Here is a 100,290-nt window from a genome sequence, read left to right on the forward strand (position 1 = left end):
ATGCCGGCGCTACCGTGCGGGCCTGGTCCGACCAGGAAATCCGCGATCTCTACGCGGCCCGCATACTGATCGAGTCGGAACTGGCCGCGCTCGCGGCGACGCGGATGAGCGCGGACACGCTGGCCGAACTGCGCGAGATCGAAGATGAAATGGAATCACGCGGGCCCGACACCAGCGCCGCCAACCTGGACCGGATCAGCGCCCTGAACCGGACCTTCCACGCACGGATCTACGATTCCGCCGGCAATGCGCGGCTGCGCACCATGCGCGCCAAGGCGGTCGACATCAAGATCATCCTGCGCACCCGGCGCAGCTACGACCGCGACCGCCTGGCGCGCACGTTCCAGCATCACCGCGAACTGATCGACGCATTCACCGCGCGCGATCCGGAATGGGCGCGCGCCGCCATGCACTGCCACTTGCGGTCGGCGCAGTTCGCGCTGCTCGAACGCCAGGAACACGGCGGCTGAGGCGGACGACCGCGCCGCCCGCAGCTCGGCGCCCTGCGGTCAATGATGCGACAGCAGCCGGCCCAGCCCCTGTATCTTGTCGTGGATGCCGACCTGGCGCAGTGCGTGCCAGTACGTCGCGGCGTTGATCGCGACTACCGGCTTGTCCAGGTACAGTTCGGCCGCGGCGGCCAGCCTCACCATCGACAGATTGGTGCCCACCTGCACGATGGCCTCGACGTCGTCGCCGTCCAGTTCCCTGATCGCGTCGCGGCACATCCTGTCGGTGGTGTGCGCGATCTGGACCGGGCTCGGACGGCGCAGGCAGACATCGCGCACGACCGTGAATCCGCAGTCCTCGAAAAACCGCCGCACCTCGGCATTGGCCACCGGGAAGTACGGCGAGAGAAAGGCGATCCTGCGCACGCCGTAGGCGTTCAGGGCGGCCTCCAGCGCGAAGGAACCGCAGGTCACGCCCACGCCGACGCGCTGGCGGATGCGCTCGAGATAAGCCTGCGCGCCCTGCTTGCCGTTCCAGAAGGTCACGGCCGACATGCCCATGACCAGGTATTGCATCTCGCAGGTCTTGAGCACGTCGGCGGCGTCCATGGTGTTGCTCGAAATGGCGTCCACCATGCGCATGAAGCCCTCGTTGTCGTCCACCGCCATGTCGGGGATCACGATGCGGCTGTAGTGGTTGGTGACGCCCACCGGCCGCATGTCGTCGAAATCGGGTTGCACGATCGTATTGGTCGACGGTCCCAACACGCCGAATTTCATGCGGTAACCCAGATGATCCATGATTGCATCCTCAAGAAAGAAGGCCGTCCACGCTATTGCCCGTCGTCCAGGCCGCGATAGCGCGCGTCGAACTGTTCCACCCACTCGAATCCCATCAACTGCGAAAACGCCGCGAACGGATAGAACGGACCAGTGGGCAGTTCGCGCCGCGACAGCGCCTGATAGGCATCGCTGCCGGCCTGCGCCGCCGCCAGCAGGGCGGCGGTCGGATAGATCGCCAGCCTGGCTCCCAGTTGCTGCAGCACATCCGGCGCGATGACCGGCGTGCGTCCTCCATGGGCCATGTTGAACATCGTCGGAGTCGGCACCTGCCGGGCGATGAGGCCGATTTCCTCCACCGACTCCGGCCCCTCGACGAACACCACGTCCGCTCCGGCGCGGGCGTATCGCTCGGCGCGGCGCAAGGCTTCGTCCAGCCCGAGATCGGTACGGGCGTCGGTGCGCGCGATGATGACCGTGGCGTCGTCTTCGCGGGCGTCCAGGGCGACGCGTATGCGCGCCTCCATCTCGGCCGCGCCGACCACCTTGCGGCCGCGCATATGCCCGCAACGCTTGGGGTAGACCTGGTCCTCGAGCTGGATGGCAGACGCCCCCGCGCGCTCGTAGCTGCGCACGGTGTGCATCACATTCAGCAGTCCGCCATAGCCCGTATCGGCATCGCAGATGAGCGCTGACTCCGTGACCAATGCCATTTGCCTCACCCGGTCCGCCATGTCGGTGCCGTTGGCCAGCCCGGCGTCGGGCAGGCCGAGATAGGACGCGACCAGGCCATAGCCGGTCAGGAACAGAATGTCGAAGCCGGCCCGTTCGGCCAGTTTGGCGGACACCATGTCGAACACGCCGGGAGCGACCACCGTCGCCGGCCCGGCAAGCGCTTCGCGCAGGCGCCGGCGCCGCGCCGACGCCGGCGTCGAGGAATAGCCGTTGTTCACGCGATCGCCCCGGCGCGCTCCAGCGCATCGAACATCGAGGTCTTGCGGATGTAGGCCAGCGCGGCGTCCGGATCGGCGGCCGTCGCGCGCAGCGCATCGTGGATACGCGTGCGCGCCGCCTCGTCGCGCTCTTCGATCAGCGTCTTGTTGCGCGCAGTGTTGGCATTGATGTATTCGATCGCGATGGTGCGGCGCTGGCGCTCGTACTGGTCGAGCAGCTCCGCAGACGCGCGCCCGGCCAGGACCTCGGCCAGCTTGCCGGCGAGATTGAAGGCGTCGTGCACGCCGCCATTCATGCCCATGCCGCCCAGCGGGTTGTTGATGTGGGCGGCATCCCCCGCAAGCAGCACCCTGCCGAGGCGAAAGCGGGTGGCCACGCGCTGGTGCACCTTGTACAGGGTGCGATGGACGATTTCGTAGGGCCCGGACTGCGGCAGCAGGCCCTGCAGGCGCTGCTCGACGGCGGCATCCGACAGCACCTGCTCGTCGGATTCGTGCTCCGGGGTGGGAAACAGCACACGCCACAAGGACGGCACCTTGAGCATCACGCACCATTCGTCCGGGTCGGAGACGTAGTTCACCCAGGCCAGGTTCTCGAAATGCTCCTCGAACGGGAAGGCCGTGGAGACGACCAGGAAGCGCTCGGGATACGTATAGCCCTCGAACTCGATGCCGACGCTGCGCCGCACCGCGCTCCAGGCGCCGTCGGCGCCGATCAGATAATCGCCGCGGGCGGCCGCGGCGCCGTCGGCCGTGCGTAGCTGCACCGACACGCCGCTGCCGTCCTGCCGCACCGACTCGACCGCGCAGCCGAAGCGCACCTTGACATTCGGATAAGCGGCCAGTTTGCCGACCAGTTCCTCGTTGAGCTTCCACTGCTCGCATTGCAGCCGGAAGGGATACTTGGTCGCGCCCGCCAGGCGCGCCAGATCGAACTCGGCGATCAGGCCTTTGCGGCGGTCGCGCTGCTGGGTATGGCGCGCCTTCAGGCCCGCCTCCACCAGCGCCTCGGAAATACCGTAGCGATCGAGCATGTCGAGCGTAGGAGGATGGAAGGTCGAGGCCCGCAGATCTTCCATGACACTGGCATTGCGCTCGAACACCTCGACCTCGATACCCGCCTCGGCCAGCACCATCGCGCTGACCAGCCCGACCGGGCCGGCGCCCGCAACAAGAACCTTGGCTTCAGACATCGCAAAACTCACTTTGTACACAATGTTGGGAGAATAATGCGACAAAGCCAATCAAAAGTCCAGCAATTGCATTTCCCGACCGTGCGTTTCCCGGATGCTCACCACCCTCAATATTCCTGGATATACGGGCGTATAACTGAATCCATAGGTGTACCTGTCGAGGGCACCGGCAAACTTCCACGGCTGTCGATCAATTTAAGGATTAATACCGATTGTGTACAAAATAAAGAACGCCTAGGATGGCGCCACCGGTCTTGGCACATCTCGCCATGAATCCAAGCGGTCAACTCGACAACCATGGGAGCTCCCCACATGCGCAGAGAATTTCTCAAGGCCTGCTGCCTGGCATCTGCCCTCGCCACCCTTCTGGGCGCCGCCGCTGCCGTGCACGCGCAGGAAACCTATCCCACGCGGCCGATCCGCATCATCATCGGCGGCACCCCCGGCGGCTCGTCCGACGTCTTCGCCCGCACCATGGGCGACCACATGAGCGCCACGCTGGGCCAGCCTTTCATCATCGAATACAAGCCGGGCGCCGGCACCAACATCGGCACCGAATACGTGGTCCGCGCCAAGCCGGACGGCTACACCATCCTGATCAACGGCCTGCCCATCGTGGCCAACCCGCATCTGTTCCCCGACCTGCCCTTCAACCCGGCCAATGATCTGGTGCCTGTCACGGGCATCGCCCTGATGACCAACGTCGTCACGGTCAACTCCGCGCTGCCGATCAAGTCCATGACGGAACTGGTGGCCGCGGCCAAGCAATCCCCCGACCGCTTCGTCTACGGCTCGCCCGGCGAAGGCACGTCCACGCACATCGCCGGCGAAATGCTGTCGGCCCGCACCGGCGCGAAATTCATCCACACGCCGTACCGCGGCAACGCGCAGGCGATGACCGACCTCCTGGGAGGCACGCTGCCGCTGGGCTTCATCAACACGCCGGTGGTCGCGCCATTCCTGAAGGAAGGCCGCCTGCGGGCCCTGGCGGTCACTTCCAAGACCCGCTCGCCGCTGATGCCCGACGTGCCCACCGTGGCCGAGGCGCTGGACATGCCGGATTTCGACTTCAACGGCTGGTTCGGCTTCTTCGCGCCCAAAGGGACGCCGCCGGCCGCGATCGCGGCGCTGGAGCAAGCCGCCGCCAAGGCCCTGGCCGATCCCAAGGTGACGAATATCTTCGTAAACGCGGGCGCCACGGCGATGGCACCCGGCACGGAGAACTTCACCCGGTTCGTCGCGGCGGAACGCCGCAAGATCGATCCCCTGCTGGAAAAGCGCGGCAAATAATCTCCGGAAAAGACACGGGGCGGGCAGCCTCACGGCCTGCCCGCCCCGCTCGCCGTCGTCGCGCGCGATCACTGCATATTGGCGATCACCGACTCCCCGAAGCCCGAGCACGACACCTGGGTCGCGCCTTCCATCTGCCGCGCGAAATCGTAGGTCACGCGTTTGGACAGGATGGTCCGCTCCATGGCCGGCACGATCAGGTCGGCCGCCTCGTGCCACCCCATGTGCCGCAGCATCATCGCCGCGGACAGGATTTCCGAACCGGGATTCACGTAGTCCTTGCCCGCATACTTGGCCGAGGTCCCGTGGGTGGCCTCGAACACCGCTACCGAATCGTTCATGTTCGCGCCCGGCGCGATGCCGGTGCCGCCCACCTGGGCCGCCAGCGCGGACGACAGGTAGTCGCCGTTCAGGTTGGGCGTGGCGATCACATCGAACTCCACCGGCCGCAGCAGCATGCGCTGCGAAAAGGTATCGACCAGGCAGTCCTTGATCACGATATCGCGCCCGCTGCGCGGATTGCGGATGCGGCACGCCGGCCCGGCATCGATGGTCTCGGCCGAGAACTCGCGCCTGGCCACTTCGTAGCCCCAGTCGCGGAACGCGCCCTCGGTGTACTTCATGATGTTGCCCTTGTGCACCAGCGTGACCGAGCGGCGGTCGTGGTCGATGGCGTACTGGATGGCCTTGCGGACCAGGCGCTCGGTGCCTTCGCGCGAGATCGGCTTGATGCCGACGCCGGAGGTGGCGGGGAAGCGCAGGTGCTTGGCGCCCAGTTTCTCCTCCAGCACCGCGATCAGCTCCACCGCCTCGGGCGAACCCGCGGCATACTCGATGCCGGCGTAGGTATCTTCGGCGTTCTCGCGGAAGATCACCATATTGGTTTTTTCGGGATTCCGCAGCGGCGACGGCACGCCGCGCAGATACTGGATCGGGCGCAGGCAGACGTACAGGTCGAGCGCCTGCCGCAGCATCACGTTGAGCGACCGCACGCCCCCGCCGGGCGGCGTGCCCAGCGGCCCCTTGATCGCCACCACGAACTCGCGCAGCGCCGCCAGCGTTTCCTCGGGCAGCCAGCCCCCTTCGCCGTACAGCGAAGTGGCCTTGCGGCCCGCGTAGATCTCCATCCAGTGGATGCGCCGGGTGTCGCCGTAGGCCTTGATCACCGCGGCGTCGACCACCTTCAGCGCCACCGGCGTGATGTCGCGCCCGACGCCGTCGCCCTCGATATAGGCGACGATGGGCTCGTCCGGCACGTTCAGGGAAAAATCCGCGTTGACGGTGATGCGGCGGCCCTCGGCGGGCACCTCGATATGCTTGTAGGCAGACATGCAGCGATTCCGGCGATCGTTGGAAGGCCGGCCGCGCGGCCGGCCCGGGTGTGCGTTTCCGGCACGGGACAATGGAGGGATTATCCCGTATTCGGCGGGCCGCCGCACGCGGAGCCCCCGCGAGGGCGCGGGTACAATCGAAGCATGATGTTCAATCCCACCCGAGACCAGGTCCGCCGATTCTTCACCGACACCTGGCGCAAGCATCGCGCCGGCGAAGTCCTCACGCCGCTGGAAGCCATGGCGCTGGACTGGATGCTCGAGCACCCCGAATACCACGCCGATCTCGAAAGCCCCGAGGCGGCCCAGACCGACTACAGCGTCGAGGCAGGCCGCACCAACCCCTTCCTGCATTTGTCCATGCACCTGGCGATCGCCGAGCAATTGTCGATCGACCATCCTCCCGGCATACGCGCCGCCTACCAGAAGCTCGCCCAGCGCACCAACGCGCACGAGGCCGCCCATGAAGTCATGGAATGCCTGGGACGCGTGGTGTGGGAATCGCAGCGGCTGGGCACGCCGCTGGATACCGAAGCCTACATAGAATTGATCCGCCAGCGCGCGGGCGCTTGAATGGTTCGGCATAGACATCGCTAAGGCGCGAGCCGGAATAGCCACATGGACGTCAAGCAACTGCGGTATTTCGTCGCGATCGCCCAGCAGGGCAGCCTTTCCGCCGCTGCGCGCCATCTCCACATCGTGCAGCCGGCGCTCAGCCAAGCGTTGGCTGCGCTTGAAACCGAGCTCGATGCCAAGCTGTTCACCCGAAGCACGATGGGCGTCGTGCCGACGACAGCCGGCGCAGAACTGCTGAACCACGCCCTCGCCATACTCAAACAAGTGGACCACGCCCGCGCCGCGGTCAAGGCGACCACGGAAGAAATCAGCGGCGTAGTCCGCATAGGCATCCTCCACAGCGCCGCGCCAGTGATGTGCGCACCGCTATTCCAGGCCATGCGGGACGAAGTTCCCGGCCTGCGGCCCCAATTGGTCGTGGGATATTCCGACGATCTGGCACAACGGCTGCGCAGGTCGGAGCTGGATTTGGCGATGACCGTGCTGGCTGACGGCGAACGCGGCGCCGCCGAATCGATCCTCTACGACGAACACATCTGCCTGGTCACGCCGCGCGGCCGCGACCCCAGCGGCACCATGGTGCCGCTGGGCCGATTGCCGGAATTCCCGCTGCTGCTCTCCATCGTGCAACCGCTGCATCGATCCCTGCTCGCACTCATGGGCAAACGAAGAATCAGGCTGAACATCGTCGGCGGCGTCGAGGACGTCTCGTCCCTGTTGTCGTTATGCGAAACCGGCCAATTATCGACCTTGCTGCCCGAACACCTGGCAACCTTGCTGTCCCGCGGCTCATCGCTCGGCACCCGGCGCATCGCCCACCCCGCCTTCCTGCGCCGGGTCGCGATACGAACCAATCCCGACACCATGCAATCGCCCGCCGTGCTGGCAGCCGAGCGCGTGGTCAAGGCCACGCTCGGCAAGAACCATCCGGCGGCCCATCAGCCCGCATGATGCCCCTCTAAGAACGTTCTATTACCCTCGCCCCGCCACGGGCAGCTAGCATCCGGGCTTCTCTTTCGACAGCCTGACGACAGCATGCGCCCCAATTTCCTGATGTTCATCGTCGACCAGCTATGCGCCGACCATCTCGGCTGCTATGGAAACGCCACGGTGCGCACTCCCCATATAGACGGACTCGCGAACCGCGGATGGCTGGCCACGAACGCGTATGTCACAACCCCCATATGCATGCCCAACCGCGCCAGCCTGATGACCGGCCGCATGCCTTCGGCGCACGGCGTCCGCCACAACGGCCTTCCGCTGGGCATGGATGCCGTGACCTTCCCCGAACTGCTGCGCGCAGAAGGCTATGCCACCTCGCTGATCGGCAAGTCGCATCTGCAGACGATGACCGATCACTTGCCGCTGCCCCACCCGCTGCGGCCGCGCCAGGCCCGCGACGGCGCCAGGCGCTATCCCGGCGACTATTCCCAGGAGTGCGTGGCGAACTGGCGCGCCGAGAACTACCGCATGTCGCTGCCGTACTACGGCTTCGAACAGGCTGAGATCGCCATTGAGCATGGCGACGACATCAACGGGCACTATCGCCAATGGCTGCGCGGCGTCTGTCCTGAAGGCGAAGCGCTGCTCGGCCGGCAACACGCCCTGCCCTCCGGCTACGAACTGGCCAAGGCCGGCCAGGCCTGGCGTACCCGCATCCCTGAAGCCTTCCACCCCAGCGCCTGGATCGCCGACCGCACCAGCGAACGCCTGCGCGAGTACGCGCAACAGGAGCTGCCGTTCTTCGTCTACGCATCCTTTCCCGACCCCCATCACCCCTACACGCCGCCGGGCAAGTATTGGGACATGTACAAGCCGGACGACATGCCGCTGCCCGCCTCCTACCACTCCGCCAATCCCCCACCTCATCTCGCGTGGCTAAGAAACGAACGCGAACAAGGCCGGGCCCACAAGACGTCCATGGCCTGCTTCGCCGCCACAGAGAGGGAAGTGCGCGAGGCGATCGCGCTGAACTACGGCGCCATGAGCTTCATCGACATGAACATCGGACGGGTCCTGCGCACACTGGAGGATTGCGGGCTGGCGGAAAACACCGTCGTCATCTTCACGTCCGACCACGGCGAGTACGCCGGCGATCACCAACTGCTGTTCAAGGGCTCGCTCCACTATCGCAGCCTCGTCCGCACTCCGCTGGTCTGGGCCGCGCCAGCGGGCAGGCAGCGGCAGGAAACCGCCATGGTCTCCACGATCGATCTCGCGCCCACGATACTCGAGACCGCCGGCGTCGCCCCCTGCAACGGCATGCAGGGCCGCTCTTTCGCCGCATCCGTCGCCGGCCGGGCCTACGACGGCCATGAGGCCGTCCTGATCGAAGAAGAGGGCCAGCGCACGTATTTCGGTTTCCAGGCGCCCGTCAGGATGAAAAGCCTGATCGACGCACGCTACCGGCTCAGCCTCTATGAGGGCGTGGACTGGGGCGAACTCTACGATCGCCGGGACGATCCGCTCGAATGCAGGAACCGATGGAACGATGCCGCCTTCGCGTCGATCCGGCAGGCAATGATCGAGAAGCTGCTCAGGGTCTCGATGGCCCATGCGGACACGGCGCTGAGTCCTCTTGCGGTCGCCTAGCGCCCATCACCCATCCCACGACAGGAGACATCATGATTTCGCTCAAGACACTGGCCTGGTCCAGTGCCATCCCGCTGCTGGCCGCCGGCCTGGCCGGCGCCCACGCCGGCGACTGGCCCGAACGCCCCGTCAAGCTCGTCGTGTCCCACGCCCCCGGCTCGAGCACCGACATCGTCGCCCGATACGTCGCCAGCAGGCTGGCGCAGACATGGCGCCAGCCCATCGTGATCGAAAACAGGCCGGGAGGACAGAACATCATCGGCGCCCAGGCTGCCGCCCGCGCCGCGCCGGACGGCTACACGCTGTTCTACGGGACGACCGGCGCCATCACGAGCAATGCATACACGATCAAGAAGCTTCCCTATGACCCCGCCGCGGACTTCGTCCCCATCCGGTTCATCGCCTACAGCCCGTTCATGGTCGCCGCCAGCCCGGCCCTGCCCGCCGCCGACCTGAAAGAGGCGCTGTCCCGATCCCGGCAGCACCCCGGCAGCCTGCGCGTCGCGACCGAAGGCGCCAAGACCTTCTCCGGCATCCTCGGAAGCGCGATCGCGGCGCTGGCGCAGGCCGACTGGGTCGCCGTGCCGTATTCCAAATCCTCGGAAGCCTTGCAGGACACCATGGCGGGACGGGCGGATCTGGTCATCCTGCCCGCCGCCGTGGTGGCTCCGCATATAGAGACAGGCAGGTTGCGCGTCCTGGCGGTCAGCACCGCCTCCCGGCTGGCGAACGCGCCGTCCATCCCGGCGCTGGGGGAAACGCTGCCGGGATTCGGCATGGCGGGCTGGCACATGCTCATGGCGCCGGCCGGGACGCCCGCCGCAATCGTGAACCGCCTGAATCAGGAATTGAATGCCGTACTGGCCAAACCGGAAGTCGCGGCGCACCTGGCCTCGCTCGGCATGGCCGCCGCCCCGGAGCTTGCAAGCATCGCCGACAACCAGGCGTTTCTGAAACGGGAGCGCGACACCTGGGCAGGGGTGGTCGAGCAAATCGGCTTGCAGCCGGAATAACCGCCCCGGCGCCCGGCCGGGCCGCCAGGAAGGAAAGCGCCCCACAGAAGGGGCGCTTCGATGCCTACTTGCGGACCGCCAGGTTGCCCGGCAGGCTGGACAGGTAGGCGGAAACGTCGTCGATGTCCTTGTCGGACAATTGCACGGCGAAAGCGCCCATGATCGGGTTCTTGCGGACGTTGGCCGACGAGGCCGCGCCCGACTGCCCGCGGCGGTAGGCCTTGAGCGCATGCGCCAGGTAGTCGGCATGCTGGCCGGCCAGTTGCGGATAGCTGGGATCGATGGACGACTTGGCGTCGGCCCCGTGGCACGAGGCACAGTTGATGCGGTCGAACACGGCCTTGCCGGCGCCAATGTTGCCCGCGGCGTGGGCCTGGCCCACGGCCAGGGACAGCAGAGCGCCGGCAGCGGCGGCGAAAATGCGCTGGGTGTGGTTCATGGTCGGACGCTCACTTCAGGCTGGAGTAATAGGCGGCCAGATCGGCGATGTCCTGTTCGGACAGGCTCTTGGCGATGCCAACCATGGTGGGGTGCGTCCTGGACTCGCTGGCGTATTCCTTCAGCGCGGCCTCGATGTACTTGGCATTCTGCCCGGCGATCATCGGTACGTGGTAGACCTCGGGAAAGCTGGACTTGTAGCCGCGTATGCCGTGGCAGCCTATGCACATGGAAATCTTGTCGCGGGCGGCCTGGGCATTGCCGGTGACGGCCTCAGGGGCCGCGGACTGGGCGGCAGCCGAACCCATGATCGCACAGGCGGCCAGCGCGGGCAGGGCCCGCATCGTTATGCTCAACTTCATTAGAACGCTCTATCAGAATCAACGGAACCCGCCATCTGGCGACGGCGGGCGGCGGAACGACTGAGCGGCAACGCCCGGCCCCCACAGGCCAACGAAGCGTCTCCGGGCGAGAACCGCCTTGGCGCTGCTGGCCGGCGGCTCTCTGGTTTTTACTTCTTATCAACTGTCAATGATACATCAGGAAGCGCCGCCAGCCGCACCCTCATCGCCATTCGCACGGCGGCGCTCCCGCCGTCGGCCGGACTTTTCTATACTGGACGCTCGATCCCCTGCCGCGCCCGGCGCCGCCAGCCCATGCCCCAGAACGCTTCCTCCCCCGCCCGCCGCTTCGACGGCACCGACAGCTACGTCGCCACCGGCGATCTCACCCTGGCGGTCAATGCCGCGCTGACGCTCGAGAGGCCGCTGCTGATCAAGGGCGAGCCGGGCACCGGCAAGACCATGCTGGCAGAGGAAGTCGCCCGCGCGCTGGGCCGGCCGCTGCTGCAATGGCACATCAAGTCCACCACCAAGGCCCACCAGGGCCTGTACGAATACGACGCGGTCTCGCGCCTGCGCGATTCGCAGCTGGGCGACGAGAAAGTCCGCAACATCGAGAACTACATCGTGCGCGGCGTGCTGTGGCAGGCTTTCGCCGCGCCCGAGCCGGTGGTGCTGCTGATCGACGAGATCGACAAGGCCGACATCGAATTCCCCAACGACCTGCTGCGCGAGCTGGACCGCATGGAATTCCACGTGTACGAAACGCGCGAGACCGTGCGCGCCGTGCACCGGCCGCTGGTCATCATCACGTCCAACAACGAAAAAGACCTGCCCGACGCATTCCTGCGGCGCTGCTTCTTCCACTACATCCGCTTCCCGGACAAGGAAACCATGCAGCGCATCGTCGAGGTGCACTACCCCGGCCTGAAGAAACAGCTGCTGTCGGCCGCGCTCGACAGCTTCTTCCAGGTGCGCGAAACGCCCGGCCTGAAGAAAAAGCCCTCGACCTCCGAGCTGCTGGACTGGCTCAAGGTGCTGCTGGCCGAAGACATCCCGCCCGAAGCCCTGACCTCCGCCGACCGCGACGCCGCCATCCCGCCTCTGCACGGCGCCCTGCTCAAGAACGAGCAGGACGTCCACCTGTTCGAGCGCCTGGTCCTCATGAACCGCGGTGGCAGACGGACATGAACCGCTTGATTTCCAACGTCACGATCCAGGATGGCGCGTCCCGATCCAGGGTGCCGCGGATCCGGCTCCGCCGGTCCGCCAGCACCGCCCCCTGGGGGGCGCGCGTCAGCGCGTAGGGGGGAGCCTCCACATGCCTCTAGATTTCTTCTACCACTTGCGCAGGCACCGGCTTCCGGTGTCCATCAAGGAATACCTGACGCTGCTGGAGGCGCTGTCGCGCCAGGTCGTCGCGCCGTCGGTGGACGATTTCTACCTGCTGGCGCGGCTGACTCTCGTCAAGGACGAAAGCCACTTCGACCGCTACGACCGCGCTTTCGCCAGCTATTACAAAGGCGTCGAGGCCGCCTTCCCGCCCGGCAAGGACATCCCTGAAGAATGGCTGCTCCAGCGCTTCCAGCGCGAGCTGTCCGACGAGGACAGGGCGGCCATCGAGAAACTCGGCTGGGACAAGCTGATGGAGCTGTTCCGCCAGCGGCTGGCCGAGCAGAAGGAGCGCCACGAAGGCGGCAGCAAGTGGATAGGCACGGGCGGCACCTCGCCGTTCGGCAGCGGCGGCTACCATCCCGAAGGCATACGCATAGGCAAGGAATCCGGCGGCAACCGCACGGCGGTGAAGGCCTGGGACATGCGCAGCTTCCGCGACTACGACGACCAGGTCGAGCTGGGCACGCGCAACATCAAGGTCGCGCTGCGCCGGCTGCGCCGCTTCGCCCGCGAAGGGGCCGAGCAGGAACTGGACCTGGACGACACCATACGCAGCACCGCGCGCAACGCCGGCCACCTGGACATCCGCATGGTCCCGGAGCGGCACAACGCGGTAAAGGTGCTGATGCTGCTGGACGTGGGCGGCACCATGGACAGCCACGTGGCGCGCATCGAGGAGCTGTTCTCGGCCGCCCGCAGCGAGTTCAAGCACCTGGAGGTCTATTACTTCCACAACTGCCTGTACGACCGGGTCTGGCAGAACAACCGCCGCCGCCATGCCGAGCGCACCGACACCTGGGACCTCCTGCGCAAGTACAACGCCGACTGGCGGCTGGTCTTCGTCGGCGACGCCACCATGAGCCCCTACGAGATCCTGCAGCCGGGCGGCTCGGTCGAATACCACAATGAAGAAGCAGGCGCCGTCTGGCTGCAGCGCATGGCCGCCGCCTATCCGCACTTCGCCTGGCTCAATCCGGAACCGCAGGGACTCTGGCCCTACCGGCAGTCGATAGACATCATCCGCAAGCTGCTGCAGGACCGCATGTATCCTGTCACGCTGGACGGCCTGGAGCGCGCCATGCGGCAGCTCTCGAAATAGGCGGCACGTCATTCGCGCCGATTCCGGGAACGCTGCCGGGATCCGGCACTCCAACTCCCTTTCCGAACGATACGACGCATCCCATGCCATCATCGCTCACCGCTGTCTCCCCACTGCCCTTCACCCGCGCCCTGCTATGCCTGGCGCTCTCCGTGGCGGCGCTGTTGCCGCCCGCAGGCCAGGCGGCACCGGCCGTCCAGTCGGCGCCAGCGGCCAGCGCCAAGCAGGCGGCGCAGAAGGTCACCTCGGTCGAAGGCATCAACGAATACCTGCTGCCCAACGGCCTGCGCGTGCTGCTCGCGCCCGATCAGTCCAAGCCCACCACCACGGTCAACATGACCTATCTGGTCGGCTCGCGCCACGAGAACTACGGCGAAACCGGCATGGCCCACCTGCTCGAACATATGCTGTTCAAGGGCACGCCCACCATGCGCAACGCGCTGGCCGAGTTCTCGCGCCGCGGCCTGCAGGCCAACGGCAGCACCTGGACCGACCGCACCAACTACTTCGCCAGCTTCGCCGCCAACGCCGACAACCTGGACTGGTATCTGAAGTGGCAGGCCGACGCCATGGTCAATTCGCTGATCGCGCGCAAGGACCTGGACTCGGAAATGACGGTGGTCCGCAATGAGATGGAAAGCGGCGAGAACAATCCGTTCCGCGTGCTGATGAGCAAGATGCAGGCCGTGGCCTACCAGTGGCACAACTACGGCAAGAACACCATCGGCGCGCGCTCGGACGTCGAGAACGTCGACATCGGCCGGCTCCAGGCCTTCTACCGCACCTACTACCAGCCCGACAACGCCGTGCTGATCGTCTCGGGGCAATTCGACGAAGCCCACACGCTGGCCGCGATCTCCCAGACCTTCGGCAAGATCCCGCGCCCCAAGCGCGCGCTGCCGCGCCTTTATACCGTGGAGCCCGTCCAGGACGGCGAGCGCAGCGTGACGCTGCGCCGCAGCGGCGGTTCGCCGCTGGTGGCCGCCATGTACCACGTGCCGCCGGGCGGCGCGGCCGACTCGGCGGCGGTCGACATGCTCGCCGGCATCCTGGGCGACGCGCCCTCCGGCCGGCTCTACAAGGCGCTGGTCGAGACCCGGCTGGCCGCCTCGACCTTCGGCTTCACCTTCGACATGCACGACCCGGGCCTGGTGATGCTGGGCGCCCAGCTGCAGCCCGGCGCCGACATGGACGCCGCCCGCGCCAGGATGCTGGAGACCCTGGAGTCGGTCAAAGAGCATCCCATTACCGAGGAAGAACTCGAACGCGCCCGCACGCGCTGGCTCAAGGACTGGGACATGGCCTATAGCGATCCGCAGAAGGTCGGCGTGTCGTTGTCCGAGAGCATCGCCCAGGGCGACTGGCGCCTGTTCTTCCTGGCGCGCGACCGCATCCGCGCGCTCAAGCTGGCCGACGTGCAGCGTGTCGCGGAAAGCTACCTGCTGCGGGCGAACCGCACGCTCGGCACCTACCTGCCGACCGACGGCCCGCAGCGCGCCCCCGCCTCGCAGCCGCTGAATCTGCAGGCCGCGCTCAAGGACTACAAGGGCGATCCCGACTTCCAGCAGGCCGAGGCCTTCGACGCCACGCCGGCCAACATCGACGCCCGCACCCAGCGCAAGACCCTCGACCTGCCCAACGGCCCGGTCAAACTGGCGCTGCTGCCCAAGTCCACGCGCGGCCACCTGGTCAACGCCCAGTTGGTGGTCCAGTTCGGCGACGCCGATTCGTTGCGCGGCCAGCGCGCCGTCTCGCAGGCGGTCGGCGCCCTGCTCGACAACGGCACCGCCACCATGACACGCCAGCAGATCGATGACCGCTTCGATGCGCTGCGGGCCGACGTCGGCTTCAGCGGTGGCGGCACCGGCGTCTCGGTCGGCATCTCCACCACCCGCGACAACCTGCCCGCGGCCGTCGAACTGGCGCTGGAAGTGCTGCGTACCGCCAACTTCCCCGAAGACCAGCTGGACGAGTACAAGCGGCGCGGCCTGGCCTCGCTGCAAAGCGCGCGCCAGGAACCCACCGCGGTCGCCTCCCAGGCCCTGGCGCGCCACCGCAACGCCTATCCGCCCGAGGACCTGCGCTACACGCCCAGCTTCGACGAACAGGAAGCCGAATATCAGGCCCTGACCCGCGATGCGCTGGTGCAGTTCCACGACCGTTTCTACGGCGCCGGACGCATCCGCTTCGCCGCCGTGGGCGACTTCGACCCGGCCGGCGTCGAGCAGGCGCTGAGCAAGGGGCTGGCCGGCTGGAAGCAGGCCCCGGCCTATACCCGGGTGCCCAATCCCTACCGCGAGGTGCCGGCCAAGCGCTTCGACCTGTCCCTGCCGGACAAGGCCAACGCGTTCTACCTGGCCGCCCTGCCGGTGCAGTTGCAAGACACCGACGCCGACTACGCGGCCGCCATGCTGGCCAACTACCTGCTGGGTTCGTCGGAAACCTCGCGCCTGTGGATGCGGGTGCGCGAACGCGAGGGCCTGTCGTACAACGTGCGCAGCTCGCTGTCGGTCTCGTCCTACGAGCCGTCCAGCCAATGGTCGATGTATGCGATCTATGCGCCCAGCAATCGCGCCAGGCTCGAAACGGCGATCAAGGAAGAAACCGAGCGCGTGCTGCGCGAAGGCTTCACCGAAGAAGAGGTCAAGGACGGCATCGCCTCGCTGATGAACCTGCGCCACCTCGCCCGCGCCCAGGACGCGCGCCTGGCCGGCGCCTGGTCCGATTACCTGGACCTGGACCGCACCTTCGCGTTTGCCGCCGAATCCGACCGCAGGCTGCAGGCCCTGACGGCCGCGCAAGTCAACGCGGCGCTGCGCAAGTATTTCAAGCCGGAAGACTTCAGCACGGCCGTGGCGGGTACGTTCCAACCCTGAGGCCTATACTGGCCCTACGCGGGGGCGCCTCAGGCGGGGCGCCCCTTTTTTCTTGTCCCGCCATGCCCAGACGCCCCGCCACACCCTTCGCCCCGCCGCACAAGCAGCGCCAGGCCGCGCGCAACGCGTTGCTGTGGGTCTTCGAGCCGCTCGAGCGCGACCCCGGCTATCTGTGCAAGCGCATGTTCGGCTGCCATGCCGCCTACCTGGACGACGTGCTGTATTTGGTAGCGGCCGATAGAGAAGAGCCGTGGAGCGGCCTGCTCGTCTGCACCGCGCGCGATCAGCATGCCGCGCTGGTGCAAGCGCTGCCGGCGCTGCGGCCGCACGCGGTGCTGGGCAAGTGGCTTTACTTGCCGCAGGACGATTCCGCTTTCGAAAGCGTGGCCGCGGCCCTTGCGGACCTGGCGCTGGCACGGGATCCCCGGATGGGCGTGGCCTCTTCGCCGCGCTCGCGCGGCGGCACGCGCGGCAGTTGAGCAGCGCAGCGGGCGAGCGGCCTCAGAGCAATTCCATGCTGTCCAGCTCCTCGCGCAGGGTTTGCACGAAAGCCTGCGCCGCGGGCGACAGGCTGCGGCCCCGTTTGCTCACCAACGAGAAATCGATGGGCACCCGCGGCCCGACCAGGCGGCAGCGCGTCAGGTTGTCGTAGGGCATGCGCGCAGCCAGCGCCGATGCCCACACCGATACCCCCAGGCCGCCCGCCGTCATCCAGAAGGCTGAGGACAGGAAATTGACCTCGTGCGCCACGTCCAGCGTGACGCCCGCGCTCAACGCCGCGGCGTCCATGCGGCGCCGCACTCCGTAGCCCAGCCCCTGCCGGACCGCGATCAAAGGCTCGCGCGCCAGTTCACGCCACCGCACCTGCCGACGCCGCGCCAAAGGGTGGTCGCGCTCGCAGACGAGGCACAGGTGATCGCGCAGCAGTACCCGCGTTTCCACCTGCGGATCTTCCTGCTCGGGGGTGCCTATGCCGAAATCGACCTGCTCCGATGACACCTTGGCCAGGAACTGGTCGGGCGCGCAGTCTTCCAGTACCAATCGCACCTGCGGGTGGCGCTCGCGGAAACGGCGCACCGCGCCCGGCATCAACACGGCCCCCACGGTTGCCGTGGCAGCCACGCGCACCCGCCCGGCCCGGCACAGGCCCAGGTCGTCCATGCGCTCGCCCAGCCCGGCGACGTCCCCGAGAATTCGCTCGGCCACGCCGATGGCCTCGTGAGCGGCATGGGTGGGAATCAGCGCGCGCGCGGTGCGGTCGAACAAGCGCACGTTCAGAACCGACTCCATCTGCCTGAGCATCACGCTGATGGCCGGCTCGGTGACCGCCAGGCTCTTGGCCGCGCTGGCCAGCTTGCCGAAGCGGTAGACGGCGACGAACGCCCGCAGCTGCCGCAAGCTCAGTTGGGTTTCGATGCTCATTAAGTTTTTTTCAATCTTCGATCAGAAAGTTTCGATTGGATTTATTGCCGGCGCGCGCTTCAATGCCTGCACCGCGAGCCGGCACCGACGCCGCCTACTGTAAGCGCCGGCCGGCCGCCGCGCCATACCGCACACGAACAGGACCCCATGCAGACAGACCTCGCCTCACCGTCCGCCCAGGCCGCGCACGCCGAAGAATGGCAGACGCGCGTCGACCTCGCCGCCTGTTACCGCCTCCACGCGCGCTACGGGTGGACCGACCTGATCTACACGCACATTTCGGCGCGCGTGCCGGGCGCCGACGAGCATTTCCTGCTCAATCCCTTCGGGCTGATGTTCGACGAAGTGTGCGCTTCCAATCTGGTGAAGATCGACATCGACGGCAACATTGTCGCGCCCACGGTCCACCCCATCCACCGCGCGGGCTTCGTCATCCACAGCGCCGTGCATGCGGCCCGGCCCGACGCCCGCTGCGTCATCCATGCGCATACGCGCGCAGGCATGGCGGTATCCGCCATGAAATGCGGCCTGCTGCCGCTCACCCAGCATGCCATGTTGTTTCACGGCAGGGTGGCCTACCACGACAGCGAGGGCCTGGCCAACAACATCGATGAACGCGCGCGGCTGGTGGCCGACCTGGGCGACCGCCCCGTGATGATCCTGCGCAACCACGGCACCCTGGTCGCCGGAGCCACCATCGGCCAGGCCTTCGCCATGATGTGGCATCTCGAAATGGCCATGCAGGCCCAGGTGGATGCGCTGGCCAGCGGCCGGGAACTCACGCTGCCCTCGCCCGATCTGGCGGCGAAGATATCGGCCGCCGGCTTTCGGCCACCGGGCACGCGCCGCTCGGACGGCACCGTCAGCCCGCTGGGCAATCTCGAATGGCCCGCGCTGCTGCGCATGCTGGACCGTACCGACCCGTCCTACCGCAATTGAAACGAGCCCGGCTCAGGCCGGAACAACCAGAACGCCGCGCGGCGCGACTCGCGCGCAAGGAGACATGCATGTTCAATCGCTACCGCAACCTGCTCGCAGGCGCGGCCGCCGTGCTCGCCCTGGCAGCCGGCCCCGCCCAGGCCTATCCGGATAAACCGATACGCATCATCATTCCCTACGCGCCCGGCGGCGGCGCGGACGGACTCTCGCGTCTGCTCGCACAACGCCTGGAGAAAACCCTGGGGCAGCCCGTCCTGGTGGAATCCCGCGCGGGCGGGAACACCGTCATCGCCGCGCAGGCCGTGGCACGGGCGGAGCCGGACGGCTATACGCTGCTGATGACCGGCGGATCGACCATGTCGCTGATCCCGTTGACCAGCAAACAGGTGCCCTACGACGTGCGCGCCGACTTCGAGCCGGTCAGCATGCTGTCGAAAGGCCCCTATCTGCTATGCGTCTCGGCCGAACTCGGGGTGGGCACGCTGGACGAAGTGCTGGCGCGCGCGCGTGCCCAGCCCGGCGCGATTTCCTACGCCTCGAACGCCATCGGCGGGTCGGCGCACCTCGGCATGGAGCTGCTCGCCCAGCGCGCCCAGGTGAAGCTCAACCACGTTCCGTACAAGGGCTTCGCTCCGGCCATCGCCGATGTCGTGGCGGGCCGAACGCCCCTGGCCATGCTCGATCAGGCCACGCTCGGAGGATTCGCCAAATCAGGGCGCATCAAGGTGCTTGCCGTCACCTCGCCGGAGCGCTCCAGCATGTATCCGGACGTGCCGACCGTGGCGGAACTCGGCTTTCCCGGCTATGAGCTCGAGACCTGGTTCGCGCTCTATGCCCCCGCGCGCACACCCGCGCCCATCCTCGACAAGCTGGGCAACGAGGTGCGCGCCTGGCTGGCCATGCCGGAGGCTCGGCAGGCGCTGGCGGCGCTGGGGCAGGAAGCCGCGTCGTCAAGCGCGCAAGCCGTGCGCGCCCGCATCGAAAGCGAACAGCAATCCTACGGACCGCTGATCGCGGCTGCGCAGATCCGGACGGAATAAGGCCCAGAGACAGCATGAAGCAAACCCTCGACACCCCCGGCGACGCGTTGCGCATGCTCATCGTCAACGCCGACGGGGAATACTATGCCCAGGAGCTGGCGCGACGCGTGCCGCATGTGGCGTTCGACTGGATTCGGCCCGGCCAGCCCGTGCCGGAGCGGGCATGGACGGCGGCCGCACTGGCATGCTTTGCCAGCGCGCTGGATAGCCAGTTGCTGGCCTCTCTGCCAGGGCTGCGCTGGCTGCAGGCTCTGTCGTCAGGCATGGACGGCATTGCCGGCCATCCAGGGCTGCCCCCCGGAACCCTGCTGACGTCGGCGCACGGCATCCACGGTCCGGCGGTATCGGAAATGGCGCTGACCATGATGCTGGCGTTGGCGCGCGACCTTCCTGGAATTCTGGCGGACCAGCGCGCGCATCGCTGGCGCAGGCGCCCCCAGCCGCTTCTGCACGGCAAGACGCTGGTCGTGCTCGGGACAGGCCTGATCGCCGCCGAACTGGCGCAGAAGTGCCAGGCGCTCGGCATGCGGACGCTCGCGCTATCCGGCACGCCGAGGCCGGTGGCAGGCTTTGAGCGCGTTTACGCGCGCGAACACTTGCGCGAGGTGGCCGCACAAGCCGATTTCCTGGTGCTGCTGGCGCCGCTGACCGAGGCCACGCGCGGCCTGGTGGACGCATCGGTGCTGGCGGTCCTGCCGCCGCGGGCACATGTGATCAATCTGGCGCGCGCCGGCTTGTGCGATACCGCCGCGCTGGTCGACGCACTGCGCGGCGAACGCCTTGCCGGCGCCGCGCTGGACGTCTTCGAGCGCGAGCCCCTGCCCGCCGACGACCCGCTCTGGTCGGTGCCGCGGCTGTTGATCACGCCGCACCTGGGCGGAGAATCGGACCGGTACGCCGACCGGGTGCTGCCTCTCATCGAGCACAACGTGCGCGCCTATGCGGCGGGCGATCTCGCCGGCTTGCGCAACCGGGTCTGCTGAAGGCGGCTGGCCGAACCTCACTCCTCGGCCAGCACCGTTTCCCGCTTCCGGCGGACGCCAACGCGACGACGATCAGCAGCACGGTGGCCACCAGCAGGCCGAGCGAAATCGGCCGGGTCACGAATACCGAGAAGTCTCCCCCGCGCCACCATCAGCGTGCGCCGGAAACTGGTCTCCATCATGGGCCCCAGCACGAAGCCCGGCAGCAGCGGCACCGGCGACAGCTTGCCGAACAGATGCCCCTGATCATCGCCGACGAGCACACTGGACCTGCGCGACCCTTCGTCGTGGAAAGCGCCCGCAAGCGGGCGCCCTCTCCGGTCAGCTGAAGAATTCCTTGACCCGGTCGGTCCAGGATTTGCTTTGCGGCGAGTGTTTTTCGCCGCCTTCGTGCAGCGAGGTTTCGAAATCGCGCAGCAGTTGCTTTTGTTTGTCGCTCAGGCGCACGGGCGTTTCCAGTACGACGTGGCAGTACAGGTCGCCCGGATAGCTGGACCGCACGCCGCGTATGCCCTTGCCGCGCAGGCGGAATACTTTGCCGGTTTGCGTGCCTTCGGGAATGCCGATTTCACCGCGTCCGCCCAGGGTGGGGACTTCGAGGTCGCCCCCCAGCGCAGCAGTGGTGAACGGGATGGTCAGTTCGCAGTGGAGGTCGTCGCCGTCGCGCTGGAAGATGGCATGCTGCTTGATGTGGATTTCGACGTAGAGGTCGCCCGAGGGGCCGCCGTTGACGCCGGGCTCGCCGTTGCCGGAGGAGCGGATGCGCATGCCGTCGTCGATGCCGGCGGGAACTTTGACCTGCAGGGTTTTGTTGCGGCGGACTTTGCCGACGCCGTCGCAGGCGTTGCAGGGATCGGGGATGACTTTACCGGTGCCGTGGCAGGTCGGGCAGGTCTGCTGGACGCTGAAGAAGCCCTGCTGCATGCGCACGGCGCCGTTGCCGCCGCAGGTGTGGCAGGTTTTGGGCTCGGTGCCGGGCTTGGCGCCGCTGCCGTGGCAGGTGTCGCAGTTGTCCCAGCTGGGAACGCGGATCTCGGTGTCGAATCCGGCGGCGGCCTGTTCGAGCGTGATTTCCATGCTGTATTTGAGGTCGGCGCCCCGATACATCTGGGAGCCGCCGCGCTGGCGGCCGCCACCGAAGATTTCGCCGAAGATGTCGCCGAAGGCGTCGGCGAAGCCCCCCGCCCCACCGCCCATGCCGCCCGCGGCAGTCGCATCGACGCCGGCATGGCCGTAGCGGTCGTAGGCGTCGCGTTTTTCGGCTTCGCAGAGGATTTCGTAGGCGTACTTGACCTCTTTGAATTTCTCTTCCGCTTCCTTGGAGTCGGGGTTGCGGTCGGGGTGGTATTTCATGGCCAGTTTGCGGTAGGCCTTTTTGATTTCTTCGTCGGAGGCGTTGCGTGCTACGCCTAGGACTTCGTACAGGTCGCGTTTGGTGGACATGGTGCTTCGGTTCTTTCTTCGGCTTTGGGGCCAGGGGATAGCTTTGAGTGAATAGCGGTTTGGGTGCTATTGACGGGTTTGGGTAGGTGCCCTGCCGCAGTGGCGGGGAGCCGTGGCGGTTCCGGCTGAACGCCGGAACTTCCCGCACCATGGCGCTTCGGCGGGGCGGGCGAAAAACTCGCGCGGGGACAGTCCACTGGACTGTCCCTACTGCCGCGCTCGAACAGTTCCGCCCTTGCTTCCCCGCCGAAGCGCCATGGCTCGGCGCCCCGGAATCCCCACCACTGCGGCAGGGCACCTACCCAAACCCTGCACCGCGGCATGCAACGGCTGTTGAGGCCGTTTCATCCCACCACGGTGCAGCCAAAAGCAAAAGCGGAGCGGCCCACATTGTAGGCGCTCCGCGATGACTGCTTATTTGTCGTCGCGCTTGACTTCCTTGAAGTCGGCATCGACCACGTTGTCGTCGGCAGACTTGGCGCCGCCGGCGTCACCGCCAGGGGCCTCGCCCGCGGCCTGGGCCTGGGCTTGCATGTCGGCGTACATCTTTTCGCCGAGCTTCTGCGACGCGGTGGACAGGGCTTCGACCTTGGCGTCGATCGTGGCCTTGTCGCCGTCCTTGAGGACGTCTTCGAGTTCCTTGATCGCGGCTTCGATGGCTTCCTTCTCGGAGGCTTCGAGTTTGTCGCCGTATTCGGTCAGGGACTTGCGGGTGGCGTGCACCAGGGCGTCGCCCTGGTTGCGGGCCTGGGCCAGTTCGGCGACGCGCTTGTCTTCGTCGGCGTTGGCTTCGGCGTCGCGCACCATGCGCTCGACTTCTTCCTCGGTCAGGCCGGAGTTGGCCTTGATCGTGATCTTGTTTTCCTTGCCGGTGCCCTTGTCCTTGGCGGAGACGTGCAGGATGCCGTTGGCGTCGATGTCGAAGGTGACCTCGATCTGCGGCGTGCCGCGCGGCGAGGGCGGGATGCCTTCGAGGTTGAATTCGCCCAGGCCCTTGTTGCCTGCGGCGATTTCACGTTCGCCCTGGAATACCTTGATGGTCACGGCCGGCTGGTTGTCGTCGGCGGTGGAGAACACCTGCGAGAACTTGGTCGGGATGGTGGTGTTCTTCTTGATCATCTTGGTCATGACGCCGCCCAGGGTTTCGATGCCCAGGGACAGGGGAGTCACGTCCAGCAGCAGCACGTCCTTGCGGTCGCCCGAGAGCACGGAACCCTGGATGGCGGCGCCGGCGGCGACGGCCTCGTCGGGGTTGACGTCCTTGCGCGGCTCTTTGCCGAAGAATTCCTTGACCTTGTCCTGCACCTTGGGCATGCGCGTCATGCCGCCGACCAGGATCACGTCGTCGATGTCGGAAACCTTGACGCCGGCGTCCTTGATGGCGATGCGGCAGGGCTCGATGGTGCGGTTGATCAGGTCTTCGACCAGCGCTTCCAGCTTGGCGCGGGTGATCTTCAGGTTCAAGTGCTTGGGACCGCTGGCATCGGCCGTGATGTACGGCAGATTGACTTCGGTCTGGCTGGCCGAGGAAAGCTCGATCTTGGCCTTTTCAGCGGCTTCCTTCAGGCGTTGCAGGGCCAGGACGTCCTTGGAGAGGTCCACGCCCTGCTCTTTCTTGAACTCGCCGATGATGTAGTTGATCAGCACCTGGTCGAAGTCTTCGCCGCCCAGGAAGGTGTCGCCGTTGGTGGACAGCACCTCGAATTGCTTTTCGCCGTCGACGTCGGCGATCTCGATGATCGACACGTCGAAGGTGCCGCCGCCCAGGTCATAGACGGCGATCTTGCGGTCGCCCTTTTCGGTCTTGTCCAGGCCGAACGCCAGCGCGGCCGCGGTGGGCTCGTTGATGATGCGCTTGACGTCCAGGCCGGCGATGCGGCCGGCGTCCTTGGTGGCCTGGCGCTGGCTGTCGTTGAAGTAGGCCGGCACGGTGATCACGGCTTCGGTGACTTCTTCGCCGAGGTAGTCTTCGGCGGTCTTTTTCATCTTGCGCAGCACTTCGGCCGAGACCTGCGGAGGCGCCAGCTTCTTGTCGCGCACCTGCACCCAGGCGTCGCCGTTGTCGGCCTTGACGATGCTGTAGGGCATCAGGTCGATGTCTTTCTGCACGGCCTTTTCGTCGAATTTGCGGCCGATCAGGCGCTTGACGGCGTACAGGGTGTTCCTGGGGTTGGTGACCGCCTGGCGCTTGGCCGGCGCGCCGACCAGGATCTCGCCGTCTTCCATGTAGGCGACGATCGAGGGCGTGGTGCGCGCGCCTTCGGCGTTTTCGATGATCTTGACCTGCTGACCCTCCATGACCGCCACGCAGCTATTGGTGGTGCCCAGGTCGATACCTATGATTTTGCCCATGATTGCTATTCCTGAAAGATCAGAAAATTTATTGACTGGTGACTAGATGGGATGCGGATGCGCTATTTCAATGCCTGCGTCAGGGAATTCCATCGAGACAGGCAGACCGGCCCCCCGGCCGGCACGCACCGCCTTTTTACTTGGGGGCGGCCACCGTGACCAGCGCGGGGCGCAGCACACGGTCGGCGATCAGATAGCCTTTCTGCAGTGTCTGCAAAACGGTATTGGCGGGCTGATCGGACGGCACCGAGGCGATGGCCTGGTGATGATGCGGATTGAACTTGTCTCCCTGCGCGGGCGCGATCTCGGCCAGCTTGTGGCGCTCGAAAGCGCCGATCAGCTGCTTGAGCGTCACCTCCACGCCCTCGCGCATGGCTTCCAGGGTCTGGCTTTCCTGCGCCAGGGCGGCCTCCAGGCTGTCCTTGACCGGCACCAGGCTCTCGGCGAACGACTCGATGCCGAATTTCTGCGCTTTCACGACTTCTTCCTGGGCGCGCCGGCGGGCATTGTCCGACTCGGCCCGCGCCCTCAGCATGGCATCGTAGTTGTCCCGCGCTTCGGCCTGGGCCGCTTCCAGCTGCGCCTGCAGCGCCGCGAGCGGATCCTCGGCCCCGGCAGGCGCCGCGGCAGTTTCGTTCACGTCCGGATTGGAATCCGGAATCGGTTGATCGCCAGGCTTGTGCTCAGCCGACATGGGTGCCTCCATAAAAATCCAATTGAATCAATGACTTGCCAAGAACTTGCTTTATCCTGCGTGAAAGATGGGGGCTATACCCCATCTTTCAAGAGAGCCCCCCAAGAAGCGAGCTGGATTCAACCCAGGGCACAGCGGATCCGGCTCCGCCGGTCCGCCAGTGCCGCCCCCTCGGGGGGCGCGCGTCAGCGCGTAGGGGGGGACCCCTCAGGGGGTTTTAAACCTCTCCAGGGTGCGGCGATCGTGTTTGGTGGGCCGGCCTTTGATGGCGGCGGAGGGGTCGGTGTTCTGGCGGCGCAGTTCGATGGCTTCGAGCCTGCGCTTGAGCCCCTGGGGAGTTTCGTCGTACAGCGTGCGCGCGAACACGGCGGGGCCGCGCTGGGAGGCCAGCGCGCGAACCAGGACTTCCCAATCCTGGTCGCCCGCCCGGATCTGCAGGATGTCGCCCGGACGCACCGCGCGCGCCGGCTTGACGCGCTCGCCGCCGAGCTTGACCCGGCCGTTCTCGACGGCGTCCTGAGCCAGCGAACGGGTCTTGAAAAACCTCGCGGCCCACAGCCATTTGTCGATACGCAGGTCGTCCATGTCCGTCAATCGTCCATGCGCGTCATGCGCTCCCGGCCGCCAGGGCGGACGGCGCGCCGGCGGACCGCGTCGGCCAGCCCTGCATATGGCGCTCGGCCAGGTCGGCCAGCGCGCCTATCCAGGCGGCATCGTCGTTGAGCGCTTCGATATACCGCAATTGCCGGCCGCCGGCCCGCAGAAAGACTTCCCGGCCCTGCACCGCGATTTCTTCCAGGGTTTCGATGCAGTCGGCGGCGAAGCCCGGGCAGAACACGTCCACCTCGGCCACGCCGTCCGCGGCCAGTTCTTTCAGGCGGGGCTCGGTATACGGCTGCAGCCACTCGGCGGCACCGAACCGGCTCTGGAAAGTGACTTCCACCTGCTCCGCATCGAGCCCGAGCCGTTCGGTCAGCAGCCGGCCGGTGAGCTGGCATTGCGCGTAATAGGGGTCGCCCAGGCCGATCGACCGCTTGGGCAGGCCATGGAAGCTCAGCAGCAGTTTCCGGGGCCGGCCATGCGCCTGCCAGAAGGCCTGGATGCGCCCCGCCATCGCGGCGAGATAGCCGGGATCGTCGTGGAAGGCGCGCACGAAGCGGATTTCCGGCGCGTTGCGCAGGCGTGCCAGCGTGGCTCCCACCGCGTCGAACACCGTCGCGGTCGTGCTGGCCGAGTATTGGGGATAGAGCGGCAGCACCAGGATGCGCTCGCAGCCGGCCTCGCGCAGCTGCGCCATGGAAGTGGCGATGGCCGGATTGCCGTAGCGCATGGCCAGCGCCACCTCGACCTCGGCGCCGCGGCCGGACAGCTCGCGCGCCAGCGCCTCGGCCTGGCGCCGGCTCCACACCGCCAGCGGCGAGCCCTCCTCCATCCAGATCGCGGCATACCGCTTGGCGGCGTCGCGCGGCCGCAGTGTCAGCACCAGGCCGTACAAGATGGGCAGCCAGACCGGGCGCGGGATTTCGACCACGCGCGGATCCGACAGGAACTCCGCCAGATAGCGCCGCACGGCGCCCGGGGTCGGCGCGTCGGGCGTCCCCAGGTTTACCAACAGCAGGCCGGTGCGGGTCGGGTGCTCCGCCACTTGCGGTTCGGGCAGAAAACGCATATCAGTGCTCCACGGCGCCGCCCGCCGCTCGCTGTGCATGAAAGCACGCCATCCGCCCCAGGAAACCGCGGATCCGGCTCCGCCGGTCCGCCGGTTTCGCCCCCTGGGGGGCGCGCGTCAGCGCGTACGGGGGGGACTTCATCAATGGTGGCTCAGCGCGTTGGAGAGCAGGCGCGCGGTGATGTCGACGATGGGAATGACCCGCTCGTAGGCCATGCGCGTGGGGCCGATCACCCCCAGCGTGCCCACCACCTTGCCGTCCACGCCGTAGGGCGCGGTAATGACGCTGACGTCCTCCAGCGGCACGAACTGCGATTCGCCGCCGATATAGATCTGCACGCCCTGCGCCCGGCTCGACATGTCCAGCAGCTGCATCAGGTCGGTTTTCTTCTCGAACAGCGAAAACATGCGGCGCAGCTTGTCCATGTCGGACGTGATGTCGACCACCTCCAACAGCCTGCGCTCGCCCGAAATGACCACCGCCTCGTCCTCGGAGGCGGCCTGGGCGCTGGCATCGACGGCCTGCTCCATCAGCCGCGAGATGTCTTCGCGCAATTGGCTGAGCTCCCGCTGCAGGTTGCGCCGCACGTCGTCGAACGACATGCCGCCGAAATGCTGGTTGAAGAAATTGCCCGCCTCGGTGAGTTCCGAAGCCGCATAATTGCGCTGCACCTGCAGGATGCGGTTCTGCACGTCGCCTTCGGGCGTGACCACGATCAGCAGCACGCGCGTATCCGACAGCCGGATGAACTCGACCTGGCGGAATGTCTGGCTGCGCTTGGGCGCCATCACCACGCCGGCGAACTGGGTCAGGTTGGACAGCAGCGACGCCGCCGCCGCGATCACGCGCTGCGGCTCGGCATTGGGCAGCTGGTGCTTGATATGGCTGGCTTCGGAGACTTCGTAGGGCTGGACCGTCAGCAGCGAATCGACGAACACCCGGTACCCGCGCGGCGTCGGCACGCGCCCGGCCGAGGTGTGCGGGCTATGGATCAACCCGTGATCCTCGAGATCGGCCATGACGTTGCGTATCGTCGCCGGCGACAAATCGAAGACCTTGGACAGCGTACGCGACCCAACCGGCTGCCCGTCGGAAATATATCGCTCGATCAGAGCCTTCAGCAAAGTACGTGCACGCTCGTCCATGGGCCTCATTGTATCCATGAATAAGGCCCACCCCCTACCCGCTTCGCGGGCCCCCTCGAGGGGGCGGCACTGGCGGACCGGCGGAGCCGGATCCGCGGTGCCCTGGGTTCGAACCTGTTTCGCCTCCTTGGCCCGCGAAGCGGGTAGGGGGTGGCCTCCTTTCGCGCGCAAGCGCGTTGGGCGGATACAATGCTTTTCATGCACTTTCCCATCGTCGCCCTGGTTGGCAAATACCATGACGCCGGCATCGCCGCGCCGCTGCTCGAACTCGCGCAAATGCTGCGCGACGGGGGCCGCGAGGTTCTTTTCGAAGCAGATACCGCCGCCTATATCGGCGTATCCGACTACCCCGCCGCCTCGGTCGAGGAAATCGGCCGGCGCGCGTCGCTGGCCATCGTCATGGGCGGCGACGGCACCATGCTGGGGGTCGCGCGGCAGCTGGCGCCGTGGGATGTCCCGCTGATCGGCATCAACCGCGGCCGGCTGGGCTTCATCACCGACATCCCGCTGGAAGACGCCACCACCGCCATCGCCGGCATGCTGGCCGGCCAGTACGAGCCCGAGACCCGCACGCTGCTGACCTCCAGCGTCATCCGCGGCGATACCACCATGGTGTCGGCGCTGGCGCTCAACGACGTGGTGCTGAGCCGGGCCGGGCTGGGCGGGATGCTGGAAGTCACCGTGCAGGTCGACGGCTTGTACATGTCGAAACAGCGCGCCGACGGGCTGATCATCGCCACCCCCACGGGCTCGACGGCCTATGCGCTGTCGGCCAACGGCCCCATCCTGCATCCGTCGCTGCGCGGCCTGGTGCTGGTGCCGGTGGCGCCGCAGGCGCTGTCCAACCGCCCCATCGCCATCCCGGACGACTGTACGATCGAGATCACGCTGACCCGCTCGCCGGGCGGCCGCGACGAAAGCGCCAGCGTCCACTTCGACATGCACAGCTGGTCCTCGCTGCAGGAAGGCGACCGCATCGTGGTGAGACGCGCAGAACATACCATCCGCTTCCTGCATCCGGCTGGATACAGTTATTTTTCCACCCTGCGGCGCAAGCTGCACTGGAACCAGATTTCCGGTACCGCCATCGATTAGTCGCTTTCACCCCAACGGCTTCTTCCGCATGCTGCGCGCCCTGCATATCAACGATTTTGTCATCGTCGACCACACCGAAGTCGAGTTCGGCCCGGGTTTCACCGTATTTTCGGGAGAAACCGGCGCCGGGAAATCCATCCTGATCGATGCCCTGGCGCTGGCGCTGGGGGAACGCGCCGATGCGTCGGTCCTGCGCGAGGGCGCCGCACGGGCCGAGATCAGCGCGGTGTTCGACGTTCCCGACGCGGTGCATGGCTGGCTGGCCGAGCGCGAACTGGATACCGACAGCCTGGTGATGCGCCGCGTGATCGACGCCCAAGGCCGCAGCCGGGGCTATATCAACGGCGTGCCGGCCACGCTCACGCAATTGCGCGAACTGGGCGAACACCTGGTGGACATCCATGGCCAGCACGCCCACCAAAGCCTGCTCAAGGCCGACTCGCAGCGCGACATGCTGGACGACCACGGCGGCCACGGCGCACTGCGAAGCGCGGTGCTGGAAGCCTGGAAAAGCTGGCGCGAGCTGGCCCGCAAGCTGGAGGCGGTCGAGCGCGATGCGTCCGCGCTGCAGCAAGAGCGCGAGCGGCTGCAATGGCAATCCGACGAACTCGACCGGCTGGCCCTGGGCGCGGGCGAATGGGAGCAATTGCAGGCCGAGCACCGCCGCCTGGCGCATGCGCAATCGCTGATCGACGGCGCCAGCCAGACCGTCGCGGCGCTGGAAGACGATGACGACGCCGCCCATGCCCGGCTGTCGGCGGCGGCCCAGCGCATCGCCCAGCTCGCCGCCCATGACGAAGCCCTGGTGCCGGTGGCCGAAGCGCTGGAATCGGCGCGCATCGCCTTGCAGGAAGCGGTGTCCGACCTGAACAGCTACCTGGGCCGGCTGGAGCTCGATCCGCAGCGACTGGCCGAGGTCGAATCGCGCCTGCAGGCCGTGTTCGACACGGCGCGCAAATTCCGCCTGCAACCCGAGGAACTGGTCGAGCGCCATGCCACGCTGCATGCCCAGCTCGAAACGCTGAAGGAAGCCGAAGACGTCCAGGCCCTGCGCGCCAAGACCGAGGCGGCGCGCGCCGCCTACGGCGCCGCCGCCGATCAGTTGGGGCGGGCCCGCCGCAAGGCCGCCGGATCGCTGTCCAAGGCGGTTACCCAGGCGATGCAGACGCTGGCCATGGGAGGCGGCAAGTTCAACGTGGCGGTCGAGGCCGCGGCCCCCGGGCCGGGCGGGACCGACGCCATCGAGTTCCGGGTGGCCGGCCATGCCGGCACGACGCCGCGGCCGCTTGCCAAGGTCGCCTCGGGCGGCGAACTGGCCCGCATCTCGCTGGCGCTGTCGGTGATCGCCAGCCGCGCGGCCCGCGTGCCGACGCTGATTTTCGATGAAGTCGATACGGGAATAGGCGGCGCGGTGGCCGAGGTGGTCGGCCGGCTGCTCCGCGAGCTCGGCAGCCGCCATCAAGTCCTGTGCGTGACCCACCTGCCCCAGGTCGCCGCCTGCGGCAACACGCATCTGCGGGTCGACAAGCGCCAGCAAGGCGGCGCGACCTTGTCCAACGTCAGCCAGCTCGACCGCGGCGGCCGGGTGGACGAGATCGCGCGCATGCTGGGCGGCATCGAGATCACCGCCACCACGCGCAAGCATGCGCGGGAAATGATAGGAAACAACTGAGGGAACGGTTCCGGCGGGGACCACGGGTCCCTGCGGACCCGGCATGGCCGGTCGCACCCGGTGCGGCCAGGAATTCCGGCGCCTGCGCGCTGGCGGGGGCGCTGCGGTGCGCTACCTGGTCTTGGCGCAGTTCTGGCAGATGCCGTAGAGCGACAGGGCGTGGCCCGTCAGCACGAAGTTGTGCTCCTTGGCGATATTCTGCTGGCGCTTCTCGATCTCGGGATCGAAGAATTCCTCCACCTTGCCGCAATTGGTGCATACCAGGTGGTCGTGGTGGTCGCCCTCGTTCAGCTCGAACACGGCCTTGCCGCTGTCGAACTGGCTGCGCACCAGCAGGCCGGCCTGCTCGAATTGCGTCAGAACGCGGTATACCGTGGCCAGGCCGATCTCGACGCCCTCGCCGATCAGGGCGCGGTATACATCTTCCGCGCTCATGTGGCGCACTTCGGCCTTTCTGAAAACATCCAGGATCTTGAGCCGGGGAAAGGTCGCTTTCAGGCCTATACTTTTGAGTTCGCTTTGATCTGTCATTTGGGTCCCTTGGAAAGCGGTTCTTGGCAATGATGCGCTTCCAGACGCGGCCCGGCCGCCTGCTGGAAGGCCCGAAGGCGGCACCGAAATACCCGGGCGCACGTCGAGAGCTTTATGATAACGGTTTCGCCAATCAAGACGAGTCTGGATCTGTGCCAAACGCTCTGACTTCTATCATCCATGGCCGGGCAGGCTTCCTGCGGCGCCTGGCTCCGGCCGCTCTGCTCGGCCTGGCGGCCTGCAGCACGGTCAACAACTACGTTCCGGGCTTCATCAAGCCCTATCGGGCGGATATCCAGCAAGGCAACTGGCTGACCCAGGAGCAGATCGAGCTGCTGCGGCCCGGCATGACCCGCGAACAGGTCCGATTCGCGCTGGGCAGCCCCACGCTGACCAGCGTCTTCCATGCCGACCGCTGGGATTACCCCTATCTCTTCACGCCCGGCAACGGCCCGACCGAGGAACGGAAATTCACCGTTTACTTCGCCGGCGACCGCCTCGAGCGCTGGAGCGGCGACCCGCAGCCTTCGCGCCAGCCCTTCCAGCAGAAAGACACGCGCAAGCCGCTGAGCGCCACGCCCGCGACGGCCAACCCCGAGGGCGCGCCGACGCCGACGGTGGACGGCAACGCCGCCCCGACCGGCCTGGACCCCAGCGCCCCTCCTTCCCCCGCTCCCTGAGGAAACACTGCAAATGCGTATTGCCATCGCCGGGGCAAACGGCCGCATGGGCCGCATGCTGATCGAAGCCGTGCTGGCCGCCCCCGACCTGGAACTGGCCGTCGCGCTGGGCCGTGCCGGCAGCGCCTCCATCGGCCGCGACGCCACCGAATTCCTGGGCCGCTCCAGCCAGGTCCTGATCACCGACGACCTCGACGCGCTCGCCCAGGCCGACTGCCTGATCGACTTCACCCGCCCGCAGGCCACGCTGGCCCACCTCGAGGCCTGCCAGCGCCACGGCGTCAAGATGGTCATCGGCACCACCGGCTTCGACGAGGCCGGCAAGGCCGCGATCCAGGCCGCGGCCGGCAAGGTGGGCGTGGTGTTCGCGCCCAACATGAGCATAGGCGTGAACGTCACGCTCAAGCTGCTGGACATCGCGGCCCGCATCCTGAAGGACGACTACGACGTCGAGGTCTTCGAGATCCACCACAAGCACAAGGTCGATGCCCCATCCGGCACGGCGCTGAAGATGGGCGAAACGGTGGCCCAGGCCTGGGGCAAGCCGCTCGAGGAAGTCGCCGAGTGGGCGCGCCACGGCGATACCGGCGCGCGCGAGCATGGCACCATCGGCTTTTCGTCGGCCCGCGGCGGCGACGTGGTCGGCGATCACACCGTATTCTTCTGCGGCCCCGGCGAACGCCTCGAAATCACGCACCGCTCCAGCAGCCGCGCCACCTACGCCGAAGGCAGCGTGCGCGCCGCACGCTACCTGGCCGACAAGGCCAGCGGCCTGTACGACATGCAAGCCGTGTTAGGGCTCCCCTCTACGCGCTGACGCGCGCCTCCCAAGGGGCGCGCGTCAGCGCGTAGAGAGGGGCAACACCTTTTGGCGCATTTCTACCGCCGCGAGCAGGCGTTGCGCCATTTGCGGGAGCGGCACGACGTCGTGGACGGCGCCCAGGGCGATGGCTTCGCGGGGCATGCCGAACACGACGCTGGAGGCTTCGTCCTGGGCGAGGTTGCAGGCGCCGGATTCGCGCAGCGTGAGCATGGCGCGTGCGCCGTCCTTGCCCATGCCGGTGAGCATGACCGCCACCGCCGCCGCGCCCGCGGCCTTGGCGACCGAAAGAAACAGCACTTCCACCGAAGGACGATGGCGGTTGACCGGTTCGTCTTCGGACAGTTGCGCGTAATAGCCGGCCAGCGGCAAGGCCTTGACGACCAGGTGGGCGTGGCCGGGAGCGATGTAGACACAGCCCGCCAGCAGCCGCTCGCCGTGCTCGGCTTCTTTCACGTGCAGGCGCGCATGCTTGTCCAGGCGCTCGGCGAAGCTGCGCGTGAAGCCGGGCGGCATGTGCTGGGTGATGACGATGGGCGGCATATCGGCCGGCAGGCCTTCGAGCAGTTCGCGCAAGGCCTCGGTGCCCCCTGTCGATGCGCCGATGGCTACCAGCAGCCTGCGGTCGTAGCGGGAGGGCCGGGGCGTGCCGCCATCGGCCGCCCGGAGGACGTGATCGATCATGGAACTTCGCTTAAAGGGAACTGCGCATGTAGACGGTGCGGCCTTGCAGCGCGAATTTCTGCTGGCCCTGCGAAAAGTTCTCGGAGTGCCCCACGAACAGCAGGCTGCCCGGGGCCATCAGCCCCGCCATGCGCTCGACCACGCGCAACTGCGTGGTACGGTCGAAATAGATCAGCACGTTGCGGCAGAATACCGCATCGAGCGGCCCGCGCACCGGCCAGACCGCATCGAGCAGGTTGAGCTGGCGAAAACTCACCAGTGCGCGCAATTCCGGCCGCACGCCGTGAAGATCGTTTTTCTCTTCGCAGAAATAACGGCGTACCAGGGCCTGCGGCACCTTGGCCAGTTGGTCCTGCCGGTACAGGCCCTGCCGCGCGGTTCCCAGCACGTGGGTATCCAGGTCGGTGGCGACGATGCGCACCGGCGGGGCCAGCGTGCCGAAGGCCTCGGCCGCGGTAATCGCCAGCGTCCAGGCCTCCTCGCCTGTCGAGGCGGCCGCGCACCAGATATTCAGAGGCTGGCCGCCCGGGGCCGGCGCGCGGCGCCGCAGGTAATCGGCCAGGATCTGGAAGTGATGGCTCTCTCTATAGAAATAGGTGAGATTGGTCGTCAGCGCATTGACGAAGGACTCCCATTCGGGCGCCCCTACTCGCAAATCCTCGAGATAGGCGCTGAAGGAGGGCTTGCCGGTTGCGCGCAGGCGCCGCGCCAGCCGGCTGTAGACCATGCTGCGCTTGGCCTCCGATAGCGAAATGCCCGTGTGCTGGCGCAGCAGCGTGCGGATGCGTTCGAAGTCCTGGCTGCTGAAGGCGAATTCGGAACCGACGATCGCGTCGCCCGCCGGCGCCCGGTCTTCAGACAGGGAAGATGTTCGAAAAGTCACGATCTGCCGGCCGCTGCCCAAGCTATCATTGCAGACATTATCGGCAACTGGTCGAGATTCCTTAGCATGCCCCTTCGCGGCTCGCCCCCGGCGCACCATGCGGGCCCGCCCACCGGCGGCCTGCCCCGCTTCATGATGGCGGCGCCCGCTTCCGCCGGAGCCGGCGCCGACAGCCGCGATGCAACGCCGCTCGTCATCCTGTTCGTCGAGGATTCGCTGGCCGATTTCACGCTGATGCGCGCCGTGCTGGTCGATGCCGGGCTGAACGTCACCGCCCAATGCGTCGACAATGAAGCCGCCATGCGCCTGGCGCTGGCCGAGCGGTCGTGGGACGCCATCGTCAGCGACCACTCCCTGCCTGCCTTCAGCGGCCTGCGGGCGCTGAAAATCGCCAAGGAAGCCGGTTTTCGCGGCCCCTTCCTGATCGTCTCGGGCGCCATCGGCGAGGAAACCGCCGTCGAGGCCATGCGCGCCGGCGCCGACGACTACGTCATGAAGAACAATATGCGCCGGCTGCCGCCCGCCCTGGAACGCGGGCTGCGCACGATGCGGATGCGCACCCAGCGGCTGCGCGCGGAAAGCGCGCTGGCCACCGCGCACGACCAGCTCAACGCGATTTTCTCGGCGGCGCCGGTGGCGCTGTTCTCGATCTCGCGGGACTATACCGTGACCATGTGGAGTCCGGCGCTGGAAGACATCACCGGGCTGAACGCCGCCTATACCCTGTCCAGGCCGTTCGCGCTGCCCGAACCGGCCGACACGCATGCGCTGCTGCGCCTGATCGCGCCGGCGCTGGACGGTACGCCGCTGCGCAGCTTGCCGTTCAGCATGCAGGTCGCCGGCGTCAAGCGGGAATTGCTGGTCTCGGCCAGCCCGCTGAGCGGCACGCCGCCCGGCGGCTGCGTCGTGGCGCTGTCCGACGTGACGCACCTGGCCCATGCCCAGGCCGAGCTGAGCCGCTCGGAGAGCCAGTTGCGCGAGCTGTCGCGCCACACCGAGCGGGTGCGCGAGAACGAACGCGCCGAGTTGGCGCGCGAGATCCATGACGATCTGGGCGCGCTGGTCACCCGCATCCGCGCCGACCTGGCGCTGGCGCGGCGCCGCTCGCGCGCGACCGACACCGCCGAGCTGCTGGACGAAGCCGAACAGATGGTCGCCTCGCTGGGCGAGGCCATCTCGCGGATCGCCCGCTCCATGCGTCCGCCGGTGCTGGACTTCGGCGTCGTCGCCGCGATCGAATGGCAGGCGCTGGATTTCGCCCGGCATACGGGCATCCCGGTCCACGTCCATACCAACCAGGACGACCTGGCGCTGGACCTGGAACGCTCCATCGCCTTGTTCCGGATTTTCCAGGAAGCGCTGACCAACGTGTTCAAGCATGCCCAGGCCACCAGCGTGGAGGTCGATCTGTTCGCCGACGACAGCACGCTCAGCCTGGAGGTGCGCGACAACGGCATCGGACTGTCGGCCGACGCCCTGCGCAAAGACACCTCGTTCGGCCTGCGCGGCATGATGGAACGCGTCCACGGGCTGGGCGGCTGGATGGACATCGGCGGGTCGCCCAGGGGAGCCCAGTCCTTCGCGGGGACTACACTAATGATCTCGATACCGCTGATCCAGAAGATTTCCCCATGAACGCCGCTGTCCCGATCCCGCTCCGAGCCTGCCCCGAGGGCGCCTCATGATCCGCCTGGTGCTTGCCGACGACCATGCCATCGTGCGCTCGGGGCTGCGCCAGATCGCCCAGGCCGAAGGCATCGCGGTAGTGGGCGAAGCGGGCGATTGCGGCGAACTGCTCGACGTGTTGCGCAAGACCGAGGCCGACGTGGTGTTGATGGACATTTCCATGCCCGGCAAGAACGGCCTGGAAGGGCTCAAGCAGGTGCGCGAACGCTGGCCCCGCATCGCCGTGCTGATGCTCAGCATGTATCCGGAAGACCAATACGCCGTGCGCAGCGTCAAGGCCGGCGCGGCCGGCTACCTGCACAAGAATTCGCCGCCCGAGACCGTCGTCGCGGCCATACGCACGGTGGCGCGGGGCAAGAAATACATCACGCCCGAACTGGCTGAACAACTGGCCAGCCACCTCAGCCAGGGCGACGAGCGCCCGCCGCACGAATTGCTGTCCGACCGCGAGTACCAGACCATGGTGATGATCGCGTCGGGCCGCACGCTGACGCAGATCGCCGAGGAAATCTCGTTGTCGCCCAAGACCGTCTCGGTCTACCGCGCGCGCCTGCTCGAGAAGATGAAGCTCAAGAACAATGCCGAGCTGACCCACTACGCGCTCAAGCACAGGCTGGTGGAATGAACGATATCCGCCTGCCGCCCCATCTGCCTCCTAGAGGTAGTTGAATATCGACATCCTGGCGATCTGCGTATAGGTCTGCTGCGCCGCTTGCACCGTGTAGGTGCGTTTGGCCAGTTCGCCGGTCAGCGCCGTCTGGGTTTCGATATCCGATCCGACCACGCGCGACACTTCCTCTGCGAGCTGGTCGCCGCGGGCCTGGCCGGCGGTCGTGGCGGCATCGATCTCGTTGACGCGGCCGCCGATGGACGAGCGCGCTTCCTGCAGGCGGTCGAGCGCGGCTTTCAGGTTCAGGTTGGCCGCATACAGACCGTTGGCGCGGGCGCTCGACTCGGACTCGGAAGCCGGCAGGCTCAGGGCCGCGATGGCCTGGTCCAGCGTATCGAATACGCTCTGCGTGCCGGATGCGCCGAAACTGAAGGTATCGCCCTCGGCGGGCGCCCCGTCGAAGCCTATCGTGACTCCGGCCACCTCTACCGTCCGGCCGTCGCCCAACGCACCGGTGCCGACCTCGGCGCCGCCCCCGTCCCGCACCGTGTAGGCGCCTTCGGCGCCGAACTCTACGGTGTACGGGCCGAACGCCGAGGCGTCATTCCAGGCCTGGCGGTCGGTGACCGCGCCCGAGCTGAGGACCGCGCCGCCGATGTTGGCCGCGCCGGCGCCCACCGACAGGCCGTGCAAGCCGGTGGGAATCTCGCCGAACAGGTAATTGCCGGTGAAGCTGACGTCGATCACGCGGTTGACGCCGATCTGGCTCTGGCGCACGCCCGCATCGCCCTGGTAGGCCACGCCCGCGGCGGTCTGCACGAAGGGCTGGCTGTCCCGCCGGTAGCCGGCAAAGATGTAGTTGCCGTTCTCGTCCTGGGTGTTGGCGATGCCCAGCAATTGCTCGCGCAGGCTCTTGAGGTCGGTCACGATGGATTGCCGGTCGGCCTCGTTGAGCACGCCGCCGCCCCCCTGGATAACGCGCGTCAGGGCGGACTGCAGCGTATTGCTGGCCTGCACCAGGTAGTTCTCGGTCGATTCCAGCGTGCTCTTGGCCTCGCCCTGATTCTTGATCATCTGCTCGTTGGCCTGCAGGCTGGTGGTCAGCGCCACCTCTCGGCTGGCCGCCACCGGATCGTCGGCCGGACTGAGCAGCTTGCGCTGCGACGAGAGCTGCTGGGAAACGCGCATCAGCGCGCTCTGCTGGGTATTGAGCGCGCGAATACTGGCATCGTAGAACTGGTTGGTGCTAACTCTCATGGCGTGTCGAATCCCAATTCCGTTGGTTTCCTAGGGGCGCTGGGGGCGCGCGTCGGCGCGTAGGGGGTCATATGGACGCGAGCAGTTGGTCGAACAGCTCCGAAGCCATGCCCAGCACCTTGCCGGCGGCGGCGTAGGCCTGCTGGTAGCGCAACAGGTTGGCGCCTTCCTCGTCGAGGTTGACGCCGACCAGCGACTGTTCGGCGGCGGCGGCCTGGTCGTAGGCGCTCTGCTGGGCGGCCTGGCTGACGCCTATCGACGCGGCGCGCGTGCCCGTCCTGGACAACAGCGCGGCATAGGCGTCGGTCAGCGTGGCGCCGCCCGCGATCTTGGCGGTGCCGAGCGCGCCCAGCGCCAGCGCGTTGCGGTTGTCCCCCGCCGGATCGCCGCGACCGGCCCCGACCGTGAAGACATCGCCGGCGGCCGGCAGGCCGTTCAGGTCGAAGGCCCAGCCGTTGTAGGCGATGGTATGCGGCGATGCGCCCAGGCTGCCCGACTCCAGGACGTTGCCGTCCGCGTCGAACAGGTCGTAATCCTTGGCGGAGGTGAAGCGCACCGTGACGGAAGCCGTGTAGTCGACATTGTCCGAGGCCTCCGAACGCAGGCGCGAGGCGATCGCCGTGCCGGCGTTGTCCGCGTCCGCACCCAGACTCATGGGTGCCGCCGCGGCCAGCGCGCCGGGGTCGCCGAGCAGCACTTCCATACCCGCGGCGGCATGGCGGGCCACCTGGATGGTGAAGACGTCGCCGTCGGCCAGATCGCCGTCGGCCAGCCCTATCGCCAGTCCATCGACGGTCTGCGGCAGCTCGGTGAACGGGCCGAATTCCTCGCCGTCGTCCAGGCGCGTTACCACGTATTCGGTGCCGGAGCGGCTCAACTGGTAGTCGCTGCCGGTCAGCGAACGCGTATCCGAGATGCCCAGCGACAACACGGCGTCGCCGGTGTTCTGCCTGGAACCCACGGCCATCGGGCTGCCGAGCTTGAACAGGGCCGCCCCCTGCCCGCCCGAACTGTCCAGCCCGAACTGTTGCTGCTGGTTATAGGCCGACGCCATGGCGATGGCGATGCGCCCCAGTTCGGTCCGGGCCTGGGCCAGCTCGTTGTTGCGGAATGCGATCAGCGCGCCGAGCTGGCCGCCGTCGATGTCCTTGTCGTTCAGCGGCACGCTGTGGCTGCCCATGGTCAGCGACAGGCTCGCGCCGCTGGCCGAGTCCGGATCCTGGGTATCGAGCCGCAGCTGCGCGGCCAGGCCCTGCAGCACCAGCGGCTGGCCGTTGGACAGGTAGACGTTGACGCTATTGCCCTGATTGCTGGTCGTGATGCCGGTGAACTCGCCCAGTTTGCGGATGAGCAGGTCGCGCTGGTCGAGCAGGTCGTTGGGAGACGGGCCGCCCTGAGCCGCGCGGGCCTCGTTGATGGAGAGGTTGTAGGCCGCGATGCTCTGCACGAGCTGGTTGATCTGCCCCACCGCCGAACCGACCTGTGTGGTGATGCCCTGGTCGATGGCGGACAGGCTGTCGCTGATCGAACGGAACCGCGCGGCCGTCGATTGCGCCGCCTCCAGCGCCGCCTGGCGCGAGGCGGTCTCGTTGGGGTTCTGGCTGAAACTGCTGATGGCCGCGTACAGCGCCGTCAAGCTCTGGTTGATGCCGGTATCGACCGATCCCATGCCGTTGATCAGGCCGCTCATCTGGTCGGAATAGGTGTTCAGGTAGCTCAGGGAAGAGGCTGCCTGGCTCGCCTGGTTCGTCAGGAATTCGTTATAGGCGCGCTGCACCGTCACGACGTCCACGCCGGTGCCGAAATAGCCGCCGCCCGAGAAGTTCGACAGCGAGGTCGACAAGACCACCTGCTGGCGTGAATAGCCTGCAGTGCCCTGGTTGGAAATATTGTTCGCGGTGACGGCCAGCCCGGCCTGGGCGGCCCGCAATCCCGTCAATGCGATGTTGGCGATGTTCGTGGTCATGATCGATGCGCAAGCGGCGTGCGGAATGCGGACTGCCCGCGCACGCCTATTGGAAGACTTAACGGTCCGCGCAAGCGAAGCTTGAGCCGGCGCGCCGCGGCGGGCGCGCCGGCCGGGTCAGACGACGACCTGCATCGCCCGGCGGATGGTGCTCTGCAGCTTTTCGGCATAACGCGGGTCGGTGGCATAGCCAGCGCGCTGCAGTCCGCGCGCGAACGACTCGGCGCTGTTGGTGGACTGCAGCACCTTGGCATAGCGGGGATTGGACGCGAGCATGCGCGCGTAGTCCTCGAAAGCGTGCTCGTAGGAATCGTAGGCGCGGAACTGCGCGGTGACGCGTTCGGCCGTGCCGTTGCGGAACTCGGTCGTGCGCGTGCTCACGGTGCGGCCCTCCCAGCCGGTCGCCTTGATACCGAACAGGTTGTGGCTGGCCTGGCCGTCCGCGCCGCGGATCTCGCGGCGCCCCCAGCCCGACTCAAGAGCCGCTTGTCCCAGGATGTAGGCGGCGGGGATGCCGGTGGCGGCTTCGGCGCGCCGCGCCGCGGGCAGGAAGCGGCCGAGGAACTCGGCCCGGATTTCCTCCGGCGAAGCGGGCGCCGCGCTCGCCTGGGCCGGCGCTGCCGGGGCGGCGCGGGGCGCGCCGGCAGCCGCGCCATAGGGTGCGGGGGTGCCGAATTTGCCGTTCTGGATGCGCCGGGCGGCCCCTGCCTCGCCCGCCACGGCGGCCGCGGCAGGGCTGGCCGCAGCCGGCATCCCGCCTATGCTGCCGCTGGTGGCGGACTCCGGCGTTCCCGCCGCGCGTCCGCGCGCCAGTTCCAGCGTGGACAGGGACAGCGGCAGTCCGGCCCGCCGCACCGATTCCGCGGGCACGGTAACGCGCGTCAATTGTTTTTCCAGCATGTCGGCCAGGCCCAGACCGCTGCGCTCGGGCACGTTGCCGCGATTGGCCGTGTCGGCCACGCCGGCCAGCTTCGACGCCAGCTGCTGGTCGAGCATGCCGCGCCAGGTCTGCGATGCCGGACTGTTGAGCGCCTGCGCCAGCGCGCCCTCGCCCGCCATCGAGTTCTGGCGCATCTGTCCCAGCAGCGTCTGGGCGAACTGCGCCTCGAACTGGCGCGCGGCCTGGCGCACGCTGCCGGCCTGGTCGCGGCGCGCCTGCAGCTTGAGCGCATCGAGCGACCGGGCATCGACGGCCATGCCCTGCACTGCCAATGAGTTGTCCAGTTTGGCCATCAGATGATCTCCAGTTCGGCGGTCAAGGCGCCCGCGGTCTTGAGCGCCTGCAGGATGGAAATCAGGTCTTGCGGCGTCGCGCCCAGCAGGTTCAGCGCCTTGACCACGTCGGCCAGTTGGGCGCCGCCATCCAGATGCATGATGGGACCGCCGCCCTGGCGAATCTCGATATCGGCCCGTTCGGTCACCACGGTCTGGCCGTTCGCGAAGGGCGCGGGCTGGCTGACCGAAGGCGTGGACGATACCGTCACGCTCAGGTTGCCGTGCGCGACCGCCACCGGCGCCAGCCGCACGCTCTGGTTCATCACGACCGAGCCTGTGCGCGCGTTGATGACCACCCGCGCCGGCGCGCGGCTGCCCGCCACTTCGAGATCCTCGATCTGCGCCATGAAGAAGACCCGCTCGTTGGGAGACATGGGCGTGCGCAATTCGATCACGCGGCCGTCCAGCGCCGTGGCCGTCCCCGGCCCGAAGCTGCGGTTGATCGCATCGACCATGGAGCGCACCGTGGCGAAATCGGCCGTGGCCAGCTCCAGCCGCAGCGCGCCGTCGTCGGCGAAGGGCGTAGGCACCTCGCGCTCGACGGTCGCGCCCGACGGGATGCGGCCCGCGCTCAGGTGATTGATCTGGGCCCGGCTGCCGGCCGCCGAGGCGCCCGCACCGCCGACCGAGACGCTGCCCTGGGCCATCGCGTAGACCTCTCCGTCCAGCCCCTTGAGCGGGGTCAGCAGCAGCGTGCCGCCGCGCAACGACTTGGCATTGCCCATGGAGCTGACCGTGACGTCGAGCTGCTGGCCGGGCTGCGAGAACGGCGGCAGCGTGGCGGTCACCATGACGGCCGCCACGTTCTTGAGCTGCAGGCGCGTGCCGGGCGGCACGTTGATGCCCAGGTTGGACAGCATGGACATCAGGGACTGCGTCGTGAACGGCGTCTGGGTGGTCTGGTCGCCCGTGCCGTCCAGGCCCACCACCAGGCCGTAGCCCACCAGCTGGTTGTTGCGTACGCCCTGCACGTTGGCGAGGTCCTTGACCCGCGCGGCATGGGCCGGCGCGGCCAGCAGCGCCGCGCACATCACCAGCAAAGCCAGCGCCGCGAGCGAAAAAGAAGCGGTTCGAACCATGCGCCCGCCCATCAGAAAGGAGAGAAAGACATGAAGAAGCGCGCCAGCCAGCCCACCGTCTGCGCCTCGTCGATCGCTCCCTGGCCGCGGTACTCGATGCGGGCGTCGGCGACCTGCGTGGAACTGACGGAATTACCGCCGACGATGTGCGCCGGGTTGACCACGCCGGAGAAGCGCACGCGCTCTGTCTCGCGGTTGGTACCGATCTGTTTCTCTCCCGAGACGCGCAGATTGCCGTTGGCCAGCACTTCCACCACGGTCACGGTCACGGTGCCCGACAGCACGTTCGATGCGCCGGTTTCGCCGCGCGCGTTGAACTTGTTGTCGCTTTCGCCCCCGATACCCAGGCCGTGCAGGATGCTCGAGCCAGGCAGCCTGTTGATCGTCGGCGTGGAGATCGACGCCGACGCGGTCCGCTGCGCCGACGTATTGTTGCGCTGGGTCGAATTGATGTGCTCCTCCAGCCGCACCACCAGCGTATCGCCGATGTTGCGCGCGCGCACGTCTTCGAACAGGGGCCGGTATCCCGGGGCGGTGCTGAAGATGCCGCCGGTGGGCCGGCGCGCCGCGTTGTAGGCCACCGGATCCAGCGGGCGCGCCGTGGTCGGCTCGGCAATGTCCACCTGGGGCGCCGCGCACGCGGCCAGCCCGGCCAGCGCCAGCGCGCCGCCTGCCCTGATGGCGCCGCCCGCGGCGCGTCGAACTGCGGACCTGAACGCTCCCTTCATGCCGCCCGCCCTCAGAGCTGCGCGATGCGCTGGAGCATCTGGTCGGCCGTGGAAATGGCGCGCGAGTTGATCTCGTAGGCGCGCTGGGTCTGGATCATCCCGACCAGTTCCTCCACCACGTTGACGTTGGAGGCCTCGACATAGCCCTGGTTGATCAGTCCGGCACCGTTGAGTCCGGGCACGTTGACCACCGGCACGCCCGATGCGGCGGTCTCGCCGAACAGGTTCTGCCCCAGCGGCTGCAGGCCGGCCGGATTGATGAAGGTCGCCAGCTGGACCTGGCCGAGCTGGACCGGCTGGGTCTGCCCGGCCACGGTCGCCGTCACCACGCCGTCCTGGCCCACCGCGACTTCCTTCACACCCTCGGGCACGACGATGCCCGGGTCGAGGATCAGGCCGTTGTTGGTTACCAGCTGGCCCTGGCTGTCGATCTGGAAGCTGCCGTCGCGCGTATAGGCCAGCGTGCCGTCGGGCAACTGCACCTGGAAAAAACCCGCGCCGTTCACGGCCAGGTCGAAGCCGCTGCTGGTCTGCTGCAGCGCGCCCTGCGAATAATTGCGCACCGTCGCCACCGGCCGCGCGCCGGTGCCCAGCGTCAGACCGGCCGGCACCTGGTTCTGCTGCGTCGTCTGCGTTCCCGCCGGACGCACGGTCTGGTAGAGCAGATCCTCGAACACCGCGCGCGAACGCTTATAGCCATTCGTGCTGACATTGGCCAGGTTGTTCGAAATCACGTCCAGTTGCGTCTGCTGCGCATCCAGACCGGTCTTGGCAATCCAAAGCGAACGGATCATGAGGGGTCCCCCCCTACGCGCTTCGCGCGCCCCCCAGGGGGCGGCGCTGGCGGACCGGCAAAGCCGGATCCGCGGCGCCCAGGGTCAACAATGGTTATTCACTGCGATGCTCTCGAATTCGAAAGACCGCTCTTTACTTTTCACCCTACAGACAACAGCTGTGTGGCGGCTTGCTGGTTTTTGTCGGTGCTTTGCATCAATTGGATCTGCACGTCGTAGTGGCGGGCGGCGGCGATCATGCCGACCATGGTGTCCACCGCGTTGACGTTGCTGCCTTCGAGCATGCCGCCGGCGACGCGGACGTCGGCGTCGGCCGGGGCGATGCCGCCCTGGCGCAGCCGGAACAGGCCGTCGGCGCCGCGCTCGAGCGAATTGGCGGGCGGGTTGACGAGCTTCAGGTTGCCGATCTGGGCGGCCAGGACGCGGTCCACGTCGGAAACGGTCGAGATCGAACCGTCGGTGTTGACCTGCACCTTGGCGTCCAGCGGCAGCATGATGGCTTCGCCGTTGGCGTCCAGCACCTGCCTGCCCTCGGTGTCCACCAGCGTGCCCTCGGGCGAAAGCTGGAAGCTGCCGGAGCGCGTGTAGGCCTCGCTGCCGTCCGCGGTACGCACGGCGAACCAGCCGTCGCCCTGGACCGCGACGTCGAGTTCGCGGCCGGTGGCCATCATCGGCCCGCGCGACATGTCCGCGCCGGGCGTCGACTCGACCGCATAGGCGCGGGTGCGCAGGCCCGCGCCGCCCACGACCGGGGCGGTGCGCTGGGCCGCGATCTCGGCGCGGAAACCCGGCGTCAGCGCGTTCGCCAGATTGTTGGTCTGGATGTCCTGCCGCCGCATCAGCTCGCGCGCGCCGGTCGCGGCAATGTAGAGTGCCCTGTCCATGGCTGCCGGCTATCCGTCAGCGCAGGTTGACCAGGGTCTGCATGACAGAATCCTGGGTCTTGATGCTCTGCGCGTTGGCCTGGTAGACACGCTGCGCGGAGATCATGTTGACCAGTTCGCCCGTCAGGTCCACGTTGGCGTCTTCCAGCGCGCCCGAGGTGACGCTGCCGAAGTTGCTCGAACCCGGCACGCCCAGGCGCGGGTCGCCCGACATGGTGGTCTGCAGGAAGTTGTTGCTGCCCGCCGACACCAAGCCCTGCGGATTGACGAAGGACACCAGCACGATCTGGCCCTGCGCCCGCGTCTGCTGGTTCGAGTAGTTGGCCATCAGGACGCCGTGCTCGTCGATCGAAAAGCTGGTCAGGCGCCCCGAGGTATAGCCGTCTTGCGATTGCAATTCATTGCTGAAGGCCTGGCCCGTCTGCGAGGTCGCCGCGACGTTGTAGCTGATCGCCAGATCGGCCGCGCCGGTTCCCAGCGTATCGGCGTCGACGAGAATGTCGAAGACGCCGTTGTTCGATGCGTCCAGGTCGATCTTGCCCGACGAATCGAAGCTCAGCGCAAAACCGACGGGGTTGCCCTCGTCGTCGACGTCGGGATTGGTCACGTTGCCGTTGACCGAGGTGAAGACTTCCCACTCGCCCGGCGCGCGCTTGACGTAATAGGTCGACAGGGTGTGCGTATTGCCCAGCGAATCGTACACGGCGATGGATGTCGCGTGCGTGTAGGTGTTCGAATTGGACGGGTCGAACGGATGCGCCGTGGCGTCGATGGCCTCGGCGCGCGAATCCAGCACCGAACCCTGGGTCGCCTCGGTCGTGCCGCGGGCCTCGATGGAACTGACGGTGAGCTTGAGCGGCTGCGGCTGCGCGGTGTTGATCTTGCCGTTGGCATCGGCCAGGTAGCCCGTCAGTTTCATGCCGCTGGAGTTGATTACATAGCCGTTGGCGTCGAGCTGGAACTGGCCGTTGCGGGAATAGACCGCCGAGCCGTTGCTGTCCATGCGGAAGAAACCCTCGCCCGAGATGGCGACGTCGAACGGGTTGGAGGTGACCGAGATCGCGCCCTGGCTGAACAGCTGGCTGACCGACGAGACGCGGGTACCGATACCGATGCCGTTGGACGAGGTGCCCAATACGGTGGAGGCGTACACGTCCGAGAACTCGGCGCGTGCGGCCTTGAAGCCGACGGTGTTGGCGTTGGCGACGTTGTTGCCGATGACGTCGAGGTTCTTGTCGGCGGCGTTCAGGCCGCTCAATGCCTGTTGGAAACTCATTGCAGGATCCTTGCTCTAGCTGCGATATCCGGGAAGGCTGGCGGGCGGCGCCCGCATCACCAGATCTGGTAGACGTTGGACAGGTTGACGATGTTGCCCCGGGAATCGACCACGGTCGTGGCGCCGGACGACGGCCGCACCGAGGCGATCTGCGTCAGGGACAGCGTAGGCGCCACGCCGACCTGCGTGCCCTCGCCCACCTGGACCTCGAAGGTGTATTCGCCGTCGTCGAGCTGCGTGCCCTTGGCGTCCGTGCCATCCCAGGTAAAGGTATGGGTACCGGCTTCGACGTCCTTGAGCTTCTTGCGCGCGACTTCGGTGCCGTCGGCGTTCTTGACCACCAGCTCCGCGTTCTCCACCGGAATGCTCAGCACATAGCCGCCATCGGCCTTGCCCTCGGCCAGCGTCAGGGCATTGCCCGACAACAGCACCTTGCGGCCGACCAGCGAGGCCGACTCCGTGGCCTGCAGGCTGCCCATGCTGTAGCCCAGCCATTCCATCGTGCTGTTGAGCTGGCTGACGCCGGTCACCGTGCTGATCTGCGCCAGTTGCGAGGTCAGTTCGGCGTTGTCCAGCGGATTGAGCGGATCCTGGTTCCTCATCTGCGCGGTGAGCATGGCCAGGAAACGCTGGGACAGCTCCTCGGCGGACGCGGCATTCAGCGACGACGCGTTCGTGCCGCTCGAGGAATTGCCGGAAACGTTGGATACAGCCATATCAATACTCCATCGCGTATGCGCGCCGAGCGGTTAGCTACCGAGCGTCAGGGTTTTCTGCATCAACGTCTTGGCGGTGTTCATCACCTCGACGTTGGTCTGGTAAGCGCGCGAAGCGGCGATCATGTCGACCATTTCGTCGACGATCTCGACATTGGGCATGCTGAGATAGCCGTCGGCATCGGCCATCGGGTTCTTCGGGTCATAGACGCGCTTGGGCGGAGACGGATCGGTCATCACCTCGCGCACCCGCACTCCCTGGCCGCCCTCGGAGGCGCCGCCGGGCACCATGTAGGACTCGAACACCACCTTGCGGGCCCGGTAGACCTGTCCGTCCGGACCGGCGACGCTCTCTGCGTTGGCCAGATTGCTGGCGACGGCGTTGAGCCGCTGGCTGTTGGCCGTCAATGCGGTGCCGGCGATTTCGAAAGCCTTGTTCAGGGACATGCGCGGGCCTCGTTCAATTGTTCTGGATGGCGCGCTGGAGCGTCTGGATCTGGCCGTTCAGCATGCGCAGCGCCGCGTCGTAGCGCAGCGCGTTGTCGGCAAAGCGCGTGCGTTCGAGATCGGGGTCGACGGTATTGCCGTCTATCGCGGCCTGGGTGGGCGTGCGGTACTGCAGCGCCACCGGGATGCCGGCCGCCGCATCGGCACGGATGTGCCGGGCGTTCGTCGCCGCCAGCCCCAGCGGCGCGGCGGCCGCGCCCGGCTCGGGCGTGCCCGTGGCAGCGCGCAAGGCCGCGGCGAAATCGAAATCGCGCGCCTTGTAGTTGGGCGTTTCGGCGTTGGCCAGGTTGGACGCCAGGACTTCCTGGCGCTGCGCGCGCAATGTCAGGGCTTGCGCATTGAACATCAGTTCGTCGCCGATGCGGCTGATCACGTGACCTCCTCTCTGCGTGCGGCGGGCGGCCTTTTCGCAGGCATCGCCATTATTCGCGTTCGGCGCCAGCGGCAAATGCGGAGTAGGGAGGGTTTTGTACCGCTATTACGGGGAACGGCGTCAGCGCGAGAGTTGGCCGGTGCCGGTATAGGCCATGTCGGCGCCGCTCAGGCGGGCCAGGGCGGCCAGCCGGGCGGAGGCGGCGGCGGCCTGGAGGGTCGAGATTTCGGTGCCCACCTTGATCGGCTGGAGGGCCTGGGCGAGCTGTTCCCGCCAGGCCGCGCGCAGGTCGGCGGGCAGGGATTCGATGGCAGGCGCGAGTTGGGGCAAGGTGCGCTGCACTTCGAGCACGTACTGGCCCAGGGCCTGGGTGGCGGCGTCGATGGCGCCGGTATCGGTGCCGGCCACGGCCTGCGACAGCTGCCGGCCCGCTTCTGCGCAGCGATCCAGCAGCGAGGCGAAAGCGTCGAGCGAACTCACGAGCGGATCAGGCCGCGTTCGACGTCGAGCAGGCGATCGGCCACGACTTCCGCATTGACGGTGAATTCGCCATTGCGGATAGCCTGCTTGATGCGTTCGACGTTCTCGGCATCGAACGGGGCCTCGCTGGCCGAGAGCTGGCCGCTGGCCAGCGGCGAGAGCTGGACCTGGTCTTCGTTCCCGGAGGGCGCCTTGGCGGGCGCGGCCGGCCGCGCCTCGGCGCCGTGCGCGGGGCGGGGGATATTGATTGGCTCCGGGCCTTTTTGCGTGATTTTCACGATGGATGTCCGTCTGGTCGCCTTGGCGCCGATGCGGGATCGGCCCGGGCGGATAAGGCAATTATCGGCATGGCGCCAACTAACTTTAGCATTCGTGAGGCCGCTAGCTACGATATCCGCAACAAAAAGCAAGCGGAACGCACCATGAAGCCACCCCCAGGAAGCAGCGGATCTGGCTCCGCCAGTCCGCCAGCTTCGCCCCCTGGGGGGCGCGCGTAAGCGCGTAGAGGGGGGCCTACAACCTGACTTCGATTTCGCGGTCGTCGCGCAGGATGCCGGCGACGGTGCGGCCGGAGTCGAGCTGGACACGGGCCTGCTGGCCCGGGCTGGCCTGGTGAAGCATCTTGCCGGTGGCCTTGATGACGAAGCCGGCGCCGTTCAGTATCACCTGCACCGGGTCGCCCGCCCCCAGGTGCGCGCGCGATTGCAGCGAGGCCGGCGGAATCGGCTCGCCCGCCTTGACCGCCCGCACCACGGTCGCGCCTTCCATCTGCGCCGGATCCGTCGCGACGCCGCGCGGCCAAGCAGCGAGATTGACCTCCGCCAGCGACCAGTCGCCCTCGCGCAGCACCGCCCCCGCGCCGAGCGGCCGCGTCGGCACCGGAACCGGAACCAGCAGCGCCACTTCGGCGGGGACGCGGATCTGCCAGGGCTGCGCCGCGCAGCGCAATCCTATCGACGTCTTGCCGGTAGGGCGGCCGCCCGGCGGCAGGAAAACCATAGGCACGCAAGGCGCATCGGCAACCCGCGCCGCAGCCTGCTCGGCAATGTGCACCTCCACCCGCCCGCCCAGCGCCGCCGCCGACCCCGCAGCCCGCTCCTCCAGCAACAGCCGCCCCTGCTCCAGCAGTTCCCGAACCGGCACCCGCGAAGCGGACTCCGCGCCCCGCGCGGAACCCACAGCCAGAACCAAAGCCGCCGCAGCAAACACCCCAGCCCAAACCCCGCGCCTCATCACGATCCTCCAAAGCCATTCATAGCCACGCCCCCACCACCACAGCACATTGGACTAGACCCAGGATGCGGTGGATCCGGCTCCGCCGGTCCACCCGCATCGCCCCCTGGGGGGCGCGCGTAAGCGCGTAGGGGGGGACCCTCTACTTTTTCCATTCTTTGAGCCGCGTGCGCAAACGCGAGACCGCCTGCGAATGCAGCTGGCAGATGCGCGACTCGGTCACGCCGAGCACCGCGGCGATTTCCTTGAAGTTCATTTCCTGCTCGTAATACATGCCCATTACGAGTTTCTCCCGCTCGGGCAGGCGCTCGATGCCGGTCACCACGGCTTCGCGGAACCGCCTGTCCGACAGGCGCTCGTGCGGGTCCGCCGCGGGATCGGACGGCGCGTGGCGGTCCAGGTAGCCATCGGCATCCTCGCCGCGGTCCATGTCTTCATAGTAAAAAAGCTGCACGCCGCGCGCCTCGGCCAGCATCTGCTGGTATTCCCCCAGCGGCACGCCGAGCTCCTCGGCCATCTCGGCATCGGAAGGCGCCCGCCCCAGCCGGTGTTCGCTGCGGGTCATGGCGCCCTCGATCTTGCGCTGGGTCTGGCGCACGCTGCGCGGCATCCAGTCGCCGCGCCGCAGCTCGTCGAGCATGGCGCCGCGGATGCGCTGCGTCGCATAGGTCTCGAACTGCGCGCCCAGCCCTTCCTCGAAGCGTCCCAGCGCGTCCAGCAGCCCCAGCATACCGGCCTGGATGAGATCCTCGATCTGCACACTGGCGGGCAGGCGGGCCACCATGTGATGCGCCATGCGGCGCACCAGCGGCACGTACGGCTCGACGTCGAGCTCGCGCGCCAGCGTTCCGTCACGCGTATACATGCGGTCCTCGCCCAAAAAAAGCCTCCGCGCTTGCCGCTTCGCGGCAGCGCTGCCCCCCGAGGGGGCGTTTTTGCCTTGGGAGCGGCCCGGCGGCAAAAAAAACCAAGCGTGCGGCGTATCCGGCCATTTTCATACCCCCTCCGGCAGGCCCGGCGCGTCGGTGCCCGCGGCCTGCACGGCATCGCCATCGGTCGATGCTTCGCAGGCCCAATCCAGCTCTTCCGCATCGAGCGCGAATACCGGCGCATTGCGCACGCGCAGCGCGCGATGCACCAGCAGGAGCGCGTTGGCAGCATGGATGTCCTCGGGCACGCGCTGTCCGTTGGTCATGTAGTGCAGCGGCAGGCGGTGGCGGATCGCCGCATCGAGCACGCCGCCCAGGCGCACCGCCTCGTCTATCTTGGAAACGATCATGCCGGCCAGTCCTCCGGCCGAGTAGGCGCGCACGATGTCCTCGGCCTGCTCGGCGTGCGAGCCGCCCGGCACCACCAGCACCCGCTCAACGCCGCCGACCGACAAGGCATCCAGGTGGCGCGAGATCTGCGCATCGCGCTGGCTCAGCCCGGCGCTGTCGATCAGCACCAGCCGGCGGTCGGCCATGCTCGCCAGCAGCACCTCGAGATCGTTCGCCCCGCGCGCGGCATAGACTTCCACTCCCAGCATGCGGCCGAAGGTATGCAGCTGGTCCATCGCGCCGATGCGGTTCTGGTCGGTCGAGATCAGCCCCAGCGAACCGGCTCCGTACTTGACCACGCAATGCGCGGCGATCTTGGCGGTGGTGGTAGTCTTGCCCACGCCGGTCGGGCCGACGATGGCATAGCGCCCGCCGCGTTCGATCAGGCTGTCGGCGGCATCGATGCACGCCAGGTTGCGCACCAGCGCATCGGCCAGCCACTGCGCCGCCTGGTCGGGATCGTGCCCAACCGGCAGGCGGCTGGCCACGGTGCGCGCCAGCTCGGGCGTAAAGCCGCTGTCGACCATGCGGCGCCAGACATCGCGGCGCAGCGGCTGGCGCTGCATGCTGTCGCGCCAGGCCATGGCATCCATCTGGCGGCCCAGCCAGGTGCGCATCGAGCGCATCTCGCTGACGATGGGATCGGACACCTGGATGACCAGTTCGGCGCGGTCGTTCTCATCGATGCGGGCCGCGGCCGGCAGCGCCGGAGCGGGCGCCGGCACCGGCGCTGCGGCCGGGGGCGCGACGGCCGCATTCACCTGCTGGGCGACGCCGAACTTCGGCACCGCCTTGCCGTCCTCCCCGGCCGCGCCGGCGGCAGCGGCCGGAGGCGCATCCGATTGATCGCGGCCCGCGCGGACCAGATGCGGGATCTGCGCCTCCTGCACCCGCGGCCAGCGGGCCAGCGGCAACTCCGCCGGATCGGCCGGAGCCTCGATGCGGGCGGCGATGGCCGGCGCCTTGGGCGCTGCCTTGGCGGGGGCTTTCACGGGAGGCGCGACGTCGGAGGCGCGCTCCTCTTTCTGGCTGGCGAGCACGCGCGCGGCCGGAGACAGCCGCACCGGCTCGTCTTCCATGTCGTCCCACAGCGCGCCGGCGGGTTCCGCCGCCTGCGGCTCCGGCGCGGATTCGGCAGGAATCGGGCCGTCATCGGCGATCGGCATGTCCTGCGCGCGTATTCCCACCACTTCCACGCCGGAAGTCGTGCGGCGGGTGGACACGATCATGGCGTCGGCACCGAGCGCTTCACGCATCATGCGCAGGCAATCGCGCGTGGACGCGGCGACGAATTTGCGGAATTTCATGGGGCGGATACCTGCGGGCTAGCGGAAAGGAGCATGCTCAGCGCCCTCCCAGCGTCATGGCGACGCGTATCAAACGGGACTCGGGAATTTCGGAATGCGCCAATACCTTCAGGCGCGGCACGGAGCGCCGGAACAGGCGCGCCAGCGCCAGCCGCAACCGGTCGGGCACCAGCAGCGCCGCGGGTTTGCCAACGCCGTCCATCTTTTCGACCGCGCCGCCGGCTTCGCGCAGCAGGCGCTCGGCCAGCCCCGGCTCGATGGCGCCGATCTCGCCGGTCTTGGTGCTGATGTTCTGCAGGATGCGCTCGAGTTCCGGGTCCAGGGCCAGCACCTCGACATCGCCGCTGGCGCCGAAAATACTCTGGGTGATGGCCCGGCCCAGCGCCACGCGCACCGCGCCCACCAGTTCCACCGGGTCTTGAGTGTGCACGGCGTGTTCGGACAAGGTCTCGACGATGGTGCCGAAATCGCGGATGTGCACGCCTTCGTCCAGCAGCGATTGCAGCACGCGCTGCAGCACCGCCATCGGCAACAGCTTGGGCACCAGATCTTCCAGCAGCTTGGGCGTGCCGCGCGAGAAGTGGTCGCACAGCGCCTGCAGCTCGGCGCGGCCCAGGAGGTCGGCCGCATGGTTGTGCAGCAGGTGCGACAAGTGGGTGGCGATCACCGTGCCGATGTCCACGACCGTATAGCCGGCGGCCTGCGCCGCCTCGCGCGTGCCGGCCTCGATCCACATCGCCGGCAGCCCGAAAGCCGGGTCGCGGGTGGGCGTGCCGGGCACTTCGCGGGTGACCCGGCCCGGATTGATGGCCAGGAAACCGCCGGTCTGCACTTCCGTCTCGCCGATCGACACGCCCTTGAGCGTAATGCGGTAGCCGCCCGGCTTGAGTTCCAGGTTGTCGCGGATGTGCACCGCCGCCGGCAGGAAGCCGACGTCTTGCGCGAACTTCTTGCGCAGCGCTTTGATGCGCTTGAGCAGGTCGCCGTCGCCGGTCTTGTCCACCAGCGGAATCAGCCGGTAGCCGACCTCCAGGCCGACGGTATCGACCTGGGTCACGTCGTCCCAGCTCGCCTCCTGCGACTCCGCGGGCGCGGCCGGGGCGGCCGGCGCGGCGGCCCGCGCAGCCGCCTGCTGCCGCATCTTCGCCAGATACCAGGACAACGCCGCCATGCCGGCGGACAGCGTGATGAAGGCGACATTGGGCATGCCCGGCACCAGCCCCAGCATGCCGATGATGCCGGCCGACAGCGCGACCGCCTGGGGCGTGCCCAGCAGCTGCTTGCCGACCTCGGTGCCGATGTCCTCGCCCTCGCCCACGCGCGAGACGATCAGGCCCGCCGCGATCGACACCAGCAGCGCCGGCACCTGCGCCACCAGACCGTCGCCGATGGACAGCAGCACGTAGGCGCGCCCGGCCTCGGCAAAGCTCAGGTCGTGCTGGGCGACGCCGATCAGCAGCCCGCCCACGATGTTGACGAACAGGATCAGGATGCCGGCGATGGCGTCGCCGCGCACGAACTTGGACGCGCCGTCCATGGCGCCGTAGAAATCCGCCTCCTGCGAGACCTCGGCGCGGCGCTTGCGCGCGGTCGCCTCGTCCACCAGGCCGGCGTTCAGGTCGGCGTCGATCGCCATCTGCTTGCCCGGCATGGCGTCCAGCGTAAAGCGCGCCGAAACTTCGGCGATGCGGCCCGCGCCCTTGGTGATCACGACGAAGTTGATGATCACCAGCACCAGGAACACCACCACGCCCACGGCGAAGTTGCCGCCCACCAGGAACTGCCCGAACGCCTCGATCACCTTGCCGGCGGCGTCCGGCCCGCTGTGCCCGTGCATCAGCACGACGCGGGTCGAGGCCACGTTGAGCGACAGGCGCAGCAGCGTGGTCACCAGGATGACGCTGGGGAAAACGGCGAAATCCAGCGGCCGCTTGGTATAGATGGACACCATCAGCACCAGCAGCGAGATTGCGATATTGAAGGTGAACAGCAGGTCGAGCACCAGCGGCGGCAATGGCAACAACATCATTGCCAGCACCAGCAGGATGAAGACCGGCATGCCCAGTTCGCGCAGTTGCGACGTACTGAAGGCCACGCCTCCCAGCTTCAGGCTGCGGCCCGGCGTCATGCCCGGCCTCCCTTGCGCAGCGGCGAATCATCCAGCGGATCCCAGCCGGCGGGCACTTCCACCGGCTGCAGCACGGGCACCGGGCCCGCGGCATGGTCGCGCAACTGGTAGACGTAGGCCAGCACCTGGGCCACGGCCCGGTACAGCGCAACGGGGACTTCCTGGTCCACCTCGGCATGGCGGTGCAGGGCGCGCGCCAGCCTGGGGCTTTCGAGCACGGCCACGCGGTGCTCGGCGGCCAGTTCGCGGATGCGCGCCGCCACCGCGTCGGTGCCCTTGGCGACCACGCGCGGCGCTCCCATCCCGCCTTCGTCGTACTTGAGGGCCACGGCGTAGTGGGTAGGGTTGGTCACGACCACGTCGGCCGACGGCACCGCCTGCATCATGCGCGCGCGCGCTCGCTCGCGCTGCAGCTGGCGCACCTTGCCCTTGACGTGCGGGTCGCCCTCGGTTTCCTTGTTTTCCTGCTTGGCCTCTTCCAGCGTCATGCGCAGCTTCTTGTGGTGGTTCCACCACTGCAGCGGCACGTCGGCGGCGGCGATCACGAACAGCGAGCCGGCCAGGATCAGCGCATGGTGCGTCAGCATGCCGCCCAGCTCCGGCAGCGCCCGATGCTGCGACGGCAGCACCAGCGACAGCCAGCCCTGCGCCCCCTGCCAGACCAGCATGGCCGCCACGCCGCCCAGCACCGCCACCTTGAGCAGCGACTTGCCCAATTCGCCCAGGCCCGCGAGCGAAAAGATCCGGCCCAGGCCGGCAAGCGGCGACAGCCGTCCGAAATTCGGCGTCAGCGCCTTGCCGGACAGCACCAGGCCGCCCAGGCCCAGCGAGCCGAGCACGCCGGCCAGCATGCCTGCGGCCAGCACCGGCGCGATGGCCAGCAGCGCATCGCCGATCATGCTGTTGAGCGTGTTGAGAAGTACCGCTTCATCGCGCGTGAGCGCCGCGGTCGCGGCCGCCGAGACGAACGACGACTTCATCCAGCCCATGGCGCGGTCGGCCACAGCCGCCCCGGCCACGGCCAGCGCAGCCACGCAGGCAAACGTCGCCATCGCGCCGGACAGGTCGCGCGAACGTGCGACGCGTCCTTCCTCGCGCGCCTGGTCCAAGCGCCGCTGCGATGGCGCCAGGCTTTTTTCCTGGCCGCTTTCCTGGTTATCTGCCACTGTCTTCCGGGTATCGACGAAACGCCGGGCAAGCGAAGACGAGCGCATGCCGCCCTGCCAGTGCCGACCTTCGCATTATTCGCGAAGGCGGAACATGGCAAAGCCCGGAACAGAACGCGGAAACAGGGGTTACTCGCCCAGCGGGATCAGAACACGCCTTCGAGCAGCTGCTTCATTTCCAGCACCAGCACCAGCGTGCCGTCGCCCGACAGCGTGGCGCCGGCCACGCCCCTGGGATGGATGCCTTCGAGCGGCTTGATCATGACTTCGTCCTGGCCGATGAAGCCATCGACTCCCAGCACCAACTGGCGTTCGCCATGCGCCACCACCACCGCCAGCGAGGGCGGCTCGGCACGCTCGCGGCCCAGCAGCACGGCCAGGTCCACCACCGGGAGGATCTCCCCACGTATGGTCAGCGCCTGGCTGTTGCCCACGCGATGCATCTCCTCCTGGCGCAGCGGAATGATCTCGCGCACCACCGACAGCGGGATGGCGTAGGGCTGGTCGACCAGCTTGAGCATCAGCACCGGCAGGATGGCCAGCGTCAGCGGCAGCGAGATCACGATGTGCGAACCCATGCCCGGCGCGGACTGGATGTCGATCTGGCCCTTGAGCTTCTCGATGTTGGTCCTGACCACGTCCATGCCCACGCCGCGCCCGGACAGGTCGCTGACCTCGCTGCGCGTGGAGAACCCCGGCAGGAAGATCAGCTGCAGGCAATGGGCATGGTCGAGCACGGCGGCGTCTTCCGAACTGATGACGCCCTTCTCGACCGCCTTGCGGCGAATGACCTCGGGATCCATGCCGCGGCCGTCGTCGGACACTTCGACCACGATGGAATCGCCGGTCTGGCGCGCCGACAGGTGGACCGTGCCGCGCGGCGGCTTGCCGACCGAGCGCCGCTCGACCATGGTCTCGATACCGTGGTCGACCGCATTGCGCACCAGGTGCACCAGCGGATCGTTCAGTTCGTCGAGGATGGTCTTGTCCACCTCGGTCTCGCCGCCGGTGATGATGAGCTCGACGTCCTTGCCGAGCTGGCGCGCGAGATCCCGCGCCAGCCGGGAGTATTTCTGGAATACGCGGCCCACGGGCTGCATGCGCGCCATCATGACCGCCGACTGCAGATCGGACACCAGGGTGTCGAGCTGGCTGAACACGGCGGAAAGCGTCTCGGCCGCCGGATCGTCGCGGCGGCCGCCCAGCAGGGCCTCGCGCAGGCAGCTCAGGCGGTTCTTGGTCAGGCCGATTTCGCCGGACAGGTTCAGGATCTGGTCGAAGCGCGAGGTATCGACGCGTATGGTCGAATCCTTGGCCATGGCGGACGGCGCGGCGCCCGCCGCGGGAGCCAGCATCTCGGGCCGGTAGGGACGCGAGCTTTCTTGCGCGGGCGCCGGAGCGGCGGCACGCGCGGCCGTCGGCGCGGCCAGGCCCGGAGGCTCGCCGAAAGCCGCGCGGTAGTAGCCCAGCCAGTCCGGCTCATCCGGCTCCGAAACCGTTGCCGCCGGCTCGGCGGGCGCCGGGGCGGCGCCCGCCAGGCTCGCGTCGAGGGTTTCGCCCCGGGCGGCCGCCTCCAGCCCCCGCAGCAGTGCCGACGGCGCCGGCTCCGGCATCGCGCCACGCTCCATTTCGGAGAACATGCGCCGCACCTCGCCCGTGGCCGCCAGGATCACGTCCATGATCTCGGGCGTCACCCGCAGCGATCCGCCGCGCAGCAGGTCCAGCAGGTTCTCGCCACGGTGGCACAGTTCCACCAGGGCACTCGCCTCCAGGAAGCCGGCCCCGCCCTTCACGGTGTGGAAACCGCGGAAGATCTGGTTGAGCAGGCCGGCGTCGTCCGGGCGCTGCTCGAGCTCGACCAGGCCGATATCCACGTCATCGAGCAGATCGGAGGCTTCGGTCAAGAAGTCGATCAGGAGGTCCTGCATGTCGGTAAAGGCTGACACTCGCGTACTCGCTCAAAAACCCAGGCTTTCGAGCAGGTCGTCGACCTGAGCCTGGCTGGTCACCACGTCGTCGCGGCTGCCGGCGTCGATGACCGGACCGTTCATCCATTCGCTATGCGCCGCATTGCGCTTGTCCGCCGGCGTGCTTTCGATCAGCAGCTTGACCAGCTCGTCCTCGAAGTTCTGGGCCAGCAGCACCACCTTCTGGATTACCTGGCCGGTGAGGTCGTGGAAGTCCTGCGCCATCATGATGTCGGTCAGCAGCGCGTGGGCCGCGCGCGCGTCGTTCTGGCTGCTCTGCAGGTAGGCGTGGGTGTCCGCCGCGACCTGCTTGAAGTCCTCCACGCCCAGCTTGCGCGCATAGAGCGCCTGCCACTGTTCGGACAGGCGCGCGCCCTCGCGTTCGACGCCCTCGAGGATCTCCTGGCCCTTCTCCACGTTGGACAGCGCGCGGTCGGCCGCCTGGCCGGTCAGGCGCGCGATGTAGTCCAGCCGCTGCCGGGTGTCGGGCAGCGAATGCACCGCCTGCTCCACCTTCTGGTGGTAGCCCAGCTCGCGCAGCGCATCGTGAAGCTGGCGCGTGAGCATGCCGACGCGCTGGTAGAACTCGGGCGAGTGCTCCATGTCGCGGGCAGGCTCGGCCGCGGAGGCAGGCGCGTCGCCGGCCGAGCCGGGTTCGGCATCCAGGCGCGCCAGCGTCTCGGACGAGATCTGGTCGAACAGGGCTTCGAGGTCTTCGGTATCGCCGCTATGGGACATCACGCACTCCCGATCATTTTCTGCACGATCTTGGTCAGTTTCTCTTCCAGCGTCGCCTTGGTGAAGGGCTTGACGATATAGCCGTTGGCGCCGATCTGCGCCGCCAGCACGATGTCTTCCTTCTTGGCTTCGGCGGTCACCAGCAGCACCGGCAGCTTCTTGAGCTGCTCGTCGGCGCGGATCTCGCGCAGCAGCTCGAAGCCGTTCATGTTCGGCATGTTGATGTCGCTGACCACGAAATTGAACAGGCCGCTGCGCAGTTTGCTCAGCGCGGCCTGGCCGTCTTCGGCCTCGTCGGCGTTGTTGTAGCCGAGCTCTTTCAGCAGATTGCGGACGATGCGCCGCATCGTCGAAAAATCGTCGACGATAAGGAATTTCAAATCGTCAGGCTTCATTTGCTCCCTTTCTGGCCTTGATATGGGTGAGTTGGGTGGCGATCATGCTAGCCAGTTCGGAGGGGTGGAACTTCGCGACGTAGGCATCGACGCCGACCTGCTGCCCGAGCTTCTTGTTGGCAACGGACGACAGCGACGAATGCATGACGACCGGGATCCTGGCGAAGCGCGGGTCGGCCTTGATGTGGCGGGTCAGCACGTAGCCGTCCATTTCCGGCATCTCGGCATCGACCAGGATCAGGCCCAGCGTCATGTCCAGCGGCAGCTTCTCGGCGTCGGCGCGCGCGGCGATACCCTTGAGCTTCTCCCAGGCGTCGGCGCCGTTGGTGGCATGCTGATGCGGCAGCCCCATGCGGTCGAGCACCTCGGTGATCTTCTTCCTCGCCAGCGTGGAGTCGTCGGCGAAGAATACGTTGGCCTTGATGTCCGCGTCGATCTGCTGGATCTCGGCCGGGATCTTGTCTTCCCCGATGACCGAGGCCAGGATCTGCTCGACGTCGAGGATGGACACCAGCTTGCCGTCGGCCAGTTCGGTCAGCGCGGTCATGAACGAGGTGTTGCTGGACGGCATGGACTGGGGCGACTTCACCTTGTCCCAGTCGATGCGCACGATGCGATCGACGTCGGCCACCAGGAAGGCCTGCGTATGGCTGGAGAACTCGGTGATCAGCAGCTTGGTGCGCGGGGCATCGATCTGCATGTTGATGGTGGTCGCCAGGTCGATCACGGGCAGGATTGCGCCGCGCAGCGAGATGATGCCTTCCACGCCGCGCGGCACGTTGGGCGTCCGGGTGATCGGAATGGTTTCGCAGACCTCGCGCACCTTGAAGACGTTGATCCCGAAAACCTCGCTCCCGCCCAGCGAGAACAGCAGCAGCTCCATCTTGTTGGAACCGGCCAGCCGCGCCTTCTCGTCCACCATTTCCATCAACCGATTGTCGCCGGCACCCATAGCTTCCTCCATACCGGCCGGCATGACCCGGCCCAGTGATTACTGCGTTTCGAGAGCGGATAGCCGCAGCGGTTTGGCGCCCGCGGGTAGATCCGGAATGGCAGGTACATCGACAGAAACCCCGCCTTTCTTGAGAAATTCTTCGCTGCGCTTGTTCAGCACCACGATGCTGATGCGCCGGTTCTCGGCGGCGCGCTGGTCGCCGCGGTTGAGCGGCACCGAGTCGGACAGCCCCACCACGCGCAGCGCCTTGTCCTGCTGCATGCCCGCGCCCACCATCTCGCGGCGCGCCGCGTTGGCGCGGTCGGCCGAGAGTTCCCAGTTGCTGTAGCTCGCCCCGCCGCCCGCATAGGGCGTGGCGTCGGTATGCCCTGAAATCGAGATCTTGTTCTCCACGCCGTTGAGCGCGCGCGCCAGTTCGTGCAGGATCACCCGGCTGTAGTCCTTGAGCACGGTCTTGCCCGAATCGAACATGGGACGGTTCTTTTCGTCGATGATCTGGATGCGCAGGCCTTCATCGGTGAAGTCGAGCAGGATCTGATCCTTGAACTGCTGCAGCACCGGCTGGGTGAAGATCAGGCTTTCCAGATCCAGCTTGAGTTCTTCGAGCTTGCGGCGGTCGCGCGCTTCCTGCGCCTCGTCGCTGGCGCGGCGCTGCGGCGTGGTACGCACGCTCATGTGTTCGCCGCCCGTCATCACGCTGACGGGGTCGCCCGCCACGTCGCCCTTGGTCAGCACCATGCGCAGCGGCGTGCGGAAGTATTCGGAAATCCCTTCCAGCTCCGCCTTGGCCGCGGTGGACAGCAGCCACATCAACAGAAAGAAGGCCATCATCGCTGTCACAAAATCGGCATAGGCGATTTTCCACATGCCGCCCCCATGGCCGCCCGTGTGCCCCCGCTTGCGCGGGCGCCGGATGATGATGGGGGTGACGCCGTCCTTGGCTGCCATGGCCGCTGTTCCCTTGCTCGGCCGTCAGGCGGCGGACTTGCCGCGCACGGTGTCTTCGAGCTCGCTGAAGCTGGGCCGGTCGGTCGAGAACAGCACCTTGCGTCCGAACTCGACCGCCAGCGCCGGCGCGTAGCCGTTCAGGCTGGCCAGCAGCGCCACCTTGATGCATTCGAGCTGCTTGCTGCTTTCGCTGACTTTCTGCTCGAGCACGGACGCCAGCGGGCCCACCACGCCATAGGCCAGCAGAATGCCCACGAAAGTGCCCACCAGCGCGGCGCCGATCTTGGCGCCCAGCACGGCGGGCGGCTCGCCTACCGAGCCCATCACGTTCACCACGCCCATCACCGCCGCCACGATGCCGAACGCCGGCAGACCGTCGGCGATGCGCTGGATGGCCGTGGCCGGCACGCTGGCCTCATGGTGGTGGGTCTCGATCTCCTGGTCCATCAGGGCTTCCAGCTCCAGCGGGTTCAGGTTGCCGCTGACCATCAGGCGCAGGTAGTCGGTAATGAATTCGATCAGGTGCTCGTCGGCCAGCAGGCCGGGAAACTTCTGGAACAGCGGGCTGTTGTGGGGTTCCTCCACGTCGGCCTCGATGGACATCAGGCCTTCGCGGCGCACGCGGGTCAGGATCTCGTACATCAGGGCCAGCAGGTCGAGGTAGCGCTGCTTGGTGAAATGCGAGCCCTTCAGCGTGGTCGGCAGCGCCTTCAGCGTGGCGCGCACCACCTTGCCCGAATTGCCGCACACGAACGCGCCGATAGCCGCACCGCCGATGATGACCAGCTCGAAAGGCTGGAACAGCGCGCCCAGCGAGCCGCCGTGCATGGCATAGCCGCCGAGCACCGAGGCCGCAACGATGATGTAGCCGATGATGACGAGCATGCGCTCGCGCTCCTGAAAAATGACCCCCACGCTCACCCGCGGCGCGGGATCGCTGCCCCCTCAGGGGAGGCGTTTTTCACCCTGGGGCGGCCCGGCGATGAAAAACCACCCGGCCTCGCGCGGGCATGAGCATGTTTTCGGCAGCGTCGAGGAAATCTTGAGGGCGCTCGAGGACAGCGGCGAAGCGGCCGCCCGCGCCGTCAGGGATGGGCGGCCGCGTGCTCGGGGGCGCTGGCACGCCGCGTCTTGCCGGCGCGCGACGGCATGTTGCACAAGCCGCACACATATTGATGGGCCAGCTCGAAGCTGTGGGTGACGAAATCCCCGCCGCACGAGGTGCAGGTCGTCATGCCCAGCATGCCCGCATCGAAGAAGCGGGTCAGCCGCCATGCCCGGGTAATCGACAGCACTTCGGACATGCCCAGCTGCAGAATCTGTTCACGGTACAGCCGATAGGCGCGGATCAGCGCCTCGGCGGCGGTGGCGTCCTCGATACCGCACTGGTGGCGGTGGATGTTCATGAACAGCGAGGCGTGGATGTTCGGCTGCCAGGTGATGAACCAATCGGTGGAAAACGGCAGCATGCCCTTGGGGGGCGATTTCCCCTGGATCTCGCGGTAGAGGCGCAGCAAACGCTCGCGCGACAACTCGACCTCGGCCTCCAGCACCTGCAGCCGGGCATCGAGGCGGATCAGCTCGGAAGCAATTTCTATCTGGCGCGCTTCGGACAGCACGCTTTTGGCGCGAACCATGGGAACCCTGTGCAAACCTGTTACGATTGCGGCCCTCAGGCCTTGGAGCCTGCCGTGCGGCTGGCCATCAGGATGGCGGCATGCATGCGCGGCGTGGCGTCGTCCCGCTTGGGGGACGAGAGCAGGTTCCAGATCAGGGAATCGTCGAAACGGAAACGGGCGAGCAGCATGCTGGAACCCGCGATCTTGAGCAGTTGCGCGGTAGTCAGCGAGGCCAGGATGTCGGCCACTTCGCTGGACAGACCGAGACGGTAGAGCGCTTCGCTGCGGTCCACGCGCAGCATTTGCTGGGCCAGCAGCAGGTAGGTCAGGTTGGCGTCGCGGATCTCGGCTCCCAGACGGGACATGCTCGAGGACACGCCTTGGAGTGCAGGCGGAACGTCCGCCTCTGCCAGCGCGCTAACTTGACTCATTGTGATTCCTTTCAGCCACATGCCTGGTTGGCATGATCGTGCGCCGACGTAAAAAACCGGCAACATCCTATTCAATATGTAAATTATGCGACATCGGTTACCAAAAAAATAGGGGAAGCACGCTGGTTTTTTCGTCTACCTCGGTACACTCTTTTTGTAGGAATTCCCCCTACAAAACATTGTATCGAAAGTTTCATTCCTTCACATAATAAATGTCGAGCGCGATTCCCCCCGTGAAACGCGATACCGCACCGTCTTCCTCCCGCCGCCCCCTACAAGCCGCATTCGAATCCCTCCCCGCTCCGACTTGGGTGGCCGACCTCGATGGCCGCTACCTGCATGTCTCGCAGGCCTATGCCGGACTGCTGGGACGCCAGGCCACGGACTGCCCGGGCCTCACCCTGGAAGAGGTCCTGCCCCTCGCGCTGGGGCGGCTCACCATGCAGCGCCACCGCCAGTTGCTCGAAAGCCGCGGCCGCAAGCGCTTCGAACAGATCTGGACCGTGAAAGGCGAACCCCGCTGGTTCGAGGTCCACATGAGCTGTCTGTGCGACGACGCCGGCGCGCCCATGGCGGTGTGCGGCCACATCCAGGACATGACGCAGCACGTGGAGCGGCAGGAAACCGCGCGCCGCACCCAGAACGAGCTTGAACTGCGCGTCGCGCAGCGCACGCGCCAGCTCAGCGCCACCAACGAGGAACTCGAGGCGTTTTCGTACTCGGTCTCGCACGACCTGCGCGCGCCCGTGCGGCAGATCGGCGGCTTTGCCGAACTGCTGCAGCGTCAACTCGGCGGCCAGCTGGCGTCCGGCCATGCCGAATACCTTCGGCACATCCTCGACAGCACGCACCGCATGGACAGGCTGATCGGCGACCTGCTGCAGCTCGCCCGCATCAACCGGGGCGATTTGCGCAAAGTCCCCGTGGATCTGGCCGCGCTCGCCCGCGAGGTGCTGGCGGGTCTGGCCGGCCATGAGCCGCAGCGCCGAGTTGAAACGGCACTGCCCGGCTCGGCCATCGCCGACTGTGATGCCGGCCTGATGCGCATCGCGCTGGACAACCTGCTGGGCAATGCCTGGAAGTTCACCGGCCGGCAAGAGCGGGCGCACATCGAATTCGGCAGCCTCGCGCGCGACACCGCCACCATCTACTTCGTGCGCGACAACGGCGCCGGCTTCGCGCTCGAAACGGCCGGGCGGCTGTTCGGCGCCTTCCAGCGCTTCCACCGCGAAAGCGATTTTCCCGGCACCGGCGTCGGCCTGGCCACCGTGCGCCGCATCATCAGCCGCCACGGCGGCCGGATCTGGGCGGAAAGCGCGCCGGGACGCGGCGCTACTTTCTACTTCACGCTGGAAGCGTCCAACTGAGGGCCGGCAACGCGCCAACCGGAGAATAGCGGCGGTTCTTCCGCCCTATCCCTCGGATCGAAACGCGAAAACTTTAGCGGTATTTTTTTCGCAAGCGCCCTCCCGCCTGCCTAAAGTTTCGAATCCCACCCCCGTTAATTGCCTCAACGCGGCCGCGACTGCACCAGCCCACGGGCCAGTCAGGCGCCCAGCGCGCACCTCGGTGCGACGGCCCTCGAGCAATTGCGGAAGGAGTCCCGGCCGCAGATGCATATGGCGGGCCCCGAGCCCGGAACCAACGATAGATATGACTCGCCCTCACGGAGATCAGTCATGGCACAAGTCATCAATACCAACATCGCTTCGCTGAACGCGCAGCGCAACCTGAACGGCTCGCAGAGCACCATCAACACGGCCCTGCAGCGCCTGTCGACCGGCCTGCGCATCAACAGCGCGAAGGACGACGCCGCCGGCCTGGCCATCTCCGAGCGCATGAGCACGCAGATCAACGGCCTGAACCAGGCCGTGCGCAACGCCAACGACGGCATCTCGCTGGCGCAGACCGCCGAAGGCGCGCTGAGCCAGATCGGCACCAACCTGCAGCGCATCCGCGAACTGGCCGTGCAGTCGCGCAACGCCACCAACTCCAGCGACGACCGCGCCGCCCTGCAAAAGGAAGTCGCCCAGCTGACCGCCGAAATCGGCCGCGTCGCCAAGGACACCGGCTTCAACGGCACCAAGCTGCTCGACGGCTCGTTCACCCAGCAGGCTTTCCAGGTCGGCGCCGACCAGGGCCAGACGATCACGATCGACAAGATCGCGAATGCCAATGTGGATTCGCTGGGCACGTGGAAGGGACTGGCGACGAGCGCTTCGGTGGCGGGGGCTACGCCTAGCGGTGGCACGACGACTGCCCCGACAAATGGCTCGGGTACTCTCACTGACGACGCGTTGACCTCGAATGCCAGCTATGTAGAGAGCACCACAACGGCTGGCGACTACACCGCCACCTTTGCGGCTAGCAAAATCACCATCAACGGGGTCGAACTCTCCATCGGTGCAGTCAGCGGCTCTGAAGAAACAGGCACTGATGACGCGCTCGCCTCGGCCAAGGAAGCCTACATTACCGCTGTTGGCACTGCCATCAACAATGCCGGCTTCAGTGGCCTCACTGTGACTGACGATGGGGCGGGCGGACTCACGTTCGCGAACTCCAGCAAGACCGAGTTCAAGATTTCCGGCGAAAACATCGTCGGCACGCATACTGTCGGCGCCCACCAGCCTGCCAAGACCACCTACGATGCCACAGGTCACGGCGACATCCTGATCAACGGTGTAGCTATCGATTCCGTAGGTAAGACTACCAATACCGCCACCCGCCTGAACGACCTCGCCGCCGCCATCAACGACCGTACCGCCGAACACAACGTCACCGCCACGGTCGACAATGGGCGTCTGGTCCTGAGCTCCAAGACTGGCGATTTCACAATTGCCGCTGGCACCGGTAGCACTGCAGCAAACACCTTGCTATCCGCAGGCTTGACCGACGGCTTTGATAGCTCCGCCTCTGACGATACAAAATATGTCGCAGGCGAAACCAAGACCGGCTTTGCCGACCTCGACATCTCCACCGTCGACGGCGCCGACAACGCCATCCTGGCCATGGACGCCGCGCTCAAGTCGGTCAACGAAGCCCGCGCCAACCTGGGCGCCGTGCAGAACCGCTTCGGCTCCGTCGTCTCCAACCTGGAAACCACCTCGGAGAACCTGTCCGCCTCGCGCAGCCGCATCCGCGACGCCGACTTCGCTTCCGAAACCGCCTCGCTGACCCGCGCGCAGATCCTGCAGCAGGCCGGCACCGCGATGCTGGCGCAAGCCAACTCGCTGCCCAACAACGTGCTGTCGCTGCTGCGCGGCTAAGCACGCCATCGCCCCGCGCGCCGCCAAGCGGCGCGAGCAGGCACTTGCAAGAAAAAACGGCATCCGGCACAAACGGGTGCCGTTTTTTTCGCTGGACGCCGCTTGCCGCGCCAGGCTTCCGAGGAACTGCAAGCCTTGGTGGAATGATGAATCGCAATGCCTGCCCTCAACCGGCAATATCCGCTTCCAGCACCATCCGCACATAGCGCGCATAGGGAATCCCTTTTGCGGCAGCCTTGGCCTTGACTGCTTCCAATAACGCAACGGGAATATGGATGTTCAACACAGCCTCTTTTTCAACAACCTCGAAACGCATCGGCTTGAAGTCGGACAAGTCGTAGTCGGATAAATCGGCCCCCGCGACGAACGCTTCGGCAGCCTCATCGCTGCTCAAAGAAGGCATGGGTTTGGATTTGGCGCTCATAGAGATCGGTCTCCTTCCGATGCATATGCGGTATTGACCGGCCGCAATCTGCGGCAGCCAGGCTCGCCGGCTTCACGCCCTCACGGCTTCCCTGATCAGGCCCGCAATCCATTGGTTCAGGCTTCGCCCGGCAGCGGCGGCAGCCACGACTGCGGCCTCATGCACCTCCACCGGCACGCGCAGGTTGAATTTGCCGGAAAACGCCTTGCGCGGCTCTATGCCGCGGCGTGCGCATTCTTCCAGAAAAACGCGCAGGGACGCCTCGCCTTCCCTGCGCAATCCGTGGACATCTGCGGCATAGAAATCCGCACCGCCATTCAAGCCGGCAAACTCGCCGCGGAACATCCCGATATCCGGGTCGTAGTGAATGATGGCCTGGAAGCCATCGATGATCATGACGTTCTTCATGGCACGATTCCCAACTCTTCGAGCCAGCTCCGCACGCTGGCAACAGCAGCCTTGTCCATATCCGGGGAAGGATGAGGTCGGTGAAACACCCGTACCTGGCCGCCCATTGCGACAGCTACCCGCGAACCTTCTCTTTCCGCAACGTGCGCACCCAACTCGACGAACAACGCACGAACGGCGTCCCACTTCACCCCGCTTGGCACGGGACGCGAATAGACCAGTTCCAGCGTTTTCCTATGCCTGGCTCTCATTGAAGTACCGAAATATAGTACCAAATTCACACATACATGCACCACCTCCTTTCAGGTGGCTCTGGCCATGCTAGCCTTGCTCGCCCGACCCGGCTTGGCGCCGAGCCCCTATTTGTCCATCCGCGCAACCCACCATTGCCCTTGCGCGCCTCTCCGCTTAAGTTTTTCTCCTTCCACCCGATAAACTCCCTATCCGCGTCGCCTCATTCCCGGGCATGCAACTTTCCAGGCACGGAGCCTTCATGAGCATCAACGCCATCGGTACGCCGGTCGATCTGCGCGCCTCGTCAGGCAGTGCGGCGTCGCCGGCCCAGCCTCTCACGCCGGCCGGCGCCGGCAGCCGGCTCGATCCGTCGCTGCCCGCCACCGCGCAGGTGCACGAGGCGGGCGAACTGCAGGCGGCGGTGGATACGTTCAATCGTTTCATCCCGCTGGCGACGCACAACCTGACGTTCAGCATCGACGAAGACAGCGGCAAGGTCGTGGTCAAGATCCTCGATGGCGATACGCAGGACGTGATCCGCCAGATCCCTTCCGAAGAAGCCCTCGCCTTGAGCCGGTCGCTGGACCAGATCAAGGGCGTGCTGCTCAACGGCAAGGCCTGACGGCCCGCCGATCCAACCAGACACCAGGAGCGCTTCATGGCTAGCGTAGGATCCGCCCTCGGCGTGGGTTCCGGTCTCGAGCTGTCCACCCTGCTCACCAACTTGATGAACGCGGAGAAGGTGCCGCTGGTCAAGCTGCAGCAGCAGGAGTCGACGGTCCAATCCAAGATCTCGGCATTCGGACAGCTCAAAAGCTCGCTGTCGTCGCTGCTGACGGCCGTCAACGGGCTGACCGAGGCCAAATTCAACGGCATGACGGGAACGTCGTCCGACACCGGCGTGGCCACGGTAAGCGCGACCAATGCCGCCAGCAAGGCCAGCCATACGCTGGAGGTGACGTCGCTGGCGCTGGCCGAGAAGGCCGTCAGCTCGGCCCTGGACGACGATGCGCAACTGCGCTCGGGCACGCTCACTTTTACTTTCGGCAGTGTGAAGGAAGGCGCTTTCGTCGCGGGCGAGGGCGAGACCAAGACGGTCACGATAGGCGCCGGCAACAATACGCTGGCCGGGGTGCGCGATGCGATCAACCAGGCAGCCATGGGGGTGACCGCATCGCTGATCAACGACGGATCGGGATCGAGGCTGGTGCTGACGTCGTCCGATACCGGCGCGGCCCACGCCTTCAAGATCGATACCGCGGAATCGGCCGGCGGTTCGGGCGAAGCGCTTTCGTTCCTGGACTACGATCCGGCCACCTCTCCCGCCTATTCCAGCACAGGCACAAACTCGGGCATGAGCCGGCTGCAGGCGGGCGCCGACGCCCAGTTCAAGCTGGACGGACTCTCGGTTTCCAGCGCCAGCAACACCGTCACCACCGTGCTCGCGGGCGTGACCCTGACGCTGCAGAAAGCCGGCACCAGCACCGTCGCCATAGGCACGAACGCGAGTTCGGGCACCAGCGCACTGCAGGCGCTGGTCTCGGCCTACAACAGCTTCCTCTCCACCGCCAACTCGCTGGCGCTCAACACGCCGAGCGAGACCAAGGGCGAAGCCAGTTCCGGCAATGGCCCGCTGGCAGGCGACAGCCTGGTGCGCGACGTGGTCTCGCGCATCCGCGGCGAGCTGTTCTCGCCGCTGGCCGGCGCGACCGGTCCCTATACCTCGCTATCGTCGCTGGGCGTCAGCTTCCAGAACGACGGCACGCTCAAGCTGGACACCGAGCGGCTCACCAAGGCGATGGCGGAAGATCCGTCGGCCATCGCCAAGCTCTTCACCTCCGAGCCCTTCGGCGCGGGCACGCAAAGCCTCACCGAGCGCTTTGCGGCCCAACTGAGCTCCTACACCAGCAACCAAGGCGCGATCGACACCCGCGTCGACGGCCTGAACAGTTCGGCCAAGACGCTGCAAGGCCAGCAGAAGCAGCTCGAGAACCGCCTCAGCCAGATCGAGGCGCGCTACCGCCAGCAGTTCACCGCGCTCGACAGCCTGATCGCGCAGCTCAACACGACCGGCACTTTCCTCACCCAGCAGATCGAAGCGCTGCAGAACCTCAACAAGCAATGACCAGGGTTGACGCATAGGCACCATAGCGCGAATTCGGCGGTTTCACGCCGCCAATTCGCACTTTAGGTCGCGCCGCCGCCGTCGTTAAATCCATTAGGGTGTTGCGCTCTTGCAAGCCCTCACACGTTCAGCAGGAGGCACACGTGTCGGGATTCGGGAATTTTGGGGCTAGGGCCTACGTCAGCGTCGGGGTGGAGACCGGAGTGTCCACGTCCAGCCCGCACGCACTTATCCTCATGCTCTACGATGGCGCGCTGGAGTCGCTGCGCAAGGCCATCGGCTGCATCGACGCGCAAGACCCCCTGGGCAAGACCCAGGCCCTGTCGCGCGCCACCCGCATCATCGACGAAGGCTTGCGGGCCAGCCTGGACCACAAGGCCGGCGGCGATCTGGCCGGACAATTGAACGGGCTGTACGACTACATCGTGCGCCGCACGATGCAGGCCGGCATCGACAACGACGCCGCGCCGCTGCAGGAAAGCATCCGGCTGCTCGACGAGCTGCGCGAGGCCTGGGCCTCGATCGAGCCCGGCGATCAGGCGGCCGCCTGATGGCTGCCTGCTCCGACGCCATCATGGAAGCCCCCGTCCACGCCCCCTGCCCGGACTGCCCGGCCTCGCCGCTGCAGGCCCTCTACCTGCAGCTGACCGACATCAGCCGCACCATGCTCGCCGCCGCCCGACGCGGCGACTGGGACGCGCTGACCGAGCAGGAGTCCGCCTGCGCGCAGTTGGTCGGACAACTCCGCCACTGCCCCATCGAGACCTGCCCGCCGGCCGAGCGCCAGGCCTGCATGGGGCTGATCCGCGAGATCCTCGCCAACGATGCAGCCACGCGCGACATCGCCGAGCCCCGAATGAAGGAGCTCGGACAGATGCTGCGTCCCCGGCGCAACCCGTTCGGCACGCAGATGTACCGCTGACCTTGGTAGCGGACACCCGCCAGACGCAAGCCATCAGCGGCGTCGCTCCCACGCAGAGCTGGGAGCGCTATCGCGAAGATGCGCGCGAAGCCATCCTGGCCAGGCTGCTCAACGTCCCGGGCGGCGGCACGCCAGGCGGCGCCCGCGCGTCCGGCGGCTCCGCCCTGCCGAACGGGCTGGTGCGCGCCACGGTCCTGCAGGCCAACAGCGACACCGAAGCGCTGGTGGACATCGGCGGCAAGCCCTATCTGGTCAATACCCGCCAGGCATTGAGCCCGGGCGCCTCCATCGTGCTGCGCCTGCTCGACGACCGCACCTTCCTGCAAGGCCAGGAGCAGGCCCGGCGGGCCGGCGGCGCGCCCGCAGCCGCTCCCGGCGGCGTAACGGACAGCGAGGCCGCCGACACGGCCGGGCGCGGCAACGCCGTTCGCGCGCTGCGCGGCGTCGCGCCGATCGCGCTGCCGTCGCTGGCCGAACTCAAGGTCGAGACCGGCGACACCAAGGTGATGCTGAGCGGCTCGGCCCGCCTGCTGCTGGCCCTGGTGGACGAGATCGGCGGCGCGCAGCGCAGCGTCCCGCTCGCGCCGCTGCGCCTCGGCGCCGACGCCACCGCCGCCGAGGCCGCCCAGCGCCTGCAGCAGGGCGTCGCGCAGTCGGGGCTGTTCTACGAGGCCCACCTGCAGGAGTGGCGCGAAGGCCGCCGCGAGCTGGACACGCTGCGGACCGAACCCCAGGCCGCGCTATCGCCCGGGCCGCCGGCCAAAGAACACGCTCCCGCGGCCGCCGCGCCGGCCGCCCTGCCCGCCGAACCGGCCACGCCCGAGCAGAATGCCGCCAAAGGCCTGCAAGCGGCGCTCGACGCCATTCCGCCGGACGTGCGGCAGGTGGTGCAGGACCAGATCGCGGTGCTGGCCAGCGGCCGCCTGTTCCTGCAGGGTGCCTGGGCCGAGCAGCCGTTCACGCTGGAGATCGAGCCCGACGACGGCCAGGGCCGCGATGCCGAGCTGCCGCTGTCCTGGCGCATACGCATTGCCGTCCAGACGCGCCATCTCGGCACCTTGCAGGTGGACGTCACGCTGGCCGGCACCGATGCCCGCATTGCCATCCAGCCCGACACCCATGCCTTGCGGGGACAGCGCCTGCGCGATCTGCAGGCCCGGCTCACGGGCGGCGGCCTGGACCTGCAGCAGGCCTTGGATGGCCAGGGACTGCGCATGACCGACCTCCAGGTCGCCACCGCCTCGCGCTCCCCGGCCCGCGCATGAACGCCCCGCCGAACGATTTCCCGGGCGACGACAAGCTCGACGACCCGCGGCGCATCCAGGCGGTGGCGCTGCGCTACGAGAAAGAGCGCAAGACGCCTATCGTGGTCGCCAAGGGCAGCGGCATGATCGCCGAGGAAATCCTGCGCCGCGCCAAGGATGCGGGCGTGTTCGTGCACAGCTCGCGCGAGCTGATCGACCTGCTGATGAAAGTGGACCTGGACGCGCGCATCCCGCCTTCGCTGTATGCGGCGGTAGCCGAGGTACTGGCCTGGGTCTACCGGCAGGACGCAGCCGCGGGCGCGGCCGGCGAAGGCGGGCCGGCAAGAACGCCCTGAGCCTCAGACCTGCATGTTCATGACTTCGTTGTAGGCCGCGACCACGCGGTTGCGCGCCTGCGCGAGCATCTGGAACGACAGGCTGGCCTTGTTCATGGCGATCATGGTGGCTTCCAGGCCGGTCTCGGGGTCGCCCTGCTGGTAGGCGCGCTGCATGGCGGACGCCTCGGTCTGGGCCTGCTGCACGCCCTGGATGGCGTCGACCAGCACGTTGGCGAACGAAGCCGGCGCCTGCGTCCCGCCCATCAGCGCGTCCGGGCGCGACAGCATCTGCGCAGCGCGCGCCATGCCGGTGCCGCTGGCCTGGGCCTGGCCGGGAAAAGAAGCGAGCACGTCCTGGATGCGGTCCATATGGAGGGTTCCTGCCTGGAAAGAGTCCTGTCTGCCGATGCCAGGATGATAGGCATGCGGGAAGAATCCCAGAGCGGGAAGAGCCGGGGCAAAACCCGCTTATTCCTGCCTTGGCTGTGACAGTCCCCGGTAATAATACGAGTCCTAGAAAAAGGGGGAGGTCGCTCGGACGCCCCGCAGCCCAGGCATCCGGACCCGCTTCATCATTACATGGCCGACGACACGCAGAACCAGCCCGCCGCGGGCTCGCCCAGCGGCCACAAGCTCATGGCCGCGTTCGGCAGGCTGAACACGCGCCATCGGCTGGGGCTGCTGGTGGGCATTCCGGTGCTCGTCGCCGTCATCGTGGCGGTGCTGCTGTGGAACCGCGCGCCCGACTACCGGGTGCTGTTCAGCGGCCTGTCCGACCAGGACGGCGGCACCATCGTCGCCGCGCTCCAGCAGCAGAAGATTCCGTATCGCGTCGCCGACGGCGGCAGCGCCATCCTGGTGCCGCCCGACCAGGTCCACGAAGTGCGCCTGCGCCTGGCCTCGCAAGGGCTGCCCCGCGCCGGCAACGTCGGCTTCGAGCTGATGGACAACAGCCGGCTGGGCCTCACCCAGTTCCAGGAACAGGTCAACTACCAGCGCGCGCTCGAAGGCGAGCTGGCGCGCTCCATCCAGAGCCTGGGCACGGTCAGGAGCGCGCGCGTCCACCTGGCCATTCCCAAGCCCAGCATCTTCATGCGGGAACAGAACCGGCCCACCGCCTCGGTGCTGGTGCAGATGCTGCCCGGCCGCCTGCTCGAACGCGCCCAGGTGGCCGGCATCGTGCACCTGGTGTCCTCCTCCGTGCCCCAGCTCGCCCCGGGCGCGGTCAGCGTGGTGGACCAGACCGGCACGCTGCTGTCGTCCAACGACGCCGACGCCAACGGCCTGGACGCCAGCCAGCTCGAATACCTGCGCGCGATGGAGCAGCAGTACGCGCGCCGCATCGCCGAACTGATCTCGCCCATCGTCGGCGCGCAGAACCTGCGCGCCCAGGTGGCGATCGACCTCGATTTCAGCCGGCAGGAACAGACCGACGAGAGCTACCGCCCCAACGGCGGCCCCGACCAGGCGGCCGTGCGCAGCCGGCAAAGCTCCGAGGCGCGCGAGCCCGCCGCCGGCACCGACGGAGGCGTGCCCGGCTCGCTCAGCAATACGCCGCCCGGCGTGGCCACCGCGCCCGTCACGGGCAACGCGGCGACCAATCCCACGGCCGCGGCCACCGGCAATCGCGAGGCGGCGCAGAATCTGCGGCGCGCCGACACCACCAACTACGAGCTGGACAAGACGGTGCGCTACGTGCGCGAGCCGGTCGGCCGCATCAAGCGCCTGTCCGCCGCGGTGGTGGTCAACCACCGCACCAGCGTGGTCAAGGGCGAGACCGTCACCGCCCCGCTCAGCGAGGCCGAGCTCGCGCAGATCAAGGCGCTGGTCAACGACGCCGTGGGCTTCGATCCGCAGCGCCGCGATTCGGTGTCGGTCATCAGCATCCCGTTCAATGAAAGCAGCGCCGAGGCCGTGCCCGAGCCGGCCTTCTGGAAGCAGCCGGAATTCATCGACCTGGCGCGCGGCATCGGCGTCGCCCTGGTGGTGGCGCTGGCGGTGCTGTACCTGATCATCGGCGTGATCCGGCCCGCCATCAAGCAGATGACGGCGCCGCAGCCGCCGCTGGAGCCGGCTTTCCCGGCCGGTGCGCCGCTCATGGCCGCCGCCGAGGCCGAGACTGCCGGCGCACCGCCGCAGGAAGATCCGCTGGAACGTGTCCGCCAGTTCGCCCGCGGCAACCCGCAAGTCGTCGCCAACGTGATCCGGCAGTGGATCAACGACGGCCAGAACGTCTGAGCAGGCCTTTCGCGATGATCCATCCACGTGGCTAATAACGATCCGGAACAAGGCGTCATCGACGGCGCCATCCTGCTGCTGTCCCTGGGCGAGGAGGAAGCCGCGCAGGTGCTCAAGTATCTGTCGCCGCGCGAAGTGCAGAAACTCGGCACCTCGATGGCCGGCATGCAGGGGATCGTCCGCGAGGAGATGACACTGGTGCTGGAGCGCTTCGAGGCCGACATCGGCAGCCATACCGGACTGGGGGCCGATGCCGACGCCTACCTGCGCAACGTGCTGACGCGCGCGCTGGGCGCGGACAAGGCCGGCTTCCTGCTCGACCGCATCCTGCACACCGGCGACACCTCGGGCATCGAGAGCCTGAAATGGATGGACCCGGGCAGCGTGGGCGAACTGATCCGCCACGAACACCCGCAGATCATCGCCTCCATCCTGGTGCACCTGGAAGCGGACCAGGCCGCCGCGGTGCTCAACTACCTGCCGGACCGGGTGCGCGGCGACGTCCTGCTGCGCATCGCCACGCTCGACGGCATCCAGCCCGCGGCGCTGCGCGAACTCAACGACGTCCTGCTCAAGATGCTGTCCGGCAACGAACAGATCAAGCGCCGCAAGCTCGGCGGCATCAGGACCGCCGCCGAGATCCTGAACTTCGTCGGATCCTCGTCGGAACACCAGATCCTCGACGTGGTCAGGCAGACCGACGGCGACCTGGCGCAGCGCATCATCGACGAGATGTTCTCGTTCGAGAACCTGATCGACGCCGACGACCAGGGCATGCAGACGCTGCTGCGCGAGATCACGCCGGAAACGCTCATCCTGGCGCTCAAGGGCGCGAGCGCGGAACTGCGCGAGAAAGTATTCCGCTGCATGCCCTCGCGCGCGTCGCTGCAATTGCGCGACGACCTGGAGGCGCGCGGACCGGTGCGGATTTCCGAAGTCGAACTGCAGCAAAAGGAAATCCTGAAGATCGCCCGCCGCCTGATCGAGACCGGCGACATGGCGATCAACGGCATGGGCGAGGACCAGTATGTCTGAACAGCAGCCCGCGCCGCGCCGCATCGTGCCGGCCGAGGAAGGCCGCCACCTGCCGGTATGGAAGCTGGAGAGCTTCGCCGCGGGCATGCCGCAGGGGGCGCCGCGCCTGCGGCCGCAGACCGAGGAAGAAAAGCGCGCGATCCAGCAGGCCCTGGCTGCGGCGCAACAGGAGGCCGAGCGGCGCGCGCGCGAAGCGGTCACGGCCCAGGCCGCCACGCAGGCCGCCCCGGCCGCCGGGCCCGCCGAACCGCAGCCCGCCGTGGACCCGGCAGAGGTCGAACGCATCAAGACCGCGGCCTTCGACGAAGGCTATGCCGCGGGCTACGACCAGGGCAGCGCCGCCGCGCGGCGCGAAGCGGAACAGTTGCGCCAGGCGGCCCTGGCCGCGTCGGACGTGTTCGCGCGCTTCGAAACCGAACTGGCGCCGCGCCTGATCGATCTCGCGGTCGAGATCGCGCGCCAGGTGATACGGCGCGAACTGGCGCAGGAATCCCATGCCGTGCTGGCGGTCGTGCGCGACGCCTTCGACCAGTTGACCGGCGGCGAGACCGGCCGCCAGTTGCTGCTGCATCCCGCCGACGTCCAGCTGGTGCGCGCCCACCTGGGCGAAGAACTCGAGCTCGGCCAGTGGAAAATCGTCGAAGACAGCGCCATGGCCCCCGGCGGCTGCCGCATCGCCACGCAGCAGTCCGACATCGACGCCACGCTCCCGACCCGCTGGAAGCGCACCCTGGCCGCGCTGGGCCAGGACGCCCCCTGGGACGACGCCCATGCATGAGCCGTCCGCCGCGCTGACCCGCTTCGTCGCCGACTGCACCGCCCGGGTGCGGTCGGTGCAGCCGGCGGCCGTCTCGGGCCGGCTCACGCGCGTGGCCGGCCTGGTCATGGAAGCGGTCGGCCTGAAACTGCCCGTGGGCAGCACCTGCCGCATCGTCCAGGGCGGCGACCGCGAAGCCGAAGCCGAAGTCGTCGGCTTCAACGGCGAGCGCCTGTTCCTGATGCCCTCGACCGAGATCCACGGCCTGACCGCCGGTTCGCTGGTCATGCCGCTGGATACCCAGCGCCCCGCGCCGGTCTATGCGCCCGGCGCCGGAGCGGCCGAGGCGCCGGACACGCTCGAGGAGGTCACCAAGCAGCTGCCGGTGGGCGACGCGCTGCTGGGCCGGGTGGTCGATGGCGCGGGCCGCCCGCTCGACCGCCTCGGCCCCATCCCCGCCGCCCAGCGCGCGCCGCTGGCCGCACGCCCGATCAATCCGATCGAGCGCCAGCCCATCGAGCGCCCGCTGGACGTGGGCGTGCGCGCCATCAATGCCATGCTCACCGTGGGCCGGGGCCAGCGCATGGGCCTGTTCGCCGGCTCGGGCGTGGGCAAGAGCGTGCTGCTGGGCATGATGGCCCGCTACACGGAAGCGGACGTCACCGTGGTCGGGCTCATCGGCGAGCGCGGCCGCGAGGTCAAGGAATTCATCGACCACATCCTCGGTCCCGAAGGCCTGGCCCGTTCCGTGGTGGTCGCGGCGCCGGCCGACGCCGCGCCGCTGATGCGCCTGCAGGGCGCAGCCTACGCCACCGTGCTGGCCGAGCATTTCCGCGACCAGGGCAAGAACGTGCTGCTGATCATGGATTCGCTCACGCGCTATGCGATGGCCCAGCGCGAGATCGCGCTCGCCATCGGCGAGCCGCCCGCCACCAAGGGCTATCCGCCCTCGGTCTTCGCCAAGCTGCCGGCCCTGGTCGAGCGCGCCGGCAACGGCACCCATGGCGCGGGGTCGATCACCGCCTTCTATACCGTGCTGACCGAAGGCGACGACCAGCAAGACCCCATCGCCGATTCGGCGCGCGCCATCCTGGACGGCCACATCGTGCTCAACCGCGCCCTGGCCGACACCGGCCACTACCCGGCCATCGACATCGAACAATCGATCTCGCGGGCCATGCACAACATCGTCGATGCCGCCCAGCAGCGGCATGCCCGCACCGTCAAGAAACTGTTCTCGCGCTACCAGCGCTCCCGCGACCTGATCCAGGTGGGTGCCTACGTGCCCGGATCCGACCGCGAACTCGACCAGGCGATCGCCGCGCACGGCGCGATCGGCCAGTTCCTGCAGCAGGACATGCAGGCCCGCGCCCCCTTCGCCGACAGCCTGGCCCAGATGACCGCCATCGCCGAACATTTCGATGCGGCGGCCTGACCGACATGCCCGGAAACTCTCCACCATGACCTCCTCCGCGACGCTCTCCACGCTGATCGACCTGGCGCAAGGCCGCAAGAACAAGGCCGCCCAGGAATTCGCCCAGGCCGCCGCCGCGCACTCGCACGCCCGCGAACGGCTCACGCTGATCGAGAACTACCGGGCCGACTACGAAACCCGCATGCGCGACCAGGCCGGCGCGGGGCTGGACGGAACGCTGATCGGCAACTACACCCGCTTCATCCGGCAGTTGAGCGATGCCGTCGAGCAGCAGAATCAGGAGGTGGCGCGCTGCGAACAGCACTTGAACGCCACGCGCGCGGCCTTCTTCGAAGAGGAACGCAAACTCAAGTCGCTGGAGATCCTCGCCCAGCGGGAAGCCCAGCGCCAGGACGCGGCGCAGGCCAAGCTGCTGCAGAAGCAGGTGGACGAATTCGCGGCGCGCCGCAGCTTCGGACCCGCCACGGGATACGCACTGTGAGCGCCCTGCCTTCCACCCAGGCGGCCGTGCCCGCCTCTCCGGTCCTACCGGCTGCCCAGCCAGCACCTCCCGGACGGGACGATGGCGCGAACGGCTTCGACAAGGCCCTGGCCGACGCCGGCCGGGCACGCCAGCCTGCCGCGGAGCGGCGGGAGCAGGCGTCTGCCGCGGACGGGCAAGACCCGCAAGACCGCCCTGCCGGCGAAGACGGACAGGATGCGCCGGCAGGCATGGAGTGGCTCGCGCAGTGGGCCGCCTACGTACCGGCCGCCGTGCCTCCAGGAACGTCTGCCGCAGGCCTGGAGCCCGCTGCCGATGGCGAGGCCGCGGACGCGCTGCTGCCGTCCGATCCGGCGGCGAGCCAGCCTGTCGACCTGGCCTCGACCGATGCCGCCCAGGCCGGGCCGGTCCAAGGCGCGGCTCCCCAGCCCGGCCTGGCCGCCGGCATCACGCCGCCGCGCGGAGCCGGCAACGCGGCCAAGGCCGTGGCCGCGCGCTCGGACGATGTCGAGCCGGCATCCAGGCAGCCCGCCCCGGCCAGCGAACGCGCGTCTGCCGTTCCAGCCGCGCCAGCCGTGCCGGGTGCGGCGCAGGCGGCCCCCGCCGCCGAGCCCCGCCCCGCTCCCGGCGTGCTGCAGGATACGGCCACGGTCCCCGTGAACGGCATCGCGCACACGCACGCAAGCTCCCCGCGCATCGACCTGCCGAGCGCACCGGGCGCGCCCACGCCGCTGCAGCAGGGCGCGCTGCAGGAGCGCATCGACGGCGCGCTGCGCTGGATGGCGGCGGGCAATCTGCAGGCTGCGCAGTTGCGCGTCGACCCGGACGCATTGGGCCCCATCACCATTCACCTGCGGCTGGACGGCGACATTGCCAACGTCGCGTTCGGCAGCAACCACGAGGCGACCAGGCAGGCGCTGGAAAGCGCCCTGCCCGGCCTGAAGGACGCGCTCCAGGCCGGCGGTCTGAGCCTGGGCCAGGCCTCCGTGGGCAGCGAGCAACAGGGTTTCAGCCAGGCCCGGCAATTCGATGAGCCGGCCGGGCGGTCCGCCCGGGGGGCGTCCGGCGACGGCGCAGCGGCAGGACACGCCTCGGCCGCTTCCTCCGTGGAGGCCCAAATCCCGCGGCGCTCCGGCGACCGGCTGCTCGACGCCTACGCCTAAAGCCCGCCCGCGGCACCCTCCGCGCGGCATCGCGCCGTACCGGCAAATCGGCGCTTGCACGGGTAACCGCCCGATTTCCCCTGTTTTTCCACCGATCGCTGCCGTTACTTCCATCGATAATCCACACCGGGGATGGCTTGCCCATCCTTTTTCAAGTTTCCGGAGAAGTCGTTCATGGCCGAGGCCGCCATTCCCGTCAAGCGCACCAGGACCTGGCTCATCGTCCTCGGTGGGCTGGTCCTGCTGATCGTGATCGCCGGCATGGCCGCCATGCTGCTGATCCACAACAAGCAGCTCGCCAGCTTCGAGAGCTATGGCTATGCGGGCGGCCCCTCTTCCGAACAGGAACAAGTCGCCGAGCCGGCGCCCCCGCCGCTATCCAACGCGGGCAAGCACGTCTTCAGCGCGCTGGAAATGTTCACGGCCAACCTGGCCGAGCGCGACCGCGACCGCTTCGTCCAGGTCGGCGTGGTGCTCGAACTCGGCGACGCCAAAACCGCGGCCGCCTTCAATGCCGTGATTCCGCCGGTACGCAGCGAGATCCTGATGCTGCTGACCTCCAAGACCGTGGACGAGCTCGGCACGCTGCAGGGCAAGCAGCGCCTAGCCGTGCAGATCGTGGACATCGCCCGCAAATACATCGCGCCCGAGTACCAGTCCGGCATCTATGCCGCGCATTTCTCCGGCTTCGTCATCCAGTGAAGCCGGTGCCTCGACGTCGATGACGCATCCAGCCGCCCCCGCCCGGAACGCCCATGGCCGGTGAATTCCTTTCCCAGGACGAAGTCGACGCCCTGTTGCGCGGCGTCACGGGCGAACAGGACGAACGCCCGCAGGACGACGAGCCGGAGGGGGGCATACGCCCGTACAACCTCGCCAAGCAGGAGCGCATCGTCCGCGGCCGCATGCCGTCGCTGGAGATCATCCACGACCGCTTCGGCCGGCTGCTGCGGGCCGGGCTGTTCAATTTCCTGCGGCGCAACCCCGAGATCTCGGTCGGGCCGGTCAAGCTCGTCAAGTACAGCGAGTTCCTGCGCAACCTGGTGGTCCCGACCAACCTGAACATCGTGTCGCTCAAGCCGCTGCGCGGCAATGCGCTGTTCATTTTCGAGCCGCGCCTGGTGTTCGCCGTCATCGACAACCTGTTCGGCGGCGACGGCCGCTTCCATACGCGCGTGGAAGGGCGCGATTTCACGCCCACCGAGCAGCGCATCATCCAGCGCATGCTGAGCGTCGTGCTGGACGAATACGCCAAGGCCTGGGCCGCGGTCCACCCCATGCATTTCGAGTACCAGCGCGCCGAAATGCACACGCAGTTCGCCAATATCGCCACGCCGTCCGAGATCGTCGTCTGCTCGAGCTTCTCGATCGAGTTCGGCTCGTCGGGCGGCGAACTTCACATCTGTTTTCCGTACGCCTCGGTGGAGCCCATCCGCGATGCGCTGTACAGTCCGGTCCAGGGCGACCAGATGGAGCCCGACAAGCGCTGGCTGCGCATGCTCTCCAAGCAGATCCAGCTGGCCGACGTCGAAATGGTCGTCAACCTGGGCGAGACCGAACTGGTCCTGCGCGACCTGCTCAATATGAAAGAAGGCGACGTCATCCCCCTGGACATCGCGCCGATGCTGCCTGCCTATGTGGACGGCGTCCCCATTTTCGACTGCAAGGTCGGCACGAGCAACGGGCAATACGCGATCCGCATCGGCAAGGTGCTGGCCACGCTGCAATCGGAAAACAATCTAGGAGATGAGAATGCAAGCGGATCCTGAGCGCCCGTCCGAGCCCGCCGAGGACGACTGGGCCGCCGCGCTCGCCGAGCAATCGCGGGCCCAGGCCGACGCCGCCCGCCCCGCCGACGAATTGTTCGAGTCGTTCAGCGGCAGCGCCGCCGCGCCGCCCAAGATGGCCAACGACATCGAAATCATCATGGACATCCCGGTCACCCTGACCGTGGAACTGGGACGCACGCGCATCCCCATCAAGCAGATCCTCCAACTGGCGCAGGGCTCGGTGGTGGAGCTGGACGGCATGGCGGGCGAGCCCATGGACGTGCTGGTCAACGGCTGCCTGATCGCGCAAGGCGAAGTGGTCGTGGTCAATGACAAGTTCGGCATCCGGCTCACCGACATCGTCACCCCCTCCGAACGGCTGCGCCGCCTGAACCGCTGATCCGCCGCATGATGTCTTCCACTTCCTACGCCCAGACCGTGCTGGCGCTGATTGCCGTGCTGGCGCTGATCGTCGCGTGCGCCTGGGTGCTGCGGCGCGTGCAGCGGCCCCAGGGCGGCGCCTCCAATCCCTTGCGCGTGCGCGGCCAGTTGATGGTCGGAGCGCGCGAACGCATCGTGCTGGTCGAGATCGGCGACACCTGGATCGTCACCGGCGTCGCATCCGGCAACGTGCGCCAGCTCGCCGTGCTGCCCCGCCAGGAAGACGACGCGCCGGCCGACGGCCCAGCCGACGCGGCACGCCCCGATTTCCGCGCGCTGCTGGCGCGCTTCGGCAAGCCATGATGCGCCGTTCGCTCCACGCGCTGGCCGCGCTCGTGCTGCTGTTGCTGGCCGTGGCCCAGGCGCACGCCCAGCAGGCCGGCATTCCCGCGCTGACCGCGTCGCCTTCGCCCGGCGGCGGCACGACCTGGTCGCTGTCGCTGCAGACGCTGATGGTGCTGTCGGCGCTGAGCTTCCTGCCCGCGGTGCTGCTGATGATGACGGGCTTCACCCGCATCATCATCGTGCTGTCGCTGCTGCGCAGCGCGCTCGGTCTGCAGGGCTCGCCGCCCAACATGGTGCTGGTCGGCCTGGCGCTGTTCATGACCTTCTTCATCATGACGCCCACCTTCGACCGCGTCTATACCGAAGCCTACCAGCCCTTCGACCGCCAGGAACTCGATTTCCCGCAGGCCCTGGACAAGGCCCAGGCGCCGCTCAAGGAGTTCATGCTCAGGCAGACGCGCGAATCCGACCTGGCCCTGTTCATGCGCCTGGCCGAGACTCCCGCCGTCTCCGAGCCCGCCCAGCTGCCGCTGCGCGTCGTCGTGCCCGCCTTCGCCACCAGCGAACTCAAGACCGCCTTCCAGATCGGCTTCATGGTGTTCCTGCCGTTCCTGGTCATCGACCTGGTGGTCTCCAGCGTCCTGATGTCCATGGGCATGATGATGCTCTCACCCGTCCTGATCTCGCTGCCCTTCAAGCTCATGCTCTTCGTCATGGCCGACGGCTGGAACCTCCTCATCGCCAGCCTGGTGGCCAGCTTCAGATAATGCTTCCCGATTCCTTCCTTCATTGCTACCGCTCGCCACCACATCCCGGCTCGACCCCAGGATGCGGCGGATCCGGCTTTGCCGGTCCGCCCGCATCGCCCCCTGGAGGGCGCGCGAAGCGCGTAGGAGGGGGCCGATGACTCCAATGCCCTTGGCCCAAGAGGCCGTGCAAATTGCCATCTACCTGGCCGCGCCGCTGCTGCTGTCGGCGCTCGCCGTCGGGCTGGTCATCAGCGTCCTGCAGGCCGCGACGCAAATCAACGAGATGACGCTCTCGTTCGTGCCCAAGCTGGTGGCGATCTTCGCGGCGGCGCTGATCGCCGGCCCCTGGATGCTGTCGATGATGACGGATTACATCCGGCGCCTGTTCGAGAACATCCCCTTCATGCTGGGCTAGGGCCTGTTCACGCTAAAAGGAGCCCTGCCATGCTCAGCGTGACCGACGCCCAGGTGCATGCGGCAATCGCCGCCTTGCTGTGGCCGTTCGTGCGCACGCTGGCGCTCATCCAGACCGCGCCGGTGTTCGGCCACCGCGCGGTGCCGCAGCGCGTCAAGATAGGACTGGCGCTGCTGATCTCGCTGCTGGTGGCCCCCGGCATTCCGGCCCAGCCGGTCGATGCGTTTTCCGCCGCCGGCATGCTGCTGCTGTTGCAGCAGATCATCGTCGGCGCGGCCATGGGCTTCGGCCTGCGCGCCGTCTTCGCCGCCTTCGAACTGGCCGGCGACCTCGTCGGCCTGCAGATGGGGCTGGGCTTCGCCTCGTTCCTCGATCCGCAGCGCGGCGCGCCCTCGCCCTTGCTGGGCACTTTCTTCATGCTGTGCGCCATGCTCGCCTTCCTGTCCACCGACGGCCACCTGACCCTGTTGCTGGCGCTGGGCGAGAGCTTCCGCATCATTCCGATCTCGCCGCATCCGCTGGACAACCTGGATTGGATGCGGCTGGCCGACCTGGGCGCCGTCATGTTCGCCAGCGGCCTGCAGATCGCGCTGCCGGTGCTCGCGGCGATTCTGTCGATCAATATCGCGCTCGGCTTCGTTTCGCGCAGCGCCCCGCAGCTCAACATCTTCAACCTGGGCTTTGCCGTGACGCTGCTGGCCGGGCTGGCCGTGCTGTGGCTGACGCTCAGCGTGCTGTCCGGCCCCACCGAGCGCATCGTCGGCATCGCGGTGCCCTACTTCAAGAGCGCCGTCGTACCCTAGGCCGGGCCGGGGCGTTACCAGACCGCGCCGTCGCGGAGGTGGCGGAAGCGGCTCAGGTCCGCGCCTATGCGCGGCCCGGGGAACACGAGGCTGATCCGGGTGCCGCCGAATTCCGGCCGGCTGCGCAGGTCCCAGTGGGCTCCGTGCGCTTCGGCGATTTCCTTGACGATGGCCAGGCCCAGTCCCGATCCGCCCACCAGCGAATCCTTGGCGCGGTAGAACGCATCGAAGACCCGGGCACGGTCTTCCGCGTGGATTCCCGGGCCGTCGTCTTCCACCACCAGGCTGGGCGGCGAATCGATCACGCGCAGCACGATCTGGCCGGGACGGCCCAGGTAGCGGATGGCATTGTCGACCAAGTTGCCCAGCAGTTGTTCCAGCAGCACGACGTCGCCGTCGACCCACACCGGATCATCGGGCGCCACCAGCACGATGTCCACGTTGGCATGGCGGGCCGCAGGCACCCATTGCGCGCCGCTTTCCCGGGTCAGCTCGGTCAGGTCCAGGCGCGTAAAGGCATCGCGCGGGCGGACGTTGGCCTCGATCCGCGCCAGCACCAGCAATTGCTCGCCCAGCCGGATCATGCGGTCGGTGGCGGCCTTGATACGTTCGGCGCGCTGGCGCACGTCGTCGGGCAGCGGCCGCGCCAGCATCAGCTCCGATTCGAGCTTCAGGCCGCTGAGCGGCGTACGCAGTTGATGGGCCGCGTGGCCGATGAAGCGGCGCTGCGCGGCCACCGCCTGGCCTACGCGCGCCAGCAGCGAGTTGGTCTTGGCGATCAGCAGCGTCAATTCGCTGGGCACGTCTTCGCCGCCAATGGGCTGCAGGTCGTCGATACTGCGGCTTTCGATTTCATCGGACAATTTGCTGACCGACTCCAGCCCCGAGCGCACCGCGGCCACGATCACGAAGCCGAGCAGCACGATCAGCAGCAGCTGGCCGGCGACCAGGACCGACAGGACCTCGTCGACGAAACGGTTGCGGGTATTGAGCGTTTCTCCCATCGCCACCTCGACCGCGTAGTCCTCGAAGCTGAAATCCAGCGCGACGGCGCGTACCGGCAGTTCCTCCACCACCGCGTCGTAGATGGTCGGCACCGCCTTGCCGATGCGGTCGAGCAGGCTGGCGGGCGCATCCGCCTCTTCCTCGTCGGTTTCGTCGGGTTCGGGCATCGCGGGCGGCGGCCCCAGGTCGGCGCGTCCGGCGATCACCTGGCCATCCACGCTGATGCGGAAATAGGTGCGCTCTTCCGGATCCATGGTCAGAAAGCGCGTGGTATTCCAGGAAGGGTCGAGCTGCGGGCCCTGCGGCGTCATGACGACCTGGTGCGCCAGCGCGCGCGTCATGTCAATCAGCGCGCGGTCGTGGGAGTGATTGTTGAGCTTGCGCGTGAGCACGAACGTGACCACGCTGTCCATCGCCGCCAGCAGCAATACCGCGGGCAGCAGCCTGATCAGCAGGTGCCAGGCCAGCGAACGCCGGTGCAAGACCCGCCCCGCCTGGCCCGGCGATGCCTCACGCTGCGGCATCGGACTCGAGGAGATATCCGAAGCCGCGCACCGTCTGGATGCTGACGCCGGCTTTCTCCAGCCGCTTGCGCAGGCGGTAGATATACACCTCGACGGCGTTTTCGCTGAAATCGGCGTCCCAGGCCGACAACGAATTGACGATCTGGCGCTTGGTCACCACCCTACCGGCGCGAACCATCAGCATCTCGAGCACGGACAGTTCGCGCACCGACAGCGATACCCGTTCGCCATAGACGCGCAGCTCGCGGCCCACGGTATCGAAGCTGAGCGCGCCCACCTCCATGACCGGGCTGACCTGGCCGGCGCGGCGCCGGATCAGCGCGCGCACGCGCGCCGCCAGTTCGGGCAGCTCGAACGGCTTGGTGACGTAGTCGTCGGCTCCGGCGTCCAGGCCGGCCACCCGGTCTTCCAGCGCGTCGCGCGCCGTCAGGATCAGCACCGGCACGGCGTTCTCATTGGCGCGCAGCCGCCGCAGCACGGTCAGCCCGTCTTCGCCCGGCAGATTCAAGTCGAGCAGGACCAGGTCGTAGGTCTGGCTGGACAAGGCGGCCGAGGCGCGCTCGCCGCTGGAGACGTGATCGACGGCATAACCCTGGTCGCCCAGGAACTCGGTCAGGGCGCCACCCAGGGTGGCATCGTCTTCGACAACCAATACACGCATGCGACAAAGCGCCGGGGGAACCGGCGCTCCAATGGACGGAGATTGCTAGAGTATACGAAACCCCAACAAGCCGCCCTTTTACAGACCCGGGAAGCGGTGGATCCGGCTCTGCCGGTCCACCCGCTTCGCCCCCTGGGGCGCGCGCGTTAGCGCGCAGGGGGGGAATTACCTTCCGGCGTGCTGACGAAACCGATGCGTTTCAGGCCGGTGCGGGAGGCGTCGGCCATGATCTGCGCGAGCACTTCGTAGCGCGTGGCCTTGTCGGCGCGCAGGTGCAGTTCCGGCTGCGGTTCCTGCTTGGAGGCGCTGGCGAAACGGTCGGGCAGGTCTTCGAGCAGGACGGGCGCATCGTTCCAGAACACTTTGCCTTCGGCGTCGATAGCGAGGTCGATCTTGGCCGGATCGTTGTCGACCGGCGCAGAGGTCGCCTGCGGGACGTCGATGCGCACGGCATGCGACAGCAGCGGCGCCGTGATGATGAAGATCACCAGCAGCACCAGCATCACGTCGATGAGCGGCACCATGTTGATCTCGGACTGCGGCGCTCCGGCTCCTGCGCCGCTGTTGAAACTGCCAAAAGCCATGGAAGACTCCTTACGCCTTATTCGGCGGCCTTGCCCTTGAGCGCCCGCACGTTGCCGTCGGTCACGATCTGCTGGCCGGTGGTCAGGAACGCGAACAAGTCGTGCGCGAAAGCGTCCAGGCGGGCGAGCAGCACGCGGTTGCTGCGGGTGAAGAAGTTGTAGGCCAGCACGGCCGGGATGGCCACGGCCAGGCCCAGGCCGGTCATGATCAGCGCCTCGCCCACCGGGCCGGCGATGCGGTCGATGGTCGCGCCGCCGCCCTGGCCGATGGCCACCAGTGCGTGGTAGACGCCCCACACCGTGCCGAACAGGCCGACGAAGGGCGCGGTCGAGCCGACCGAGGCCAGCACCGTCAGGCCGTTCTCGAGCTTGGAGGTTTCCTCGTCGATCACCTTGCGCATCGTGCGCGTGACGAAATCGGCCTGCGAGCCGGCCTCTTCCAGCTTGGCCACGCCGAACTTGGCATGGTGCTGGCGAGCGTACATGGCATGGCTGGTCAAGTGCGAAAAGGGATCGTTGGCCCCGTGCGTGGTGATCTCGCGGTCGACCGCCTCGAGCGAGGTGGCGTTCCAGAAGTGCTGGAGGAAAGTCTCGCCCTGCCGGCGCGAACGCATGTTCGCAATGGCCTTGACGATGATCAGGTACCAGGTCGCCAGCGACATCAGCACCAGGATGGCGAAGAGCACCTTGCCCAGCGCGTCGGTCTGGTAGATGAAGTGCGCAAAGCCCAGGCTCGGGAGTTCATTCATGTCAGTTCCTGAGGGTGAAATCGAACGGAACGATCGCAATGGCGGCGATCGCCACGCCGTTCTCGGTATAGGGTTTGAAACGTCCGCGCCTGGCGGCCTCGAGGGCCGCATCGTCCAGGCGCGAGAAGCCGGAGGATTTTTCCAGCGATGCCTGGTCGACCCGCCCGCTGGTGTTGATCAGCAGGCGCACCAGGACCTTGCCTTGTTCGCCCAGCCGCTTGGACGTGCGGGGGTAGTCGGGCATGGGCGGATCGCCCAGGTACTCGATGCGGCCGACCAGCTTGGGCTCGGAGGACACCGGCGCCTGCGGCGAGGCGGTGCGCTCGGAAGCGTCGGGCTTGCCGCTGGCCTGCGCAGACGAGGCCGGAGCCGGCGCGGGCGCTGGCTCGGGTTCCGGAACGGGATCGGAGATCGCGGTCTCGGACGGCGGCGCGGGCTCGGGCGGGGCCGGAACCGGCTTGGGCGGTGGCTTGGGCTTCGGTTTAGGCTGGGGTTTGGGCTTGGGGGGCTCAGGCTTGGGAGGTTCGGGCTTGGGTGCGGGAGGCGTGGGAGCGGGCGGCGCGGCCGCCACCTGGACCTGAGGAGCGATTTCGACGAACCTGACCTCTACGGTCTCGACCGGCTTGACCGGCTGGGGCTCGGACTTGACGATCAGGATGGCGCCCACCACCGCCGCATGCAAGATGACCACCGCCGCGCCAGCGCAAACGCGCAGCCTGGCGGAGGCCGGCGTATTCCAATGCGAGGTGGCACTCATTCGGATGAATCGCGTTGCTGACCAATAACGACCGTCACGATATCACAAATGCGAGTGATTCGCAGTTAAGACGGTCGGCGCGCCGCATCTATCGCCGCGGCCTAAACGGTCCGGACGATCAGCGCATCGCACGGAGTGAGATAGATCAGGCGTTCGGCCACGCTGCCCAGCGCCGTGCGCAGCAGGCCCGTATGGCCGTGCGTGCCCACCACCAGCAGGTCCGCGCCGTGGGCGCGCACGTACTCGGGCACCACCGCCTCGGGCATGCCATGCTGCATGACCAGCCGCACCGATTGTGACAGCTGCGCAACATTGCCGGCGACGAAAGCGTTGGCCGCCTGCTCGGCCTGCTTGCGCGCCTGCGCCAATTCGCCCGCGTCCGGATCGGCCCGCAGCGTCGGGTAGGCGTGCAGCAGGGTGAGCTGCGCATCGGCAAAAAAAGCGCGCGCGGCATTCATCGCCTGGCGGGCGCCTTCCGAAAAATCCGAGGCGGCCACCACCTGGCCATAGGCGCGATGCGGCCGCTGCTTGACGATCAGGACGGGGAGGGTCGATTCCCGCGCCAGCTTCTCGACGGTAGAACCGAGCAGCAGGCGGCCCAGGGTTTCCTGGCGCGCCGTGCCGGTCACGATCAGGTCGCATTGCCGCACGCGCGCCGTTTCGCGGATCCGCTCGACCGGATTGCCGGACTCCAGCACGAGTTCGACGGGCACGTCGGTCTCGCCGACGATGTCGCGCAAGAGACGCTCGGCGCCGGCGGCATCGGCGTCGCGGCTGCGCTGCGCCATCAGGCGCTCGGCGAGCGCGGGCTCTTCGATCACATGCAGGACGACCAGCTTGCAGCGGCGCCGGCGCGCGATCGCAATGGCGCGGTCCAGCGCCCGGTCGCAGCGCGGACTCAGGTCGGTGGCAAGCAAGATGCTACAGGTATCGCCCATGCTGGCAGTCCCTCTCGATCCCAGGATTGTTGATTCTTAATCGCGTCTGCTTATCGTGACACGAACCGGGCTCGCCATGAACAACGCCGATACAGTCTCTTGATGCAAATCAACTAGAAAAACAAAACCCCCAACAACACGAGGCTGTTGGGGGTTTAGGGTATTGGTGCCGGCAAGAGGAGTCGAACCCCCGACCTTCGCATTACGAATGCGCTGCTCTACCAACTGAGCTATGCCGGCGTAAACCTTGCGCCTGAACTTTTTTCCGCGAACCGCGCGGCTTGCTGTTCAAGCTAGCCCGCTATTCTAGCAAAATTTCCCGGCAAGATTCAAATCTTTCCGGCAAGCTGCGGCTGCCTCACTCCGCATCCGGCTGCCTGTCGGGGTGCGCCGCCTCGAACGCGGGCAGCGACGCGCAGTAATCCGCCACGCGGACCACGGTAGGCATGGCGCTCAGGTCGGACTTGAGGCGGCGCGCGTTGTAGACCTGCGGGACCAGGCACAGGTCGGCCAGGGTGGGTGTGTCGCCGTGGCAGCACAGGCCGGTGTGGGGCGAGTCGGCCAGCGCGCGCTCGAGCGCCGCGAGCCCGCTCTGCACCCAATGGCGATACCACTCGTCGCGCCCTTCCTGTTCGATGCCCAGCGGCTTTTTCAGGTATTTCAGCACGCGCAGGTTGTTGAGGGGATGGATGTCGCAGGCGATGCCCAGGGCCAGCGCACGCACGCGGGCGCGTTCGACCGGCGTGGCAGGCAGCAGGGCCGGCTCCGGGTGGGTTTCTTCCAGGTATTCGATGATGGCCAGCGATTGCGTCAGCGCCTGGCCGCCGTCCTCCAGCACGGGCACCAGCGCGTCGGGACTGAGCTGGCGGAATTGCGGCTGCAATTGCTGTCCGCCGTCCTTGAGCAGATGGACGGCAGCATATTCATACGGCAGGCCCTTCAGGGCCAGCGCGATGCGCACACGATAGGAAGCGGAACTGCGGAAGTAGCTATGAAGACGCATGGAGACTCCTCTGGAGAGGCCCCGCCCTAGAGGCGGACATTCCTCGACAAGCCCTTGGGCAGCGGAAAGGCGACGCCCTCTTCGGCACCTGCGAGCGTGCGCACCGAGGCCGCGCCCAGCTCTTTCAGGCGGGCGATGACCTGCTGCACCAGGACGTCGGGCGCGGAAGCCCCGGCGGTGACGCCGACGCGCGAGCGGCCTTCCAGCCAGGCCGGGTCGATGTCGGAAGCGCCGTCGATCAGATAGGCGGGCACGCCCTTGCGCTCGGCCACTTCGCGCAGCCGGTTGGAATTGGAGCTGTTGACGCTGCCCACCACCAGCACGAGGTCGCACTCGGGCGCCATGACCTTGACGGCGTCCTGGCGATTCTGCGTGGCATAGCAGATGTCGCTTTTCTTGGGCTCGGCGATGCCGGGAAAGCGCGCCTTGAGCGCCGCCGCCACCTGCGCCGCATCGTCGACGGACAGCGTGGTCTGGGTGACATAGGCGAGCTTGTCCGGATCGGCGACCTGCAGCGCCGCGACGTCTTCCACCGTTTCCACCAGGTACATGCCGCCGTCGGCCTGGCCCAGCGTGCCTTCGACCTCGGGATGGCCCTTGTGGCCGATCATGACGATCTCGTTGCCCGCGGCGCGCATCTTGGACACCTCGACGTGGACCTTGGTGACGAGGGGACAGGTGGCGTCGAACACCTGCAGCCCGCGCCGCTCGGCCTCGCTGCGCACCGAGCGGGGCACGCCGTGCGCCGAGAACACCACGGTCGATCCGGCCGGCGCCTCGTCCAGTTCCTTGATGAAGATGGCGCCCTTGGTCTTCAGGTCCTGGACCACGTAGCGGTTGTGGACGATCTCGTGGCGCACGTAGATCGGCGCGCCGAAGAGCTCCAGGGCGCGCTCGACGATATCGATCGCGCGGTCCACGCCGGCGCAGAATCCGCGCGGCTGCGCCAGGACCACTTCCTTGGGCGCCTGCGCCATCACAGCACTCCGAGCAAGGCGACGTCCACCTTGAGGGCCGAGCCGGCCAGCGGGTGGTTGAAGTCGAACAGCGCGTAGTCGGCGCCCTGCTCCTTGAACACGCCCGAATACCGGCCGCCGTTGGGGGCGGCGAATTCCACCAGGTCGCCGGGCTCGAAGGTCTCGTCGCCGGCGTGTTCGCGCAGCATGGCCAGCGTGATGCGCTGGATCAGCTCGGGATTGCGGTCGCCGTAGGCCTGGGCGGGCGCCAGCATGAACGAAAAGGTCTCGCCTTCGGCGTGGCCGACCAGTTCCTGCTCCATGCCCGGCGCCCACTGGCCGGAACCGAGTTGCAGCGTGGCGGGGCGGCCGGTGAAGGTATCGACGAACACCTGCCCCTCCCCCTCGCCCGATGCGAGCGAAATGCGGTAGTGCAGCGTTACGTAGGAGTCCTCACGGACAACCTGAAGCGGGGAGGAAGAAGCGGAAGCCAAGATGTGTCACCGTGTCGATGCTGTGCGCAAACACCTGATTTTACCTGCCTCGACGCCATGCCCGCTGCCACGACTTCCTTACAGACCGCCCTGCCTCCCGACGAACGCCCGCGCGAACGCCTGCTGCGCCACGGACCGGCGGTGCTGACCGACGCCGAATTGCTCGCCGTGCTGCTGCGCACCGGCACACGCGGCTGCAACGCGATCGAACTGGGCCGGCGGCTGCTGGCGGAGTTCGGCGGCCTGCGCGGGCTGTTCGCGGCCTCGCGCGACGACCTGCGCCGCGTGCCCGGCCTGGGCGCGGCCAAGGCCAGCCAGCTGCAGGCCATCCTGGAACTGGCGCGGCGCGAGCTGGACGAAACCATGCGCCGGGGCGACGCGCTGAGCAACCCCGCCGACGTGCGGCGCTATTGCGCCACCGCGCTCTCGCACCTTCACATCGAATGCTGCCTCGCGCTCTACCTGGATGCCCGCAACCGCCTCATCGCCAGCGAAATGCTGTCGCAAGGCACGCTCAGCCAGGCCGCGGTCTACCCGCGCGAGATCGTGCGGGCCGCGCTGCGCCTCCATGCCGCGGCGGTCATCCTGGCGCATAATCACCCTTCCGGGAACGCCGACCCCAGCCAGGCCGACGAACACCTGACCCGCCACGTGCGCGGGGCGCTGTCGCTGGTGGACGTGCGGCTGCTGGATCACATCATCGTGGCGGGCGGACGGACCACCTCGCTGGCCGAACGCGGCCTGCTGTAGCCCATGGGAAAATCGCGCAAGGGCCGGCGCCCTCCCCGTCCGGGGGCCGCGGCCGCCGCGCAACGCGTCTGTCGACAAAGCCATCTTTGGCTTGAAAAACCGCCCTTTCCCGTGCTATTCTTGCGAGCTTTACGGCGTTACCCTTGGCGCATTGAAGTATTCGTGCGCAGCCAAGGCGGCATCCATGGCCGAACACGCCAGAGAAACACGCTAGAAACTCGGGGTACGTACGGCACGGCCGACCCCGGATCCGTATCCCGAATTCACGCAATAGAATAGAAGAGGTGTCGCCATGGCACGAGTATGTCAAGTTACCGGTAAAGGCCCGATCGTGGGCAACAACGTTTCCCACGCCAACAACAAGACCAAGCGCCGCTTCCTGCCGAACCTGCAATATCGCAAGTTCTGGGTCGAAAGCGAAAACCGCTGGGTCCGCCTGCGCGTCAGCACCAACGCCCTGCGCACCATCGACAAGAACGGCATCGAGTCCGTCCTGGCCGACCTGCGCGCCCGCGGCGAAGCCGTTTAATCACCGGATCCACAGGAGCACACCATGGCCAAGGGTATTCGCGAAAAGATCAAGCTCGAGTCGACCGCCGGCACCGGGCACTTCTACACCACGTCCAAGAACAAGCGCACCACCCCGGAAAAGATGCTGATCAAGAAGTTCGATCCGGTCGCGCGCAAGCACGTGGACTACAAGGAAACCAAGCTGAAGTAATTCAGCCTGGCGCGGCGCCGGTTTTCGCCTTCGCCGCCAGCCTTATTCGCACCCCGCAGCCCCGGCGCCACGCCGGGGCTGCGGGGTGTTTGTTTTCTCCGGGCAGCTCGGATCAAGCGACCACGCCGGCCGCCTGCAAGGCGTCGATCTCGGCATCGCCGTAGCCCAGGGCGGCGAGCACGGTGCGGGTATGGCCGCCCAATGCGGGCACGGCGTCCATGCGCGGCGCATAGGCGCTGCTGGCGCCCGGCGGCAGCAGCGCGGGCAGCGGCCCGACCGGGCTGTCCACCTGGGTCCACCTTTCGCGCGCCGCCAACTGCGGATGTGCCCAGACGCCCGCCATGTCGTTGACCCGCGCGTTGGCGATGCCGGCGTCTTCCAGCCGCCCGATGACCTCGTCCGCGCGCATGCCGGCGAAGGCCTCGACGATGAGCTGGCGCAATTCGGCCCGGTGCGCGGTGCGGCGCGAATTGCTCTCGAACCGTGCATCGCGGACGAGCCCCGGCTGCTCCAGCACGGCCGCGCAGAACACCTGCCACTCGCGCTCGTTCTGTAGGCCCAGCATCACGACTCCGCCATCCCCGGCCGGAAAAGGCCCGTAGGGATAAATGGTGGCATGCGCCGCCGCGGCACGCGGCGGAGGCGGCGCGCCGTCGAAGGCGTAATACATGGGATAGCCCATCCACTCGACCATGCTCTCGAGCATGGACACCTCGACGCGGCTGCCTTTTCCCGTACGATTCCGGAGCATCAACGCGGCCAGGATGTTCGAATAGGCATACATGCCCGCCGAGATGTCGGCCACCGAGGCGCCCGCCTTGCACGGTTCTTCGGGGGTGCCCGTCACGGAGACGAAGCCGCCCTCGCTCTGGATCAACAGGTCGTAGGCCTTCTTGTCCCGATAGGGTCCGCTGTCGCCGTAGCCGGAGATATCGCACACGATCAGACGCGGAAAGCGCTCGCGCAGCGCCTCGTACGACAAGCCCAGACGGGCCGCCGCGCCCGGAGCCAGGTTTTGCACCAGCACGTCGGCCTGGGCAAGCAGGCGCCCCAGCACCTCGCCCGCGCCTTCGTGCTTCAGGTCCAGCGCCAGGCTTTCCTTCGAGCGGTTGGTCCAGACGAAGTGCGAGGACAACCCGCGCACGCGTTCATCGTAGCCGCGCGCGAAATCGCCGCTGCCGGGCCGTTCGATCTTGATCACCCGCGCCCCCAGGTCGGCAAGCTGGCGCGTGCAGAACGGCGCCGCGATCGCGTGCTCGAGGCTGACGACGGTCACGCCGTCCAGAGGACGGGGCGAAGAGGAAACAGGTGCGGTCATGGCGCTATCGTCCTGGAATCGCAATCGCGGCAACGGTGGAACGCGGACATCCCGCGCGGCTCAGAAAGAGCGAGGCAGCCCCAGCAAATGCTCGGCCACGTAGGACAGAATGAGATTGGTCGAAATCGGCGCGACCTGGTAGAGCCGCGTCTCGCGGAATTTGCGCTCGACGTCGTACTCGCACGCGAAGCCGAAGCCGCCATGGGTCTGCAGGCAGACGTTGGCCGCCTCCCACGACGCCTTTGCCGCCAGGTACTTGGCCATGTTGGCGCTGGCCCCGGCGGGCTGCCCGCCGTCGTACTCGCCGCAGGCGCGCCAGCGCATCAGGTCGGCCGCTTCCACCTCGATGTGCGCCTCGGCGATGGGAAACTGCACGCCCTGGTTCTGGCCGATGGGACGGCCGAATACCTGCCGCTCGCGCGCGTAGCCGGTGGCTTTCTCGATGAACCAGCGGCCGTCGCCGATGCACTCGGCGGCGATCAGCGTGCGTTCGGCGTTCAGGCCGTCGAGGATGTAGCGAAAGCCCTTGCCTTCCTCGCCGATCAGGCTGTCGGCCGGCAGCTCCAGGTTGTCGAAGAAGAGTTCGTTGGTCTCGTGGTTGACCATATTGGCGATGGGGCGCACCTCCATGCCGTGGCCGATCGCCTCGCGCAGGTCCACCAGGAAGATCGACATGCCTTCGGTCTTCTTGACGACTTCCACCAGCGGCGTGGTGCGCGCCAGCAGGATCATCAGGTCGGAGTGCTGCACGCGCGAGATCCACACCTTCTGGCCGTTGATCACGTAGCGGTCGCCGCGCCGCACCGCCGTGGTCTTGATGCGCGTGGTATCGGTGCCCGTCGTCGGTTCGGTCACGCCCATGGACTGCAGGCGCAACTCGCCGCTGGCCAGACGCGGCAGGTAGTAGTCCTTCTGCGCGGCCGAACCGTTGCGCACCAGCGTGAAGAGGTTGTACATCTGCCCGTGGACGGTGCCCGAGTTGCCGCCGCAGCGATTGATTTCCTCCAGGATCACCGAGGCTTCGGACAAGCCCAGGCCGGAGCCGCCGTATTCGGCGGGAATCATCGCGCTCAGCCAGCCGGCCTCGGTCAGCGCATGCACGAACGCCTCGGGAAAGCCTCGGGCCTCATCGACCTTGCGCCAGTAGGCGCCGTCATAGTGCGCGCACAAGGCGCGCACGCCTTCGCGGATATCGTCATAGCCTGCTTGCTGCACGTCGGGCGTCTCCGTCGATCGGGCGTGCGTCAGCGCGCCACGTAGTCCAGTTCGGCGCGCTGGATCGCGCCATCCGCATTGGCGGCCCACAATTGTGCCCGCCCCTCGCCCGACAGGCAGCCGGCCGCCTCGAACGGCGTGGGGCAAATCACCGGGCGCACGCCGCGATAAGCCAGGCGCGCGGGCCGCAGCCCGGGGTTCGCGCGCACGAACGCCGAGACCAGCAGCGTGGCGATCAAGGGTCCGTGCACCACCAGGCCGGCATAGCCCTCTTCGCCGGTGGCATAGGGCCAGTCGTAGTGGATGCGGTGGCCGTTGAAAGTCACGGCCGAATAGCGGAACAGCAGGGTCGCATCGGGCACGGCCGTCTCCGACCAGCCGGCCTGCGGCAGCGGTTCGGCATCGGCGGTTCGCGGCGGCGCGGGCTCGCGGTAGACGATGTCCTGCTCCTCGCGCACGGCAAGCTGCCCATGCTGGACGATGTCGTGCCGGACCGTGACGAACAGCAAGCCACCCGTGCGGCCCTGCTTCTCCGAGACGGACTGGATGGTGGAACGGCGCTCGGCATCTTCCCCCACCACCAGCGGCCGGATGAAATCCACCCGGCCGCCCGCCCACATGCGCTGGCGCCCTTCGGCTGGAGGCAAAAAGCCGCCGCGCGCCGGATGACCGTCCGAACCCAGCCCAGCGGCCGGCACGGGATCCTGGAAATAGGCCCAATGCCATAGCTCGGGCAGCGCCTCGCCCGGGGCGGGCGCCGGCTGGCCCAGCGTGGCCGCGATGCGGCGTGCGAGTTGATGGCTGATCTGGTCGGCCGAGGTCTCGGTCCGGCCCTCCCATTCGCTGGGACTTATCGCGGGGCTATTCATGCTGTCGGGCCCGTGCCCATGGCCAGGCCGGCGGGCGCTTTCGTGGTTGGCAATGGGGCAAGCATGCGCCTCCGCCCGCCTTCTGTAAATTTTGATTTGCTGTAACCTTCCTTCTGCCAAACCGAACGCCTACGCGCCAAGAACCTCCCGGATCGCACCATGCACTTCGACCTGGCCGACCTGCGCCTCTTCATCCACGTGGCCGAAGCGCCCAGCCTGACCCAGGGCGCGCGCCAGGCCCATCTCTCGCTGGCCGCCGCCAGCGCCCGCATCAAGGCGCTGGAGGCACAGCTGTCGGCCCGGCTGCTGTATCGCAACAGCCGCGGCATCGAGCTGACGCTGGCCGGCCGCCGCCTGCTCGAACACGCGCGCCAGATCATGCGCCAGGTCGATCTGCTCAAGAGCGAATTCGCCGACGGCGGTTCCGGCGCGACCGGCCACATCCGCATCTACGCCAACACCACCGCGGTGACCGAATTCATGCCCGGGGTGCTGGCGCGCTACCTCGCCGCGCGCCCGGGCGTCACCGTCGACCTGCAGGAGCGGCTGACGCGCGACATCATCCGCGGCGTCATGGACGGCTCGACCGACCTGGGCGTCGTCGCCGGCCCGGTCGATGCGCCCGGCCTGCAGCGCCTGCACTTCAGCACCGACCGGCTCGCGCTCGCCGTGCCGGCCGGGCATCCGCTGGCGCGCCGCAAGCGGGTCCGGCTGGCCGACACGCTGCGCTACCCGCACATCGGCCTGCACGACGGCAGCACGCTGCTCGCCTTCCTGCGCGAACAGGTCAAAGAACAGAACCTGGTCCTGCGCATCCAGGTCTCGGGCTTCGAAGCCATGTGCCGCATGATCGAAGCCGGCGTCGGCATAGGCGTGGCGCCCGAATCGGCGGCCCTGCGCCACCGCCGCACCATGGACCTGGCCATCGTCGCGCTGGACGAGCCCTGGGCGGTGCGCGAACGCAGCCTACTGGTACGCGAACGCGACGCCCTGCCCGCCTGCGTGCGCGCGCTCATCGACGACGTGCTGGCGCTGGGCCAGCGCGCGGGCGGCGCGGCCGGCACCCCGGCGGCCGGCGCGGGAGACTAAAATCGCCAGGCCCGACCGGCACGCCCCGCACAAGAGACTCCTCCCCATGACCGCCAGCCCGCTGCCGCAAGGCAGCTACCGCCTCGTCGCCCTCATCGTCGCCAGCGCCTTCTTCATGGAGCAGCTCGACTCCACCATCATCGCCACCGCCCTGCCCGCCATGGCCGAATCCCTGGGCGCGGACCCCGTGCGCATGAACTTCGCCATGACCGCCTATGTGCTAAGCCTGGCGGTATTCATCCCGCTCAGCGGCAAAGTGGCCGACCGCTTCGGCACGCGCAACACCTTCCGCGCCGCCATCGCCCTGTTCGTGCTCAGCTCCATCCTGTGCGGCCTGGCCCAGAACCTGCCGTGGCTGATCGGCGCGCGCCTGCTGCAGGGCGCCAGTGGCGCCCTCATGGTGCCCGTCGGCCGCCTGGTGCTGCTGCGCTCCGTAGAAAAATCCCAGCTCGTCGCCGCCATGTCCTGGGTCCTCTTCCCGGCCATGGTCGGCCCGGCCATCGGCCCGCTCATCGGCGGCTTCCTGACCACCTACCTCTCCTGGCACTGGATCTTCTACATCAACGTCCCCATCGGCCTGGCCGGCATCGTCATGGTCACTCGCCACATCCCCAACGTCCCCAGCGACGGCCCGACCGCGCCGCTGGATTACATCGGTTTCGTGCTATCGGGCGCCTGCCTGGCCAGCCTCGTCGTCGGCCTGGAAAACCTCGGCCACGGCGGCGCCCGCTCCACCGCCTTCCTGCTGCTCGCCGCCGCGGCCGGCTGCGCCGCCCTCTACCGCTGGCACAGTCGCCGCCACCCCGCGCCCCTGCTCGACTTCAGCCTAATGCGCATCCCCACCTTCCACGTCGCGCTCACCGGCGGCCTGCTCTACCGCGTCGCCTACGGCGGCTTCCCCTTCCTCATGCCGCTCATGCTGCAGCTCGGCTTCGGCCTCTCCGCCGCCGAAAGCGGCGCCATCACCTTCGCCTCCGCCGTCGGCGGGCTCGTCATGAAAGCCATCTCCAGACCCTTCCTGCGCGCCTTCGGCTACCGCAATGTACTGATCTGGAACGGCCTGTTATCGGCCACCATGCTGGCGCTATGCGGCGCTTTCCGGCCTAGTTGGTCGGTCGTGGCGATCTACCTTCTACTGCTGATAGGCGGGTTCGTGCGCTCTTTGCACATGAATGCCTACGGCACCATTGTTTATGCCGACATTCCCCAGGCCCGCATGAGCGCCGCTACCGCGCTGGCTAGTATCAATCAGCAGATCAGTATGGCGTTGGGGGTGGGGTTGTCGGCGCTGGTGCTCGATTTGTCGCGGTATGCGCTGGGACATGAGCAGGTGCAGTTGAGTGATTTCAGTGTGGCGTTTGTGGCGATGGGGTTGTTGGGGGTGGTGGCGGTGGGGTTGTGTCGGAGGTTGCCGGGGGATGCCGGGGCGGAGATGAGTGGGCATCGGGGGAAACGGGTTTGAAGCGGGTTTGAACCGGCTCTGCGGACAGATGCCCTTGGGCAGCTAACCAAGCATCTCGCTAACCCGCGCCAGCTAACTTGCGCGGCCGACCGCCTTTGCGACCATTCTCGCGCGCAGCCAGAGCCTTGGCGGCGCTGGTGCGACGGCCGTTGCGCGCGGCAATCACCGTGGCAGCCAATTCCATCAACGGTTTGCTGGCCGACACGAGACCGGCGATGGAGACGTGCAAGTCACGTTCGGCCAGGCAAAGTGCGCTGCCCCCATAGCCGACTTCGATACGCTCCAACTCGGACACACTCAAGCCGGCCAATTCCTCATACCGCTCCACTGGCAGCAACACGGCTGTCTGATCCTCGAAGCTCACCGCCAGAGCCTTGAAATCCGGCAAGTAACGGACACCCTTAGCGTGCAATTGCGTAGCCCGCCGCTGATGGCCAGCAGCGATGGCGCTTGCCAGCACGCCGTCAGTCACTACCTCATCGCTGTATTCCCCGCGGTATTCCCGCGCCTTGATCGTTTTCATAGCTCGATCTCCAAAAAACCGGGCTGTCCGGCCAACTGCAATACCGTCCGGCAGCCCTGCGCCTCAAACCGGGCCGACAAGATGTCGCATGCGCCGAGCCTGCGCTCCCTCGAACTGACCGCTTCTTCTTCCGCCATATCCCATTGCAGATTATCAAGGCAGACCGTCTGGCGGCTGACCCACCAGAGTCCGCGCGCTCGGCACAAGTTCTCGGGTAGCTTTAGCACTTGGCGCAACTCTTCCAGCGTGGAAGCATTCGGCTCGTTCCGCGCCGGCGCCACATCCCACAATCGGACACCGTTGTGCCAAAAGCTGAATAGGAAACGCGCATCCCACTCGGCGGTACCAGCATGCACATGAGGCGGGCAATGTTCATTCCTGGTCAGGACGGCAATTGTCAGCCCTTTGTGCGTACATACTTTCATTTTAACCCAACAGTTAGGTTTTACGATATAGCTCGTACATCTCGATACGCAAAGAAGTGAGAACCTCTGCCCTATCGACTGCCCCCGAGCACGTAGTACCGCCGATGCTCCGCAACCGTCGTTCAACTCACGAAAGAGCATGCATTGCGTGTAGGCCGCTCGCTCAATAAGACCTTCCCACAATGCAGCCAAATGAGCGGAGAGCAGAGCAGCATGGCGCTGTGCTTGATCTATCGCGCTACGCGCTGCGGGCATGCGCAGATCTGTTGAGCGATTCAGTGTGGCTCTTGTGACGATTTGTTTGTTGGAGTGGCCGCAGCGAATCTGTGCTGAAGGTCGCCTGGGGGGATGCGAGGAGGAAATGAATGGCGCCGATGGGAAGGCAGGGATAAGGGAAGATCGCAGGCTTATAGGGTAGTTCAACCGAAATCAGCGTCTCTGGCGATAGACGGCGCAGTATTGATAAGTGTGTAGATCGACAGATAAGCAACGGCTGCTTTCGATAAACTAGGTTAGTAGAGAACTGTGGAGTTGCCGCTCATAAACTTCTGCTTCTGGCCGAAAGCGGATATGAACGAAAGTCCGTTTTGGATCCCTTGCAGCCATTCGAACTTATTCGGCCAACGTCTGCTAGTTCTTCGTCTCCAGGTAGCTCGGTCGCTGTTCATCGCCGTCCCGTCACTCGCGGAGCCAGCAAAGTACTCTATCCGACAGTCACTAGTTGTCCGCCGGAGCAATAGTTACACAAACGGCACATGCAATTGCTCAGGGTTGTCGGCGATGTAGCGCCAGACGATGAGATCAATTACTTTTGCTTGTTCGCCAGTGGTAGCTGCAAGTTCTCGACAGAGGTGATCTGCGCTGCGAAAGCCAAGACGCTCCGACAAGCGGATCAGGTGCCGGTCAGGCTTCGCGATATCAAGCCCGAGGTTTTTTGCCAGATGCCGGCTGGTGATGGGCCCAATGAACGATAGTTTTTGGAGTTGGTTAATCGGATCAGCCAATACCGCTTGTTTGAACTCGTCAAACCCGACTTCGCTGATGTACCTCGCAGCCGAGAAAATACCCTTCAACTTGAGTCGGTTTGCGAACGAAGAAGCGGCTGTCGCGCAGCAGATGTCACCCGCCGATACGATGGCCTCAGCTGACTCCCAATCGCAGAAGCAAAGCGAAACATGATCAAAGGCCCGGCGAACTGCAGACTCTCTGAAGCCCGAACACAACGTGACCCAGGCATGCTCTCGTAGCAATTCGCATTCTGTGAATCCGGCGAAGTCCACTTCGCGCTGCCAAGCCACTTCGGCGGATAGTCCGGCATGCTGAACGTAGCTACAAGCCTTGGAAAAAAAGCGCATAGCTGCAGTCAGGTCGGCTCTCATGGTTCGGCTAATCATCAGCTTTGAATCGAACCGGTTTTTGAGGAGGCTCCAATTCTTGAGAAAATGGAGCCATGAGCAAGAACAACAAGTTTTCCCCTGAAGTACGTGAACGTGCGGTAC

The 100,290-nt window shown here is 67.1% G+C and carries 104 protein-coding genes, 1 tRNA gene and 4 pseudogenes (1 of these 109 cut by a window edge); 45 read left to right on the forward strand and 64 right to left on the reverse strand.

The window, feature by feature from the left end; genetic code table 11:
- Nucleotides 1-470, forward strand: the 3' portion of a protein-coding gene (locus PIGHUM_RS09680) for a GntR family transcriptional regulator (RefSeq protein ID WP_124079374.1). It extends 259 nt beyond the left edge of the window; only the last 470 of its 729 coding nucleotides appear in the window; its start codon lies off the left edge, out of view; the stop codon is at nt 468-470.
- 39 nt (nt 471-509) lie between these two features.
- Here PIGHUM_RS09680 and PIGHUM_RS09685 read toward each other — a convergent pair whose 3' ends face one another.
- From PIGHUM_RS09685 to PIGHUM_RS09695, 3 genes are read right to left on the reverse strand one after another with little or no spacing between them, the layout of a single operon-like run.
- Nucleotides 510-1,250 carry a maleate cis-trans isomerase family protein gene (locus PIGHUM_RS09685; RefSeq protein WP_222929242.1) on the reverse strand — a complete coding sequence of 247 codons (741 nt, stop codon included), beginning with the start codon at nt 1,248-1,250 and terminating at the stop codon, nt 510-512.
- A gap of 32 nt (nt 1,251-1,282) precedes the next feature.
- Complete coding sequence (locus PIGHUM_RS09690) at nt 1,283-2,182, reverse strand: isocitrate lyase/PEP mutase family protein (RefSeq protein ID WP_246013073.1); 900 nt, start codon at nt 2,180-2,182, stop codon at nt 1,283-1,285.
- On the reverse strand, nt 2,179-3,375 hold the full coding sequence (locus tag PIGHUM_RS09695) for an FAD-dependent oxidoreductase (protein ID WP_124079375.1): 1,197 nt from the start codon (nt 3,373-3,375) through the stop codon (nt 2,179-2,181). Before PIGHUM_RS09695 ends, PIGHUM_RS09690 begins: the two co-directional genes overlap by 4 nt.
- Before the next feature lie 312 nt (nt 3,376-3,687).
- Here PIGHUM_RS09695 and PIGHUM_RS09700 point away from each other — a divergent pair, with 312 nt between their 5' ends.
- Nucleotides 3,688-4,665, forward strand: coding sequence for a Bug family tripartite tricarboxylate transporter substrate binding protein (locus tag PIGHUM_RS09700; protein ID WP_160142226.1), 978 nt, complete (start codon nt 3,688-3,690; stop codon nt 4,663-4,665).
- Nucleotides 4,666-4,733: 68 nt separating this feature from the next.
- Here PIGHUM_RS09700 and icd read toward each other — a convergent pair whose 3' ends face one another.
- Nucleotides 4,734-5,996 (reverse strand): NADP-dependent isocitrate dehydrogenase, encoded by a 1,263-nt coding sequence (icd, locus tag PIGHUM_RS09705; RefSeq protein WP_124079377.1) that lies wholly within the window; start codon nt 5,994-5,996, stop codon nt 4,734-4,736.
- Between the two features lie 147 nt (nt 5,997-6,143).
- Between icd and PIGHUM_RS09710 the strand changes: the two genes are divergently transcribed.
- From PIGHUM_RS09710 to PIGHUM_RS09725, 4 genes are all read left to right on the forward strand, one after another.
- Entirely contained in the window at nt 6,144-6,569 is a 426-nt protein-coding gene (locus PIGHUM_RS09710; RefSeq protein ID WP_124079482.1) for a DUF1841 family protein, read from the forward strand.
- A 45-nt stretch (nt 6,570-6,614) separates the two neighbouring features.
- Nucleotides 6,615-7,523: a LysR family transcriptional regulator gene (locus tag PIGHUM_RS09715; RefSeq protein WP_124079378.1), complete on the forward strand. Its 909-nt coding sequence runs from the start codon at nt 6,615-6,617 to the stop codon at nt 7,521-7,523.
- Between the two features lie 84 nt (nt 7,524-7,607).
- Nucleotides 7,608-9,164 carry a sulfatase family protein gene (locus PIGHUM_RS09720; RefSeq protein ID WP_124079379.1) on the forward strand — a complete coding sequence of 519 codons (1,557 nt, stop codon included), beginning with the start codon at nt 7,608-7,610 and terminating at the stop codon, nt 9,162-9,164.
- Between the two features lie 32 nt (nt 9,165-9,196).
- Complete coding sequence (locus PIGHUM_RS09725) at nt 9,197-10,177, forward strand: Bug family tripartite tricarboxylate transporter substrate binding protein (RefSeq protein ID WP_160142227.1); 981 nt, start codon at nt 9,197-9,199, stop codon at nt 10,175-10,177.
- Between the two features lie 64 nt (nt 10,178-10,241).
- Here PIGHUM_RS09725 and PIGHUM_RS09730 read toward each other — a convergent pair whose 3' ends face one another.
- Entirely contained in the window at nt 10,242-10,616 is a 375-nt protein-coding gene (locus PIGHUM_RS09730) for a c-type cytochrome (RefSeq protein ID WP_124079381.1), read from the reverse strand.
- 10 nt (nt 10,617-10,626) lie between these two features.
- Complete coding sequence (locus tag PIGHUM_RS09735; RefSeq protein ID WP_124079382.1) at nt 10,627-10,977, reverse strand: c-type cytochrome; 351 nt, start codon at nt 10,975-10,977, stop codon at nt 10,627-10,629.
- Between the two features lie 294 nt (nt 10,978-11,271).
- Between PIGHUM_RS09735 and PIGHUM_RS09740 the strand changes: the two genes are divergently transcribed.
- The 4 genes from PIGHUM_RS09740 to PIGHUM_RS09755 all read left to right on the forward strand — a co-directional run bounded on the left by PIGHUM_RS09740 (nt 11,272) and on the right by PIGHUM_RS09755 (nt 16,805).
- The gene (locus tag PIGHUM_RS09740) at nt 11,272-12,147 is read left to right on the forward strand and encodes an AAA family ATPase (protein WP_124079383.1); all 876 of its coding nucleotides are present in this window, start codon (nt 11,272-11,274) and stop codon (nt 12,145-12,147) included.
- A 130-nt stretch (nt 12,148-12,277) separates the two neighbouring features.
- Entirely contained in the window at nt 12,278-13,450 is a 1,173-nt protein-coding gene (locus PIGHUM_RS09745) for a vWA domain-containing protein (RefSeq protein ID WP_124079384.1), read from the forward strand.
- Nucleotides 13,451-13,533: 83 nt separating this feature from the next.
- A complete protein-coding gene (locus PIGHUM_RS09750) occupies nt 13,534-16,326 on the forward strand; it encodes a M16 family metallopeptidase (protein ID WP_124079385.1) in 2,793 nt (930 codons plus the stop codon).
- A 62-nt stretch (nt 16,327-16,388) separates the two neighbouring features.
- Complete coding sequence (locus PIGHUM_RS09755) at nt 16,389-16,805, forward strand: hypothetical protein (RefSeq protein ID WP_124079386.1); 417 nt, start codon at nt 16,389-16,391, stop codon at nt 16,803-16,805.
- 22 nt (nt 16,806-16,827) lie between these two features.
- Here PIGHUM_RS09755 and PIGHUM_RS09760 read toward each other — a convergent pair whose 3' ends face one another.
- A complete protein-coding gene (locus PIGHUM_RS09760; protein ID WP_124079387.1) occupies nt 16,828-17,748 on the reverse strand; it encodes a LysR family transcriptional regulator in 921 nt (306 codons plus the stop codon).
- A gap of 147 nt (nt 17,749-17,895) precedes the next feature.
- Here PIGHUM_RS09760 and PIGHUM_RS09765 point away from each other — a divergent pair, with 147 nt between their 5' ends.
- The 3 genes from PIGHUM_RS09765 to PIGHUM_RS09775 all read left to right on the forward strand — a co-directional run bounded on the left by PIGHUM_RS09765 (nt 17,896) and on the right by PIGHUM_RS09775 (nt 20,710).
- Nucleotides 17,896-18,687 (forward strand): class II aldolase/adducin family protein, encoded by a 792-nt coding sequence (locus PIGHUM_RS09765; RefSeq protein WP_124079388.1) that lies wholly within the window; start codon nt 17,896-17,898, stop codon nt 18,685-18,687.
- A gap of 68 nt (nt 18,688-18,755) precedes the next feature.
- A complete protein-coding gene (locus tag PIGHUM_RS09770; RefSeq protein ID WP_160142228.1) occupies nt 18,756-19,727 on the forward strand; it encodes a Bug family tripartite tricarboxylate transporter substrate binding protein in 972 nt (323 codons plus the stop codon).
- Nucleotides 19,728-19,741: 14 nt separating this feature from the next.
- Nucleotides 19,742-20,710 (forward strand): D-2-hydroxyacid dehydrogenase, encoded by a 969-nt coding sequence (locus PIGHUM_RS09775; protein WP_124079390.1) that lies wholly within the window; start codon nt 19,742-19,744, stop codon nt 20,708-20,710.
- A 52-nt stretch (nt 20,711-20,762) separates the two neighbouring features.
- Here the strand turns inward: PIGHUM_RS09775 and PIGHUM_RS09780 are convergent.
- The 7 genes and pseudogenes from PIGHUM_RS09780 to hrcA all read right to left on the reverse strand — a co-directional run.
- Nucleotides 20,763-20,952: pseudogene (locus PIGHUM_RS09780) on the reverse strand (tripartite tricarboxylate transporter permease); the annotation flags it as partial.
- A gap of 79 nt (nt 20,953-21,031) precedes the next feature.
- Entirely contained in the window at nt 21,032-22,153 is a 1,122-nt protein-coding gene (dnaJ, locus tag PIGHUM_RS09785) for a molecular chaperone DnaJ (RefSeq protein ID WP_124079391.1), read from the reverse strand.
- 414 nt (nt 22,154-22,567) lie between these two features.
- Complete coding sequence (gene dnaK, locus PIGHUM_RS09790) at nt 22,568-24,505, reverse strand: molecular chaperone DnaK (RefSeq protein WP_124079392.1); 1,938 nt, start codon at nt 24,503-24,505, stop codon at nt 22,568-22,570.
- A 136-nt stretch (nt 24,506-24,641) separates the two neighbouring features.
- The gene (grpE, locus tag PIGHUM_RS09795) at nt 24,642-25,199 is read right to left on the reverse strand and encodes a nucleotide exchange factor GrpE (RefSeq protein WP_124079393.1); all 558 of its coding nucleotides are present in this window, start codon (nt 25,197-25,199) and stop codon (nt 24,642-24,644) included.
- A 207-nt stretch (nt 25,200-25,406) separates the two neighbouring features.
- Nucleotides 25,407-25,784: an RNA-binding S4 domain-containing protein gene (locus tag PIGHUM_RS09800; RefSeq protein ID WP_124079394.1), complete on the reverse strand. Its 378-nt coding sequence runs from the start codon at nt 25,782-25,784 to the stop codon at nt 25,407-25,409.
- A gap of 22 nt (nt 25,785-25,806) precedes the next feature.
- Nucleotides 25,807-26,868 (reverse strand): ferrochelatase, encoded by a 1,062-nt coding sequence (hemH, locus tag PIGHUM_RS09805; protein WP_187697771.1) that lies wholly within the window; start codon nt 26,866-26,868, stop codon nt 25,807-25,809.
- A gap of 141 nt (nt 26,869-27,009) precedes the next feature.
- Nucleotides 27,010-28,014, reverse strand: a complete 1,005-nt coding sequence (gene hrcA / locus PIGHUM_RS09810) for a heat-inducible transcriptional repressor HrcA (protein ID WP_124079396.1) — start codon at nt 28,012-28,014, stop codon at nt 27,010-27,012.
- Between the two features lie 198 nt (nt 28,015-28,212).
- Here hrcA and PIGHUM_RS09815 point away from each other — a divergent pair, with 198 nt between their 5' ends.
- Entirely contained in the window at nt 28,213-29,109 is an 897-nt protein-coding gene (locus tag PIGHUM_RS09815; protein ID WP_124079397.1) for an NAD kinase, read from the forward strand.
- Between the two features lie 28 nt (nt 29,110-29,137).
- A complete protein-coding gene (recN, locus tag PIGHUM_RS09820; RefSeq protein ID WP_124079398.1) occupies nt 29,138-30,781 on the forward strand; it encodes a DNA repair protein RecN in 1,644 nt (547 codons plus the stop codon).
- Nucleotides 30,782-30,892: 111 nt separating this feature from the next.
- On the opposite strand, the gene fur is transcribed toward recN, so the two are convergent.
- Nucleotides 30,893-31,312 carry a ferric iron uptake transcriptional regulator gene (fur, locus tag PIGHUM_RS09825; protein ID WP_124079399.1) on the reverse strand — a complete coding sequence of 140 codons (420 nt, stop codon included), beginning with the start codon at nt 31,310-31,312 and terminating at the stop codon, nt 30,893-30,895.
- 206 nt (nt 31,313-31,518) lie between these two features.
- On the opposite strand from fur, the gene PIGHUM_RS09830 reads away from it, so the two are divergent.
- Nucleotides 31,519-31,992, forward strand: coding sequence for an outer membrane protein assembly factor BamE (locus tag PIGHUM_RS09830; RefSeq protein ID WP_246013090.1), 474 nt, complete (start codon nt 31,519-31,521; stop codon nt 31,990-31,992).
- A 13-nt stretch (nt 31,993-32,005) separates the two neighbouring features.
- The gene (gene dapB, locus PIGHUM_RS09835; RefSeq protein ID WP_124079400.1) at nt 32,006-32,809 is read left to right on the forward strand and encodes a 4-hydroxy-tetrahydrodipicolinate reductase; all 804 of its coding nucleotides are present in this window, start codon (nt 32,006-32,008) and stop codon (nt 32,807-32,809) included.
- 24 nt (nt 32,810-32,833) lie between these two features.
- Here the strand turns inward: dapB and PIGHUM_RS09840 are convergent.
- Together PIGHUM_RS09840 and PIGHUM_RS09845 are read right to left on the reverse strand one after the other, a co-directional pair.
- Nucleotides 32,834-33,427, reverse strand: a pseudogene (locus PIGHUM_RS09840) (CheB methylesterase domain-containing protein); the annotation flags it as partial.
- Nucleotides 33,428-33,506: 79 nt separating this feature from the next.
- Nucleotides 33,507-34,379, reverse strand: coding sequence for a CheR family methyltransferase (locus PIGHUM_RS09845; RefSeq protein ID WP_246013075.1), 873 nt, complete (start codon nt 34,377-34,379; stop codon nt 33,507-33,509).
- A gap of 66 nt (nt 34,380-34,445) precedes the next feature.
- On the opposite strand from PIGHUM_RS09845, the gene PIGHUM_RS09850 reads away from it, so the two are divergent.
- Both PIGHUM_RS09850 and PIGHUM_RS09855 read left to right on the forward strand, forming a co-directional pair.
- Complete coding sequence (locus tag PIGHUM_RS09850; RefSeq protein WP_124079403.1) at nt 34,446-36,014, forward strand: hybrid sensor histidine kinase/response regulator; 1,569 nt, start codon at nt 34,446-34,448, stop codon at nt 36,012-36,014.
- Nucleotides 36,015-36,060: 46 nt separating this feature from the next.
- Nucleotides 36,061-36,690, forward strand: a complete 630-nt coding sequence (locus PIGHUM_RS09855) for a response regulator (protein WP_124079404.1) — start codon at nt 36,061-36,063, stop codon at nt 36,688-36,690.
- 30 nt (nt 36,691-36,720) lie between these two features.
- On the opposite strand, the gene flgL is transcribed toward PIGHUM_RS09855, so the two are convergent.
- The 26 genes from flgL to flhD all read right to left on the reverse strand — a co-directional run bounded on the left by flgL (nt 36,721) and on the right by flhD (nt 62,216).
- Nucleotides 36,721-37,932 carry a flagellar hook-associated protein FlgL gene (gene flgL / locus PIGHUM_RS09860; RefSeq protein ID WP_124079405.1) on the reverse strand — a complete coding sequence of 404 codons (1,212 nt, stop codon included), beginning with the start codon at nt 37,930-37,932 and terminating at the stop codon, nt 36,721-36,723.
- Between the two features lie 67 nt (nt 37,933-37,999).
- Nucleotides 38,000-39,898 (reverse strand): flagellar hook-associated protein FlgK, encoded by a 1,899-nt coding sequence (gene flgK, locus PIGHUM_RS09865; protein WP_124079406.1) that lies wholly within the window; start codon nt 39,896-39,898, stop codon nt 38,000-38,002.
- A 117-nt stretch (nt 39,899-40,015) separates the two neighbouring features.
- Entirely contained in the window at nt 40,016-41,131 is a 1,116-nt protein-coding gene (gene flgJ / locus PIGHUM_RS09870) for a flagellar assembly peptidoglycan hydrolase FlgJ (RefSeq protein ID WP_124079407.1), read from the reverse strand.
- The gene (locus tag PIGHUM_RS09875) at nt 41,131-42,252 is read right to left on the reverse strand and encodes a flagellar basal body P-ring protein FlgI (protein ID WP_124079408.1); all 1,122 of its coding nucleotides are present in this window, start codon (nt 42,250-42,252) and stop codon (nt 41,131-41,133) included. The genes flgJ and PIGHUM_RS09875 overlap by 1 nt, the downstream gene beginning before the upstream one ends.
- Nucleotides 42,253-42,263: 11 nt before the next feature.
- Nucleotides 42,264-42,980, reverse strand: coding sequence for a flagellar basal body L-ring protein FlgH (locus PIGHUM_RS09880; protein WP_124079409.1), 717 nt, complete (start codon nt 42,978-42,980; stop codon nt 42,264-42,266).
- Between the two features lie 11 nt (nt 42,981-42,991).
- Nucleotides 42,992-43,774 (reverse strand): flagellar basal-body rod protein FlgG, encoded by a 783-nt coding sequence (flgG, locus tag PIGHUM_RS09885; protein WP_124079410.1) that lies wholly within the window; start codon nt 43,772-43,774, stop codon nt 42,992-42,994.
- Between the two features lie 140 nt (nt 43,775-43,914).
- Entirely contained in the window at nt 43,915-44,658 is a 744-nt protein-coding gene (gene flgF / locus PIGHUM_RS09890) for a flagellar basal-body rod protein FlgF (protein ID WP_124079411.1), read from the reverse strand.
- Nucleotides 44,659-44,674: 16 nt separating this feature from the next.
- Entirely contained in the window at nt 44,675-45,934 is a 1,260-nt protein-coding gene (gene flgE, locus PIGHUM_RS09895) for a flagellar hook protein FlgE (RefSeq protein WP_124079412.1), read from the reverse strand.
- Nucleotides 45,935-45,990: 56 nt separating this feature from the next.
- Entirely contained in the window at nt 45,991-46,650 is a 660-nt protein-coding gene (locus tag PIGHUM_RS09900; RefSeq protein WP_124079413.1) for a flagellar hook assembly protein FlgD, read from the reverse strand.
- Between the two features lie 33 nt (nt 46,651-46,683).
- Entirely contained in the window at nt 46,684-47,097 is a 414-nt protein-coding gene (gene flgC, locus PIGHUM_RS09905) for a flagellar basal body rod protein FlgC (RefSeq protein WP_124079414.1), read from the reverse strand.
- Nucleotides 47,098-47,110: 13 nt separating this feature from the next.
- Nucleotides 47,111-47,530, reverse strand: a complete 420-nt coding sequence (flgB, locus tag PIGHUM_RS09910; protein WP_124079415.1) for a flagellar basal body rod protein FlgB — start codon at nt 47,528-47,530, stop codon at nt 47,111-47,113.
- A 120-nt stretch (nt 47,531-47,650) separates the two neighbouring features.
- Nucleotides 47,651-48,010: a hypothetical protein gene (locus tag PIGHUM_RS09915; RefSeq protein WP_124079416.1), complete on the reverse strand. Its 360-nt coding sequence runs from the start codon at nt 48,008-48,010 to the stop codon at nt 47,651-47,653.
- The gene (flgM, locus tag PIGHUM_RS23880) at nt 48,007-48,288 is read right to left on the reverse strand and encodes a flagellar biosynthesis anti-sigma factor FlgM (RefSeq protein ID WP_160142229.1); all 282 of its coding nucleotides are present in this window, start codon (nt 48,286-48,288) and stop codon (nt 48,007-48,009) included. Before flgM ends, PIGHUM_RS09915 begins: the two co-directional genes overlap by 4 nt.
- 235 nt (nt 48,289-48,523) lie before the next feature.
- Nucleotides 48,524-49,189 (reverse strand): flagellar basal body P-ring formation chaperone FlgA, encoded by a 666-nt coding sequence (flgA, locus tag PIGHUM_RS09925; RefSeq protein ID WP_124079418.1) that lies wholly within the window; start codon nt 49,187-49,189, stop codon nt 48,524-48,526.
- A 196-nt stretch (nt 49,190-49,385) separates the two neighbouring features.
- Entirely contained in the window at nt 49,386-50,108 is a 723-nt protein-coding gene (locus PIGHUM_RS09930; RefSeq protein ID WP_124079419.1) for an RNA polymerase sigma factor FliA, read from the reverse strand.
- Between the two features lie 129 nt (nt 50,109-50,237).
- Nucleotides 50,238-51,869 carry a flagellar biosynthesis GTPase FlhF gene (gene flhF / locus PIGHUM_RS09935; protein ID WP_124079420.1) on the reverse strand — a complete coding sequence of 544 codons (1,632 nt, stop codon included), beginning with the start codon at nt 51,867-51,869 and terminating at the stop codon, nt 50,238-50,240.
- Nucleotides 51,870-51,906: 37 nt separating this feature from the next.
- Nucleotides 51,907-53,997, reverse strand: a complete 2,091-nt coding sequence (gene flhA / locus PIGHUM_RS09940) for a flagellar biosynthesis protein FlhA (protein WP_124079421.1) — start codon at nt 53,995-53,997, stop codon at nt 51,907-51,909.
- A complete protein-coding gene (gene flhB, locus PIGHUM_RS09945; protein ID WP_246013077.1) occupies nt 53,994-55,163 on the reverse strand; it encodes a flagellar biosynthesis protein FlhB in 1,170 nt (389 codons plus the stop codon). The genes flhA and flhB overlap by 4 nt, the downstream gene beginning before the upstream one ends.
- 146 nt (nt 55,164-55,309) lie before the next feature.
- The gene (locus PIGHUM_RS09950) at nt 55,310-57,109 is read right to left on the reverse strand and encodes a chemotaxis protein CheA (RefSeq protein ID WP_124079423.1); all 1,800 of its coding nucleotides are present in this window, start codon (nt 57,107-57,109) and stop codon (nt 55,310-55,312) included.
- Nucleotides 57,110-57,121: 12 nt separating this feature from the next.
- Entirely contained in the window at nt 57,122-57,868 is a 747-nt protein-coding gene (locus PIGHUM_RS09955; protein WP_124079424.1) for a protein phosphatase CheZ, read from the reverse strand.
- Nucleotides 57,868-58,263, reverse strand: coding sequence for a chemotaxis response regulator CheY (gene cheY / locus PIGHUM_RS09960; protein WP_124079425.1), 396 nt, complete (start codon nt 58,261-58,263; stop codon nt 57,868-57,870). The genes PIGHUM_RS09955 and cheY overlap by 1 nt, the downstream gene beginning before the upstream one ends.
- Nucleotides 58,253-59,215, reverse strand: a complete 963-nt coding sequence (locus PIGHUM_RS09965) for a chemotaxis protein (protein WP_124079426.1) — start codon at nt 59,213-59,215, stop codon at nt 58,253-58,255. Before PIGHUM_RS09965 ends, cheY begins: the two co-directional genes overlap by 11 nt.
- A 39-nt stretch (nt 59,216-59,254) precedes the next feature.
- Nucleotides 59,255-60,166, reverse strand: coding sequence for a flagellar motor protein MotB (motB, locus tag PIGHUM_RS09970; protein WP_124079427.1), 912 nt, complete (start codon nt 60,164-60,166; stop codon nt 59,255-59,257).
- Between the two features lie 24 nt (nt 60,167-60,190).
- Nucleotides 60,191-61,051 (reverse strand): flagellar motor stator protein MotA, encoded by an 861-nt coding sequence (gene motA, locus PIGHUM_RS09975; RefSeq protein ID WP_124079428.1) that lies wholly within the window; start codon nt 61,049-61,051, stop codon nt 60,191-60,193.
- Nucleotides 61,052-61,251: 200 nt separating this feature from the next.
- Nucleotides 61,252-61,803, reverse strand: coding sequence for a flagellar transcriptional regulator FlhC (gene flhC / locus PIGHUM_RS09980; RefSeq protein WP_124079429.1), 552 nt, complete (start codon nt 61,801-61,803; stop codon nt 61,252-61,254).
- A 35-nt stretch (nt 61,804-61,838) separates the two neighbouring features.
- Nucleotides 61,839-62,216: a flagellar transcriptional regulator FlhD gene (gene flhD / locus PIGHUM_RS09985; protein WP_342773185.1), complete on the reverse strand. Its 378-nt coding sequence runs from the start codon at nt 62,214-62,216 to the stop codon at nt 61,839-61,841.
- 212 nt (nt 62,217-62,428) lie between these two features.
- Here flhD and PIGHUM_RS09990 point away from each other — a divergent pair, with 212 nt between their 5' ends.
- Entirely contained in the window at nt 62,429-63,583 is a 1,155-nt protein-coding gene (locus PIGHUM_RS09990; protein WP_124079430.1) for an ATP-binding protein, read from the forward strand.
- 312 nt (nt 63,584-63,895) lie between these two features.
- Nucleotides 63,896-65,482: a flagellin gene (locus tag PIGHUM_RS09995; RefSeq protein WP_124079431.1), complete on the forward strand. Its 1,587-nt coding sequence runs from the start codon at nt 63,896-63,898 to the stop codon at nt 65,480-65,482.
- 166 nt (nt 65,483-65,648) lie between these two features.
- On the opposite strand, the gene PIGHUM_RS10000 is transcribed toward PIGHUM_RS09995, so the two are convergent.
- The 3 genes from PIGHUM_RS10000 to PIGHUM_RS10010 form a co-directional block, all read right to left on the reverse strand.
- Nucleotides 65,649-65,906, reverse strand: a complete 258-nt coding sequence (locus PIGHUM_RS10000; RefSeq protein ID WP_124079432.1) for a CopG family antitoxin — start codon at nt 65,904-65,906, stop codon at nt 65,649-65,651.
- A gap of 72 nt (nt 65,907-65,978) precedes the next feature.
- Complete coding sequence (locus PIGHUM_RS10005) at nt 65,979-66,314, reverse strand: type II toxin-antitoxin system HicB family antitoxin (protein ID WP_124079433.1); 336 nt, start codon at nt 66,312-66,314, stop codon at nt 65,979-65,981.
- Nucleotides 66,311-66,565: a type II toxin-antitoxin system HicA family toxin gene (locus PIGHUM_RS10010; RefSeq protein WP_124079485.1), complete on the reverse strand. Its 255-nt coding sequence runs from the start codon at nt 66,563-66,565 to the stop codon at nt 66,311-66,313. Before PIGHUM_RS10010 ends, PIGHUM_RS10005 begins: the two co-directional genes overlap by 4 nt.
- Nucleotides 66,566-66,807: 242 nt before the next feature.
- Between PIGHUM_RS10010 and PIGHUM_RS10015 the strand changes: the two genes are divergently transcribed.
- The 6 genes from PIGHUM_RS10015 (at nt 66,808) to PIGHUM_RS10040 (ending at nt 71,195) form a co-directional block, all read left to right on the forward strand.
- Entirely contained in the window at nt 66,808-67,170 is a 363-nt protein-coding gene (locus PIGHUM_RS10015) for a flagellar protein FlaG (RefSeq protein WP_160142231.1), read from the forward strand.
- A 36-nt stretch (nt 67,171-67,206) separates the two neighbouring features.
- Entirely contained in the window at nt 67,207-68,673 is a 1,467-nt protein-coding gene (gene fliD, locus PIGHUM_RS10020) for a flagellar filament capping protein FliD (protein WP_124079435.1), read from the forward strand.
- A gap of 143 nt (nt 68,674-68,816) precedes the next feature.
- Nucleotides 68,817-69,224, forward strand: a complete 408-nt coding sequence (fliS, locus tag PIGHUM_RS10025; RefSeq protein WP_124079436.1) for a flagellar export chaperone FliS — start codon at nt 68,817-68,819, stop codon at nt 69,222-69,224.
- Nucleotides 69,224-69,595 carry a flagellar protein FliT gene (locus tag PIGHUM_RS10030; protein WP_124079437.1) on the forward strand — a complete coding sequence of 124 codons (372 nt, stop codon included), beginning with the start codon at nt 69,224-69,226 and terminating at the stop codon, nt 69,593-69,595. Before fliS ends, PIGHUM_RS10030 begins: the two co-directional genes overlap by 1 nt.
- 2 nt (nt 69,596-69,597) lie before the next feature.
- On the forward strand, nt 69,598-70,860 hold the full coding sequence (locus PIGHUM_RS10035) for a flagellar hook-length control protein FliK (protein ID WP_124079438.1): 1,263 nt from the start codon (nt 69,598-69,600) through the stop codon (nt 70,858-70,860).
- Entirely contained in the window at nt 70,857-71,195 is a 339-nt protein-coding gene (locus PIGHUM_RS10040; RefSeq protein ID WP_124079439.1) for an EscU/YscU/HrcU family type III secretion system export apparatus switch protein, read from the forward strand. Before PIGHUM_RS10035 ends, PIGHUM_RS10040 begins: the two co-directional genes overlap by 4 nt.
- Nucleotides 71,196-71,198: 3 nt before the next feature.
- On the opposite strand, the gene fliE is transcribed toward PIGHUM_RS10040, so the two are convergent.
- A complete protein-coding gene (fliE, locus tag PIGHUM_RS10045; protein ID WP_246013083.1) occupies nt 71,199-71,546 on the reverse strand; it encodes a flagellar hook-basal body complex protein FliE in 348 nt (115 codons plus the stop codon).
- Nucleotides 71,547-71,756: 210 nt separating this feature from the next.
- Here fliE and fliF point away from each other — a divergent pair, with 210 nt between their 5' ends.
- The 13 genes from fliF (at nt 71,757) to fliR (ending at nt 82,748) form a co-directional block, all read left to right on the forward strand.
- The gene (fliF, locus tag PIGHUM_RS10050; protein WP_124079440.1) at nt 71,757-73,415 is read left to right on the forward strand and encodes a flagellar basal-body MS-ring/collar protein FliF; all 1,659 of its coding nucleotides are present in this window, start codon (nt 71,757-71,759) and stop codon (nt 73,413-73,415) included.
- Between the two features lie 27 nt (nt 73,416-73,442).
- The gene (gene fliG, locus PIGHUM_RS10055) at nt 73,443-74,450 is read left to right on the forward strand and encodes a flagellar motor switch protein FliG (protein ID WP_124079441.1); all 1,008 of its coding nucleotides are present in this window, start codon (nt 73,443-73,445) and stop codon (nt 74,448-74,450) included.
- Nucleotides 74,443-75,228, forward strand: a complete 786-nt coding sequence (locus PIGHUM_RS10060) for a flagellar assembly protein FliH (protein ID WP_124079442.1) — start codon at nt 74,443-74,445, stop codon at nt 75,226-75,228. The genes fliG and PIGHUM_RS10060 overlap by 8 nt, the downstream gene beginning before the upstream one ends.
- Nucleotides 75,221-76,642, forward strand: a complete 1,422-nt coding sequence (gene fliI, locus PIGHUM_RS10065; protein ID WP_124079443.1) for a flagellar protein export ATPase FliI — start codon at nt 75,221-75,223, stop codon at nt 76,640-76,642. Before PIGHUM_RS10060 ends, fliI begins: the two co-directional genes overlap by 8 nt.
- A 25-nt stretch (nt 76,643-76,667) precedes the next feature.
- A complete protein-coding gene (gene fliJ, locus PIGHUM_RS10070; RefSeq protein WP_160142232.1) occupies nt 76,668-77,123 on the forward strand; it encodes a flagellar export protein FliJ in 456 nt (151 codons plus the stop codon).
- Nucleotides 77,120-78,286 carry a flagellar hook-length control protein FliK gene (locus PIGHUM_RS10075; RefSeq protein WP_124079445.1) on the forward strand — a complete coding sequence of 389 codons (1,167 nt, stop codon included), beginning with the start codon at nt 77,120-77,122 and terminating at the stop codon, nt 78,284-78,286. Before fliJ ends, PIGHUM_RS10075 begins: the two co-directional genes overlap by 4 nt.
- A 174-nt stretch (nt 78,287-78,460) precedes the next feature.
- Nucleotides 78,461-78,988, forward strand: a complete 528-nt coding sequence (locus PIGHUM_RS10080; RefSeq protein WP_160142233.1) for a flagellar basal body-associated FliL family protein — start codon at nt 78,461-78,463, stop codon at nt 78,986-78,988.
- 53 nt (nt 78,989-79,041) lie between these two features.
- On the forward strand, nt 79,042-80,055 hold the full coding sequence (fliM, locus tag PIGHUM_RS10085; RefSeq protein ID WP_124079447.1) for a flagellar motor switch protein FliM: 1,014 nt from the start codon (nt 79,042-79,044) through the stop codon (nt 80,053-80,055).
- The gene (fliN, locus tag PIGHUM_RS10090; RefSeq protein WP_246013086.1) at nt 80,039-80,455 is read left to right on the forward strand and encodes a flagellar motor switch protein FliN; all 417 of its coding nucleotides are present in this window, start codon (nt 80,039-80,041) and stop codon (nt 80,453-80,455) included. The genes fliM and fliN overlap by 17 nt, the downstream gene beginning before the upstream one ends.
- 8 nt (nt 80,456-80,463) lie before the next feature.
- Complete coding sequence (gene fliO / locus PIGHUM_RS10095; RefSeq protein ID WP_124079449.1) at nt 80,464-80,799, forward strand: flagellar biosynthetic protein FliO; 336 nt, start codon at nt 80,464-80,466, stop codon at nt 80,797-80,799.
- Nucleotides 80,796-81,548 (forward strand): flagellar type III secretion system pore protein FliP, encoded by a 753-nt coding sequence (gene fliP / locus PIGHUM_RS10100; RefSeq protein ID WP_425466704.1) that lies wholly within the window; start codon nt 80,796-80,798, stop codon nt 81,546-81,548. The genes fliO and fliP overlap by 4 nt, the downstream gene beginning before the upstream one ends.
- Before the next feature lie 136 nt (nt 81,549-81,684).
- Complete coding sequence (gene fliQ, locus PIGHUM_RS10105) at nt 81,685-81,945, forward strand: flagellar biosynthesis protein FliQ (protein WP_124079450.1); 261 nt, start codon at nt 81,685-81,687, stop codon at nt 81,943-81,945.
- A 29-nt stretch (nt 81,946-81,974) separates the two neighbouring features.
- The gene (fliR, locus tag PIGHUM_RS10110) at nt 81,975-82,748 is read left to right on the forward strand and encodes a flagellar biosynthetic protein FliR (protein WP_124079451.1); all 774 of its coding nucleotides are present in this window, start codon (nt 81,975-81,977) and stop codon (nt 82,746-82,748) included.
- A 14-nt stretch (nt 82,749-82,762) separates the two neighbouring features.
- Here fliR and PIGHUM_RS24180 read toward each other — a convergent pair.
- From PIGHUM_RS24180 to PIGHUM_RS10160, 11 genes and pseudogenes are all read right to left on the reverse strand, one after another.
- A pseudogene (locus PIGHUM_RS24180) lies at nt 82,763-83,719 on the reverse strand (sensor histidine kinase); the annotation flags it as partial.
- A 3-nt stretch (nt 83,720-83,722) separates the two neighbouring features.
- Nucleotides 83,723-84,277, reverse strand: a pseudogene (locus tag PIGHUM_RS24185) (sensor histidine kinase N-terminal domain-containing protein); the annotation flags it as partial.
- Nucleotides 84,264-84,938, reverse strand: coding sequence for a response regulator (locus PIGHUM_RS10120; RefSeq protein WP_124079453.1), 675 nt, complete (start codon nt 84,936-84,938; stop codon nt 84,264-84,266). The pseudogene PIGHUM_RS24185 and the gene PIGHUM_RS10120, both read right to left, overlap by 14 nt.
- 146 nt (nt 84,939-85,084) lie before the next feature.
- Nucleotides 85,085-85,522 (reverse strand): ExbD/TolR family protein, encoded by a 438-nt coding sequence (locus PIGHUM_RS10125; RefSeq protein WP_124079454.1) that lies wholly within the window; start codon nt 85,520-85,522, stop codon nt 85,085-85,087.
- A gap of 17 nt (nt 85,523-85,539) precedes the next feature.
- The gene (locus PIGHUM_RS10130) at nt 85,540-86,382 is read right to left on the reverse strand and encodes a MotA/TolQ/ExbB proton channel family protein (RefSeq protein ID WP_124079455.1); all 843 of its coding nucleotides are present in this window, start codon (nt 86,380-86,382) and stop codon (nt 85,540-85,542) included.
- Complete coding sequence (locus PIGHUM_RS24340; RefSeq protein ID WP_124079456.1) at nt 86,273-87,028, reverse strand: energy transducer TonB; 756 nt, start codon at nt 87,026-87,028, stop codon at nt 86,273-86,275. The genes PIGHUM_RS10130 and PIGHUM_RS24340 overlap by 110 nt, the downstream gene beginning before the upstream one ends.
- Nucleotides 87,029-87,129: 101 nt before the next feature.
- Entirely contained in the window at nt 87,130-87,966 is an 837-nt protein-coding gene (locus tag PIGHUM_RS10140) for a universal stress protein (protein ID WP_124079457.1), read from the reverse strand.
- A gap of 164 nt (nt 87,967-88,130) precedes the next feature.
- Nucleotides 88,131-88,206 (reverse strand) — tRNA-Thr (locus tag PIGHUM_RS10145).
- Between the two features lie 118 nt (nt 88,207-88,324).
- Nucleotides 88,325-88,969, reverse strand: a complete 645-nt coding sequence (maiA, locus tag PIGHUM_RS10150) for a maleylacetoacetate isomerase (RefSeq protein ID WP_124079458.1) — start codon at nt 88,967-88,969, stop codon at nt 88,325-88,327.
- Between the two features lie 26 nt (nt 88,970-88,995).
- On the reverse strand, nt 88,996-89,946 hold the full coding sequence (ispH, locus tag PIGHUM_RS10155) for a 4-hydroxy-3-methylbut-2-enyl diphosphate reductase (RefSeq protein WP_124079459.1): 951 nt from the start codon (nt 89,944-89,946) through the stop codon (nt 88,996-88,998).
- Entirely contained in the window at nt 89,946-90,419 is a 474-nt protein-coding gene (locus PIGHUM_RS10160) for an FKBP-type peptidyl-prolyl cis-trans isomerase (RefSeq protein WP_124079460.1), read from the reverse strand. Before PIGHUM_RS10160 ends, ispH begins: the two co-directional genes overlap by 1 nt.
- Nucleotides 90,420-90,476: 57 nt before the next feature.
- Between PIGHUM_RS10160 and radC the strand changes: the two genes are divergently transcribed.
- The 3 genes from radC (at nt 90,477) to rpmG (ending at nt 91,890) form a co-directional block, all read left to right on the forward strand.
- A complete protein-coding gene (radC, locus tag PIGHUM_RS10165) occupies nt 90,477-91,169 on the forward strand; it encodes a RadC family protein (RefSeq protein ID WP_124079461.1) in 693 nt (230 codons plus the stop codon).
- A gap of 292 nt (nt 91,170-91,461) precedes the next feature.
- A complete protein-coding gene (gene rpmB / locus PIGHUM_RS10170) occupies nt 91,462-91,698 on the forward strand; it encodes a 50S ribosomal protein L28 (protein ID WP_124079462.1) in 237 nt (78 codons plus the stop codon).
- A gap of 24 nt (nt 91,699-91,722) precedes the next feature.
- The gene (gene rpmG / locus PIGHUM_RS10175) at nt 91,723-91,890 is read left to right on the forward strand and encodes a 50S ribosomal protein L33 (protein ID WP_124079463.1); all 168 of its coding nucleotides are present in this window, start codon (nt 91,723-91,725) and stop codon (nt 91,888-91,890) included.
- A 112-nt stretch (nt 91,891-92,002) separates the two neighbouring features.
- Here rpmG and PIGHUM_RS10180 read toward each other — a convergent pair whose 3' ends face one another.
- Genes PIGHUM_RS10180 through PIGHUM_RS10190 form a run of 3 tightly spaced genes read right to left on the reverse strand, consistent with a single transcriptional unit; the run spans nt 92,003 to nt 95,292 of the window.
- Nucleotides 92,003-93,208 (reverse strand): CaiB/BaiF CoA transferase family protein, encoded by a 1,206-nt coding sequence (locus tag PIGHUM_RS10180; protein WP_124079464.1) that lies wholly within the window; start codon nt 93,206-93,208, stop codon nt 92,003-92,005.
- 60 nt (nt 93,209-93,268) lie between these two features.
- Nucleotides 93,269-94,423, reverse strand: a complete 1,155-nt coding sequence (locus PIGHUM_RS10185; RefSeq protein ID WP_222929243.1) for an acyl-CoA dehydrogenase family protein — start codon at nt 94,421-94,423, stop codon at nt 93,269-93,271.
- Nucleotides 94,424-94,452: 29 nt separating this feature from the next.
- Nucleotides 94,453-95,292 carry an HTD2 family dehydratase gene (locus PIGHUM_RS10190; protein WP_124079465.1) on the reverse strand — a complete coding sequence of 280 codons (840 nt, stop codon included), beginning with the start codon at nt 95,290-95,292 and terminating at the stop codon, nt 94,453-94,455.
- A 159-nt stretch (nt 95,293-95,451) separates the two neighbouring features.
- Here PIGHUM_RS10190 and PIGHUM_RS10195 point away from each other — a divergent pair, with 159 nt between their 5' ends.
- Together PIGHUM_RS10195 and PIGHUM_RS10200 are read left to right on the forward strand one after the other, a co-directional pair.
- Entirely contained in the window at nt 95,452-96,381 is a 930-nt protein-coding gene (locus PIGHUM_RS10195) for a LysR family transcriptional regulator (protein WP_124079466.1), read from the forward strand.
- Between the two features lie 46 nt (nt 96,382-96,427).
- Nucleotides 96,428-97,843: an MFS transporter gene (locus PIGHUM_RS10200; protein WP_124079467.1), complete on the forward strand. Its 1,416-nt coding sequence runs from the start codon at nt 96,428-96,430 to the stop codon at nt 97,841-97,843.
- Between the two features lie 58 nt (nt 97,844-97,901).
- On the opposite strand, the gene PIGHUM_RS10205 is transcribed toward PIGHUM_RS10200, so the two are convergent.
- The 3 genes from PIGHUM_RS10205 to PIGHUM_RS10215 form a co-directional block, all read right to left on the reverse strand.
- The gene (locus PIGHUM_RS10205) at nt 97,902-98,366 is read right to left on the reverse strand and encodes a DUF2442 domain-containing protein (RefSeq protein WP_124079468.1); all 465 of its coding nucleotides are present in this window, start codon (nt 98,364-98,366) and stop codon (nt 97,902-97,904) included.
- Nucleotides 98,363-98,791 carry a DUF4160 domain-containing protein gene (locus PIGHUM_RS10210; protein ID WP_124079469.1) on the reverse strand — a complete coding sequence of 143 codons (429 nt, stop codon included), beginning with the start codon at nt 98,789-98,791 and terminating at the stop codon, nt 98,363-98,365. The genes PIGHUM_RS10205 and PIGHUM_RS10210 overlap by 4 nt, the downstream gene beginning before the upstream one ends.
- A gap of 740 nt (nt 98,792-99,531) precedes the next feature.
- Complete coding sequence (locus PIGHUM_RS10215) at nt 99,532-100,170, reverse strand: hypothetical protein (protein WP_124079470.1); 639 nt, start codon at nt 100,168-100,170, stop codon at nt 99,532-99,534.
- Nucleotides 100,171-100,290: the final 120 nt, after the last annotated feature.

It is taken from the genome of Pigmentiphaga humi (assembly GCF_900606115.1).
Classification (GTDB): Bacteria; Pseudomonadota; Gammaproteobacteria; order Burkholderiales; family Burkholderiaceae_B; genus Pigmentiphaga; species Pigmentiphaga humi.

Bases quoted from the DNA above. Each gene is read 5' to 3' on its own strand.
- PIGHUM_RS09685 (WP_222929242.1), bottom strand. From the start codon at position 1,250: ATGGATCATCTGGGTTACCGCATGAAATTCGGCGTGTTGGGACCGTCG.
- PIGHUM_RS09695 (WP_124079375.1), bottom strand. From the start codon at position 3,375: ATGTCTGAAGCCAAGGTTCTTGTTGCGGGCGCCGGCCCGGTCGGGCTG.
- PIGHUM_RS09700 (WP_160142226.1), top strand. From the start codon at position 3,688: ATGCGCAGAGAATTTCTCAAGGCCTGCTGCCTGGCATCTGCCCTCGCC.
- icd (WP_124079377.1), bottom strand. From the start codon at position 5,996: ATGTCTGCCTACAAGCATATCGAGGTGCCCGCCGAGGGCCGCCGCATC.
- PIGHUM_RS09710 (WP_124079482.1), top strand. From the start codon at position 6,144: ATGTTCAATCCCACCCGAGACCAGGTCCGCCGATTCTTCACCGACACC.
- PIGHUM_RS09715 (WP_124079378.1), top strand. From the start codon at position 6,615: ATGGACGTCAAGCAACTGCGGTATTTCGTCGCGATCGCCCAGCAGGGC.
- PIGHUM_RS09720 (WP_124079379.1), top strand. From the start codon at position 7,608: ATGCGCCCCAATTTCCTGATGTTCATCGTCGACCAGCTATGCGCCGAC.
- PIGHUM_RS09725 (WP_160142227.1), top strand. From the start codon at position 9,197: ATGATTTCGCTCAAGACACTGGCCTGGTCCAGTGCCATCCCGCTGCTG.
- PIGHUM_RS09730 (WP_124079381.1), bottom strand. From the start codon at position 10,616: ATGAACCACACCCAGCGCATTTTCGCCGCCGCTGCCGGCGCTCTGCTG.
- PIGHUM_RS09735 (WP_124079382.1), bottom strand. From the start codon at position 10,977: ATGAAGTTGAGCATAACGATGCGGGCCCTGCCCGCGCTGGCCGCCTGT.
- PIGHUM_RS09740 (WP_124079383.1), top strand. From the start codon at position 11,272: ATGCCCCAGAACGCTTCCTCCCCCGCCCGCCGCTTCGACGGCACCGAC.
- PIGHUM_RS09745 (WP_124079384.1), top strand. From the start codon at position 12,278: ATGCCTCTAGATTTCTTCTACCACTTGCGCAGGCACCGGCTTCCGGTG.
- PIGHUM_RS09750 (WP_124079385.1), top strand. From the start codon at position 13,534: ATGCCATCATCGCTCACCGCTGTCTCCCCACTGCCCTTCACCCGCGCC.
- PIGHUM_RS09755 (WP_124079386.1), top strand. From the start codon at position 16,389: ATGCCCAGACGCCCCGCCACACCCTTCGCCCCGCCGCACAAGCAGCGC.
- PIGHUM_RS09760 (WP_124079387.1), bottom strand. From the start codon at position 17,748: ATGAGCATCGAAACCCAACTGAGCTTGCGGCAGCTGCGGGCGTTCGTC.
- PIGHUM_RS09765 (WP_124079388.1), top strand. From the start codon at position 17,896: ATGCAGACAGACCTCGCCTCACCGTCCGCCCAGGCCGCGCACGCCGAA.
- PIGHUM_RS09770 (WP_160142228.1), top strand. From the start codon at position 18,756: ATGTTCAATCGCTACCGCAACCTGCTCGCAGGCGCGGCCGCCGTGCTC.
- PIGHUM_RS09775 (WP_124079390.1), top strand. From the start codon at position 19,742: ATGAAGCAAACCCTCGACACCCCCGGCGACGCGTTGCGCATGCTCATC.
- dnaJ (WP_124079391.1), bottom strand. From the start codon at position 22,153: ATGTCCACCAAACGCGACCTGTACGAAGTCCTAGGCGTAGCACGCAAC.
- dnaK (WP_124079392.1), bottom strand. From the start codon at position 24,505: ATGGGCAAAATCATAGGTATCGACCTGGGCACCACCAATAGCTGCGTG.
- grpE (WP_124079393.1), bottom strand. From the start codon at position 25,199: ATGTCGGCTGAGCACAAGCCTGGCGATCAACCGATTCCGGATTCCAAT.
- PIGHUM_RS09800 (WP_124079394.1), bottom strand. From the start codon at position 25,784: ATGGACGACCTGCGTATCGACAAATGGCTGTGGGCCGCGAGGTTTTTC.
- hemH (WP_187697771.1), bottom strand. From the start codon at position 26,868: ATGCGTTTTCTGCCCGAACCGCAAGTGGCGGAGCACCCGACCCGCACC.
- hrcA (WP_124079396.1), bottom strand. From the start codon at position 28,014: ATGGACGAGCGTGCACGTACTTTGCTGAAGGCTCTGATCGAGCGATAT.
- PIGHUM_RS09815 (WP_124079397.1), top strand. From the start codon at position 28,213: ATGCACTTTCCCATCGTCGCCCTGGTTGGCAAATACCATGACGCCGGC.
- recN (WP_124079398.1), top strand. From the start codon at position 29,138: ATGCTGCGCGCCCTGCATATCAACGATTTTGTCATCGTCGACCACACC.
- fur (WP_124079399.1), bottom strand. From the start codon at position 31,312: ATGACAGATCAAAGCGAACTCAAAAGTATAGGCCTGAAAGCGACCTTT.
- dapB (WP_124079400.1), top strand. From the start codon at position 32,006: ATGCGTATTGCCATCGCCGGGGCAAACGGCCGCATGGGCCGCATGCTG.
- PIGHUM_RS09850 (WP_124079403.1), top strand. From the start codon at position 34,446: ATGCCCCTTCGCGGCTCGCCCCCGGCGCACCATGCGGGCCCGCCCACC.
- PIGHUM_RS09855 (WP_124079404.1), top strand. From the start codon at position 36,061: ATGATCCGCCTGGTGCTTGCCGACGACCATGCCATCGTGCGCTCGGGG.
- flgL (WP_124079405.1), bottom strand. From the start codon at position 37,932: ATGAGAGTTAGCACCAACCAGTTCTACGATGCCAGTATTCGCGCGCTC.
- flgK (WP_124079406.1), bottom strand. From the start codon at position 39,898: ATGACCACGAACATCGCCAACATCGCATTGACGGGATTGCGGGCCGCC.
- flgJ (WP_124079407.1), bottom strand. From the start codon at position 41,131: ATGGCCAAACTGGACAACTCATTGGCAGTGCAGGGCATGGCCGTCGAT.
- PIGHUM_RS09875 (WP_124079408.1), bottom strand. From the start codon at position 42,252: ATGGTTCGAACCGCTTCTTTTTCGCTCGCGGCGCTGGCTTTGCTGGTG.
- PIGHUM_RS09880 (WP_124079409.1), bottom strand. From the start codon at position 42,980: ATGAAGGGAGCGTTCAGGTCCGCAGTTCGACGCGCCGCGGGCGGCGCC.
- flgG (WP_124079410.1), bottom strand. From the start codon at position 43,774: ATGATCCGTTCGCTTTGGATTGCCAAGACCGGTCTGGATGCGCAGCAG.
- flgF (WP_124079411.1), bottom strand. From the start codon at position 44,658: ATGGACAGGGCACTCTACATTGCCGCGACCGGCGCGCGCGAGCTGATG.
- flgE (WP_124079412.1), bottom strand. From the start codon at position 45,934: ATGAGTTTCCAACAGGCATTGAGCGGCCTGAACGCCGCCGACAAGAAC.
- PIGHUM_RS09900 (WP_124079413.1), bottom strand. From the start codon at position 46,650: ATGGCTGTATCCAACGTTTCCGGCAATTCCTCGAGCGGCACGAACGCG.
- flgC (WP_124079414.1), bottom strand. From the start codon at position 47,097: ATGTCCCTGAACAAGGCTTTCGAAATCGCCGGCACCGCATTGACGGCC.
- PIGHUM_RS09930 (WP_124079419.1), bottom strand. From the start codon at position 50,108: ATGTATACGCGTGACGGAACGCTGGCGCGCGAGCTCGACGTCGAGCCG.
- flhF (WP_124079420.1), bottom strand. From the start codon at position 51,869: ATGAAATTCCGCAAATTCGTCGCCGCGTCCACGCGCGATTGCCTGCGC.
- flhA (WP_124079421.1), bottom strand. From the start codon at position 53,997: ATGACGCCGGGCCGCAGCCTGAAGCTGGGAGGCGTGGCCTTCAGTACG.
- PIGHUM_RS09955 (WP_124079424.1), bottom strand. From the start codon at position 57,868: ATGTCCCATAGCGGCGATACCGAAGACCTCGAAGCCCTGTTCGACCAG.
- cheY (WP_124079425.1), bottom strand. From the start codon at position 58,263: ATGAAGCCTGACGATTTGAAATTCCTTATCGTCGACGATTTTTCGACG.
- PIGHUM_RS09965 (WP_124079426.1), bottom strand. From the start codon at position 59,215: ATGGGTGCCGGCGACAATCGGTTGATGGAAATGGTGGACGAGAAGGCG.
- motB (WP_124079427.1), bottom strand. From the start codon at position 60,166: ATGGCAGCCAAGGACGGCGTCACCCCCATCATCATCCGGCGCCCGCGC.
- motA (WP_124079428.1), bottom strand. From the start codon at position 61,051: ATGCTCGTCATCATCGGCTACATCATCGTTGCGGCCTCGGTGCTCGGC.
- flhC (WP_124079429.1), bottom strand. From the start codon at position 61,803: ATGGTTCGCGCCAAAAGCGTGCTGTCCGAAGCGCGCCAGATAGAAATT.
- flhD (WP_342773185.1), bottom strand. From the start codon at position 62,216: ATGAGTCAAGTTAGCGCGCTGGCAGAGGCGGACGTTCCGCCTGCACTC.
- PIGHUM_RS09990 (WP_124079430.1), top strand. From the start codon at position 62,429: ATGTCGAGCGCGATTCCCCCCGTGAAACGCGATACCGCACCGTCTTCC.
- PIGHUM_RS09995 (WP_124079431.1), top strand. From the start codon at position 63,896: ATGGCACAAGTCATCAATACCAACATCGCTTCGCTGAACGCGCAGCGC.
- PIGHUM_RS10000 (WP_124079432.1), bottom strand. From the start codon at position 65,906: ATGAGCGCCAAATCCAAACCCATGCCTTCTTTGAGCAGCGATGAGGCT.
- PIGHUM_RS10005 (WP_124079433.1), bottom strand. From the start codon at position 66,314: ATGAAGAACGTCATGATCATCGATGGCTTCCAGGCCATCATTCACTAC.
- PIGHUM_RS10010 (WP_124079485.1), bottom strand. From the start codon at position 66,565: ATGAGAGCCAGGCATAGGAAAACGCTGGAACTGGTCTATTCGCGTCCC.
- PIGHUM_RS10015 (WP_160142231.1), top strand. From the start codon at position 66,808: ATGAGCATCAACGCCATCGGTACGCCGGTCGATCTGCGCGCCTCGTCA.
- fliD (WP_124079435.1), top strand. From the start codon at position 67,207: ATGGCTAGCGTAGGATCCGCCCTCGGCGTGGGTTCCGGTCTCGAGCTG.
- PIGHUM_RS10030 (WP_124079437.1), top strand. From the start codon at position 69,224: ATGGCTGCCTGCTCCGACGCCATCATGGAAGCCCCCGTCCACGCCCCC.
- PIGHUM_RS10040 (WP_124079439.1), top strand. From the start codon at position 70,857: ATGAACGCCCCGCCGAACGATTTCCCGGGCGACGACAAGCTCGACGAC.
- fliE (WP_246013083.1), bottom strand. From the start codon at position 71,546: ATGGACCGCATCCAGGACGTGCTCGCTTCTTTTCCCGGCCAGGCCCAG.
- fliF (WP_124079440.1), top strand. From the start codon at position 71,757: ATGGCCGACGACACGCAGAACCAGCCCGCCGCGGGCTCGCCCAGCGGC.
- PIGHUM_RS10060 (WP_124079442.1), top strand. From the start codon at position 74,443: ATGTCTGAACAGCAGCCCGCGCCGCGCCGCATCGTGCCGGCCGAGGAA.
- fliI (WP_124079443.1), top strand. From the start codon at position 75,221: ATGCATGAGCCGTCCGCCGCGCTGACCCGCTTCGTCGCCGACTGCACC.
- fliJ (WP_160142232.1), top strand. From the start codon at position 76,668: ATGACCTCCTCCGCGACGCTCTCCACGCTGATCGACCTGGCGCAAGGC.
- PIGHUM_RS10080 (WP_160142233.1), top strand. From the start codon at position 78,461: ATGGCCGAGGCCGCCATTCCCGTCAAGCGCACCAGGACCTGGCTCATC.
- fliM (WP_124079447.1), top strand. From the start codon at position 79,042: ATGGCCGGTGAATTCCTTTCCCAGGACGAAGTCGACGCCCTGTTGCGC.
- fliN (WP_246013086.1), top strand. From the start codon at position 80,039: ATGCAAGCGGATCCTGAGCGCCCGTCCGAGCCCGCCGAGGACGACTGG.
- fliO (WP_124079449.1), top strand. From the start codon at position 80,464: ATGATGTCTTCCACTTCCTACGCCCAGACCGTGCTGGCGCTGATTGCC.
- fliP (WP_425466704.1), top strand. From the start codon at position 80,796: ATGATGCGCCGTTCGCTCCACGCGCTGGCCGCGCTCGTGCTGCTGTTG.
- fliQ (WP_124079450.1), top strand. From the start codon at position 81,685: ATGACTCCAATGCCCTTGGCCCAAGAGGCCGTGCAAATTGCCATCTAC.
- fliR (WP_124079451.1), top strand. From the start codon at position 81,975: ATGCTCAGCGTGACCGACGCCCAGGTGCATGCGGCAATCGCCGCCTTG.
- PIGHUM_RS10120 (WP_124079453.1), bottom strand. From the start codon at position 84,938: ATGCGTGTATTGGTTGTCGAAGACGATGCCACCCTGGGTGGCGCCCTG.
- PIGHUM_RS10125 (WP_124079454.1), bottom strand. From the start codon at position 85,522: ATGGCTTTTGGCAGTTTCAACAGCGGCGCAGGAGCCGGAGCGCCGCAG.
- PIGHUM_RS10130 (WP_124079455.1), bottom strand. From the start codon at position 86,382: ATGCGGCCCTCGAGGCCGCCAGGCGCGGACGTTTCAAACCCTATACCG.
- PIGHUM_RS24340 (WP_124079456.1), bottom strand. From the start codon at position 87,028: ATGAGTGCCACCTCGCATTGGAATACGCCGGCCTCCGCCAGGCTGCGC.
- PIGHUM_RS10140 (WP_124079457.1), bottom strand. From the start codon at position 87,966: ATGGGCGATACCTGTAGCATCTTGCTTGCCACCGACCTGAGTCCGCGC.
- maiA (WP_124079458.1), bottom strand. From the start codon at position 88,969: ATGCGTCTTCATAGCTACTTCCGCAGTTCCGCTTCCTATCGTGTGCGC.
- ispH (WP_124079459.1), bottom strand. From the start codon at position 89,946: ATGGCGCAGGCGCCCAAGGAAGTGGTCCTGGCGCAGCCGCGCGGATTC.
- radC (WP_124079461.1), top strand. From the start codon at position 90,477: ATGCCCGCTGCCACGACTTCCTTACAGACCGCCCTGCCTCCCGACGAA.
- rpmB (WP_124079462.1), top strand. From the start codon at position 91,462: ATGGCACGAGTATGTCAAGTTACCGGTAAAGGCCCGATCGTGGGCAAC.
- rpmG (WP_124079463.1), top strand. From the start codon at position 91,723: ATGGCCAAGGGTATTCGCGAAAAGATCAAGCTCGAGTCGACCGCCGGC.
- PIGHUM_RS10180 (WP_124079464.1), bottom strand. From the start codon at position 93,208: ATGACCGCACCTGTTTCCTCTTCGCCCCGTCCTCTGGACGGCGTGACC.
- PIGHUM_RS10190 (WP_124079465.1), bottom strand. From the start codon at position 95,292: ATGAATAGCCCCGCGATAAGTCCCAGCGAATGGGAGGGCCGGACCGAG.
- PIGHUM_RS10195 (WP_124079466.1), top strand. From the start codon at position 95,452: ATGCACTTCGACCTGGCCGACCTGCGCCTCTTCATCCACGTGGCCGAA.
- PIGHUM_RS10200 (WP_124079467.1), top strand. From the start codon at position 96,428: ATGACCGCCAGCCCGCTGCCGCAAGGCAGCTACCGCCTCGTCGCCCTC.
- PIGHUM_RS10205 (WP_124079468.1), bottom strand. From the start codon at position 98,366: ATGAAAACGATCAAGGCGCGGGAATACCGCGGGGAATACAGCGATGAG.
- PIGHUM_RS10210 (WP_124079469.1), bottom strand. From the start codon at position 98,791: ATGAAAGTATGTACGCACAAAGGGCTGACAATTGCCGTCCTGACCAGG.
- PIGHUM_RS10215 (WP_124079470.1), bottom strand. From the start codon at position 100,170: ATGAGAGCCGACCTGACTGCAGCTATGCGCTTTTTTTCCAAGGCTTGT.